This window comes from Herbaspirillum sp. FG34, assembly GCF_057809315.1.
The window spans coordinates 1-111,085 of record NZ_JBMDJS010000006.1 but is presented as its reverse complement, the minus strand read 5'-3'; the positions used below and the strand labels follow the sequence as shown (position 1 = coordinate 111,085).

The following is a 111,085-nucleotide window of genomic DNA, read 5'->3' as shown; positions in this document are numbered from 1 at the left end:
ACCAACAACAAAAAGCACCACGAGCAATCGTGGTGCTTTTTTTGTTTCTGTGGACTGGTTGAATGTGGACCGCGGCCCCTCGCGATCACCGTTGCGACGACAATCTTGCCCCCTCCCTGCTGCTGAACGTCTTATTTATCGCCAGGCCACTGCCGCATGCGCCCGGTATGGTCAGCAGACCCTGCCTCCGGCGAATCAGCCGCGTCCACCACCGGCTGTGCGACGGTCACCTTGCGTTGTCGTCCGGGCCGGATACGTCGGGTCTCGGTCGCCGTCGGGAAATCGCGCTTCTTCTTCCCCTTCGACATCTTCGACAGCCCCGACAAGAGCTGCACCAACGCACTGCGGGTGGTGGCATCCACCGCGCGGTAACAGGACAGCAATTCACTCTCTTCGGCACTGGGCGTGGCGCCACGCACACCGGTCAGCACATAGGTGATATCGACGCCGATCTCCCCCAGGCCGTGTAGATAGTAGGCGTCCGGTGCGGTTTCACCGATCTCGTACTTGATCTGCGTACGCGCCGTGATCTCGAGCTGGTCAGCTACCGATTTCTGGGTATGACCGCAGCGGCCGCGCTCTTGTGCAAGACGATCACCAAGTATTGTCAAAAATTCAGTTTTATTCGATGACATATGAAAAGGACCTCTCCTAGAATATTGCTTTCAGTCCAACAGCGAGGAGACATCTTATGGCACCCAAGCAACAAAACGAACGCAAGCCCGCAAAAGGGGCGACACGTCTGGTGAATTTTCGATTAAATGAGGCGGAATTCGAGGAAGCTGACCTCTTGGCGCGACAAACCTACCGTTCCCGCGCACTGTTTGTCCGCACGATGTATTTGTTGGGACTGCAGGCATATCGTCGGCAGCATCCGCTCGACTGAGGGCGCGCGCACTACAACTAGCGGCAAAGTGAAGAATAAAGGGGGTTGCTCACGGGTTCAGTGCAGGCCGTGCAGCAGCAGGAATTCTTTCACCGCCCGCAGCACCTGATCCGTCTGCTCGCGGTGCGGGACATGACCACACTGCGCCAGCACCTGATACTGCCCCTGCCCCGGGAACGCCGATGGCAGGCTTGCCATCATGCGCGGATGCGCCAGACTTCCAAACTCATCCAGATCGCCATGCAGCGCCAGTAACGGACATGCCAGCTGCGCCAGCATGGGCGCCAGCGACCAGTTGGCAAAGTCCACCGAGAGCCAGGTGTCGGTCCACGCCGAAAGCACCCAGCGCGCCTGCTGCAGGTCGTTGCCATGATATTTCGCCAGGCGCGCCAGTTGCGCCGGGTCGGCAAAGCTGGCGCGCGCGTCCTCGATGCCCTGCCGGGTCCGATCCTCAACGAAGGCTTGCGCCGATTCGGTGATGACGGCCAGCACCCGCCGCGGCCACTGCGCCGCAGCCGACACCGCCATGCCGCCCCCCACGCTGTGGCCGAACAAGATGACCTCGTCCACGCCAAAATGGCGCAACACGGCCGCTAGCGACGTGTGCGCTTCAGCAGCAATGAAGTCCAGGGTGAGAGCATCGCTGCGCGCCGTGGACCGGCCGAAACCCGGACGGTCGTAGGCGATCACGGGGTGGCCCGTGTACGCCGCCAGGCGGGCCGGGAAGTCCCGCCACAAGGCGACCGCGCCCAGCGAATCGTGCAACAGCACGATGGGTACGCGCCCGGCCAGCGGCCCGCCCCACAGGCTGGCAAACAAGACCGCGCCCGGCATCTCGACAGTCGTCTGCTCCCCTGCGGACATGCTTGCTCCTCTGACTGCACAGTTTGTACAGCTTGTGCTCCTGCCGGACCGCCCTGCCCGAGAAGGCTGGATGACCAGCACCAATAAAAAGGCGCACCGGGGGGTGCGCCTGAATCAGCCTTCAAGGGGGTATGGCTCCCCCTCAATATACCGGACACGCTATCAGCTTGCGCGACGTGCGAGCCCAAGTATCACGTCAGGCGCATGGCTGAGGCTGCCGACAACCGCAGCCGGTCAGTGATGCGCGCCGCCGCCCAGATAGGCGGCCTTGACCGCCGGGTCGTTCTGCAGCTTGTCGGCGGGTCCGTGAACGGAGATCTTGCCATTCTCCAACACATAGCCGTAGTCCGCAACATTGAGTGCGGCCGCCGCGAACTGCTCCACCAGCAGCATGGTCACGCCCTGCTCCTTGAGCCGCGAAATGATGCGAAACACCTCGTCCACCAGGATCGGTGCCAGCCCCATCGAGGGCTCGTCCAGCAGGATGACCTCCGGATTCAACATCACAGCGCGTGCCATGGCCAGCATCTGCTGCTCGCCGCCAGAGAGCGTGCCGGCCAGCTGGGTCTGCCTTTCCTTCAGGCGCGGGAACAGCTCCAGCGCCCGCTCGAGGTCATGCGCGATATCGCCCTTGGGACGCGCGCGCGTGAAGCGCGGGAAGGCGCCCAGCAGCAGGTTGTCGGTCACGCTCATGGTGGCGAAGACGCGCCGGCCCTCCGGCGAGTGCGCCAGCCCGTAGCGGGCAATGCGGTGCGAATCCAGCCCGGTGATGTTCTTGCCGCCGAGCGTGACTTCCCCGCCCTTCGGTTTGATCATGCCGGAGATGGCGCGCATGGTCGTGGTCTTGCCGGCGCCGTTGGAACCGATCAGGGTGACTACCTTGCCCTTGGGGACGTCCATCGAGATGCCATGCAGCACCTCGACCTTGCCGTAAGCGGCGTGCAAATTGGAAATGGTCAGCATGTTCAGGCTCCCGCGGGGCTGGATGTGTTGTCGTGGGCATCGCCTGCGCCACTGCCGAGGTAGGCTTCGATGACCTTGGGGTCGGCCTGGACCTGGGCCGGCTTGCCTTCGGCGATCTTCTGGCCGAAGTCGAGCACGGTGACGGTATCGCAGATCGACATGACCACGTCCATGTGGTGTTCGATCAGGATGATGGTGATGCCGGCTTCGCGGATCTTGCGGATGATGGCGACGAGCTCCTTGATGTCCGGTGCGGTCAAGCCTGCCGCCGGTTCATCCAGCAGCAGCAGGCTGGGGTTCAGGCCCAGTGCGCGGCCGATCTCCAGCAGGCGCTGCTTGCCGTAAGGCAGGTTGCGCGCCTCTTCATTGGCCAGGTTGGCCAGCCCCACGAACTCCAGGATGGCAGCAGCCCGTTCGCGCGCGGCCTGTTCTTCACGGACGTAACGCGGCGTGTTGACCATGACGTCGACGACGTTGCTGTTGAAGGTGTGATGCAGGCCCACCAGAACGTTTTCGGTCGCAGTCATTTCACCGAAGAGTTGCACGTTCTGGAAAGTCCGTGCCACCCCACCCAGGGCGATGGCCGAGGGCACACTGCCGGAGATCGGTCGGCCATCGTATTCCACCACGCCGTCGGTAGGACGATAGATGCCGGTCAAGACGTTCATCATGGTGCTCTTGCCGGAACCATTGGGACCAATGAGGCCGTGCACGGTCCCTTTGCGCACATCCAGATCCACTCGGTTCAAGGCTTTCAGACCACCGAACTGCATCAGGATCTGGTTGACCCTCAACAGCGTGGCGCCCTGATCCTTGACCGAATCGGTAGTGATGACGGCACGTTCTTTATCACCAGCGATCTGCTGCGCTACCGGTACATGCTTGGTGAGCATGCGACCGAACAGGTTGCGGCAGAAGCCGACAATGCCATCCTGCAGGTAATACACCACGAACAGGGTCATCAAACCAAAGATGGTCAGGCGCCAGTCGGTGATGTCTTTCAGCTTGTAGGAGAAGGCTGCCATGGCGATGGTCGCCACCACCGGCACAACCACGCCGCGCACAGTCCTGGTCTTGCGCGCGACCTGCAAGCCAGCGCCCACCACCACAATCACCGCCAGCACGGTGGCGATCTGTCGGAACAGCGCAATGTCGGACAGCAGACTAGGCAGCATCACCACGATCAGTGCTCCGATGAGCGAACCGATACGAGACTTGCGACCGCCCATGATCACCGCCAACAGGAACAGAATGGTCAGTTCGAAGTTGTAAGTATTGGGCGAGATGTACTCTTCCGAATACGCATACAGGGCCCCGGACAGACCTGCCAGCGCAGCGCTGATGATGAAGGCATAGACCTTGTAGCGATACACCGACACGCCCATGCAGTCCGATGCGATCGGGCTGTCACGCAGCGCCTGGAAGGCACGCCCCAGGTTGGACTTGAGGACGCGATGCACCACCAGCATCGAGATCACCATCAAGACCGCCACCAGGTAAAAGAACTGCACTTCACTCATCTTCTCTCCACCGATCATGGGCTTGTCCAGCTTGATACCCATCGGACCTTCGGTGAGGAAGCTCATCTCGTTGATCAGGATCTGGATGATGGTGCCAAAAGCCAGGGTCACCATGGCCAGATAGGGGCCAGTCACACGCAGCGCCGGCAAGGCCAGGATGGCGCCGAACACTGCCGTGACGGCAATGGCAGCCGGTATCGTCACGAAGATCGGCATGCCCAGCTTGAAGAACAGCACGCCGGCCGCATAGGAGCCGATACCGAAGAGGCCCGCATGACCCAGCGAGACCTGGCCGGTATAACCGACCACGATGTCCAGCCCGAACAGCAGGATGGCGTAGATGAGGATGGTTTCGATCAGGTGCAGGTAATACGGATTGTGCACCACCATGGGAATGCCGCCCAACGCGACAATGCCCAGCAAGGATAGCAGCAGGATTTTCTTGTTCATGGCATCAGACCTTCTTGATCGCAGTTTTGCCGAACAGGCCTGCAGGTTTTACCGCCAGGACCAGCAGTAGCAGCAGCAGTCCCGGGACTTCCTTGTAGCCGGTGGAGATGTAGAAGCCGGTCAAGGTCTCGGCCACACCGAGAATGAGACCGCCGACGATGGCACCCATGCCTGATGTCAGGCCACCGATGATGGCCACCGCAAAGGCCTTCAGACCCAGTGCCGCGCCCATGGTGGCGCCAGTGAGCGTCAGCGGAGCCACCAGTACGCCGGCGAAGGCGGCCGTGGCGGACGACAGGGCATATGAAAAAGTGATCACCATGCTGGTATTGATGCCCATCAGCCCGGCCGCATCGCGGTCGTTGGAGGTGGCCACCACGGCCTTGCCGTAGATCGACTTGCGATTGAACAATTCGACCGCGGCCATCATCAGCAAGGCACCGATCACCACCAGCACCTGCATGGGCTGCACGTTGGCGCCCAAGACCTGGAACGGCGCGTCGGAAACCGGCGACGGGAAAGGCAGATCGTCCTTGCCCCAGATGTTTTCGGCGACGTTCTTGAAGATGATGGCCAGTGCGATAGTGGACATGATCCAGCCGAATTCCGACTTGATCTTGATGGCCGGGCGCACCCCTATCCATTCGACAAACATGCCTTGCAGTGCACCGAAGACCAGCACGACTGGAATCATCAGCCAGTAATTGAGATAAGGGCCGCCGTGGATGTTGCCCACCACGGAAAGCCCGACCAGTGAGCCCAGCATCAGGGCTTCACCCTGGCCGAAGTTGAGCGTGCCGGACGTGGCAAAGGTCAATTGGTAACCGAAGGCGATCACGGCGTAAATCATGCCGAGCGCGATCCCGGAGAAGACCAGTTGTAAGAGGATGTCCATTGTGATTTCCAAGAAGCGGCTACCGCCGGGTGGCGGCGTAGAGCTGCAACGATCCTGCGGCAGCCGTGACCGGCGCCGTTAAAAGATCGTCAACAGATCGTGTAAAAAAGGCCAGCCCCCGGATCGCAAGGACTGGCCTCTTCGACTACTGTGCGTGAAGCGAGTCGATTCTTATTTGCCGAGGATGACGCGGCCGTTCTTGACCTCGCCCATCACGACCATGGAAGGCTTGATGGCTTCGTGATCGGTGTGGGTGAACGGCTTGTCATAGGTGGTAACCACGCCTTCGACCTTGGTGTTGAGGTTTTCCAGCGCAGCGCGGACCTTGTCGCCATCGGTGGTGCCAGCCTGCTTGATGGCGGCAGCCAGCAGCAAGATGGAATCGTAGCCTTGGGCAGCCGAGACGGCCGAGGGCATGCGGTCAACCTTGTAGGCCTTCTGGTAGGCCTCGATGAAGGCCTTGCGCTTGGGGGTGCTGCCGTCCTGGATGAAGGTCTGCGGCATGCGGGCGCCATTGCCGTTCTTGCCGGAGTTGTCGATGAAGTTGCCCATCGACAGCGGCCAGCTGCCGATGATGGGCACGTGCCAGTTCAGCTTTTCCATACCGTTGGCGATCTGAGCCAGTTCCGGGCCGATGCCGTAGGTCAGCACGGCCTGAGCGCCACCTTGCTTGGACTTGAGCAGCTGAGCCGTCATGTCCACGTCCTTGATGTTGTACTTCTCCACGGCCACCGGGGTGATCTTCTTTTCAGTGAGCACCTTTTCCAGGTCTTCGCGACCGAGCTGGCCGTAGTTGGTGGAGTCAGCCAGGATGGCAACCTTGGTGAACTTCTGCTTGTCGACCGCTTCGTCAGCGATCATCTTGGCCTGGATCTTGTCAGCGGCCGAGGTGCGGAAGATGTAGTTGTCCTTATCCTTCTCGAACTGCTTGGTAATCACGGTGCCGGTGGCCACGTTGTTGATCACCGGAATCTTGGCTTCCTGGTAGAAGCGCTGCGAGGCCAGGGCCACGCCGGTGTTGATGAAGCCGACGGTGGCGACCACCTTTTCCTTGTTGATCAGTTCCTGTGCGATCTGCACGCCACGTTCGTTCTTGGCTTCGTCATCGCGCTCGACCAGCTGGATCTGGCGCCCCAGCAGGCCGCCTGCAGCGTTGATCTCGGCCACGGCCAGCTTGACGCCGTCACGCATGGACACGCCCATCGGGGCAGAGCCGCCGGTATAGGGGCCGGAAACGCCGATCTTGATCGGATCGGCCGCCTGCGAAGTCAGGGCCAGGCTCATCAGGGCCGCGGCAACAAAGGTTTGGGTCTTGTAGCTCATGTCATCCTCCAGAATGTAATTGTTGGCTAGCACGCAAGCGAGCGTAGCGCTTTTGAAAATCGCTCCGTGTGAACGAATTCTCCGCTCTCCCTTCGCTCTGCGGCGAATCCTTGCGGGAGTGTCGGGGCCGATTCTGTCCCAGTTTCCTTGCGCCAAACTTACAAGCTTGTCAGGAGCTGTCGCAGCTGGTCAGGCAGTGCAGTGGATTTCTCTTTCTTGAAATCGACCCAGACGATTTTTGCAGCACCGTCAGCATAAATGATCTGCTCATCGGCGGCGTCGCGGATGATATACGTAGTTTCCACACTCGTGCGTCCCAGATGACCTGCGCCCATCTCCACGACGATGCTGGCGGGATACTTCATCTGGCGCCGGAAATTGCAGTGGGCGTTGACGATCACCGGTCCTTGCTCGCCCGCAATGGTGGGCCCGAAGACCTCTTCCAGCCACTCGATGCGACACTGCTCCATGAAGCGGAAATAGAGGGTGTTGTTGACGTGGCCGAAGGCATCCATGTCGCCCCAGCGGATGCGTTGCTGCGAGACATACAAGGGCTTCGTTGCGGCGGCTTCGTGACTGCTCATCGTGGGTCCTTTCCCGGTTTGATTCATCAATGAATGTAATTTTTTTCATGCGCGACATGCCGGAGCTGTCGCATTTACGACGCAGTGGCATCCCTCATCACCGCGCGTTTTCTGCGTCATTACGGAGTCATGCACTCGCTAACGGCCGGGCATTCACCTGATGCAAGCTGGCAATGACGGATCAACTCGATCCAATCAGGCATGAGCCCGGTCGGAAAAATCCCATAAAATACGGCACCTGCGGAAAACCCTCCGGATCGGTCTCTGCTGAAGGCTGCTGCCGACACGGGACGCCGTTTGCGTGCATTGTTTCAGACATAAACGCCAGAAGCTGAATAAAAATGGCGGCGAAATCGCCATTCCCTCTAGCGTTCCTTCGAAAAATACTTAACAATAGCACGATCGTTCGAAAAACAGGCAGTTCACATAACACGGGACACCCATGACTTCTTCTCAAGACTTGCTCGCACAATACGGCCCTCGCGAATCGATGGAATATGACGTGGTCATCGTCGGCGGCGGCCCTGCCGGCCTGTCGGCGGCGATTCGCCTCAAGCAGCTGGCTGCGCAACAGAACCGGGAAGTGTCGGTCTGCGTGCTGGAAAAAGGCAGCGAAGTCGGCGCCCACATCCTCTCCGGCGCGGTAATGGACCCGCGCGCGCTGACCGAGCTGATTCCTGACTGGAAGGAGCAAGGTGCACCCCTGAATACGCCGGTCAGCGAGGACCGCTTCCTGTTCCTCTCCGAGACCAAGGCCTACAAGACCCCGAACTGGTTGCTGCCGACCTGTTTCCAGAACCATGGCAACTACGTCATCTCGCTGTCCAATGTCACCCGCTGGCTGGGCCAGCAGGCCGAGGCACTGGGCGTGGAGATCTTCCCCGGCTTCCCGGCCGCCGAGGTGCTGTATCACGAGGATGGTTCGGTCAAGGGCGTGGCCACCGGCAACATGGGCATCAACAAGGAAGGCGAACCGACCGGTGATTTCCAGCTGGGCATGGAACTGCATGCGAAATACACCTTCTTCGCCGAAGGTGCGCGCGGCCACCTGGGCAAGCAGCTCATCGCCAGGTACAAGCTCGATGCCGGCCGTGATCCCCAGACCTATGCCATCGGCATCAAGGAACTGTGGGAAGTGAAGCCCGAAGTGCACCAGCCCGGCCTGGTGGTTCACACCGCCGGCTGGCCGCTGGCCAATGACACTTACGGCGGTTCCTTCCTGTATCACTTGGAGAACAACCAGGTCGCCGTCGGTTACGTCGTGGGACTGGCCTACCAGAATCCGTATCTCTCGCCGTTCGAGGAATTTCAGCGCTACAAGACGCATCCGGAGATCCGCAAGTTCTTCGAAGGCGGCAAGCGCATCTCCTATGGCGCGCGTGCCATTACTGCGGGTGGCGTGCAATCGCTGCCCAAGCTGGTCTTCCCTGGCGGTGCCTTGCTGGGTTGCGATGCGGGCTTCCTCAATGCCTCGCGCATCAAGGGCAGCCATGCCGCGATCAAGAGCGGCATGCTGGCCGCAGACGCCGCCTTCACGGCGCTGGGCGAGAATCGCCAGTCCGACGAGCTGGCGGCTTACCCGGCAGCCTTCGAGGCTTCCTGGCTGAAGGAAGAACTGCACAAGGCGCGCAACTTCAAGCCCTCGATGAGCAAGGGCCTGATCACCGGCACCCTGCTGGTCGGTATCGACCAGGTGCTCTTCGGTGGCAAGGCGCCATGGACCCTGCGCCATACCCACGCCGACCACGAATGCCTGCGCCCGGCTTCGGACTTCGCACCGATCACCTATCCGAAGCCGGACGGCAAGCTGACCTTCGACCGCCTGTCTTCAGTCTTCATCTCCAATACCAACCACGGTGAAGACCAGCCCGCGCACCTGACGCTGAAGGACAAGAACGTTCCGGTGCAAGTGAACCTGGCCAAGTACGCGGGCCCGGAATCGCGCTATTGCCCGGCAGGTGTCTATGAATTCGTGAAGAACGAGGACAATTCCGACCGCCTGCAGATCAATGCGCAGAACTGCGTGCACTGCAAGACCTGCGACATCAAGGATCCGACACAGAATATCGTCTGGGTGACGCCGGAAGGCGGCGGCGGGCCGAACTACTCGGGCATGTAAGATATCCTGCCCCGCCGCGAAAAACAAAAGCCGCCTCCGTCACGGGATGCGGCTTTTTCATTGGACCAGCCCTGCTCTCAGACGCCTGCCGGACGCTCCGGCGGTGTCCAGCTGCCGTTGACGATCTTCTCCAGCCAGAAGACTCCGATCACGGTCTTCACATCGGTAATCTGGCCATTGCGCACCTGTTCCAGCAGCTCGGCCAGCGGCGCCTTGTAGATGTCGAGGAATTCACCCTCGTCCAGTTCACGCTCCCCTTCGCTCAGGCCGCGCGCCAGGTACAGCACCAGATGTTCATCCGAATAGGCGATGGCGTTGTGGATGGTGCAGACATATTGCCATTCGGTCGCGGTATACCCTGTTTCTTCCTTCAGTTCACGCTTGGCGCAGTCCAGAGTATCTTCGCCCGGGTCGATCTTCCCGGCCGGAAATTCGATGAAGACGCGGTCCAGCGGGTAGCGGAACTGCCGTTCCATCAGCACACGACCATCATCGAACAGCGGCAGCACCGTTACAGCACCAGGGTGCTTGATATATTCACGCGTGGATTGCTTGCCATCGGGGAGCACGATGGTGTCCTTCTGGACCTTCAGGAAATGGCCGTCGTAGACCTGGCGAGTGTCTTTCTGCGTCTCTTTGAGATGAGCGTCCATGATGTGAGCGAGGGAGTGGAGTTGAAGAGGAAGAACGACTGGCCGCCGCGAGGGGACAGACACCAGAAAAAAGGCGCCAGTCACTGACCGGCGCCTCTTGCAGAGCGTTTCAGGCGTGCTGCTTGCGCAGATAGCGCATCACGTAGCCCGGATAGGCCAGTACCAGGAAAAGACAAGCAGTGACGGCATAGAATTCCCAGCCCTGCGAAAAGACGTTGCCGATGCCGCCTTCGAGCAGATGCGCGACCACGCCGACGACGAAATACAGCACCAGCAGTTCCACCAGGCGCAGCCAGATCGGCTTGACCCAGGCCGCCTCCTTCTTCAAGGGAATCAGGCCAAAGAGTTGCTGGTTGAAGAAAGGCAAATTGGCCGCCAGGGCGGCCAACAGGATCACGATCCAGCTGAACAGGGAAACGTTCATTTCCCTGCCTCCTTACGCCACGACCTTGCTGAGGAAGGTCGCCAGGGTGCTGACGATGGCATTGGTGCAGGCATCCATCAGATGTCCCGGCCACAGGCCGATGGCCAGGGCAGCAATGCCGTTCAGGCTCAACACGACGCGCATTTCCGGCGTGGCGACGATCTTGCTGGTATCGGTGGGCTCATCGAAGTACATCACCTTGACCACGCGGATGTAATAGAAAGCACCGATGAGCGAGAAGATCACGGCCAGCACCGGCAGCCAGATCTGCCCCGTAGCCATGGCGGCCTGCAACACCGAGAGCTTGGCATAGAAGCCCACCAGCGGCGGAATACCGGCCAGCGAGAACATCATGATCATCATCACGGCCGCAAACCAGGGGCTACGCTGGTTCAGACCCTTGAAGTCCTCCAGGGTATCGGCTTCGAAGCCAGAACGCGACAGCAGGATGATGACGCCGAAGGAACCCAGGGTGGTGATCACGTAGGTCACCGCATAGAACAGCGAAGAACTGTAGGCGTTGACGGCCGAGAACAGGTTGCCATCGACCACGCCCGACATCATGCCCAGCAACATGAAGCCCATGTGCGAGATGGTCGAGTAGGCCAGCATGCGCTTGATGTTGGTCTGTGCGATGGCGGTCACGTTGCCCAGGATGATGGACAGCACGGCCAGCACCATCAGCATCTGCTGCCAGTCCACGGCCAGCGGCAGCATGCCTTCGACCAGCAGACGGAAGGTGATGGCAAAGGTCGCCAGCTTCGGAGCGGCACCCAGCAGCAGGGTCACCGGAGTGGGCGAGCCTTGGTAGACGTCAGGTACCCACATGTGGAAGGGCACGGCACCCAGCTTGAAGGCCAGGCCAGCCACCACGAACACGATGCCGAACACCAGCGGGGTACGGTCCACGGTACCGGAGACGATGGCGCGGAAGACCTCGTTCAATTCCAGCGCACCGCCGGTCGCGCCGTACAGCATGGACATGCCGTAGAGCAGGAAGCCGGAAGCCAGCGCACCCAGGATGAAGTACTTCATGCCGGCTTCGGTGGAAGCGGCGTGATCACGACGCAGCGCCACCAGGGCATACAGCGACAGCGACATCAGTTCCAGACCAAGATAGATCGACAGGAAGCTGTTGCCGGAAATCATGACCATCTGGCCCAGCAGCGCGAACAGCGCCAGGGCATAGTATTCACCGCCCAACATGCCGCCGGTGATGCCGCGCGCGGTGTTGTACTGGCGCGAGTAGATGAGCGTGACGCCCACCCCCAGGTAGGTGAACAGCTTCAACAGGTTCGACAGCGGATCGGACACGAACATGTTGTTGAACGTGTAGACCGTGGCGCCCGTATTGAGGTCTGCAAAGCTCAGTACCGCACATACCACCAGCGCCGCCAGGGACAGCAGATAGGTGATGACGCGCTTGCTTTCCGGCAGGAACATATCGATCAGCAGGATCGCGGAGGTCGCGATCAGCAGAAATATTTCCGGATAGACAGGGATCAGATTCATGTTATTCATTTAGTTACTACCGCTTGTGTACGCCCGCTTGTGTCGCGACCTTGATCGCGCCGCCCGACCGGCAATGCCACACCGGCTCGTCTCGTTACTCGTTGTTGCCCAGCTTGGTTATCGGCGGGACGCGAGCGCCCCGCCCTTCACTTCTCTAGACTGCGCAGATCAGTTGATCTTGGAGACCGCCACATGCTTCAGCAGGTCGGTCACCGAGGTCTGGATGCTGTCGGTGATGATGCCGGGATAGATACCCATGACCAGGGTAGCGATCGCCAGCAGGCCCAGGATGAGGAATTCGCGGGAATTCACATCCACCAGCTCGGCCACGTGATGGTTGCTCACGGCACCGAAGATGACGCGCTTGGCCAGCCACAGCGAGTACGCCGCGCCCAGGATCAGAGCGGTAGCGGCCAACAGACCAATCCAGAAATTGAACTTCACCGCACCCAGAATCACCATGAATTCGCCAACGAAACCGGAAGTGGCCGGCAGGCCGCAGTTGGCCAGCGAGAACAGGATGAAGAAGAAGGCAAAGCGCGGCATCTTGTTGACCACACCGCCGTACTGGGAAATCTCACGGGTGTGCATCTGGTCATACAGCACGCCGATACACATGAACATCGCACCGGACACGAAGCCGTGCGAAATCATCTGCACGATACCGCCCTGCAGGGCCATGTCGTTGAACATGAAGAAGCCCAGGGTCACGAAGCCCATGTGGGCGATCGACGAATAGGCGACCAGTTTCTTCATATCCTGTTGGACCAGGGCCACCAGACCGATGTAGATCACGGCCACCAGTGACAGGAAGATCATGAAGCCCGACAGCGCATGGCTGGCGTCCGGCAGGATCGGCAGCGAGAAGCGCAGGAAACCGTAGGCACCCAGCTTGAGCATGATCGCCGCCAGCACGATGGAGCCACCGGTGGGCGCCTGCACGTGGGCGTCAGGCAGCCAGGTGTGCACCGGCCACATCGGCACCTTCACGGCGAAGGCAGCCAGGAAGGCGAAGAACAGGATCTTCTGTTCCAGCATCGACAACGGCACCTGATGCCAGGTCGGAATCTCGAAGCTGCCGCCCGACACGTAGTACAGGTAGATCAGGGCGATGAGCATCAGCAGCGAACCCAACAGCGTGTACAGGAACAGCTTGAAGGCTGCGTACACGCGGTTGTCGCCACCCCAGACGCCCACGATGATGAACATCGGGATCAGGGTCGCTTCGAAGAAGGCGTAGAACAGCATCGCATCCAGCGAGGAGAACACGCCGATCATGATGCCGGAGAGGATCAGGAAGGCACCCATGTACTGGGCCACGCGCTTCTGGATCACCACCCAGCCGGCCAGCACCACGATGACCGTGATGAAGGCGGTCAGCGGCACGAACCACAGCGAGATGCCGTCCAGGCCCAGGAAGTAGCTGATGCTGAAGCGGTCAATCCAGGGCGTCTTTTCGACGAACTGGTAACCGTGCGCCAGCGGATCGAAATGCTGGATCAGCGGGAAAGTAACGACCAGGCCGACCAGCGAACCGAACAACGCCAGCCAGCGGGTCAGGCCCGGATTGCTGTCGCGGCCCAGTGCCAGGACGAGGATGCCGAAGACGATCGGTACCCAGATCGCGAGGCTCAAGATGGGAAATGTTGACTGCATCATGGTTGTTATTTACTCGGACAGCTTATTTGGCGAACGGGAACGGCATGAACCACACCAGGAAACCCAGCACCCCGATGATCATCACGAACGCATAGTGATAGATGTAACCGGACTGCCAGAGACGCGTGAATTTCGAGAACCAGCCGACGACCTTGGCGCTGCCGTTGACGAACAGGCCGTCGATGATGCCACGGTCGCCCACGGTGGACAGTCCGCTGCCCAGCAGGCGGGCACCGCCGGCGAAGACAACTTCGTTGAACTTGTCCATGTAGTACTTGTTGTCCAGGATGGTGTAGATGATGCTGAACTTTTCCTTGAACCAGGCTGGTACACGCGGGTTGATCATGTAGCAGTAGTACGCCACGACCACACCGGAGATGGCCAGCCACAGCGGCGCGCTGGTGAAGGCATGCAGCACCATGGCGACCGGGCCGTGGTATTCGTGGGCCAGCTCTTCCATGACCTTGTGGTTTTCGCCGAAGAAGATCACACCCTTGAAGAAGTCGCCATACAGCATCGGCGAGATCGCGAAGAAACCGACGATGACCGAGGGAATGGCCAGCAGGATCAGCGGCAGTGTCACCACCAGCGGCGACTCGTGCGGCTTCTGACCCGGAGCCAGGCCGTGATGATGGTCGTCGTGACCGTGATCGTCATGGGCATCGTGCGCATGGTCGTCATGCACGCCGTGCGCCGCAGCGGGGGCGTGGTGATCATCATGGCCGTGGGCCTGGCCGAAACGCTCCTTGCCATGGAAGACCATGAAATACATGCGGAAGGAGTAGAAGGCGGTCACGAACACACTGGCCAGCACGGCGAAGTAGGCAAAGCCCGAACCCGGCAGGTGCGACTCGGCCGCGGCTTCGATGATCGAATCCTTGGAATAGAAGCCCGAGAAGAACGGTGTGCCGATCAAGGCCAGCGAACCCAGCAGCGAGGTGATCCAGGTGATGGGCATGTACTTGCGCAGGCCGCCCATGTTGCGCATGTCCTGATCGTGGTGCATGCCGATGATGACCGAGCCGGCACCCAGGAACAGCAGCGCCTTGAAGAAGGCGTGGGTCATCAGGTGGAACACGGCCACCGAGTAGGCCGAGGCACCCAGTGCGACGGTCATGTAACCCAGCTGCGACAGCGTGGAGTATGCGACCACGCGCTTGATGTCGTTCTGCATGGTGCCCAGGAAGCCCATGAACAGCGCCGTGATGGCACCGATCACCAGGATGAAGGACAGCGCGGTGTCGGACAGTTCGAACAGCGGCGACATGCGGGTGACCATAAAGATACCGGCCGTCACCATGGTGGCGGCGTGGATCAGCGCGGAAATCGGGGTCGGGCCTTCCATCGAGTCCGGCAGCCAGACGTGCAGCGGGAACTGCGCAGACTTGCCCATGGCGCCCACGAAGAGGCAGATACACGCCACGGTCAGCAGCATCCAGTCGGTACCCGGCAGGGTCAGCTGGGCCAGCTCGGCGCGCTTGGCGAAGACTTCGGTGTAGTTCATCGAACCGGCGTAAGCCAGCAGCAGGCCAATCCCCAGGATGAAGCCGAAGTCACCGACGCGGTTGACCAGGAAGGCCTTCATGTTGGCCTTGATCGCGGTCGGACGGGTATACCAGAAACCGATCAGCAGATAGGACACCAGGCCCACCGCTTCCCAGCCGAAGAACAGCTGCAGGAAGTTGTTGCTCATGACCAGCATGAGCATGGAGAAGGTGAACAGCGAGATGTAGGAGAAGAAGCGGTTGTAGCCCTCATCTTCAGCCATGTAGCCGATGGTGTAGATGTGCACCATCAAGGAGACGAAGGTCACCACGCACATCATCATCGCGGTCAGGCTGTCGACCATGAAGCCGATCTCCAGCTTCAGGCCTGCCACCGTCATCCAGTTGTACAGCGTACCGTTGTAGGTGGCGCCGTCCAGCACTGCAAGCAGGGTCTGGATGGAGATGATGGCGGCGATCAGCACGCCCAGGATGGTCGCGGTATGCGACACCTTGCGGCCAACCACGTTGCCGAAGAATTTGGTACCCAGCAGACCGGCAATGGCCGAGCCTGCCAGCGGCGCCAGGGGTACAGCAAGAAGAAGATGTGGGTTAAGTTGCCCAGCCATGATGAACCTTATCGCTTATTGGCTGCCCCGCCTGCAGCACTGCTGCAAGGGGGCCTCCCATCTTTAAATGAAATTCAAACCAGAACGCAAAAACAGGACGCTGCGGATGCCGACTCAGCCCTTGAGGCTGTCGAGGTCTTCCACGTTGATGGTATCCAGGTTACGGAACAGCACCACCAGAATCGCCAGACCGATGGCGGACTCAGCCGCAGCCACGGTCAGGATGAAGAACACGAAGATCTGTCCGCCCGCGTCACCGAGGTAATGCGAGAAAGCAATGAAGTTCATGTTGACCGCAAGCAGCATCAGTTCGATGGCCATCAACAGAACGATGATGTTCTTGCGGTTCAGGAAAATGCCGACGATCGAGATCGCGAACAGGATCGCGCCGATGATCAGGTAGTGGGAGAGCGTGATTGCCATGATTCTTGTGCGCCCTTCTTAAGATTGTTGACCAGCGGCCGGCTTGTCGGCCGCAGCAGCGGCGCCATCGGCGGGCTGCTCGTTGCGGGTGGATTCGGCCTTCATGCTGACCAGGCGCACACGATCCGATGCCTTGACCTTGACGGCCTGGGCCGGGTCGAAGTACTTGCTGTCCTTGCGCTTGCGCAATGTCAGCGCGACCGCAGCGACGATGGCCACCAGCAGGATCACGGCCGCGATTTCGAAACCGTACACGTATTGGGTGAAGATCAGCTTGCCCAGCGGCTTGGTCTGACCCAGCGTGTCGGAGGCAGCAGGAACCTGCGACTCGGCGACCCAGAAGCTGTTGAGCAGCACCGCCGCCATTTCCAGCACGATGACCACGCCGATGGTAGCGGCCAGCGGGAAGTAGCCCCAGAAGCCTTCACGCAGCTTGTCCATGTTGATATCGAGCATCATCACCACGAACAGGAACAGCACCATCACCGCGCCGACGTAGACCAACACCAGCACGATGGCCAGGAACTCGGCCTTGAGCAGCATCCAGAGGCCGGCCGCCGAGAAGAACGACAGCACCAGGAAGAGCGCCGCATGCACCGGGTTGCGGGCCGTGATGACGCGAACGGCGGAGATTACCACCAGCACCGCGAACACGTAGAACAAGACAGTTTTAAATTCCATAATCAACCAGAAGTTGGTTCATTCAATCAGCACGGGCAGCGCAAGCACGCCATCCATCGCAATACATCCAACACATTGCCGCAAGCCCCGCACCACCCTGCCCGGCTGCCCCGCAATACAGGGCCACCCGGCAGCACCGATCAACGGTAGGCGGCGTCGGCTGCGCGCGCAGCGGCGATTTCGTTTTCGTAACGGTCACCCACTGCCAGCAGCATTTCCTTGGTGTAGTACAGGTCGCCCCGCTTTTCACCGTGGTATTCCAGGATGTGCGTTTCAACGATCGAGTCGACCGGGCAGGACTCTTCGCAGAAACCGCAGAAGATGCACTTGGTCAGGTCGATGTCGTAGCGGCTGGTGCGACGGGTACCGTCTTCACGCTGCTCGGATTCGATGGTGATGGCCATCGCCGGGCAGACCGCTTCGCACAGCTTGCAGGCGATGCAGCGTTCTTCACCGTTGGGATAACGGCGCAGCGCATGCAGGCCGCGGAAACGCGGCGACATCGGCGTCTTTTCCTCGGGGAACTGCACGGTGATCTTGCGCTTGAACAGGTAGCGACCGGTCAGGGCCAGGCCCTTGAACAGTTCGCGGAGCATCAGGCTGCCGAAAAAATCCTTAATAGCTTCCATTTTTAGCCTCAGCCTTCCAACTTATTTCCAGATATTCCAGGGCGACTGGATCCAGATCGCCACGACCACCAGCCACACCAGGGTCAGCGGGATGAACACTTTCCAGCCCAGACGCATGATCTGGTCATAGCGATAGCGCGGGAACGATGCGCGGATCCACACGTACAGCGACAGGAAGAAGAAGGTCTTCAAGCCCAGCCAGATCCAGCCCGGAATGAAGTCCAGCGCTGCCAGCGGTGCCGACCAGCCGCCGAAGAACAGCAGTGCGGTCAAGATCGAAATCAGGATCATCGCGGCGTATTCGGCCAGGAAGAACATGGCGAAGGACATGCCCGAGTATTCGATCATGTGACCGGCCACGATTTCGGATTCGCCTTCCACGACGTCGAACGGGTGACGATTGGTCTCGGCCACGCCGGAGACGAAGTAGATCACGAAGATCGGCAGCAGCGGCAGCCAGTTCCAGGACAGGAAGTTCAGACCCATGCCGGCAAATTGACCCTTGGTCTGGGCCAGCACGATATCGGTCATGTTCAGACTGCCGGTGACCATCAGTACCACCACCAGGCAGAAGCCCATGGAGATTTCGTAAGACACCATCTGCGCCGAGGCGCGCATGGCACCCAGGAAGGCGTACTTCGAGTTGGAGGCCCAGCCGGCGATGATGATGCCGTAGACTTCCATCGAGGTAATGGCCATCAGGTACAAGAGGCCCGCGTTGACGTTGGCCAGCACGTGTTCCGGCGAGAACGGCACCACCGCCCAGGCGGCCAGCGCCGGCATGATGGTCATCACCGGGGCCAGGTAGAACAGCGCCTTGTTGGCCTTGGACGGGGTCGAGATTTCCTTGAAGATCAGCTTGACGGCGTCAGCGATGGGCTGCAACAGGCCGGCCGGACCCACACGGTTGGGGCCCAGACGCACGTGCATCCAGCCGATCAGCTTGCGCTCCCAGTAGGTCATGTAGGCCACGCACAGCAGCAGCGGCACCATCACCACCAGGATCTTGACCAGAGTCCACACCAGCGTGAACAGGGTCGGACCCAGCAGGGCCGGTCCCACGTTGTTGATTTGGGCGATCAGGTGATCCATTTTTACGCTTTCTCCACGACGATTGCGCCAAACATGCCGCCCAGTGCAGCGGTGGAGGCGTGCGCAGAAGCGACGCGAACCACGTTTTCCGGCAGTTTCTTATCGATGGCGGCGGTCAGCGCAACGCTGCCCGAGCCTTGCTTGACCTTGACCTGGTCGCCTTCGGCCACGCCCAGCTTGGCGGCCAGCGCAGCCGAGAGCCATGCCTTGGGCGCCTGGCCGTCGCGGGTTTCCAGCAGCGGCGGCGAACGGCGTGCAATGGCGTCGGCGAAGTAGATGGGCACGTCAGCCACGCGCTCCACGCCACCGGCGGCAGCTTGCACAGCTTGCGCTTGCACGCTGGCGATGTTGTTCAGGCGCGCCGACAGGTCGGTTTCCTTGCCCAGCAGTTCGTCGCGGATGGACTCGGCGGTTTCGTAGTCGAAATTTTCCAGTTCCAGCAGATTGCCCAGCACACGCAGGACCTTCCAGCCCGGACGTGCATCGCCGGCCGGCTTGACGGTACCGTTGAAGCTCTGTGCACGGCCTTCGGCATTGACGAAGGTACCGGCAGTTTCGGTGAAGGGTGCGATCGGCAGCAGCACGTCGGCGTAGTCGGCTCCATGCTTGAAAGCGGACATCACCACGACCATCTCGGCCTGGTTCAGGGCGGCACGAGCGGCTTGCGCATCGTAGCTGTCCAGTTCCGGCTCGGCGTTCAACAGCAGGTAAGCCTTGCGCGGCTGTGCGAACACGGCAGCGGCGTTGGCGCCCTTGCCGGGGGTCGGCACGGCGTTGGCCAGGTAGCCGCCGACGGCGTTGCCGCCATCGGTCAGCACACCCAGCTTGGCGCCGGTTTGTTCAGCGATCCACTGTGCGGCAGCATGCAGCTGCGCAGCTTGCGGGTGCTGGACGGCAGCATTGCCCAGGAACACGCCACGGCCTTCGCCCGACAGCAGGCTGGCAGCAGTTGCCTTGGCAGCGTCCGATGCCACCACGCCAGCGTAGACGGCGGGAGCAGCCACGCCCTTGGCTTCCGCCACGGCCACGGCCACTTCGGCCAATGCGGACAGCCATGCCGAGGGAGCGGCGATGATCTTGTTGGCGACCGGCATGAGCAGATCGTCGTCGGTGGCATGCAGGACGCTGAGCTTGGCACCGCTCTTGACCGACTGGCGCAGGCGCGCCGACAGCAGCGGATGATCCTTGCGCAGGAAGGAACCGATCACAAAGACGCGGTTCAACTGCGAGAATTCGACGATGGACATGCCCAGCCACGGCTTGATCTGGCCATCCAGACCGAAGTCGGACTGACGCAGACGGAAGTCGACGTTATCCGAACCGACGCCGCGTACCAGCTTCTGCAGCAGGCTCAGTTCTTCCAGGGTGGAGTACGGGGTACCCAGCGCGGCGATGGCGTCGGCACCATGTTCGTGACGGATGTTGCGCAGGCCATGGGCGACGTATTCCAGCGCGGTCTGCCAGTCCACTTCCTGCCACTTGCCGTCTTGCTTCAACATCGGCTTGGTCAGACGCTCGGCGCTGTCCAGCGCTTCGTAGGCGAAACGGTCCTTGTCGGAGATCCAGCACTCGTTGACTTCTTCGTTTTCGAAGGGCAGCACGCGCATGACCTTGCCATTCTTGACCTGGACGATCAGGTTGGCACCAACGCTGTCGTGCGGGCTCACCGACTTGCGGCGCGACAGTTCCCAGGTACGGGCGCTGTAGCGGAACGGCTTGGAGGTCAGGGCACCGACCGGGCACAGGTCGATCATGTTGCCCGACAGTTCGGAGTCCACGGTCTTGCCGACGAAGGTGGTGATCTCGGAATGTTCACCGCGACCCAGCATGCCCAGCTCCATCACGCCGGCCACTTCCTGGCCGAAGCGCACGCAGCGGGTGCAGTGGATGCAGCGGTTCATTTCCTTCATGGAGATCAGCGGACCGACGTCCTTGGGCTCCACGACACGCTTTTCTTCCTGGTAGCGCGAGGAAGAACCGCCGTAACCGACGGCCAGATCCTGCAGCTGGCACTCACCGCCCTGGTCGCAGATGGGGCAATCCAGCGGGTGGTTGATCAGGAGGAATTCCATCACGCCCTTCTGGGCCTTGACGGCCTTGTCGCTGGCGGTGCGCACGATCATGCCGTTGTTGACCGGCGTGGCGCAGGCAGGCAGCGGCTTCGGGGCCTTTTCGACCTCGACTAAGCACATGCGGCAGTTGGCCGCGATGGACAGTTTCTTGTGATAGCAGAAGTGAGGGATGTACGTGCCGATCTTGTTGGCAGCGTCCATGACCATGCTGCCTTCTTGCACTTCAACCTTCTTGCCGTCTATTTCGATTTCAACCATGGCTGTTTGCCCAAGCTAAATATTCTTTGCCAACGATGCCGGCGGAAGGCTTATCGCATCCCGCGCGGCATCCCCTGCCCTGTTCAGATGTAAGCCGGAACCAGGCAGTGTTTGTGCTCGATGTGGTATTCGAACTCTTCGCGGAAATTCTTCACGAACGCGCGTACCGGCATCGCCGCTGCATCACCAAGCGCACAGATGGTGCGCCCCTGGATGTTGTCGGCCACCGAATTGAGCACGTCCAGATCTTCCATCTTGCCGTGACCGTTTTCGATACGCTCCACCATGCGGTACATCCAGCCGGTGCCTTCGCGGCACGGCGTGCACTGGCCGCAGGATTCTTCATAGTAGAAGTAGGACAGGCGCAGCAGCGACTTGACCATGCAGCGCGTCTCGTCCATCACGATCACCGCGCCCGAACCCAGCATCGAGCCGGCCTTGGCGATGGCGTCGTAGTCCATGGTGGTGTCCATCATGACGTCGCCACGGATCACCGGTGCGGACGAACCACCCGGGATGACGGCCTTGATCTTCTTGCCGCCGCGCATGCCGCCGGCCAGTTCCAGCAAGGTGGAGAACGGCGTGCCCAGCGGGATCTCGTAGTTGCCCGGACGCTCGACGTCGCCCGAGATCGAGAAGATCTTGGTGCCGCCGTTGTTGGGCTTGCCCATCTCGGCGTAGGCCTGCGGGCCCACCTTGAAGATGAAGGGCACGGCGGCGAAGGTCTCGGTATTGTTGATGGTGGTCGGCTTGCCGTACAGACCGAAGCTGGCCGGGAACGGCGGCTTGAAGCGCGGCTGGCCCTTCTTGCCTTCCAGCGACTCCAGCAACGCGGTTTCTTCGCCGCAGATGTAGGCGCCGTAACCATGGTGCGCATGCAGCTGGAAGCTGAAACCGGTGCCGAGGATGTTGTCACCCAGGAAGCCGGCCGCACGGGCTTCTTCCAGGGCTTCTTCGAAACGCTCGTACTCGGCGAAGATTTCACCGTGGATGTAGTTGTAGCCGACCGTGATGCCCATGGCATAGCCGCCGATGATCATGCCTTCGATCAGCGCGTGCGGATTGTAACGAATGATGTCACGGTCCTTGAAAGTACCCGGCTCACCTTCATCTGTATTGCAGACGAGGTATTTCTGGCCCGGGAACTGGCGCGGCATGAAGCTCCACTTCAGGCCGGTCGGAAAACCCGCACCACCGCGGCCACGCAGGCCCGAGGCCTTGAGGTCGGCGATGACTTGTTCCGGAGTGATCTTCTCGTTGAGGATGCGCTTGAGCGAATCGTAGCCGCCGCGCTTGACGTAATCCTCGAGATGCCAGTTCTCGCCATTCAAGTCGGCGAGGATCAGCGGTTTGATGTGGCGGTCGTGCAGGCAGGTCATTTCTTCAGTTCCTCCAGCAGCGCGTCGATCTTTTCGTTGGACATCCAGCTGCACATTTGATGGTTGTTGACCAGCATGACCGGTGCGTCGCCGCAAGCGCCCATACATTCACCTTCCATCAGCGTGAACTGGCCATCGGCCGTGGTTTCGCGATAATCGATGCCCAGCTTGTGCTTCAGGTGATGGGCGGCGCGCTCGCCACCCGACAGCAGACACGGCAGGTTGGTGCACACGGTGATCTTGTGCTTGCCCACCGGGCTGGTGTTGAACATGTTGTAGAAGGTCGCGACTTCCTGCACGGCCACGGCGGGCATGCCGATGTAGTCGGCAATTTCCTGCTGCAGCTCGGCCGGCAGCCAGCCATGTTCCACCTGGGCGATGCGCAGCGCGGACATGACCGCAGACTGGCGCTGGTCCGCCGGGTATTTCGCGAGTTCGCGATCGATTTTCTTAAGGGCTTCTTGACTTAACAGCATATCGTTGGCCATCCATGCGCATCAGATCTGCGCGGTTATTGGATATTCCCCAAACTTGACGGGCTTCCTGAGAAGCCCGCCTTGACTATTGCTCTTCGACTTATCGGTCGATTTCCCCGAACACGATGTCTTGCGTACCAATGATGGTGACCGCGTCGGCAATCATGTGGCCCTTGGCCATTTCGTTCAGGGCTTGCAGGTGGGCAAAGCCCGGGGCACGGATCTTCAGGCGGTACGGCTTGTTGGCACCGTCGGAGACCAGGTAGATACCGAATTCACCCTTGGGGTGCTCGACGGCAGCATACGCCTCGCCGGCAGGCACGCGGAAGCCTTCGGTGAACAGCTTGAAGTGGTGGATCAGGTCTTCCATGTTGGACTTCATGTCCGCACGTTTGGGAGGCGCAATCTTGTGGTTGTCCGTAATGACCGGACCCGGATTGTTGCGCAGCCACTCCACGCACTGCTTGATGATGCGGTTGGACTGGCGCATTTCGGCCACGCGCACGAGGTAACGGTCGTAGCAGTCACCGTTCTTGCCGATGGGGATATCGAAGTCCAGCAGGTCATACACTTCATACGGCTGCTTCTTGCGCAAGTCCCAGGCGATGCCCGAACCGCGCAACATGGGGCCGGAGAAGCCCATCTGCAGTGCACGTTCCGGCGAAACCACGCCCACGCCCACCAGACGTTGCTTCCAGATGCGATTGTCGGTCAGCAGGGTTTCGTATTCATCGACATAGGTCGGGAAACGATTGGTGAAGTCTTCGATAAAGTCCAGCAGCGAGCCCTGACGGTTTTCGTTCAGTTCGCGGATGGCCTTCTCGTTGCGCACGATGGAAGCCTTGTACTGCGGCATGCTGTCCGGCAGGTCGCGATAGACGCCACCCGGACGATAGTAGGCCGCGTGCATGCGGGCACCCGAGACAGCTTCATAGCAGTCGAACAGGTCTTCGCGTTCACGGAAGGCATACAGCAGCACGCCCATCGCACCCACGTCCAGCGCGTGCGCGCCGATCCACATCAGGTGGTTCAGCAGGCGGGTGATTTCATCGAACATCACGCGGATGTACTGCGCGCGCAGCGGCACTTCCAGACCCAGCAGACGCTCGATGGCCAGCACGTAACCGTGCTCGTTGCTCATCATCGAGACGTAGTCCAGACGATCCATGTAAGGCACGGATTGCAGGAAGGTCTTTTGTTCAGCCAGCTTTTCGGTACCACGGTGCAGCAGACCGATGTGGGGATCGGCGCGCTGGATGACTTCACCGTCCAGCTCCAGCACAAGGCGCAGCACACCGTGCGCGGCCGGGTGCTGAGGACCGAAGTTCAGCGTATAGTTTTTGATCTCTGCCATTATTTGATCCCGTAGTTTTCTTCACGAATGATGCGCGGGGTGATTTCGCGCGGCTCGATCGTTACGGGTTGATAGATGACGCGTTTCTGTTCGGCGTCGTAACGCATTTCGACATAGCCGGACACCGGGAAGTCCTTGCGGAACGGGTGGCCAATGAAGCCATAGTCGGTGAGGATGCGGCGCAGGTCGGGGTGACCGTCGAAGAGGATGCCGTAGAAGTCAAACGCTTCACGCTCATACCAGCCAGCCGAATTCCAGATCGGGTCGACCGACGCCACGATGGGCAGGTCGTCATCCGGTGCGAACACGCGCACACGCACACGCCAGTTGTGCGAGATCGACATCAGGTGCGACACCACGGCAAAGCGCGGACCGTCCCAGGCACCGTCGCCATAGGTGGAGTAGTCCACGCCGCACAGGTCCAGCAATTGCTCGAAACGGGTGTCGGCATGGTCGCGCAGCACGCGCATGGCCGACAGGTAGTCAGCGGCCTTGACCACCACGGTGACTTCACCGAGGGCCACGGTCAGGTTCTGAAGATACCCTCCAAGCGCATTACGCAGGGCGGCTTCGAGAGTTTCCAATTTTGTCGTCATACTGCCCTCTTAGCGCGCGATGGTGTTGGTGCGCTTGATCTTGTTCTGCAGCTGGATCACGCCGTACAGCAGCGCCTCAGCCGTCGGCGGGCAACCCGGCACATACACGTCGACCGGCACGATGCGATCGCAGCCACGCACCACCGAGTACGAATAGTGGTAATAGCCACCGCCATTGGCACAGGAGCCCATGGAGATCACCCAGCGCGGTTCCGGCATCTGGTCGTAGACCTTGCGCAGCGCCGGCGCCATCTTGTTGCACAGGGTACCAGCCACGATCATCAGGTCGGACTGGCGCGGCGACGGACGGAACACCGCACCGAAGCGGTCGAGGTCGTAACGCGAGGCACCGACGTGCATCATTTCAACTGCGCAGCACGCCAGACCGAAGGTCATGGGCCACAGGGATCCGGTACGGGTCCAGTTGATTACCTTATCCAGCGAGGTGGTAACAAACCCCTCATTCAATACGCCTTCAATAGACATGGCTTACTCCCAATCCAGGGCACCCTTTTTCCAGATGTACCAAAATCCGACAACAAATTCAGCGATGAAGACCATCATCGTGACGAAACCTTGCCAGCCCAGCTCACGCATGGACACGCCCCAAGGGAAGAAGAAGGCGGTTTCCAGATCAAACAGGATGAACAGGATGGCGATCAGGTAGTAGCGCACATCGAATTTCATGCGCGCATCTTCGAATGCTTCAAAGCCGCATTCGTAAGGAGAAGTTTTTTGAGCGTCCGGCTTGTGCGGACCAAGAAGACGACCGAGGAGCTGGGGAGCGACACCGACGCCGATGCCAACAAGAATAAACAGGAGGACTGGGAAGTAATTTTCGAGGTTCACGATTGGCCGCTATGCGTTGGTTTATCGATGGGAATGATTCTCAATATCAATCAGAAACTTCCTCGACAAAAAGCCAGCTCAGGCACTAGGACCTTCGCTGGCTTTTCATTTCATTTCTATGGTGCCGACGACGAGACTCGAACTCGTACAGCTTTCGCCACTACCCCCTCAAGATAGCGTGTCTACCAATTTCACCACGTCGGCTTGAAGCTGCTATTGTACCTTCATTTGTTACTCTTGTTCAATGCACAATCAGCGAAAAAGAAAGATTCTTCCTACTTAATTCTTCGATTATTTCAGAATCAGCAAAAGCTTATTTCGGGATCTGATTCGACTGGTCACCCGGCTTGCCTGCATCAGCCGGTGCGGCGGGCGCTGCAGGCGCTGCCTGCTGGGCCGGGGCCGCCGGAACTTGCAGATTATCCATCACACTGCCGCTTTGTGCCACGTGATGATTGCCGATGAAGGTCAGACCCAGGGTCGCCACGAAGAAAATACCTGCGGCCACCGCCGTCGACTTCGACAGGAAGTTCGACGAGCCGGTCGCACCGAAAAGACTGCCCGAGGCACCAGAACCGAAAGCCGCCCCCATGTCAGCACCCTTGCCGTGCTGCAGCAAGACCAGACCGATGATCGCCAGCGCTGCCAGCACCTGAACTACAACCACAACCAAAAACAAAGTATTCATTTAAACAAGTCCACTCTTGATGTTTCAATCGCCTGCTGCATCTGCGTCAAAGTATCGCCTCCGCAACTGACAAACCCCTTACTCCACTTCAGGCCGCCTTGATGATGGCCAGGAAATCCGCCGCCTTCAATGCCGCACCACCGATCAGACCACCATCGATGTCGGCCATCGCCAGCAACTGCTCCGCATTGTCCGGCTTCATGCTGCCGCCGTACAGGATACGCACCTTGGCCGCCGCTTCCGCGCTCTTGGCGCCGAGACGCGCACGCAGCATCGCATGCACTTCCTGCGCCATTTCCGGCGTGGCCGTCTTGCCGGTACCAATCGCCCAGACCGGCTCGTAGGCCACGACGATGCGCGCAGCATCCTCGACAGCCAGGGCCGTCAGCACCGCATCGAGCTGACCACCCACGATTTCATTGGTCTGTCCGGCTTCGCGCTGTTCCAGCGTTTCCCCCACGCAGACCACCGGCACAAGGCCGGCCTTCAATGCTGCCACGGTCTTGGCCGCCACCGCCGCATCGCTCTCGCCGTGATAGGCGCGACGCTCGGAGTGGCCCAGAATGACATATTGCACACCGAATTCCTGCAGCATCGCTGCCGACACCTCACCGGTAAAGGCACCAGAAGCGTGCGCGGACATGTCCTGCGCCCCCAGCGCCACGGCCGAACCAGCCACCGCGCCCTGCACCTGCGCCAGATAAGGCGCCGGCACACACACGGCGACGTCGCAGACCTCGGCCGGCAGACCTTCCTTGATACCAGCCACCAGGGCCGCATTGGCAGCCAGGCTGCCGTTCATTTTCCAGTTACCGGCTACGAGTTTGCGACGCATAGGCTGAGTTCTACGAGATGGGTGTCAATTTGGATAACCTCGCATTGTATCCGGTACGGCCGCTTGGCGCAAAGCCGGACTGTCCCGCCCGGCTCCGCGCGCCTGCCGAATCACAGTTCCAGCATGATCTTGCCGATGTGGGTGCTCGATTCCATCATGGCATGCGCCTGTGCCGCCTGTTCCAGCGGGAAACGGTGGTGAATGACCGGCTTGATCTTGCCAGCCTCGATCAGGGGCCACACGTGTTGCCGCAGGTTGGCCGCGATCGCCGCCTTGAACGCCACCGGGCGCGGGCGCAGGGTCGACCCGGTGATGGTCAGGCGACGACGCATGACCTGCCCCATGTCGAGCTCGCCCTTGCTGCCGCCCAGTTGGGCGATGAAGACCAGGCGGCCATCGTCGGCCAGGGCCTTGATCTCGCGCGGCAGGTAATTGCCGCCGACCATGTCCAGGATCACGTCCACACCCCGGCCACCAGTCAATTCCTTGACCACATCCTCGAACTGCTCGGTTTTGTAATTGATGGCCCGTTCCGCGCCCAATTCTTCACATGCGCGACACTTGTCGGCACTGCCCGCCGTGGCGAACACGCGATGGCCCAGCGCACGGGCGATCTGGATGGCCGTCACGCCGATGCCCGAAGAGCCGCCCTGCACCAACAAGGATTGTTCACCTGACAGTTGTCCCCGGTCGAAGACGTTGCTCCACACCGTGAAGTAATTTTCCGGCAAGGCTGCGGCCTCCAGCGCGCTCAAACCCTTGGGCACCGGCAGGCACTGGGCCAGCGGCGCGGCACAGAACTCCGCATAACCGCCACCCTGCACCAGCGCACAGACCAGGTCACCCAGCCTGAAGCCGCTCTCACCCAGCTCACCCGCCACGATTTCGCCTGCCACTTCCAGGCCCGGCAGGTCCGAGGCGCCCGGCGGCACCGGATAGTTGCCGATACGCTGGAATACGTCCGGACGATTCACGCCCGCCGCATGCACCTTGATGAGTATTTCCCCCGCCTTGAGCTCAGGCACGGGCCGTTCACAGGCCTGCAGTACCTCGGGGCCGCCAAATTCCTTGATCTCGATTGCGCGCATCTGTCCTATCCTTCAGTTATCTATGTCTCAAAGCGAAGCCGCCGCCCGTGCCGCCGTGTCATACAGCCCGGACGCATTGCGCAACAATTGCGCCGCCTCGCCGATGGCCTGGTTGGGGATGCCGCTTTCGACCTGCACCTCGATCAGGCAGCGCTCGCGCACCTCACGATACTTCATGCACAGCGCCTGCCCCGCCGGGGTGGTCGAGAACAGCAGTTCCTTGCCGGCCTTCTCGCTCTTCACGTAGCCGGCCTTCACCAGCTTCTTCAAGGCATAGGTGACCACGTGGGTGTCCTCGACGTTCAATACGAAGCAGATATCGGCCAGTTTTTTCTTGCGATCGCGGTGATTGACGTGATGCAGCAAGGACACCTCGATGGCCGTCATGTCCTTGGCTCCCGCAGCCGCCATGCAGCGCACCATCCAGCGATTGAAGGCATTGCTGGCCATGATGAGGGCGTATTCCAGTTCGGACAGTTCGGCGCTGCGCTCGGAGACCAGGTGCTGCGAAGACACGATCTTGGTCGGGCGCGGCGCCTCGGCGGCGGCCTGCACATCGGGCGGAAGGGAGACAGAGGTCTCGTTGTTCTCTTGGCTCATGGGAAGCGTAGGGGTCAGGACGACAGAATGGCAACACTATAGCGCAAAGATTAAATAAATAATTTATCGACATATTGTTTATATTTTCTTTGAAATGTAATATCCGCAAAAAAGCAGGGCATCACCAGACGCACCTTGACCCCGACAGCGGCATCGGCGGGTTCTCAACAAAATCACCGGCGAGGCGAGAGACACATGCAGCCACCCCAGCTCCACCCCTTGGGCGACCGCGCACTGCTCTGCAGTTTGCCGTCCCCTGCCACCCTGCCCCAGCAGCAACGCATCTGGGCCCTGGCCGCACTGGCCAGTGAATGGGAAGAAGTCAGCGAAGTCGTGCCAGGCATGAACAACCTGACGCTAATCACCCGGCGACCCGTCGCCGACCTGGACACGCTGAGCGAGCGCATCCTGAAGACCTGGCCCCGGCTCGCCAGCGCAGGCAGCGAAGGCCGCACGGTCGAGATCCCCGTGGTCTACGGCGGCAACGTCGGCCCTGACCTGGACAACGTGGCCCGTCACACCGGCCTGTCGACCGGGGAGGTCATCGAGCGCCACAGCAATGCCGAGTACGTGGTGTATTTCCTGGGCTTCCTGCCCGGCTTCGCCTACATGGGCGGGCTCGACACCAGCCTGGCCACGCCGCGCCACACGACGCCGCGCGTGAGCATTCCGGCCGGATCGGTGGGCATCGGCGGCGAGCAGACCGGCATCTATCCGATGGCCTCGCCGGGCGGCTGGCAACTCATCGGCCGCACCGCCCTGCAGCTTTTCGATCCTTCCCAGCAACCGCCGACGCTGCTGCGTCCCGGCGACCGAGTACGCTTTACCGTGGAGCGCGTGGCCTCATGATCGACATCATCCAACCCGGCATGCTGGCTTCGGTGCAGGACATGGGCCGTTATGGCCATCGCAGCCTGGGCATCCATCCCGGTGGCGCGCTCAATACGCTGGCATTGGCCAGCGCCAACCTGCTGGTCGGCAATCCGGTCGATGCGGCCGGACTGGAAATCACCATGGGCGTGGCCGAGCTGCGCTTCACTCGCGATACCCGCATCGCCCTCGGTGGCGACGACATCGGTGCCACCCTCGATGGCAAACCCATCGCCGCCTGCTGGAGCATTCCGGTGCGTGCCGGCAGCGTGCTCAAGCTCAGCCTGGCGGCAGCCGATTCACCCGAGCAGGCGCCACGTCACAGCATGCGCACCTACCTGGCCGTCGCCGGTGGCATCGATGTGCCGCTGGTCCTGGGTTCGCGCAGCACCGACCTCAAGGCCGGCTTCGGCGGCCATCAGGGACGTGCCTTGAAGCGCGGCGACAAGCTCCCCATCGGCGACGCCAGTGCTGCCTCTGTCGCGGTCCATGGTCCCGCCTTCGGCGTACGTTCCCCGCGCTGGAGTGGCCTGGCCCTGCGTGCCGATGAACACAGCCAGCACGTCACGCTGCGCGTGCTGCCCGGCCCCGAATTCGAACAGTTCAGCAAGAGTTCGCGGGAAGCGCTGTGGTCCGACACCTGGCGCGTCACCCCCAACAGCAACCGCATGGGTTATCGCCTCGAAGGTCCCGAACTCAAACGCAAGCAAGGTCGCGACATGCTCTCCCACGGCGTGGTGCCGGGCGTGATCCAGGTGCCACCCTCGGGCCAACCCATCATCCTGATGGGGGATGCCCAGACTACCGGCGGCTACCCCAAGATCGGCGTGATCATCGGTGCCGACCTCTGGAAGCTGGCGCAAGCCCCGTTGAACGCCACGCTGCGGCTGGAGCCCTGCGAGATGGCCGACGCCCTGGCCGCCGCCGAAGAACAGCAACGCTATCTCGATTCCATCCGCGCCACGGTCGCCGCACTGGACTGGTCGCGCGCCACGCTCTACAAGAAATAAGGGAACGCCATGTATATCGATCTCAATGCCGACCTCGGCGAAGGCTGCGACACCGACGAACAACTGCTGACCCTGGTCAGCTCCGCCAACATCGCCTGCGGCTGGCATGCGGGCGATGCCAGCACCATGCGCCGCAGCGTGCGCTGGGCGATCCAGAATCACGTGGCCATCGGCGCCCACCCCAGCTTCCCCGACCGCGAGAACTTCGGGCGCAGCGCCATGCAGTTGCCGCCCGAGGAAATCTTCAGCGGCATGCTCTATCAACTCGGCGCACTGGACGCCATCGTGCGCGCCGAGGGTGCACGCATGACCCACGTCAAGCCGCACGGCGCGCTCTACAACCAGGCCGCCAAGGATGCCGTGCTGGCCAATGCCATCTGCGCCGCCATCCGCACCTTCAATCCCGAACTGAGCCTGTATGGCCTGGCCGGCAGCGAACTGATCGCCGCCGCCCGCCATGCCGATCTCAATGCGGTCGAAGAAGTGTTTGCCGATCGCGCCTATGAAGCCGATGGCAGCCTGGTCGCACGCAGCAAGCCCGGCGCCATGATTACCAACGATGCCGACGCCATCGCCCAGACCCTGATGCTGGTCAAGCAGAAGAAGGTCAAGGCCATCGACGGCAGCCTGGTCGAAGTCAATGCACAGACCGTGTGCCTGCACGGAGATGGCGCGCACGCCCTGGATTTTGCGCGCCAGATTCGGGCACGCCTGCACGCCGAGCAGATTGCCGTGCGCGCGGCGGTGTGAAAGTTTTTTCCCGGCGTGGTCGCAAGACGCCGGAAAGAAGGCACCTGCTGCTGATACAGGGGTGTCGCAAGCTGTAGTTTCGTTCCAAAAACAACAAGAAAGGTCGCCAATCCGAGGCCCGCGAGGTCGCAGGAAAAGTCACGCCCCTACGCTTTGCATATTGACGCAAAGTCAGTCTGGGCGCGGCTTTCCACGACAAAGATGGCACGGACCTTGCACATTGGCGGCAGGATTTTTCCTCATTCACATAGGGAGTTTTTCATGGAGAGTACGACACTGCTGCCACTGATCGGGATACCGATCGTCGTGGCCGGTTTTGCCTTGCGTTTCAACCCGCTGCTGGTGGTCACGGTAGCCGGTCTCACCACCGGCCTGTCGGTCGGAATGGACTTCGGCATGCTGCTGGAAACCTTTGGCGAGAAGTTCGTCAACAGCCGTTCGCTGGCGACCTTCCTCTTGATCCTGCCGATCATTGGCCTCTTGGAACATTACGGTCTGAAGGAACGCGCCCAGGCGTGGATATCCAGCATCGCCAGCGCCACTTCGGCACGCATTCTGATGCTCTATTTCATCCTGCGTGAAGGCACCGCCGCACTGGGTCTGATCTACCTGGGCGGCCAGGCGCAGACCGTGCGTCCGCTGCTGGCACCGATGGCCGAAGGTGCCGCCGTGAGCGCCTACGGCGAAGACCTGCCGCAACACATCCGCGACAAGATCAAGGCCCACGCGGCGGCCTGTGACAACGTCGCCGTGTTCTTCGGCGAGGACATCTTCATCGCCTTCGGCGCCGTGCTGCTGATGGATGCCTTCCTGAAGGAAAACGGCATCACCAACATCGAGCCGCTGCACATCGGCCTGTGGGCCATCCCCACTGCCCTGTCGGCGCTGGTGATCCACATGTTCCGCCTGACCCGCCTCGATGCTTCCATCCGCCGCGATGTCGAGGCGTGGAAGGCCACTCAATCCGCTGCCAAGGTGTCCGCATGAACACGCTCATCTCGATCAACCGCATCTACTACCTCATCGGCATCATCGTCATGATGCTGACCGTCATGACCCTGCGCGACAAGGGCAATCCCAAGCGCTTCACCACGGCGCTGTTCTGGTTCCTCTTCGGCGCGGTATTCCTGTTCGGTGACCTGCTGGTGGAACACCTCGGCAAGTCCATGGCTCACCGCATCATCGGCGGCACCGTCATCATCATCTCGCTCATTGCCGGCACCGGCATGCTCTCCATGGGCAGCTATGCCACTTCCTCGCATGAAGAGCGCGTGGCCTCGTCCAGGAAGCTGGGCAACTGGCTGTTCTTCCCGGCGGTGCTGATCCCCGTGATCACGGTGGCCTGTACCGTGCTGCTCAAGGGTGTCTCGGTCGGCGGCCTGATGCTGCTGGACCAGAAGCAACTGACCTTGGCCGCACTCTGCGTGGCCTGCATCTGCGCGCTCATCGCCGGTTGCGTGCTCACGCGTGGCACCCCGCTGCAGGCAGTACGCCAGTCGCGCCGCCTGGTGGATTCGATTGGCTGGGCCGCGATCCTGCCGCTGATGCTGGCCATGCTCGGTGGTGTCTTCGTCGCCGCCAAGACCGGGACGTCGGTACAGCACGTGGTGAGCCTGTTCGTCAATCCCGACAACCGCTTCCTGGTGGTGGTGATCTACTGCGTCGGCATGGCACTGTTCACCATGGTGATGGGCAATGCCTTCGCCGCCTTCCCGGTGATGAGCGCGGGCATCGCCCTGCCCTTCCTGATCGTGGGGCATCATGCCGACCCGGCGCCGCTGGTGGCCATCGGCATGTACTCGGGCTATTGCGGTACGCTCATGACGCCGATGGCGGCCAACTACAACATCGTGCCGGCGGCGCTACTGGAACTGAAGAACAAGTACCAGGTCATCAAGGTCCAGATTCCGACCGCACTGACGCTGCTGACGGTCAACGTGTTCCTGATGTACTTCCTCGCCTTCCGCTGATCTGACCGGAACGCCAGACCCGGCCGGATGCGCAGTACCGGCCGGGTCGTCCACTTTGCCTCAAGGAGTCCCCATGCAGCTCACACAGGAACGGGCGGAAGAATTTGCCCGCATGCCGCTGGCCTATCTGCGCCAGGAATATCCGAATCACATCATGCACGTGCTCCACGGCGCCCAGGACGTACTCTCACCGCGTGCCCTGCACCCGGTGTTCTACGGCTGCTATGACTGGCACTCTGCGGTGCACGGCTTCTGGCTGCTGCTGCGCTGTGCGCGACGCTATCCCGCACTGCCCGCCCGCAGCGACATCGAAGCCATCTTCGATGAGCACTTCACGACCGAACTGATGCAGCGCGAGACCGACTATTTCCGCGTCGATGGCCGCGCCTCCTTCGAGCGTCCTTATGGCTTCGGCTGGATCCTCGCACTGGACCAGGAGCTGGCGCAATCGGCCCTGCCGCGCGCTGCCACCTGGCGCGCCGCGATGCAGCCGCTGACGCTGGAGATCCGCCGTCGCCTGCTGGAATACCTGTCCAAGCTGAGCTATCCGATCCGCGTAGGCACCCACTACAACACCGCCTTCGCCCTGGCGCTGGCGCTGGACCAGGCGCGCCACATCAAGGATGAGGCACTGGAGCAGGCGATCCTGGCCAGCGCACAACGCTACTACGGCAAGGACACCGACTACCCGGCCCACTACGAACCCGGTGGTGACGAGTACATTTCCGGCGCACTGACCGAAGCACTGCTGATGAGCAAGGTGCTGCCGGCGCAGGACTTTGCGACCTGGTTCGACCTTTACCTGCCGCGCGTGGCCGCTATCGAACAGATCATGCAGCCGGCGCATGTGTCGGACCCGACCGATCCCAAGATCGCCCACCTGGACGGCCTGAACCTTTCCCGCGCCTGGTGCATGAAGAACGTCCTGCGCCACCTGCCCGCCAATCACGCTGCGCGCAGCGCCATCGAGGCCGCCGTCGCGCGCCACATCGCCGCCTCCATCGATCAGGTGGTCGGCAGCCACTACAGTGGTGGTCACTGGCTGGCCAGCTTCGCCATGCTGGCATTGGAAGACTGAGCCACCCGCAGCACTGAAGTAAAAAACCTCGCTCCCGGAAACGGAAGCGAGGTTCTTTGCTGCAAGAGCGACGAAATCTACTCAGCGACTTCCTTGCGCAAGACAGGCTGCTCGGCCTGCTCGGGCATGGTGGCCGAGATCACCCGCGCACTGCGCTTGAAGGTGAAATACGCCCAGGCCCAGTCCGCCATCACCATGAGACGGTTGCGGAAACCGATCAGGAAATACACGTGCACGAACAGCCAGAACAGCCAGGCCGGATAGCCCGAGAACTTGAGCTTGCCGACCATGGCAATGGCCGCACGTCGACCGATGGTGGCCAGCGATCCGTAATCCTTGTAGACAAAAATCTCCGCCGTCTGTCCCGCAATGTGATGCTTGATGTTGCGCGCCGCAACGCGGCCCATCTGCTTGGCCGCCGGTGACACGCCCGGCACCGGCTTGCCTTCCGACTGTGCCGCCGCCAGATCGCCGATCACGAACACTTCCTCGTGACCAGCAATACAGAGCTGCGGCGTGACCGGTACACGACCAGTACGGTCCACCTGTACACCCAGCTTCTTGCCCAGCGGAGAAGCCGCTACACCTGCCGACCAGATGACGGTACGCGTGGCCAGGCTTTGCTCGCCATCGAAATTGGCATAGCGCACGCAGGTCTCGTCGATGTGCACCACGCGGCAACCGGTGCGCACATCCACGCCTAGCCTGTGCAACTGCTCACGGGCTTTCTCGGAGAGGTCGGCAGGATAGGCGCCCAGCACACGTTCGGAACCTTCCACCAGCACCACCCGTGCCGAATGCGGATCGATATTGCGGAATTCGCCCGACAAGGTGTGGCGCGCAATCTCCACCAGCGTACCGGCCATCTCCACGCCGGTGGCGCCACCCCCGATGACGGTGAAGGTCAGCCATTCCTGGCGGCGCCGTGCATCGGTCTCGCGCTCGGCATGCTCGAAGGCCATCAGGATGCGCTTGCGGATCTCGAAGGCATCTTCCAGCGTCTTCAGTCCTGGTGCCAGCGCGCTCCACTCATCGTGGCCGAAGTAACTGTGGGTGGAACCGGTGGCCACAATCAGGTAGTCATAGCCGAGCACGCTGCCGTCTTCCAGGGTGACGGACCTGGCGGCGGTATCGATTCCGGTGACGGCCGCCATCAGGGTGGTGAGATTGGTCTGCTGCGCCAGGATGGCGCGGATCGGTGCGCTAATCGCCGGGGCCGACAGCCCGGCCGTGGCGACCTGATACAGCAAGGGCTGGAACAGGTGATGGTTGCTGCGGTCGATCATGGTGATGCGTACATCGGCCTGGGCCAGCTCACGCGCGGCGGCCAGACCACCGAAGCCGCAACCGATGATGATGACATGGGGCATTGCCTTCCTTTCAAAAGTAATGTGTTGTTCTATCCGCGCAAGCCAGTCACCTTGATGTGATACGGCTGCACAGCTGTCCCCTACTCTCTATTCGGATCTGCCTGCATGGCAGTGCCACGCCTCCCCCTGATGAGCGCGGCACACCGGAACCTTGATGTCCCTCAAAGCAGACGGACAGAATCGCATACTTTTGGTTCGAAATCACTTGGGCAGATTGTCCGCATCCTCTTGTGCGCACAAAAAAAATCCCCCGGCCTTGCGGCACGGGGGATTTTCTTGTTGCCTGGTCAGGCAGAAGGGATTACTGCGCTTCTTGCGGAGCGGCGGCGTCGCCTTCTTCAGCCTGGGCAGCCTTCATCGACAGCTTCAGGCGGCCGCGGTCATCGGTTTCCAGAACCTTGACGCGCACTTGCTGGCCTTCCTTGAGGTAGTCGGCCACGGCGTTGACACGTTCGTTGGCGATCTGGCTGATGTGCAGCAGACCATCCTTGCCCGGCAGGACCTGGACGATGGCGCCGAAGTCCAGCAGCTTCAGGACGGTGCCTTCGTAGATCTTGCCCACTTCCACGGAAGCGGTCAGCTCTTCGATGCGGCGCTTGGCTTCCTGACCAGCCGATGCGTCCACGGAGGCGATGGTGACCACGCCTTCGTCGCTGATGTCGATCTGGGTGCCGGTTTCTTCGGTCAGCGCGCGGATGACGGCGCCGCCCTTGCCGATCACGTCACGGATCTTTTCCGGATTGATCTTGATGGTGATCAGGCGCGGTGCGAAGTCGGACAGTTCGGCACGACCGGCCGGCACGGCTTCCTGCATCTTGCCCAGGATGTGGTGACGACCTTCCTTGGCCTGCTCCAGCGCGACCTGCATGATTTCCTTGGTGATGCCCTGGATCTTGATGTCCATCTGCAGGGCGGTAATGCCGTTGGCAGTACCGGCCACCTTGAAGTCCATGTCGCCCAGGTGATCTTCATCGCCCAGGATGTCGGTCAGCACGGCAAACTTGTTGCCTTCCTTGATCAGGCCCATGGCGATGCCGGCCACGTGGGCCTTCATCGGCACGCCGGCGTCCATCAGTGCCAGGCAGCCGCCGCACACCGACGCCATCGAGGAGGAACCGTTGGACTCGGTGATTTCCGAGACCAGGCGCACCGAGTAGCTGAACTCGTCAGCGGCCGGCAGCGCGGCGATCAGCGCGCGCTTGGCCAGGCGGCCGTGGCCGATTTCACGACGCTTCGGGGTGCCCACGCGACCGGTTTCGCCGGTGGCGAACGGAGGCATGTTGTAGTGGAGCATGAAGCGGTCGGAGTATTCACCCAGCAGACCATCGATCTTCTGTTCGTCACGTGCGGTACCCAGGGTCGCGATGACCAGGGCTTGCGTTTCGCCACGGGTGAACAGGGCCGAACCGTGGGTACGCGGCAGCACGCCGGTACGGATCGAGATCGGGCGCACGGTGCGGGTGTCGCGACCATCGATGCGGGGTTCGCCTTCCAGGATCTGCGAACGCACGATCTTGGCTTCCAGGTCGAAGAGGATGGAACCGACTTCGGCAGCATCCGCAGCCACGCCGTTGTTGGCAGCAGCTTCGGCGACCAGGGCTTCGTTGACCTGGGCCGAGACAGCCTTGAGCTTTTCGGTACGGGCCTGCTTGTCCTTGGTCTGGTAGGCTTCGCGCAGCGGGCCTTCGGCCAGTTGCGCCACGCGGGCGATCAGGGCTTCGTTCTTGGCCGGGGCGGACCATTGCACTTCCGGCTTGCCACCGTCACGCACCAGGGCGTGGATGGCTTCGATGACGGCCTTGGACTGGTCGTGACCAAACACGACGGCGCCCAGCATGACTTCTTCGGACAGTTGATCGGCTTCGGATTCCACCATCAGCACGGCGGTTTCGGTACCGGCCACCACCAGGTCCAGTTGCGAGGACTTCAGTTGCGAAGTGGTCGGGTTCAGGACGTACTGGCCGTCGATGTAACCGACGCGAGCGGCGCCCACGGGGCCGTTGAAGGGGATGCCGGCCAGCGACAGGGCTGCCGAGGCACCGATCATGGCGGGGATGTCCGGATCGATTTCAGGGTTCACCGACAGCACGTGGATGATCACCTGCACTTCGTTGAGGTAGCCTTCCGGGAACAGCGGGCGGATCGGACGATCGATCAGGCGCGAGGTCAGGGTTTCCTTTTCGGAAGGCTTGCCTTCACGCTTGAAGAAACCGCCGGGGATGCGGCCGGCTGCATAGGTCTTCTCGATGTAGTCGACCGTCAGGGGGAAGAAATCCTGGCCGGGCTTGGCTTCCTTGCGGGCCACCACGGTGGCCAGGATGACGGTGTCTTCCACCGACACCACCACGGCGCCAGAAGCCTGGCGAGCGATTTCGCCGGTTTCCAGGGTCACTTGATGCTGACCGTACTGGAAGGTCTTGCTTACTTTATTGAACACGGTATTTCCTTTCTTTTATGGAGCCGGCCCCGACTGTGTCCGCGGTGCACGGCTTCCTTTTGCCGACAGATTTTCAGGCGCTGTCGTTCACCTCACCACAGTGGCCGGCGAAACCGGTCACTCACGACGAACGCGGCATTGATCCAACAAACAGCCTGCCGCGATGAAACGATGATGTATTCCTGCCCCGAGGGAGGGCGCTTTACGATGGCACTGGCCCCGGCTTACGCCTGAGCTTGCCGAATCGCAAAAAACAAAATGCCCGCGTCAACGAGTGACGCAGGCATTTCGTGGTGGTCCGGGGCGCAAACCCCGAGACCCAGACGCGGAGTCAAATTACTTGCGCAGACCGAGTTTCTCGATCAGGGCGCGGTAACGGTCAGCGTCCTTGTTCTTCAGGTAGGACAGCAGGCTCTTGCGACGGTTGACCATCTTGATCAGGCCACGACGGGAGTGGTGATCCTTGACGTGGGCCTTGAAGTGGCCGTTCAGGTCGTTGATGCGTGCGGTCAGCAGCGCGACTTGCACTTCCGGAGAACCGGTGTCGTTCGTGCCGCGGGCGTTTTCGGAGATAATGGCAGCCTTGGCTGCTTTTTCGATGGACATTGCTTTTACCTTTCACAAGCGGTGTGCGGAGCGTTGGAAAATATCCTGCCCTGCATACCGTGAACAAAAAATGAGAATCCGGCCAAACCGACCGGACGCGAAATTATATAGCAAAAAGCCATTCCTACCAACATTGGCAGACACCGGCGTCGCACTGGCGCAGCAGTCGGCCTTGCCGTGCAGGAATGACAACCTGACCAGGAGTTTCCATGCAGCACCCCGCTTCCCTCTTCCTGCGCATCCGCCCGCGCCTGGCCGCCGTCCTGCTGGCCACAGCCAGCCTGGCCGGCTGCGCCTCGCTGCTGCAACCGCCAGTACAACCGGGTGAACCGGAAGACCAGGTAGTCGCCCGCCTGGGGCCGCCCAGCAATGTGTATCCGGATGGCAACGTGCGCGTCTTCGAATATGCGGCCGGCGCCTTCGGCCAGTACCAGTACATGGCGCGCATCGGTCCCGACCATCGGCTCATTTCCTATGCGCAAGTGTGGACCATCGAGAATTTCCGCGCGATCCGTCCAAAGCAGGACACCAAGCTTGACGTACTGCGCCGGGTTGGTCGCCCCACCGAGGTGACGCGCTATGCCCGCATCCCCTTCGATGCCTGGAACTATGGCTACAAGGAAAGCGGTGTCTGGAATTCGCAGATGACGGTCTACTTCAACGACCAGGGCACCGTGGAAAAGGTGGAGAACGGCCCCGACCCGCGCTTTGACGACTCACGCTTGCGCTTCTGATCGCAGAACATCCGTCCCACACAAACGAAAGAAGGCTGCCCGGTTCACGCCGGGCAGCCTTCTTTCTGCGGCCTTGGGCGATGGGCTTACACCACCGTCGCCAGCGCCAGCGTGAACAGCAGCGCCAGCACCGAGACCAGGGTTTCCATCACGGTCCAGGTCTTGAAGGTCTGCGGCACGGTCATGTTGAAGTATTCCTTGACCAGCCAGAAGCCGCCGTCATTGACGTGCGACAGGATCAGCGAACCGGCGCCGGTGGCCAGCACCATCAGTTCCGGACGCACACCACCAACGGTGGAGACGATGGGCGCGACGATGCCGCAGGCTGTGGTCATGGCCACCGTCGCCGAGCCGGTGGCCACACGAATGAGCGCGGCCACGAACCAGCCCAGCAGCAGCGGTGACAGATGGGCATCGGTGGCCACGCCGACAATGGCCTTGGAAACGCCGCCATCCATCAGGATGCGCCCAAAGCCTGCCCCCGCACCGACCACCAGCGTGATGCTGGCAATGGGCGCCAGGCACTCGTTGGTGAATTTCAGGATCTGGTCGGCACCAAAGCCACGGGCACGTCCAAAGGTCCAGAAACTCACCAGGGTGGCGATCAACAGCGCGATGACGGAGTTGCCGATCAGGCGCAGGAAATCATTGGCTAAGCTCTTGGGGGCAAAGAACAGGTCGGCCCAGCTGCCGATCAACATCAACGCCACCGGCAACAGGATGGTGAAGAGCGTGATGCCGAAGCCCGGCAGTTCACGGTCCTTCTTGCTCTGGTCGACGAATTGCGCGCTCAGCGGATTGTCCGGATTGGGAATGACCACCTTGGAAATGAGCTTGCCGAAGATGGGACCGGCAATGATGGCCGTGGGAATACCGACGATCAGCGCATACAGAATGGTGCGACCGATATCGGCGCTGTAGGCGGTCACCGCCAGCAATGCGGCCGGGTGCGGCGGGATCAGTCCGTGCACCACCGACAGACCGGCCACCATGGGAATACCCACCAGCACCATGTTGGTCCCGGTACGCTTGGCGACGTTGAAGGCGATCGGCACCAACAGCACGAAACCAACCTCGAAGAACACCGGCAGACCGACGATGAAAGCCACCGTCATCATGGCCCAGTGCACGTTCTTTTCACCGAAGGCCTTGATCATGGTATTGGCAATGCGCTCGGCACCACCCGATTCGGCCATCATCTTGCCCAGCATCGTGCCCAGGCCCACCACCAGCGCAATATGCCCCAGGGCACCGCCCACGCCGGTCTCGAAGGCCTTGACGATGCCGCCCATGGGCATCCCCACAGCCAGACCCAGCACCAGCGACACCACGATCAGGACGATGAACGGATTCATCTTGAATCTGGCGATCAGCACGATCAGTGCGATCACCGCCACCAGCGCATAGACCAGTAGCGCACTTCCTTGTACAGCCTCCATCTGTTGCTCCTCTTCAGAAGGTAAAAGACACCGCCGACGTCGTCACACCCCTGCCGGCATACTTGAACAAAAAATCTGCAAATCTTTTAAATTTTTTATAGCGTTTATTCTTTTTTCTTTTTTTCTTTTTATTCTTTTCGTGTTGGTTCAAGCGCGAAGCGAAGTCGTGCCCTGCCCCGCGCTGACAACATCAGCGCTTGAAGGCCACGCAATCGACCTCGACCTTGCAATCGACCACCATGCTGGAGACCACGCAGGCGCGCGCAGGCGGGTTGGCGCCGAAGTATTCCTTGAAGACCTTGTTGAAGGACTGGAAATCGCGCGCATCATCCAGCCACACGCCACAGCGCACCACATGCTCCGGGCCATAACCGGCTTCCTTGAGGATCGCCAGCACGTTCTGAATGGCCTTGTGTGACTGCGCCACAATGCCGCCGTCGATCACTTCACCGTTTTCCATGGCCACCTGGCCGGACACGTACAACCAGCCGTCGGCGGCCACTGCGCGCGCGAACGGCAGATGCTGACCACCGGTGCCGCTGCCACCTTCCACACCGAATCGTTGAATGCTCATTGCTGCTCCTTTGTTGAACTCGAATTTGAAAAGTCGATTTGAAACCTGAAGTTAACAATCCAGCCCTGAGGTTTTCTGCCACTCAGGCTGGCGTTTTCTGCACCGTGCGCGCCAGGAAGCGTCCCGCACGGGCGCGGGTGGCCTGCTTGTCCTGCCCGCGATAGGCCAGCTGTCCATTGACCCACACCGCATCGATGCCATGGGCCGGCTGCATGGGATCGGTGAAGCTGGCGGCATCGCGGATGGTCTCGGGATCGAACAGCACCAGGTCGGCGTGATAGCCCTCACGCACCAGGCCGCGCTGCTCCAGACCAAAACGTTGCGCCGACAGGCCGGTCATCTTGTGTACGGCGGTGGCCAGCGAAAACAGTTTCTGTTCGCGGCTGTAGTAGCCCAGCACACGCGGGAAGGCGCCCCACAGGCGCGGATGCGGCAAGGGGTCGTTGGGCAGCCCGTCCGAGCCGACCACGGTGGCCGGATGGGAGAGGATGCGATTGACGTCGTCGTCCGACATGCAGTGATAGACGGCGCCGGCCGGCATCAGGCGCGCGGCGGCGGCATGCAGGTCCACGCCCCAGTCGGCGGCGATCTGCTGCAACATCTTGCCGCCCTGCTCCGGATGCGGTTCCGACCAGGTCACCTGGATGTCGTAGTCGGCGGTGACCTGCTTGAGGTCCAGGGTGGACGAGCTGGCGGTATAGGGATAGCAGTCGCAGCCCACGTGCTGATGACGCGAGGCGGCTTCCAGCGCCTGCAACACTTCACTGCTGCGTCCCCAGTTCTCCACGCCGGCGCACTTGAGGTGCGAGATCACCACCGGCACGCGCGCATGCTTGCCGATGCGAAAGGCTTCCTCCATCGCATTGAGGATGTCGGCGAATTCGCTGCGCAAATGGGTGGCGTAGAGGCCGCCGAATTCGGCCAGCGGCTCGGCCAGGGCCAGCACTTCTTCGGTGGGCGCGTTGATGGCGTTGCCATAGGCCAGGCCGGTGGAAAGACCCAGCGCGCCGTGTTCCAGCGCCTCGCGCAATTGCGCGCGCATGCCGGCAATTTCCGCGTCGGTGGCGGCGCGGTCCAGACGATCCATGTGATTGTTGCGCAGGGCCGTGTGCCCCACCAGCGCCGCCACGTTGATGGCGGGCTGCGCGGCGTTGACGGCCTCTGCGTAGCTGGCAAAGCTGGGATAGTGAAAAGCCTCCGACTTGCCCAGCAGGTTCATCGGATCCGGCGGGTCCCCCTTGAGCGTGACCGGGGCGGCACTGATGCCGCAGTTGCCGACCACCACCGTGGTCACACCCTGCGACAGCTTGGGATACATCTCCGGAGTGCGGATGACGTTGGTATCGTCATGCGTATGTACGTCGATGAAGCCCGGCGCCAGTACACGGTCGGTGCCGTCGATCTGCTGCCGGGCCTGCCAGCCATCAAGCCGGCCCACGGCGACGATGCGTCCGTGGCGCACGGCCACGTCGGCCGCGACCGGCTCGGCGCCACTGCCGTCGATGACCAGGGCATGGCGGATCAGGGTGTCGCAGTGCCTGTCGCTAGCGGCAGCATGCGGGATGGATGTCATGTCAGTCTCCCAGTGGCTGGTGCAGGTCGCCGCCGCCGCGATGGGCATCGAGCACGTACTTGAGGCGGCGCAGGCGTTCCTGGCTGCTTTCCTTGTGCAGCAAGGCCAGCTCCAGCACCAGCATGTCCAGCGTCGCCATCATGGCGTAGCGCGACGAGGATGGTTTGAAAATCAGGTCGGTTTCCAGCGTCTTGATGGGCAGCAGCACATCGGCCATCTTGGCCAGCGGTGAACCCAGCGCGGTAATGGCGATGAGCTTGACGCCGTATTCGCGCGCCACCTCGCAACTGGCCAGCAACTCCGGTACGCTGCCGGTGGTCGAGAAGACCAGCAGCACGTCCTCCTTGTCGAGGGTCGCCGCCACCATCTTCTGCAACACCGCATCGTGATAGGTCGCCACCGGACGGCCCAGGCGCACCAGGCGATAGCGCGCCTCGTCGGACATCATGGTGGAGCCGCCGCCCATGCCGAAGCAGTAGATCATGCGCGCACCCAGCAGCAGGTACGCGGCTTGCATCAGCATTTCCGGATTGAGCATGGCGCGGTTGAGCTCCAGCACGGCATGGATGTCGCGATACACCACGTCAGCCAGTTCGGGCGGCTGGTCCGAGGGCACCGTCCTGGCGCCATCGAAGAAACGCTGTCCCACGGCCACCGCCTGCGCCAGCAGGAACTTGAATTCGCGCACGTCGCGGCACCCCATGGCCTTGGCAAAGCGCGTTACGCTGGCCACCGACACACCGGCCTTCCCGGCCAGTTCGCCGATGCTGGCACTGGCAGCGGCGGCGAGATCGCCGAGGATCGCTTCAGCCACCTTCTGTTCGGCCAGGCGCAAGGTGCTGCTGCGCTCGGTGATGCGGGAAATGATGTCCAATGTCTGCGCCATGGGAAGAAAAATTCAGTCTGCGGGAATGGGCGGGCGATCAAACCAGCGACCCCGGAAGGCGCCGTGGAAACAATTTATGTTATTTACTAACACGGCATAAACATAGTAAATTCAAGGATATTATTACGTCAATCCTAATTTCACAGGAATTAAAGCGATGAGTGATACAAACTACCAAAACCAGTTTCAGGCCGGCATGATCGACCCGCTCAACAAGGGGCTGGGCGCACTGACCCAGCCGCTGACGCCGCAACAGGGCGGCAACGTGCGCTGGAACCTGCTCAATGAAGACATCAGCCTGCCGGCCGCGGTGTTGTATGAGGAAAAGATCGCCCACAACCTGAAGTGGATGCAGGATTTCGTCGGCCAGTACCAGGTCAGACTGGCCCCGCACGGCAAGACCACCATGGCACCCAAGCTGTTTGCGCGCCAGCTCGACACCGGTGCCTGGGGCATCACCCTGGCCACCGCGCACCAGACCCTGGCGGCCTATCACCACGGCGTGCGCCGCGTGATCATGGCCAACCAGCTGGTGGGCAAGCGCAACATGGCCATCATCTCCGAATTGCTGGCCGATCCCTCCTTCGAATTCTTCTGCCTGGTCGATTCGGCTGCACTGGCAGATCAACTGGGCCGCTTCTTCGCCGAGCGCAAGCAAACCCTCAACGTACTGCTGGAACTGGGGCCCGCGGGCGGTCGCACCGGCGTGCGCGATGAGACGCAACAGCAGGCGGTACTTGCAGCCATTGCGCGCTGGGACAGCATTGCCCTGGCTGGCGTGGAAGTGTATGAGGGCGTGCTCAAGGAAGAGGTCGACATCCGCCGCTTCCTGCAACGCGCGGTGGCCTGCCTGCAGGACCTGTCCGCGCAAGGCCACCTGGCGCGCCGCCTGGCGCAGGGTCCGGCGATACTGACCGGGGCCGGCTCGGCCTGGTACGACGTGGTGGCCGAAGAATTCGGCCAGGCCGACATCGGTGCGGCGCTGGAAGTGGTGCTGCGCCCGGGCTGCTATCTCACCCATGACGTGGGCATCTACCGTGCCGCGCAATCGCAGATCCAGGTGCGCAATCCGGTGGCGCACAGCATGCGCAGCCAGTTGCAACCTGCGCTGCAACTGTGGGCCTACGTGCAATCGATTCCCGAGCGCGACAAGGCCATCATCGCCCTGGGCAAGCGCGATGCCGCTTTCGACGCCGGCCTGCCGGCCCCGGTCACGCGCTTCCGCCCGGGCCAGGATACGCAACCGCAAGCCACCCCGCCCCACTGGCAAGTGACCGGCATGATGGACCAGCATGCCTATCTGAAGATTGCCGAGGGAGACGACATCCAGGTCGGCGACATGATCGCCTTCGACATCTCGCACCCCTGCCTGACCTTCGACAAGTGGCGTCACCTGGTGGTGGTGGACCAACGCTTCGATGTCATCGACATCGTGCAGACCTTCTTCTGATCGCCACGGAGAAGACCTGCAATGAGCAAACCCATCCTCGCCTACGGCGAAGCCATGGTGGAATTCAACCAGCGCATCGAGACCCCGCGCCAGTACCTGCAGGGCTTTGGCGGCGACACCTCCAACTTCGCCATCGCCGCCGCCCGCCAGGGCGCGGTATCTGGCTATGTCAGCGCGGTGGGCGACGACCATTTCGGCCAGGACCTGCTGGACCTGTGGCGGCGCGAGAACGTCGATGTGCAGCACGTGAGCATGGAGGCCGGCGCCAGTACCGGCCTGTATTTCGTCACGCACGATGCGCAGGGCCATCACTTCCACTATCGTCGCGCCGGTTCGGCTGCCAGTCGCTATCGCGCAGCCGATCTGCCCTTGCAGGCCATCGCCGGCGCCGGTGCGCTGCACCTGTCAGGCATCAGCCTGGCCATCAGCGAGAGTGCCTGTGAGGCCGGGCTGGCGGCGCTGGACCACGCGCGCGCAGCCGGCGTGACCACTTCGCTGGATACCAACCTGCGGCTGCGCCTGTGGCCGCTACCACGCGCCCGCGAGAAGATGGCCGCCGCCTTGCGTCTCTGTGATGTCTGCCTGCCTAGCTGGGAAGATGTCTCGATGCTGACGGGTCTGAATGATCGCGACGCCATCGTCGATCAGTTGCTGGCCTACGGGGTGAAGCTGGTGGCCTTCAAGTTGGGGCAGGAAGGCTGCTACGTCGCCACGTCGGAGCAGCGCCGCATGGTGGCCCCCTATCCGGTCCAGGCACTGGACGCCACCGGTGCGGGTGACTGCTTTGGCGGGGCCTTCATGGCCGAGCTGATGGCCGGGCGCGATCCCTTCCAGGCGGCACGCTATGCCAATGTCGCAGCCGCCCTCTCCACCACCGGTTACGGTGCGGTGCAGCCCATCCCCTATCGTGACCAGGTAGAAGCGGCACTCACGGCAGCGGCCTGATCGAAGCCCTGCGCAGTGGCCGCCGGCTCACCGCCGGCGCGCCACGAACAGCATGCCCGCCACCGGCTGACGCACTTCCTCGCGCAAGACCTCGTCGCTCTGGTGCAGTACCTCCATGCCCGCGGCCTGCAACAGGGACTGCACATAAGCGCGACCGTGGCGATAGCGTCCGCTGGCATGCAGGCAATAGCCTTCCTTGACCGCATCCTGCGGGGTCAGCACCTCCACCGTGAAGACGAAATGGCCGCCCGGCTTCAAGGCCGTGGCGACAGCCGTGAAGACGTTCTGCAGATCGCCGAAATAGATCATCGTATCGGCTGCCGTGACCAGGTCGCAGGATTGCGGATGCCGTTGCAGGTAATCGCTGATCTCGGCTTTTTCCAGTTGATCGTAGTAGCCGGTGGCGGCAGCCTTCTGCAGCATCTTGCCGGCCAGGTCGACACCGGTCAGATGATGCGAACAGGGCCGCAGATGAACACCGCACAACCCGGTGCCGCAGCCGATGTCGACGGTGGCGCACTGGCCCGCCGCTGGTGCTGCCAGCGCTACGCCCTGAGCAATCAGGCCGGGGCCGCGATAGCCCAGACTGTCCAGCAGATTGGCCTCGAAGGTCTCGGCATAACGGTCGAAGTGCGATTCGATGTAGCGGTCCGAGGCGCGCATCGGCACATCATGCTGCGAGCAGGCCGCCAGCATGTGGGCGGCAATCGGATTGTCGGGTTCGCTGTCACGCCAGGCACGATAGGCTTGTGCAGCCTCTTCCAGGCGACCCAGGAAGTAGAAGGAAATCCCGACCATCTCCCAGGACTTGCCCTCCATCGGCGGCAGCACATAAGCGCGGCACTGGTAGTGCGAGGCCTGCATCTTGTCCCCTGCCGCCTCGAAGAGATTGCCCAGGTGCAGCAGCGCCGGCAGAAATTCCGGCGCAATCTCGACGGCGCGCCGGAAGGCGGCGATGGCCTCGTCGCGGCGCCCCTGCTGCAGGTGCGCGGCTCCCAGGTTGTTCCAGATCATGTGATCCGCAGGCGTGATCTCCAGCGCGGCACCATAGGCCTGGGCCGCACCGTCCAGTTCGCCCAGCGCAAAGAGCACATTGCCCAGGTCGTTGTGCCAGGCGGCATTGTCGGGTTCGAGGGCGCTGGAGAGCTCCAGCTTGTCCAGCGCCTCGGCATGACGCCCGGCCTGGTGCAGCCAGATGCCGTAGAAGTGCAGCGCTACCGGTTCGATGGGATCGTCTTCCAGCACCGCTTCGTAGACGGCGCGCGCCTCCTCCAGGCGCCCGGCCATGTGGGCGTCGATGGCCGCATTCAGGCGGGCCGCGTGCGATTGCTGGATGTGCGTGGTCTGCTGCTCAGGCATGGCCTGCTCCCCCCTCGTAAAGCGCGTGAGGCGCGGGACGGACTGTCCGCGCTCTTTACATGTCTTTACAAGTCTGCAGCAGACTGCCCTTTCGGGCAATGCCTGATTCTCCTGAATTCCTGCTTGCCGCTAGGGAAAGGCCAGGCTGTGGCCGATGCTGCCCAGGCGGCGCAAGGCCTGGTCCAGTTCACGGGTGAAGGGATGACCACAGCAGATGCGCAAAAAGTGACCGTAACGGTTGGAATTGGAAAAGATGGCCCCCGGCGAGACCCCCACGCCCTCCACCAGCGCCCGCTCGAACAGCTGCTGCGAGCAGACCTGCACCGGCAGTTCCACCCACAGCCCCACGCCGCCATTGGGCACATTCAGGCGCGTGCCTTCCGGGAAATAGGCCGCAATCGACTCGGCCATGCGCTCGCGCTGCTCCTTCAACAACTGCCGCAGGCGGCGCAGATGGCGGTCATAGGCCGGGCTGGCGATGAAATCGGCGGCGGTGACCTGGGTCCACTCCTCGTTGGCGCGGGTATGGGTGAACTTGAGCATCTTGACCCGCTCATGCCAGCGTCCGCCATTCATCCATCCCAGCCGCATGCCCGGGGCCAGCACCTTGTTCAACGATGCGCAATAGATCACATTGCCGCTGCGGTCACGACTCTTGAGGCTGGAAGGCGCCACGTTGCCATCGGCCAGCTCGGTGTAGGCGTCGTCCTCGATGAGGGGCAGGCGCAATTCTTCACATAGCCTGACCAGCCGGTCCTTGTGCTCCTCGGGCATGATGCAGCCCAGCGGATTTTGCAGGTTGGGCACCACCACCACCCCCTTGATGTTGCCGTAGCTGCGCACTGCCAGCTCCAGCGCCTCCACCGAGATGCCGGTGTGCGGACTGGTCGGGATTTCCAGCGCCTTCATGCCCAGGTTTTCCAGCGCCTGCAGCAGGCCGAAATAAGTGGGCGACTCCACCGCAATGGTGTCTCCCGGTCCGGCCACGGCGCGCAGGGCCAGGTTGAGCGCCTCGATACAACCGTGGGTGACGACCACTTCTTCATGATCGATGCGCATGCCGTGATGCAATGCGCGCCGCGCCACCGCCTGGCGGAAGGTGGCGTTGCCGTTGTGCGGCATGGCGCTGGTGAGCAGTTCGGGCCGCTCGCGCAGGGCGCGCATGGCGGCCTGCTTCAAGGTCTCCACCGCATACAGCTCGGGGGCGCAGGTCATGCCGGAGAGGTCGATGCGGGGCGCGCCGCTCTGACGCAGGGCGATGTACTTGGAGACCTTTTCATGGATGCCGACATACTGCTCGGGATCGATGGCCATCAGGCTCTTGGGCTCCTGCACCGGTCGGATCGCCGAGCGGCGCGGCTGGCGCACGAAATAGCCGGAACGCGGACGTGCTTCCAGCCAGCCGCCCTCTTCCATATGCCGCAACGTCTGCAGGGCCGTCGACAGGCTCACCTGGTGCTGGCGCATGAGATCGCGCACCGACGGCATGCGGTCACCCGCCACCAGCGTGCCGGACTGGATGGCGCCCTGGTAATGCCCGGCCAGACGCCGGTACAGCGGCTGACGGCCGGGGCCGGAGTCGGAATCAGGCGCGGCGGCAAGCGCCGAGGCGGGAGTGCCCGGCGGCGGTGCCGCAGGCTGCAGGTCGGGGAGGAGCAGGCTGGTATCCATAACAGTCATCATCGTCCTGAGGTCGGAACCGAAACAGATACAGAGTAGGCGAAAAGCAGGGATAACAGAGCAAAAACAATCAGCCTGTTACGCAGCAGAGTGAATTTTCCTGTGCCTGTTGCGCCTGCATCGTCCTCCCTAGACTGCAGGCTGACCCATTCGACAAGGAGAACACCATGACTGCCCCGCTTCCTGCCCGCACCACCGTCCAGGTCCTGCCACTGGCGATGGGCCAGCATCTGCAACTGTGGCTTCCTGCGGGCAGCCAGCTGCTCTGCCAGGCCCCGCAGGTATGCGTGACCGAATCGGCGCAGTGGCAAGGCGAACGCCTGGTCAGCCGCCACACCCGGCTGGCCGATGGCGAGCAGATGGTGCTGGCGCATGAGGGCTGGATCGGCATCCTGGCCCCGCAAGGCGGCGAGCTGTTGTGCCTGCGGCCGCTGCGACAGCCCTGGTCTGACCGCCTGCCGGGCTGGCTGCGTGGCATGCGGCGCTGGACGGCCAGCCGCCGCGTACGGGATGCCGGATGTGCAAAGCCGATGTGATCGAAATTAACTTTTAGTTAATAAATACGCATCTGGATCAGGATTTCAGCGATAAAGTTGCGCAAAACGGAAAAACCGGGGTGGGAAGTAATGCAGAAGTTTCCGTAAAACCATTACACTTCATCATCAGCAAAAGATGAAGTGTCATGCAGAACGAATCCTCCCCCGCTCGCCCCGTTCCGACTCTTTCCGAACAGGAGACTTTCGACCTGACCCCCGTTTCCTTGTGGAAAGAGGATTACAGCGGCTTGAAGCGGCTGTTCGACCAATGGCGCGCCGACGGCGTGACCGACCTGCGCAGCTACCTGAGCCAGGATCCCCGCCGGGCGCAGGCCTGCGCCATGCAGATCCGCGTGGTCGCGGTCAACCGTCGCACCCTGGAATGGTATGAAGCGCGCGACCTGGCGCATCTGGTGGCGAACCTGGACAAGGTGTTCCGGGATGACATGATCGACACCTTCATCGACGAGATGGTGCAGTTATGGGAAGGCCGCAGCACCTTTTCCAGTTATACCGTGAATTACACCCTGGGCGGCAAGCGTCTGGACATCCAGCTCTCCGGCCGCATCATGCCCGGCAGTGAAGAGAGTTGGGATTACGTCCTGCTGGCCATCGAGAACGTGACCGAACGCGAAACCGCGCGCAAGAAACTCTCGCGCAGCGAAAACTATGCGCGCGGCTTGTTTGAATATTCCCCCATCTCGCTGTGGGTGGAAGATTTCAGCGCAGTCAAGCGCCTCTTCGACGACCTGCATCGCATCGGCATCACCGATTTCCGCACTTTCACGGATGTGCATCCGGAATTCGTGGAACGCTGCATGCAGGAGATCCGCGTCATCGACGTGAACCTGCAGACGCTGTCCATGTTCGGCGCGCCGGACAAGGCGACCTTGCTCTCGCGCCTGTCCGACGTGTTCCGCGACGACATGCGACCGCATTTCAACGAACAGTTGATCGAGCTGTGGAACGGCAACCTGCTGCACCACCGCGAAGTGGTCAACTACTCTCTCACCGGCGAGACCCTGCACGTGCACCTGCAATTCTCGGTCTTCCCCGGTCACGAGAACAACTGGGACCTGGTGCTGGTGGCCCTGACCGACATCACCGCCCGCAAGAAGGCCGAAGCCTATCTCGAATTCCTCGGCAAGCACGACGAACTGACCAAGCTGCACAATCGCGCCTACATGGTCGATGAACTGAACCGCCTGGAGCGCAAGGGACCGTTCCCGGTCAGCGTGATCGTGGCCGATCTCAATGGCTTGAAGCAAGTCAACGATGAGCTGGGCCATGCCACCGGCGACGCCCTGCTGCGGCGCGTGGGCGAAGTGCTGGGCAAGGCGGTGGAACGTCCCGGCAGCGTGGCGCGCACCGGTGGTGACGAATTCGCCATCCTGCTGCCGGCCACCGACGAGCGTGGCTGCCAGTTGCTGATGGAACAGATCGAGAAACTGGTCGAAGTGAACAATCAGTACTACTCGGGCATGCCGCTGAGCCTGTCCATGGGCGCCGCCACCGGCGCTCCCGGCGAGCGCCTGGAGCAGGTGGTGCAGCGGGCGGACAGCCTGATGTATGAAGCAAAACACCATTATTACGCCAGCACGCCCGGCGTCGAACGGCGCCACCCGGACGACTGACATCGTGCCGGCGCCTGCACCCTGTGCACGTGAAGAACTGACCCTGGCGGTCGGTGCGGAAACGCTGGCAGCCGATATCCTGGGCAGCACGGTGGGCCAGTCGGTTCACACCTTGGTACTGCATGGTGCCGGACAAGGCGATCGCCAGCGTCAGTGGCCCTTGCGCCAGTCCCTGGCCGCACGCGGTTGCGCCAGTGCGGCCATCGACTTTTCCGGCCATGGGCAGAGCAGCGCCCTGCTACCCAATTCCCTGACCAAACGCCTGGACGAAGCGCAGGCCGCCCTGGATCGCTTGACGGTCGCTCCCCGTACCGTCGTGGGCGTGAGCATGAGCGGCGAGATCGCCCTGCGCCTGGCCTGCCGGCCGGACAACCAGATCACCCATGTGGTCACCCTGGTGGGGGCGCTCTACGATGGTGCAGCCTTCGCCCTGCCCTTCGGACCAGCCTTCAGCGCCGCCTTGCGACGGCCACACAGCTGGCGCGATGCCGATCTGCTGCCGATGATGCACGCCTATCGCGGACGACTGACCCTGATTCGCGCCGCCGAGGATGCCGTCATTCCGGCGGAGATCGCCGAACTGATCCGCCAGCACGCCACCTCGGCCAGCCACTGCCGCATCATCGACCTGCCGGATGTGGATCACCGCATCAGCGAACGCAGCGCCCAGGACCCCGCACTGTGTAGTCATCTGGCCACACTCATCGCCGCTTGAACGCACTGAAAGAAAAAGGGAACGGATTCAGGCCGTCGTCGAGATCAGGCCGCCGACCACGCTCTGATTGACGATGTCTTCGACGATGGAACCGGTCAGGTCGGGATTGGACTTGAGCAGCAAGGACAGCGGCGAAGCCAGGGCCTGTCCGCTGAATATGCCGGAGCCGTCGTAGATGCCCGTGTTGGAAGAAGAAGGGACGGAAATGCTGCCCAGCACACCCTGGTAATAGGATTGGGTGGCCTCGGTCTGCGTGCTGTCCGGGGTGCTCACCGGCGTACCGGCACTGACAAAGCTGTCGAACAGACCGGCAGCATTGTAGGTCAGCCCGGCATTGTCGGCCGAGCCGCCTCCCAGAGTGACGATCACCGAAGCATCCGTCGACAGCGCGACCGCCTGAGCCAGGGCCGCAGGGTTGTTGGCTGGCTTGACCGGATTGCCGGGGACGACACCGGCAGGCAGGCCGTAGGGGTCGGAACCGCCGAGGGTTGTCAATGAAGTATCGATGGCCATGTTCATGCCGCCAATGTGGAATATGCAGGAAAAGACTGCTACCCGTCGATTCTAGGCAACTCCGGGGGCATCGGCAAGGCCGGGCATGGTCAGATGTCGCTGCTGTTTCCTTCAGTTACATTTTCCGATGTCTGAATGAAAATCATAAAAACCGATAGCCCCGATAGCCCCGATAGCCCCGATAGCCAGCGAAAAAACACCCGGTCTGAGCCGGGTGTGTTGCGTTGCCTTTTTGCTTGTTCTACAAGAAAACCGGATCAATGCGGGGCATCGCCGTGCTCATCCGTGGTCTGCACGATGCTGACCGGCTTGCCCTTCATGCGACGCCAGATATAGACGCCATAGCCGGACAGGCCATACAGCACGAACAGTCCGAACAACACCTTGGACGGATCGCTGGAAATGAGCACCAGGGCCACCACCACCAGCAGCGCCGCAATGAAGGGTACCGGCTTGCGGAAGTTGACATCCTTGAAGCTGTAGAACGGCACATTGGTGACCATGGTGATGCCGGCATAAAGGGTAATGACCCAGCCATACCAGCTCAGGTCGGTGCCGGCAAAGCGCAGATCATCCATCAGCCAGACGAAGCCGGCCACCAGGGCGGCCGCAGCCGGACTGGGCAAGCCCTGGAAGTAGCGCTTGTCGACCACGGCGATGTTGGTATTGAAGCGGGCCAGGCGCAGCGCACCGCCGGCGCAGTAAACAAAGGCCGCCAGCCAGCCCAGCTTGCCCATGCCGCGCAGCGACCATTCATAGACCACCAGCGCCGGCGCGGCGCCGAAGGAGACCATGTCGGACAAGCTGTCGTACTGGGCGCCGAATTCGCTTTGGGTATTGGTCATGCGGGCCACGCGACCATCCAGGCTGTCCAGCACCATGGCCACGAAGATGGCGATGGAGGCATAGTCGAACTTGAGGTTCATGGCCATCACGATGGCGTAGAACCCGCAGAAGAGCGCCGCCGTGGTGAAGGCGTTGGGCAACAGGTAGATGCCGCGCGAGCGCCGCCGCGCCACTACCTGCCCGGCCTCGTCCAGTTGCGCGACCTTGGGGCGGCGCAGGGATTTCGGGAAGGGAATGCCGGGCTTGGCCTTGCGTCGTCGTAATGTGGGCATCGATATCTATCAGTGAGGAGGACGGAAATCGCAGTACGCAGTCTGCGCTTGGGCCTCATCCGTGGAACCGCTGCAAGCGTATGCAGGGGTGGCCGCGGTGAGGCCTTCGTGGTGTGATCAGAGTTCGGCCAGAATGGTTTCGGTGGCCGAGACCTTTTCACCGACGGTGACCTTGGGGGTGGCCGTCAGCGGCAGGTACACGTCCACGCGCGAACCGAAACGGATGAAGCCATAGCGCTGACCACGGGCCAGGGTGTCGCCGGCCTTCACGTAGCAGAGGATACGGCGGGCGATCAGGCCAGCCACCTGCACGCAGGTCACGCTGTGGCCGCTGGTGGTGGTGATTGCCAGGGCGTTGCGTTCGTTTTCCAGCGAGGCCTTGTCGAGGTCGGCATTGACGAACTTGCCGGGGAAGTACTGCACCTTCTCGATCTTGCCATCCACCGGGGCACGGTTGGAATGGACGTTGAAGACGTTCATGAAGACGCTGATCTTCAGGGCTTCGCGGTCAGTGTAGGGATCATGGGCACGGGCCACCACAACGATGCGGCCATCGGCCGGGGACAGCACGGCATTGGCGGCTTGCGGGATGACGCGCGGCGGATCGCGGAAGAACTGCAGCACGAACAGCGCGATGATCCACAGCGGGAAGGACCAGGCGCCACAGAAATAGCTTGCCAGCGCTGCCACGACCACGGCGATGGTCAGGAAGGGCCAGCCTTCGCGGGCGATGATGGGATGGGGATAGTGGTTGTTGTTCAATGTTGCTCCAGGGATCGCGCGGTACTCGCGGAAAGTTCAAAAGTAAAAGCGTGCCTATTCTAGTCCAGCGCCCGTTAAATGCAATGAAATGCACCGCCACCAGGCCGGTGGCGGTGCATCTCTGGCCATTGAGCACAATGTTTCGATGCGCCGCACGACATGAGCCGGGCCATCCGGGCCCGGCGGACCGCCTCAGCGCGGTTGCGGGCGCGAGAAGCTCAGCTTGAGCTCATTGCGCGCCAGGCCGCGCGGACCGGTCAGCTGCATCTGTCCGATCAGAATCGTCACTTCGGCGTCGGCGTAGTCCAGGCCGGTGACTTCCGTGATCTGGCGCAAGTCGCCCTGACGGCGCTCCTGCGGCTCGTCGGCGATGATACCGGGGGGCTCTTTCGCCAGCGGCGCACAAGCCTTCACATCGTTGACCAGGCGCTGATAGGCGCGGCCCATGTCGGCCGGCGTGGGATAGCGCCAGATGCAGGTATAGACCGAGGAATTGTCGGCAATGGCGCAACTCTCGGCACCATCGAGCATGAAGTTGGACAGATAGATCGGGCCGCGCTTCTCGCTCTTCATGACGGAATCGGGGCCGTCTTTCTTCCAGCCGTCAAAATGCGACTGCGACTGCTGGTGGATGGCGCGCAGGTCGGCACAGATGTCGGCATGGGCCGTGCTGGCCACCAGGGCGGTGAAGAGCGGCAGGAGCAGCTTGGTGAAGGTCCGCATGATGAGATGATCTTCTTGAAACGGAAAGGGAGGCCGATTATAGCCTCCCTCCCCTGCCAACCCGAGCGGGTTGACGATTCTTGATATGAAGCGTTCGGACCGAACGCTTCGGTTCATTGGCTTACTTGAAGCGCACCTTGCCCACCAGGCGCATGTTGACGGTGGATTCACCCGGCTCAAAGCTGGGCTCGGCGACCGACGTACTTTCCTGCGCCATGTCCGAACGCATCATGGCCTTGGCCATCATGGGCGCGGGCGCCGCTGCGGCATAGTTGCCGGAGCCTTCGAAGTCCACGGTTTCAACCACCGCATCCGATGGCGCACGGTGCATGGCATGGGCGATGAAGCCGATGCGCTCTTCCAGGTTGCGATAGGTGGCATTGACCAGGGTCGCATCCAGCTTCCTGGCCGCTGCCGGGCTCAAGCCGAATTGCAGGCCATTGAGGCTCATCAGGGCCTGGGCTGAGGAGACGGTCTTGGGCAGCGCCGCCAGGTTCTCGGTGGTCATCTCCAGATACTGGCCGACCCGCCATCCCACGACCTGACGCGCCTTGGCCGGTTGACGGGGCTGCTGCGGCGTAACCTGCGGTGGTTCCGCATAGACCGCGTAGGTGTAATAGCCGTAGCTCTTCAGCGCGGCCTGCGGATCCTGCCGCTTGAGCAGCTCGATGCCCTGCTTCATCTTCTGGTTCACGCGGGAGGCGGCGGCAGACTTGTCCTTGTCCTGCTCTTCGACCTGCAGGGTCACGCGCGCCTGATCGTTCGGTACGCTGATTTCGCCGCTGGCCGGGACCACGACCAGGGTGCCGGTGGTCGGGACAGTCGCCGGGGCGCTGTTCGATGTCTGCGCCTGGGCAGCGATGCAGGCCGTGGCCAGGACGGCGCCCAGCATCAGTTTGCGGGAAGGTGTCATAAGGGATCCTCTTTATTCTTGGTCGGTGACGGGGGTGATGATAGCTTCATCTGCCAAGCATCTACCCGGCACTTCGACGACATGTGTCAAGAATTGGTTCTTGGCCAAGTGCAACAAGCCGTAACGCAATGACCATGGCCGACACCGCACATGGACGAAAAAAAACGCCACGGCGAACCGTGGCGTTTTCAGGGTCTTGCGCTGCCAGCGGCAGATCAGTTCTTGCTTTGATCGACCAGCTTGTTCGCCTTGATCCAGGGCATCATGGCGCGCAGCTTCTCGCCCACGATTTCGATCTGGTGTTCGGCGTTGATGCGACGACGCGACATCAGGGTCGGTGCACCGGCCTTGTTTTCCAGGATGAAGCTCTTGGCGTATTCGCCGGTCTGGATGTCTTCCAGCACCTTCTTCATGGCAGCCTTGCTTTCGGCGTTGATCACGCGCGGGCCGGTCACGTACTCGCCGTATTCGGCGTTGTTGGAGATCGAGTAGTTCATGTTGGCGATACCGCCTTCATAGATCAGGTCGACGATCAGCTTGAGTTCGTGCAGGCACTCGAAGTAGGCCATTTCCGGCGCGTAACCAGCTTCGACCAGGGTTTCGAAACCGGCCTTGATCAGTTCCACGGTACCGCCGCACAGCACGGCTTGTTCGCCGAACAGGTCAGTTTCGGTTTCTTCGCGGAAGTTGGTTTCGATGATGCCGGCACGGCCGCCGCCGTTGGCGGTAGCGTACGACAGGGCCAGGTCACGGGCGCTACCGGACTTGTCCTGGTGCACGGCGATCAGGTGCGGCACGCCGCCACCCTGGCTGTAGGTCGAACGCACGGTGTGGCCGGGGGCCTTGGGGGCGATCATGATGATGTCCAGGTCAGCGCGCGGCACGACTTGGCCATAGTGGATATTGAAGCCGTGCGCGAAGGCGACGGTAGCGCCTTGCTTGGCGAAGGGCGCGACGTTTTCGGCATAGACCTGGCCGATGTTTTCGTCGGGCAGCAGGATCATGATGACGTCGGCATCCTTGACGGCGTCGTTGACTTCAGCGACCTTCAGGCCGGCCTTTTCAGCCTTGGACCAGGACGCACCGCCCTTGCGCAGACCAACGGTCACCTTCACGCCGGAATCCTTCAGGTTCAGGGCGTGGGCGTGGCCTTGCGAACCGTAACCGATGATGGTCACGTTCTTGTTCTTGATCAGGGACAGGTCTGCGTCTTTGTCGTAGAAAACTTTCATGATTTTTTCCTATGTTCCGAGTAACTCGAATTTGAATGTATGTGTATGTGTGTGATGCGTACTGCCTGGCGCGGTCGATCAGATCTTCAGGATCCGCTCGCCACGGCCGATGCCGGAGCCGCCGGTACGGACCGTTTCCAGGATCGCGGTGCGATCCAGGGCGTCGATGAAGGCGTCCAGCTTGCTCTTGGCGCCGGTCAGCTCGATCGTGTAGGTCTTTTCGGTGACGTCGATGATGCGGCCACGGAAGATATCCGCAGTGCGTTTCATCTCTTCCCGTTCCTTGCCCACTGCGCGCACCTTGATCAACATCAGTTCGCGCTCGATGTGCGCGCCTTCGGTCAGATCGACGACCTTCACCACCTCGATCAGGCGATTCAGGTGTTTGGTGATCTGTTCGATCACATCATCCGAACCCGAGGTCACGATGGTCATGCGCGACAGGGTCGAATCTTCGGTGGGTGCAACGGTGAGCGTTTCGATGTTGTAGCCGCGTGCGGAGAACAGACCCACGACACGGGACAATGCGCCGGCTTCGTTTTCCAGCAGCACAGAAATGATATGGCGCATGTTAGAGATCCTCCGAACCCAGCAACATTTCAGTCAAACCCTTGCCCGCCTTGACCATCGGCCAGACGTTCTCGGTTTGATCCGTGATGAAGTTCATGAAGACCAGCCTGTCCTTCATGGCGAAGGCTTCGCGCAGCGCGCCGTCGACATCGCCCGGTTTCTCGATTTTCATGCCGACGTGGCCGTAGGACTCCGCCAGCTTGTTGAAGTCCGGCAGCGAATCCATGTAGGACTCGGAATAGCGCGAACCGTAGTCGATCTGCTGCCACTGGCGCACCATGCCCAGGAAGCGGTTGTTGAGCAGAATGATCTTGGGCGTCAGGTGATACTGCTTGCAGGTCGCCAGCTCCTGGATGCACATCTGGATCGAAGCTTCGCCGGTGATACAGGCCACCGTTGCATCGGGGTTGGCCATCTGCACGCCCATGGCGTACGGCAGGCCCACGCCCATCGTGCCCAGGCCACCGGAATTGATCCAGCGGCGCGGCTTGTCGAAACCGTAGTATTGCGCAGCCCACATCTGGTGCTGGCCGACGTCGGAGGTGATGAAGGCATCGCCCTTGGTCACTTCCCACACCTTCTGCACCACCGATTGCGGCTTGATGAATTCGTCGGAGGTCGCGAACTTGAGGCAGTCACGCTTGCGCCATTCGTTGATCTGCTTCCACCAGGCATCCAGCGCCGCGCCGTTCTGGCGGGTCTCGGCCGAATCCAGTTGCGACAGCAGTTCCTGCAGCACGTCCTTGACGTTGCCCACGATGGGGATGTCGACCTTGACGCGCTTGGAAATCGACGACGGATCGATATCGATATGAATGATCTTGCGGGCATGCGAAGCGAAGTGCTTCGGATTGCCGATCACGCGGTCATCGAAGCGCGCGCCGATGGCGATCAACACGTCACAGTGCTGCATGGCCATGTTGGCTTCGTAGGTACCGTGCATGCCGGGCATGCCCACGAACTTGTCGCTGGACGAACGATAGGCGCCCAGACCCATGAGGGTATTGGTACAGGGATAGCCCAGGCGATCGACCAGCTTGTTGAGCTCCGGCGCGGCATTGGCCAGGATGATGCCACCGCCGGTATAGATCATCGGGCGCTCGGCCGACAGCAGCAGTTGCAGCGCCTTGCGGATCTGACCCGAGTGGCCCTTGTCGACCGGCTTGTAGGAACGCATTTCCACCGCCTTCGGGTACTCGTAGGCGCAGGTGTGCATGGTGATGTCCTTCGGGATATCGACCAGGACCGGGCCGGGACGGCCGGTGGTGGCGATATAGAAGGCTTTCTTGACGGTCTCCGCCAGGTCCTTCACATCCTTCACGAGGAAGTTGTGCTTCACGCAGGGGCGGGTGATGCCGACGGTATCGCACTCCTGGAACGCGTCCTGGCCGATGGCGGTCGACGGCACCTGGCCGGAGATCACCACCATGGGAATCGAATCCATGTAGGCGGTGGCCAGGCCGGTAACCGCATTGGTCACGCCGGGGCCGGAGGTCACGATGGCCACGCCGACTTTTTGCGAGCTGCGCGAATACGCATCAGCGGCATGCACGGCGGCCTGTTCGTGACGAACCAGGATGTGCTGGAATTTGTCTTGCTTGAAGATTGCGTCGTAGATATAGAGGACGGCGCCACCAGGATAGCCGAAGACGTGTTCAACACCCTCTTCAGCCAGGCAACGGACGAGTATATCCGCGCCGGTGAGTTGCTCAGCACTCATGCTGCTTCCTTTCAAGGTCCATTGGAAATTGATCGGATGTTCTCTCCTGACGGAATCGCATTCATCGTCTTGCTGGCGGCATCCCTTCATTGTGCGGTCACGCCGTTTCTGCGCTCCAACCGTAGTGGAGTTTGAAACGTCGCTCAACGCGACTCGTTCAGCCTTGGATCAAGTTCGACTTTTACTGATTCCTCGCGCTTGTGGCACGGGTTAGAACAAACAAGCTTTAAACCTATAAAGCGTTTCCTCGCACCGGCACGACCTTATGTGAAGCACCGGCAAGGAACAAAAACGCCCCAGATGTGGGAGGCGGAGAACAGGACAGTAATGCGTTGCATCATTTTGGTCAAGCGAATTCCGGTGAAATCGTTGTCAATACTCGCGTTCGCCGACGCGGCCGCGGATAAACTTCAGGACAAGGAGGACCATTTTTGCTAGCATTCGGTCTGCTTTTTGACGATTTCTTGCATTTTTCGCATCTAGGCTGGCCAGGATGAAGGTTTTTAACTGATCTGGCCGGTGACCCATCCGGCACACCGTATTGCATGGCAACTGACAAAGAACTCTCCGATTTTCTTGAAAGTGTCGAACGCCGCGCCTTCAAACAGGCGGTGTATGCCGTGCGCAAGGATGAAGTGGCGCTGGACGTCGTTCAGGATGCAATGATCAAGCTGGCCGAGAAATACGGCGACAAGCCGGTCGAGGAACTGCCGATGCTGTTCCAGCGCATCCTGCAGAACACCATTCACGATTTCTTCCGCCGCGAAAAGGTGCGCAACACCTGGGTCAGCCTGTTCTCCAGCTTTGGCGGCAATGGCGGCGACGGCGAGGGCGGCGAGGATTTCGACCTGCTCGAGAGCCTGGAGTCGGCAGACGGCACGGAAGCGGCCGAATCCAGCGCCGACAAGGTCGAGCGCGAGCAGACCCTGAACCTCATCGATGCCGAGATACAAAAGCTGCCGACACGTCAACGGGAAGCGTTCCTGATGCGTTACTGGCAGGACATGGACGTGGCGGAAACAGCCGCCGCCATGGGTTGCTCCGAAGGTAGCGTCAAAACCCATTGCTCCCGCGCAACACACGCGCTGGCTCAAGCTCTCAGAGCCAAAGGAATCTCATTATGACCAACAAGGAAATGCAGTTCGCCTACAAGGTGAAGCTGGCGCTTGACGCCAATCTGGACAATCTGTCCGACGACACGTTGCAAAGCCTGGCGGCGGCCCGCCGCGTCGCGCTGGCGCGCAAGAAGCAGGCGCCGATCCACGTGCGCGTGCAGCAGCCCGTGCTGGCCGGTGCCCTGGGTGGCGCCATGATGTCATCCGAAAAACCGTCGTGGTGGAATCGCCTGGGCGTGGCTGCCCCGCTGCTGCTGGGCATCGTTCTGTTCGCCGGCATCTATCAGCACGAACACGCCAAGCGCGTGAGCTACCTGGCTGACATCGATGCGGCCGTACTCTCCGACGAGCTGCCGCTGTCGGCTTATCTGGATCATGGTTTCAACGCCTACCTGGCCGAAAAGGGACAATAAGACGATGCACAAGATCACCGGCACTGCTGCAAAAGCTTGCGTTCGCCCCTGGCGCATTGCGCTGGCGCTGGCGGTGCTGGCCGGTGGATTGAGCTGCGCCTGGACCGTGGCACAGAATGCGCCGGCGCAAAGCACCCCGACCGCTGCAGCACCGGCAGCAGCCAGCGTCACCCCGGCGCCGGCTGCCACCCCCGGCACAACAGCGACGACACCGTCCCCCGCGCCGGCAGCCGCTGCCACGCATGCCAACAAGTCGACCGGCAAGTCTGCTGCCCGCAAAGCGGAGAACAAGCTGGCCTGGGCCAACCTGTCGCCCGCCCAGCGCCAGGCCCTGGAACCGCTGACCGGCGAATGGCCGCGCATGAGTGAGCTGCAGCGGGAAAAATGGCTGGAAATCGGCAAGCGCTACACCAGGATGAAGCCGGAAGCGCAACAGCGCCTGCACGAGCGCATGCGCGACTGGGTCAAGCTCACGCCGGCCGAGCGCAGCGCCGCCCGTACCAATTACGCCCGCGCCAAGAAGCTGGATGCGGAAGAAAAGCACGAGCAATGGGCCAAGTACCAGCAGCTTTCCGAAGAACAGAAAAAGAAGCTGGCCGAATCCCGGCTGCCCAGACGCGTGGCCAAGTTGCCGACCTCGCCCTCTGCGGCAGCCCCGGCCATCCAGTTGCCCGCCGAGGCACTGGACCGGCCGTTGCCTGTCGTCCCCGCCCCCACCCCTGCCACAGCACCGGCGCCTGCGCTGGTGCCGGGCTCGCAAGCCACCCCGATGCCCGCGATGGCGCCGACGGCATCGGCACCCACGACCGTGGCCGTCAGTGCAGCCGTCGTCCCTGGGACCACGGTATCGAACGATAGCAAGTAAGCCCGGGCAGATACTGCCCGCTTTCACCTGCTGCCCTACCTTCTCGCCATTCCTGCCGCCGCCCCCCCTGCATGCGGCGGCATTGGCACATCCATCGCCAGGACCACTCAGCGCAGGATGCACATTCTTGCCCTGCCTCAAGCATGCGCATAGGCAAGCGCGCCTGATTGCATTACCATCTGGCGGCCATGTCGCTCACCACGCGCCGATGGCTTCAGATCACCTCATCCAGAACGGAATCCACAGGAACCATGCCGGAACTGACCACGCCCTCCCTGCGCCGCCGCATGAGCAGCATGCTCTATGAATCCATGCTGCTGTTTGGCGTGCTGTTCATGTCGGGCTGGCTGTTTTCGACACTGCTGCAGCAGCGCCACGCGCTTTACCTGCGTCATGCCCTGGAGGGCTGGCTGTTCCTGGTACTGGCGGCCTACTTCATCTGGTTCTGGACCCACGGCGGACAGACGCTGGCCATGAAGACCTGGCGTTTTCGCGTGGTCGACCGCGACGGCCTGCCGCTGCGCCCCTGGCGCGCCCTGCTGCGCTTCCTGCTGGCCTGGCTGTGGATACTGCCGGGCCTGGCGCTGGCTTCGCTCACGCGCAGCCAGGCCTGGTTGCTGTTTCTGATCCCCGCAGCCAACCTGCTGCTGTGGGCCATGACCGCGCGCATGGATCCGCATGGCCAGTTCCTGCACGACCGCCTGGCCGGCACCCGCCTGGTCGACCTCACACCGCGCCCCCGGGCCGCCGACAGTCCGGCTGACGCCAAGTCATGAAGACGACATGAGCGCCCCGCCGCGCTCTGTTATGCTCTCGGCCGAAGGGTTGCAGCCGCATGCCCTTGGACCTGACCGCCTCCGACCGACGCCCGCATGATTTCACGCATCTCCAGAACCCTGCTCCTCATCCAGTTCGGCATCGCGATCCTGTTCTACTTCCTGTTGCGGCATTTCGACTGGCCCATCCTGGCCGCTGCAGGAGGGGGCGTACTGATCGTGCTGCTGCTGCGCGCCCAAATCACCGCCAACAGCTTTTTCCTGACCTGGCCCTATCGCGGCCGCACCTCCAACCCGGTGGAGATCACCTGGCTGCAGATCGCTACGCTGTTCCTGCGCGAATTCCGCGCCACCATGCTGTGCTCGTCCTGGGGCATGCCCTTCCTGCGCTTCGAACAGTTCAGCTACCCCGACACGACCTCGCTGCCGGTGCTGCTCATCCACGGCTACGGCTGCAACAGCGGCTATTGGCGCTGGATGAGCCTGGAGCTGCGCGAAGCCCGCATTACCCACTACGCGCTGGACATGGAACCGGTCTTCGGCAGCATCGATGACTACGCGCCCCTGGTGCATGCAGCCGTGCAACGCGTGCTGGCCGAGACCGGGCAGAAAAAGATCGTCATTCTCGCCCACAGCATGGGCGGACTGGCTGCCCGCGCCTACCTGCGCGATCACGGCTGCGACCGCGTGGCCCGCGTGATCACCCTGGGCACGCCACACCATGGCACGGCCATTGCCAACTTCGGCATCGGCATCAACTGCGGTGAAATGAACTGGCTGGGCCGCTACGAAGAAGGACGCAGCAGCGAATGGTTGCAAAAGCTGGCCGCCACCGAAGAAGCCGATGCGCTGGGCCACATCGTGTCGATCTATTCCCAGCACGACAACATCATCTCGCCGCAAAGCTCGGCCCACCTGGAGGGCGCCTGGAACATCCCGGTCATCGGCATCGGCCACGTCGCCCTGGCACTGGAACCCTCGATCCAGAAGATGGTGATCGACCTGATCCACAACGCCCGCGACTGAGCGCAGCGCCTGCTTGCGCCCTGCAAGCAAGAAGCCGTCCGGCGGGAGCGGGACGGCTTCTCGGATGAGGCGGCACCGCCTCCGGCGGGGCCAGGGTGGGCTTACTTCTTGGATGCGTCCTGCAGCTTCTGACCGGCTTCTTCCATCTTTTCACCGGTCTTCTGGGCCAGCTCCTTGGCGCCTTCCTTGGTCTTTTCGTAGGCTTCCTTGGCGTCGGCCTTGGCCTTGTCCATGGCGCCATCGAGCTTGGAACCGGACTCGGAAGCCTGATCCTTGGTCTGGCCGCTCACTTCATCGAGTTTCTTGCCGGCGTCCTGCACCGCACCGTCGATCTTCTTGCCCAACGCTTCGGCCGGACCCGGCTCTTCCTTCTTCTGGCAGGCTGCCAGCAGGGTAATGGCCGCCAGACTCACCGCCACGCCGGCCAGCAGTTTGGACATCTTGTTCATGTTCTCATCCTTTCCATTCATGGTTGACGATCCCGAGCTATCGGGATGGGGGTGACGATAGCACAGCGGCAAGCGCCTGCCTGCCGCTGCGAAAATTGCTTACACTTCTTGCAAATCCGTCGATCATCGCGAAACGTCGCTGAACATCAACATTTCTTCATCAGAAAAGCCAGCCGCGCGGCGCGCCTCCAGATTGAAGGGGCCGCGCAGCGGCGGCGCCCGGTGGCGCCGGCACAGCTCGGCGAAGCTTGTCACGGGATCAAGCTGGCGCTGAGCGCACAGCCAGTTGAACCAGCGGTTGCCGATGAGTACATGGCCGACCTCGTCGCGCATGATGATATCCAGAATCTCGGCGGCCGCCAGGTCACCGGCCTGCGCCAGCTTGGCGCGCACCGGCGGCGCCGCGTCCAGCCCGCGCGCTTCCAGCGTACGCGGCACCAGGGCGATACGGGCCAGGACGTCGTCCTTGGTCGATTCGGCCATGTCCCACAAGGCGTTGTGGGCGGTGAAATCGCCATAGCGGTAGCCTAGCATCTTCAGATGATCGGCCAACAAACTGAAGTGACAGGCTTCCTCGTCGGCCACCTGCAGCCAGTCTTCATAGAATTGGCGCGGCATGCCGGCAAAGCGCCAGAGCGCATCCAGCGCCAGGTTGATGGCATTGAACTCGATATGCGCCAGCGCGTGGATCAGCGCAGCCCTGCCCTCAGGTGTGCCCATGGAACGATGCTTCACCTCCAGCGGCGAAACCAGCTCGGGGCGCGCCGGGCGGCCAGGGATGCCGGTGGCAGATTCGGTGGCGGCCAGGTCGTCTGTTTCCAGCGCTACCTGCCCCGCCTGCCAGGCAAGGCGCAAGGCCCGCACGGAACTGCACTTGAGCGCAGGACGCGTTTCCCTCAGGCAAGACAGCGCGGCGCTACGCAGGCGGGTGAATGAAAAGACTTCATCTGGGGACGAGACGTGATCCAAGGAACTGACTTTCAGGGAAGGTAAAATACGCGGTTGAGGACGCCGACTTTGCCTCCATATGAAAAAATATGAAGATAAATGTCCAATAATGCAAGCCGGGACAAGGCAGAGCCGAGGCATCACCCACCGACCAGCAGGTAACGAGGAGACAATTTTATTATGGCGATCTACCAATTGGCAGAGGACATTCCCGAGATCCACGACACCGCCTTCGTGGCCGAGTCGTCCACGGTCGTGGGCAAGGTGAAGATGGAGGCGCATTCCAGCGTCTGGTTCAACGTGGCCATTCGTGGCGACAATGAGCTCATCACCATCGGTGAGAACAGCAACGTGCAGGAAGGGGCGGTGCTGCACACCGATGTGGGCTATCCGATGGTGATCGGCAAGAACGTCACGGTCGGGCACCAGGCCATGCTGCATGGCTGCACCATTGGTGAAGGTGCGCTCATCGGCATCCAGGCGGTGGTACTCAATGGCGCCAAGATCGGCAGGAACTGCCTGGTCGGCGCCGGTGCCCTGGTCACCGAGGGCAAGGAGTTTCCCGACAACTCCCTGATCATCGGTGCTCCCGCCAAGGCGGTTCGCCAGTTGAGTGAAGAAGATATCGCGCGCATGCGGGCTGGCACCGACAGCTACGTGCAGCGCGCGCAACAGTTCAAGACCGGGCTCAAGCGCATTGCCTGAGTGGTCAAGCAAAGGAAACGATGAAAGACACGCTGCAAAAATTCCTGGTCGACAACGCGCCCGTGCGGGGCGAACTGGTCGAGATTTCCGATACCTGGCGCCAGGTGCAGGCCCGCCGCGACTATCCGGTCGCCGTGCGTACGCTGCTGGGCGAGATGCTGGCGGCCTCGGCCCTGCTGTCGGCCAACCTGAAGTTCAACGGCATGATCGTCATGCAGATCCACGGTGATGGCCCGGTCAAGCTGCTGGTGGTCGAATGCGACTCCGATCTGCAACTGCGCGCCACTGCCAAACTGGCTGACGGTGCCGAGATGGCTGACGATGCCACGCTGACCGATCTGGTCAACGCCAATGGTCATGGCCGCTTCGTCATCACGCTCGATCCCAAGGACAAGCTGCCCGGCCAGCAAGCCTACCAGGGCGTAGTGCCGCTGGATGGCGAGAGCGTGGCCACTGTCATCGAGAACTACATGCTGCGCTCCGAACAGCTCGATACCAAGCTGTGGCTGGCCGCGGATGAAAAGGTCTCGCGCGGCCTGCTGCTGCAGAAGCTGCCTTCCATTGGCGGTACCGCAGCGCCGACTGCCAAGCCGGAAGGTGAACTGGAAGACTGGAACCACATGGTCATGCTGGGCGATACCTTGAAGCGCGAGGAATTGCTCTCCACCGACATCGCCACGCTGATGCACCGCCTGTTCTGGGAGCAGACCATCCGCGTCTTCGACCCGGTGCATCCGCAATTCCACTGCTCCTGCTCGCGCGAGAAGGTCGGCAACATGTTGAAGATGCTGGGTCAGGAAGAAGTGGCTGAAGCACTGTCACAGATGGAAAAGCTGGCCATCGACTGCGATTTCTGCGGCCAGCATTACGAGTTCGATGCGGTGGATTGCGCACAGTTGTTCGTGGCCGATGTGGGTGGCGCGAGCGAGGCGAGTGACGCGCGGCATTGAGCCATCCCTGATGCTCGGGCAGCCATGAAAAAACGCCATCGGTTTGAAGCCGATGGCGTTTTTCTTTGCGGGTCGGACTCGACTGTCACTCCGTATCCGGCACCAGCAGTGCCATCTGGGCAGCATCCAGATACGTCCACTCCCCTTCTTCCAGTTCCAGCGCCTCCAGCTGCAAGCCGCCGATGGCGGTGCGCTGCAAGGCGCTGCAATGGTTGCCGGCTGCGGCCAGCATGCGCTTGACCTGATGATACTTGCCCTGCTCCAGCACGATTTCCAGCAGGTTCTCACCCAGTTGACGGCAACGGGTAGCCGCCAGGGGCGCCGGTTCGTCATGCAGTTGCACGCCCGCCTTCAGTTGCGCGATCAAGGCCTCGGTCACCGGCTCGGCCGTGGTAGCCGCATAGACCTTGGGCACGTGGCGCTTGGGTGAGGACTGCGCGTGAATGAAAGCACCATCGTCGGACATCAGCAGCAGGCCGGTCGTGTCGTGATCCAGCCGCCCCACCGGCTGCACGTCGCGCCAGGTGAACTGTTCCGGCAACAGCGTCAACACGCCCGGATGATGGCTGGGCTTGCGCGAGCATTCGATGTTCTGCGGCTTGTTGATGGCGATGTAGACGTGTTCGCGGTATTCCCACTCTTCCTCGAAGATGGTCAGCACCAGGCCATTCGTCTCCGGCGTGGCGCGGTAGTCGTCCACCACCTCGCCATGAATCGACACTTCACCGTCCTCGATGAGTTCACGGCAATATTTGCGCGAACCGAAACCCTGCGATTGCAGGATGCGGTCCAGGGTCAGCTTGGCCATGTCAGCCTTCTCCTTGTTCGTTTTGTTCTTGCCGGCCGGCCTTGGCCTGCTTCGGTTCCAGAATCTGGCGGGCGATGCCGCGCAGGATGTTGACCTCTTCGGTCTCCAGCCGGGCGCGCGAGAACATGCGTTTCAAGCGCGGCATCAGCTTCTTGGGATTGTCCGGGTTGAGAAAATCGATGGCCACCAGAGCCTGCTCCAGATGCGCAAACATACCCTCGATCTCGGCCACGCTGGCGCTCTCCCCGTGGAAACCCACCTCGCCCGGCGCGCGCGCATCGCCGCTGGTTTGCATGGGACCACCCTGCACTTCCAGCTCGGTCATGCGGCATTCATAAGCCAGCACCTGCACCGCCTGCGACAGGTTCAGCGAGGAATAATCCGGATTGGCAGGAATATTGAGCAAGGCATTGCACTTCTGCACCACCTCATTGGGCAGGCCAAAGCGTTCATTGCCGAACAAGAGTGCCGCATTCAGGCCGGTGTCACGGGAAAGCTGCCCCGCCAGCTCGCGCGGCGACACCACCGGCGGCGAGAATTCACGCAAACGGGCACTGACAGCGGCAGCGAAGTTGCATCCCTGCAACGCTTCTTCCACGCTGCCAACGATGCGTGCATTTTGCAACACATCGAGCGCGCCGCTGGCGAAGGCAATGGCTTCATCTTCCTTCACCGCGTCCGGAAAGCGCGGATTGACCAGCACCAGCTCCGAAAAGCCCATGGTCTTGATGGCCCGTGCGGCCGAGCCGATGTTGCCGGGACTGCTGGTATTGACCAGCACGAAACGCAAACGGCTGAAAAGAGATTGTCCTGACACTTGCTTGTTCATTTAAAATAGCGGGATTCGCGCCCCAGGATCAGATGTTGGCAAAACGCCAATATTGCAGCAAGGCTGTCAACCCAGGTCGACTTTGTTAGCCGACTTGACCGACGCCACTGCCCCTGGACTGCCTGGCAAACCCGCAAGCATAACAGCCGCGGGCGGCGCAACGCTCATTAATTTCATCGTCGCACTGGTTTGACTGCCGGGTTTCGCCTGGCCAGCTGTTCCGCATGCTTGTCGCGGAAGGCCGGCTGGTCGGCCATGGCGACGATGAGCAACGCAGCCATCGTCTTCGGTGGCCGCAATTTTAACGGAACCATCGGAATGATCATCCCACCCATGCTCAATACGGCGATCAAGGCAGCCCGCCGCGCCGCTACCATCATCAACCGCGCGTCCTTCGACGTGTCGCTGCTGAAAGTGTCGAAGAAGTCGCACAACGACTTCGTCACCGAGGTGGACAAGGCAGCCGAGGATGCCATCATCGACGTGCTCAAGAACGCCTACCCCGACCACGCCATCCTGGCCGAGGAATCGGGTGCGTCCGACAACCTGCACGATGAAAACGAAAACGTCTGGATCATCGATCCGCTGGACGGCACCACCAACTTCATCCACGGTTTCCCGCAATACTGCGTCTCGATCGCCCTGCAACAGCGCGGCATCATCACGCAAGCCGTGGTCTACGACCCCACCCGCAACGACCTCTTTACCGCCTCCAAGGGTGCCGGCGCCTACCTGAACGAAAAGCGCATCCGCGTGGGCAAGCGCGACAAGATCGCCGACGCCCTGATCGGTACCGGCTTCCCCTTCCGTGACCTCGATGGCCTGAACGAATACGTCACCATGTTCAAGGTCATGACCGAGCACAGCGCCGGCCTGCGCCGCCCGGGCGCGGCCGCACTGGACCTGGCCTATGTGGCCGCCGGCCGCCTGGACGGCTTCTTCGAAAAGGGCTTGAAGCCCTGGGACATCGCCGCCGGCTCCCTGCTGGTGACCGAAGCGGGCGGTATCGTGGGTACCTTCAAGGGTGACTCCGACTACCTCTACAAGGGCGACGTCATCGCCGGCAGTCCGAAGATCTTCGCGCAGCAAGTGAACCTGCTCTCCGAATTCGCCTGAACGACGCCATTGCAATAAACCCGTCTCCTCATGGCGTCCGGCATTGCTGCTATAGTGCGGCTACCGGCGCAGACCGAGGAGACGACATGAACATTCCTTCCCAACAAGCCAGCAACGAGCAGGCCCATTGCGCGTTGCCGCCCGGCTACCACAGCGTCACTCCCTACCTGATCGTCAAGACCTCGGCTGATGCCATCGCCTTCTACCGGCGCGCCTTCGACGCCGCCGAGATCATGCGACTGGACGGCCCGCACGGCAAGGTCTGGCATGCCGAGATCCAGATCGGCAATGCCCGCATCATGCTGGCCGACGAACATCCCGAACTCGGTTTCCTGAGCCCGCAAACCCTGGGCGGCGCAGGCGTGAGCCTGCTGATCTATGTCGCCGATGTCGATACGGTATTCACCCAGGCGCTTGCCGCCGGGGCGGTGCAACTGCGCCCGGTTCAGAACCAGTTCTACGGTGATCGTTCCGGCACCCTGCGCGATCCCTTCGGTCATGTCTGGTCCATTGCCACGCATATCGAAGATCTCAGCAATGAAGAAATCTGCGCGCGCTCGCGCGAGATGCTGGCGCGCCGCTGCAAGAAGCTGGCCGACGAAAAGAACTGATCCATCCTGACCAGAATACGACCGGAAGCCCCATGCCCTTTGCCCTCAGCGACAACCGCAAGATTCACTACCAGGTCGAGGGCCGAGGCCCGTCCCTGCTGCTGCACCACGGCTTTACAAGCAGCCTGGAAGCCTGGCGTTTCTTCGGCTTCACGGCGGTGTTGCGCGAGCACTACCAGGTCATCCAGTTCGATGCGCTGGGCCACGGCCAGAGCGACAAGCCGCATGATCCAGCCGCCTACACCCAAGTGCAGCGTTGCCGCGATGCCCTGGCCGTGCTGGATGCAGTGGGCATTGAACGAACCCACTTCTTCGGTTATTCGCTGGGCGGCTGGGTCGGCTACGGCCTGGTGCGCCATGCGCCCGAACGGCTGCACAGCCTCATCCTGGGTGCTGCGCACCCGTATGAAGATCGCAGCTGGGATGGCTTCCACGGCATCGACGGACGCGATCCGGAAGCCTTCATCGCCACCTTCGAAGGCTTGCTCGACGAACAGATTTCAGCGCAAGTGAAGATGCTCATCCGTGCCAATGACCTGGAGGCGCTGGCCGCTGCCGCCCAGCAGCCGCGCCCCTCGCAGGAAGACCTGCTGGCCCGCATGGACCTGCCCTGCCTGCTCTTCTGCGGCGATGCCGATGCGCGTCATGCGGCAGTCCAACGTACGGCGGCCTTGTTGCCGCAGGGTGAATTCGTCAGCTTGCCGGGCGTGACCCACTTCGGCGGGCTGATGCAGAGCGCACTGGTTTTGCCGCCCGTGCTGAGCTTTCTGGCACAGCGTCACCGATGAGCTGAACGCGGGCCTGTCTCAAAATAATTCACGTCGTACGCGGGCTGCGCTGTTATACTGCGGCCTGCGCGGCGTATAGCCAGTCAAGTCCGCGCCCTCCTCAAGTTCCAACCCGTTTGCCTGCGACTGGCGCCCGCAAGGGGCCACAGGCCAAACCCCAATTTCAGAGTCTCATGTCATTTTCCGCGCTCGGCTTGTCCGACGAAATCGTTCGTGCCGTTTCCGAACAAGGCTATACCTCCCCCACCCCGATTCAGGCCCAAGCCGTCCCCGCCGTGCTCTCCGGCGGTGACCTGCTGGCTGGTGCCCAGACCGGCACCGGCAAGACCGCCGGCTTCACCCTGCCGCTGCTGCAACGCCTCTCGGCCATGCCGCGCCAGAAGATCAACGGCCACCTGCCCATCCGCGCGCTGATCCTGGCGCCCACCCGAGAACTGGCAGCCCAGGTCGAAGAAAGCGTGCGCCAGTACGGCAAGTACCTGCCGCTGACCTCCGCCTGCATCTTCGGCGGCGTCGGCATCCATCCGCAGATCGCGCTCTTGAAGCGCGGCGTCGATATTCTGGTCGCCACCCCCGGCCGCCTGCTGGACCACATGCAGCAAGGCACCGTGAACCTGCAGCACATCCAGATCCTGGTGCTGGACGAAGCCGACCGCATGCTGGACATGGGCTTCATCCGCGACATCCGCAAGGTGCTGGCCGCGCTGCCGCCCAAGCGTCAGAACCTGCTCTTCTCGGCCACCTTCGCCGATGAAATCAAGAAGCTGGCCGACAGCCTGTTGAACAACCCGGCCCTGATCGAAGTGGCGCGCCGCAACTCCACCGTGGAAGTGATCGCCCAGAAGATCCACCCGGTCGACCGCGACAAGAAGCACCCCATGCTGGCGCACCTGATCAAGACCCACCAGTGGAAGCAGGTGCTGGTCTTCACCCGCACCAAGCACGGCGCCAACAAGCTGGTCGAGCAACTGGCGCGCGACGGCATCACCGCCATGGCGATCCACGGCAACAAGAGCCAGTCGGCCCGCACCAAGGCGCTGGCCGAATTCAAGGACGGCAAGCTGACCGCCCTGATCGCCACCGACATCGCCGCGCGTGGCATCGACATCGACCAGCTGCCGCACGTGGTCAACTACGATCTGCCCAATGTGCCGGAAGATTACGTCCACCGCATCGGCCGCACCGGCCGCGCCGGCGCTACCGGCGAAGCCGTCTCGCTGGTCTGCGTGGATGAGCGCGACCTGCTGCACGACATCGAGCGCTTCATCAAGCGCGAAATCCCGGTGGAAGTGATCGCCGGTTTCGAACCCGATCCGACCGCCAAGCCGCAACCGATCCAGCTGCGCAGCGGCCAGGGCCGTCACCAGAACGGTGGCGGACGTGGTGGTCAACGCAGCGCCCCGCGCAAGCCGGCCGGCAACGGCAATGCAGCAGCACCCAAGCCGGCCGGTGGCAGCGCCGCTCATGGCCAGGCCGCCAAGCCGCGCGCAGCAGCCAATGGCAACGGTAACGGCAATGCCGCCCGCGGCCAGGGTGGACGTGGCAATGGCGGCGGCAACGGGGGCAATGCGGGCAACGGCGGCAACAATGCCAACCGCGCTCCCAAGCCTGCCAATGCCAACGGCCAGCCGCGCAATGCCGGCCAGCAGCAGCGCCAGGGTGGTCCGCGTCCGTCGGCCCTGACCCATGGCGGCCAGCGCGCAGCGGGCAAGTAAGGCCGCGCCGTGCATCGTCCATCACGATAAAGGGAAGACATGAGTGTGACCGTCATCAAGGCCGACCTCGGCAACGCCGCCCACGCGGCAGCACTGTTCGAGACTCTCAATGCCTACGCTTGCGACGCCATGGGCGGCGGCAAGCAGCTCTCCGACTACGTGCGCGAGCACCTGGCCGCCGAGCTGAAGAAACGTCCCACCGCCCATGTCTTCCTGGCCTTCGATGGCGAGACCCCGGCGGGTCTGGCGACCTGCATCGAAGGTTTCTCCACCTTCGCCTGCAAGCCGCTGCTCAATCTGCATGACCTGGCCGTGATGCCGGCCTATCGCGGCCAGGGCGTGGCCAGGCTGCTGCTGGCGGCGGTTGAAGAACAAGCCCGCCAGCTGGGTTGCTGCAAGCTCACGCTGGAGGTCCTGGAAGGCAATGCAGTGGCGCGCTCGCTGTATCGCGCCTGCGGCTTCGAGGGCTACGAACTGAAAGCCGAAACCGGCAAGGCCATGTTCATGCAGAAGCCGCTGAGCTGAACGCTGCCTGCCTGACCGTGCGAAAAAAAAATGCCCGCATCCAATGATGCGGGCATTTTTGTTTTTGCTGCTCTTACGTCTTCACTGTCATTTTCTTGAGAACAGGAAAAGGCCGCTGAGCAACAACAAGGACTACGCAAGATTTCCGGATATCCGAAAACAATCTCCATCAAGGACGCCTGCCGATCTCAACGGTTTCGCGCGTCCAGGCCCGCGCCTGCTCAGTCAAGGTCAAGCCGAGACCTGGGCGGGTAGGTACCAGCATCCGGCCATCCTTCAATTCCAGTCTTTCGTTGAACAAGGGCTCCAGCCACTCGAAATGTTCAAGCCAGGGTTCGGTCGGATAGGCTGCGGCCAGATGGACATGAAGTTCCATCGCAAAGTGCGGCGCCAGCATCAATCCGGCGTGGCTGGCCAGGCCGGCCACCTTGAGGAAGGGCGTAATGCCGCCCACACGCGGACCATCCGGCATGAGGTAGTCTGCGGCACGATGGCGGATCAGCTCGCCATGCTCGGCTGCACTGGTCAGCATTTCTCCGGTAGCAATCGGCGTATCGAACTGGGCTGCAAGCGCAGCATGGCCCTCGTAGTCATAGCAATCCAGCGGCTCTTCGATCCAGATCAGGTTGAATTTCTCGAAGATGCGGCACATGCGTTGCGCCGTCGGGCGATCCCATTGTTGGTTGGCATCGACCATCAAGGGGAAATCGCCCAGATGCTCGCGAACGGTTTGGACTCGCTTGATGTCGATTGCGCAGTCAGGCTGACCGACCTTGAGCTTGATACCTCCGATCCCCTTTTCGCGCGACGCCGTGGTATTGACCAACAACTGATCCAGCGGGGTATGCAGGAATCCCCCGCTCGTGTTGTAGCAGCGCACCGAGTCGCGATGCGAACCCAGCAGCTTTGCCAAAGACAGGCCGGCACGTTTGGACTTCATATCCCACAGAGCCACGTCGAACGCGCCGATGGCCTGTGTCGACAGACCGCTGCGGCCAACTGATGCACCTGCCCAGCACAGCTTGTCCCATATCTTGCCGATGTCATTGGGATCTTCTCCCAAGATGGTCGGCGCGATCTCCCTGGCGTGCGCAAATTGGCCTGGTCCGCCGGCGCGTTTGGAGTAACTGAAGCCGAGCCCTTGGTGACCATCCGCCGTCTCGATTTCGACGAACAGCATGGCGATTTCGGTCATCGGTTTCTGGCGCCCGGTCAGTACCTTGGCGTCGCTGATCGGATTGGCCAACGGCAGGAAGGTGGACGAGATTCGGACCCACTCGATCTTGTCGCCGCTGGCCGAAGCTTGATGTGTGCTGATATTCATTTGTAGATCCCTACGAGAAGTGACGATGGAAAAGAGGAAACGTGGCATCAGGCACGTTGATTCAAGCCATTCCAGAGACCTGAGTGCTGGATGGACTACCGTGGTCACCCACATCCAGACGTTCCAGCTTGCCCACGATAAAGAGATACGAGCAGGCACCGATTGCCGCCACCACGCCCACATAGGTCAGCGCTGCTTCGAATGATCCCGTGGTCTTGACGAAATAGCCGATCGCAATCGGCGTCACGATGCTGGCGAGGTTGCCAAACAGGTTGAACATGCCGCCGGCGATCCCCATGGACTCCTTCGGCGACACGTCGCCGACGATGCACCAGCCAAGGTTGCCGACACCTTTGGCGAAAAACGCCAGCGACATGACTGCAATCACAATCGATACCGAGGAGACGTAGTTGGCCACGACGATCGAACAGGACGCGAACAAGCCAATGATGATCGGCGTCTTGCGGGCAGCGGTCAGACTGAAGCCGCGACGGATCATCCAGTCCGACCAGACGCCGCCGACCATGCCGCCAACGAAGCCGGCCAAGGGCGGAATCGCGGCAACCAGGCCGACCTTCAGGATCGACAGACCCTTGGCCTCCATCAAGTAGGTCGGGAACCAGGTCAGGAAGAACCAGGTAATGGAGGTCAGGCAGAACTGTCCGAGGTAGATGCCAACCATCATGCGGTTGGCGGAGATCGACTTGATATTGCTCCAGGAGAACGGCGTCTTCACATCGCCGATGGTAGGCATGCCGCCGCCTTGTTCGATGTATTCGATCTCGGCCTTGCTGGTGAGTTTGTGCTTCTTCGGTTCCTGCACCACAGCGAACCAGATCAAGCCCAAACCGATACCAGCAGCACCGGTGACGAAGAAGATGTGATGCCATCCCCAGGTGCTGAGGGTCCAGGTCATGATGGGCGTAAACGCCGCCAGAGCAAAGTATTGTGCGGACTGGAACACCGCAGTCGCCAATCCCCGCTCATGCTTGGGAAACCACATCACGGTGAGTCGGTTGTTCGCCGGGAACGCGGGAGCCTCCGCAACGCCCATCAGGAAGCGCAGCGTGAACAGCACCAGGAAGGCCGACGAAAACAGGTCGACATATCCCTGCAGGAAAGTGAAGGCGGACCAGATGATCAGGCTAAGGCCATACAAAACCCGCGAACCGATGCGATCCAGCAGTATTCCTCCCGGGATCTGCATGAGCGTGTAGGCCCAGCCGAACGCCGAGAAGGCAATCCCCATGGTGATGGCATCGAAACCCAGATCCTTGCGCATTGCGGGGGCAGCGATGGATAAAGTGGCCCGGTCAACGTAATTGAACACGGTCACGATGAAAATCATGGCAAGGATGAGATAGCGGATCTTCGTCCGTTTGTGCGTAGAGGTCGCTGCTGACTGCATGTTGTCTCCTTTGAGTAGTTTTTTTGCGATTGAAATGGTGATTACACCGCATATGATTGCGCAATCATTTTTGGATGCACGAAAACAATATCTGTATGAAGGACTTTCGGATTGGAAATTGCCGTCCAGCGATGACGGCAGCACCTGCTGGCTCAGGCCACGGCTGCCGGGCTTTACAGGATCAAGGAATTGTTGAACTTTCACTGCTCGCTCGGTAGCGCCAGCGACTGCCGCACATCGGGCATGAAGCACAACGGCTCCTGATTCATCTCATCGAAGGAAACGTCAGGAAAAAAGCAAAGCAATGATTGCGCAATCATTCTAGGCGTCAGCATTCACCCTGGTCAACTCATTTTTGATTGCGCTATCATGAGCACTCGCATCAACCGGCACCGAGCCGACTTCCGCCTGCACAATGAAACAAACCGAGCACCTTTCTCCGCCCTCCATTGAAGAGCCACCCGTGCACGGAGGTTCGCTTTTATTGTTACCAAACAGAAACAGTGTGACGCTCAAAGATGTCGCGCGCGTGGCAGGGGTCTCCCCGATCACGGTCTCCCGTGCCATACACAGGCCGGAATTGGTGAAACCGCATACCGTGGAAGCCGTGCAGCGGGCGGTCAGAGTGACGGGCTACATCCCCAACCAGCTTGCTGGTGCCTTGACGGGACGAAAAACCCGCTTGATCGCAGCCATCGTGCCCCAGATTTCCAATTCAATCTTCGTTGAAACCATTCAAGCGTTGTCCGACCGTCTGTGGCGAGCGAACTATCAACTACTGCTCGGACTCTCCGGCTACTACAACGCCCGGGAAGAAGAACTGATGTCGGCCATTCTCAGCCGGCGCCCGGATGGCATCGTCCTGACCGGCATCCGACATACGCCCGAAATCCGGCAGAAAATTCTTTCCACCGGTGCCCCGGTCGTGGAGATATGGGATCAATCGCTCTCCCCCATTGATATGGTGGTCGGCTTCTCCCATGAAAAAGTGGGGGAAGCCATGGCGACGCATCTGCTGGAACGCGGCTACAGGAACATTGCGATCCTATGGCTGGATGATGACCGTTCCACACGCAGGCGTATGGCCTTCAACGAGAAATTGCAGAGCCACGGAGTGACAGCGGTGGCGACCGTCCTCAGCGCCTCGCCTGCGACCTTGCAGCACGGAAGAGAGGGCCTGGCGGAACTGCTGGCCCAGGGGTACAAGTTCGACGCCATCGCTTGCGGCAGCGATCCGCTCGCGCACGGCGTTCTTACCGAATCACTCGCCCGTGGCATCCACATCCCGGACCAGCTCGGCGTGATCGGGTTCGGCGATTTTGATTTTGCTGCGCACACACACCCTGCCCTGACCACCGTAAAGGTAGACCGCCGAGCCATCGGCGAGCTGGCTGCGGATGCCTTGCTGCAGAAAATCGCGGGAAAAGAACCGAAGCAGCGCATCGTTGACGTCGGATTCCAGGTGGTGGTTCGCGCAACAACCTGAGGCAAGCCATGTATCGGTTGCCATGGCCGATCATTCTTCGAATTATTTCTTCACCTCCGATCAGCCCCCACCTGCCTCAGGCCCGGTATTTCACGCCCGGCAGGATGCACAACATTTCATACGCCAGATTGGCCGCCACCAGCGCGGTAGTCCCGGCCTGGTCATAGGGTGGAGACACCTCCACCACATCGGCCGAGACGATATCGAGCCCCTTGCATCCACGAATGATTTCCAAGCCCTGCTGCACCGTCAGCCCGCCAATCTCCGGCGTGCCGGTGCCGGGGGCAAAGGCGGGGTCCAGGCCATCGATGTCGAAGGTGAGATAGACCGGGCCATCCCCCATCTGCGTACGTACCTCTTCCATCAGCGGCGCCAGCGAACGGTGCCAGCAGGCTTCGGCCTGCACCACCCGGAAGCCCTGGGCGCGGCACCAGTCGAAGTCGTCGGCGTGATAGCCGGTACCGCGCAGGCCGATCTGCACCACCCGCTGCGGGTCCAGCAAGCCTTCCTCGAAGGCGCGCCGGAACGGTGTACCGTGGGCGATCTTCTCGCCGTTCATGGTGTCATTGACGTCAGCATGGGCATCCACGTGGATCAGCCCGACCGGGCCGCGATGACGCGCCATGGCGCGCAGGATGGGCAAGGTCAGCGTGTGGTCGCCTCCCAGGCTGATGGTCTTGCAGCCGGTGGCATAGATGCGCTCATACGCCTCTTCGATCATGCGCACAGAATCCAGCAGGCTGTAAGGATTGAGGGCGACGTCGCCCAGATCGGCCACCTTCAGGGAATCGAAGGGCGCGGCACGGGTGGCCATGTTGTAGGGGCGCAGCAGTACCGATTCCGTACGGATCTGGCGCGGCCCGAAACGCGTCCCCGAGCGGTTGGAGGTGCCGATATCCAGCGGTACGCCCACGAAACCCACATCCAGCCCGAGCGGATTGTCCACATGCGGCAGCCGCATCATGGTGGCGATACCACCAAAACGCGGCATCACGTTACCGCCGAGAGGTTGATAGAGATCATGTTCCATCGATGTGCATCCTTGAGTGTTCAGTAAGATGCAGTCGATTCTAGCGAGCCATTGAAGATGGAAATATCTCGATCTGACGACGCTTGCATCGATAATTATCGATGTAAAATCGACCACGCCTCCAACCCCGCCCCCCCCCATGCTCAACAACATCTTCGATCTGGACCTGCGCCTGATCCGCGTCTTCCTGGCGGTGGTCGATTCCCACGGTGTCTCGGCGGCCCAGGCCCGGCTCAACGTCGGGCAATCCACCATCAGCACCCAGTTGAACACGCTCGAAACCCGGCTCGGCTACCGCCTCTGCGAGCGCGGCCGTTCCGGCTTCCGGCTGACCGCCAAAGGCGAGAAATTCGCCCTGGCGGCACGACGCATGATGGAAGCGCTTGATGAATTTGGCATGCAGGCGCGCCATCTCGACAAGCGCCTGGTCGGCACGCTGTCCATCGGCCTCATGGGCCACACCCCGGCGCAACACAATCACCGCCTGGCCGAGGTGATCCGTCGCTTCCGTGAGCGCGACGAAGCGGTACGCATCGAACTGCTGGTGCGCCCACCCGGCGAACTGGAAGAGATGCTGCTCAAGGGCAGCATCTCCCTTGCCATCGGCTACTTCTGGCGCCGTGTGACGGCCCTGCACTACACCCCGCTGACACTGGAACGCCAGGTGGCCTATTGCGCCCCGCCCCATCCCCTGTTCGACCAGCCCGGCGAGATCGCACCGGAACAGGCCGCCGCTTGCTCCTGGGCCTGGCGCGACTACCCGGTGCCACCCGAACACCTGCCGCTGCAACAACGCAACATCATGGCCATGACCGGCAACATGGAAGCCATGTCCATCCTCATCCTCTCCGGCCAGCACCTGGGCTATCTGCCCGAGGAAATGGGTCGTCAGTACGAGGCGCGCGGCCAGATGCGCGCCTTGAACCGGGCCAAGCTGGCCTATGACGTGGATATCAGCGTGGTCACCCATCGCAGCAGCGAGCGCACGCCCATCGTGGCGGCCTTCCTCGAAGACCTCGACCTCCCGCAAGCGCAATGAAAAAAGGGCGATGCCTGCGCATCGCCCTTTCCGTCTTCCTGCTTTTTTGCTTTTTGCTTTTTGCTTCACATCAGGCCAAACACGATCAAGCCGCCATCGCCATCCCGCGCGACTTCCCGGAGCTCAGATAGCTGGCGATGGAATCCTGCGTCACTTCGCCCACATAGCTGCCATCATTGGCGATGACCGGCATCCAGCTGGTGCTGTGCTTGTACATCTTGGAGAGCACCACCCGCAGGTTCTCTTCCGGATCGGCATTCATGGTGAAGGGTCGCACCTTGTCCTCGGCCACCCCGGTGTTGCCGCGCACGTCGCGACGGGTCAGATAGCCCAGCGCCCGGTTGTCGGCATCGATGATGGTCAGATAGCGCGAATCCTGATCATCCATCAGCGCCAGGGCCTGGTCGCAGGACACATCCGGATGGGCCGTCGCCGGCGTGGTGGCGGCCTCGCCGGCACGTACCAGCAGCAGGCGCTTCAAGGTATGGTCCTGCCCCACGAAGGCGCTGACGAAATCATCCTTGGGACGCGCCAGCAAGGTATCGGGATTATCGAACTGCACCAGCTTGCCGGCGCGGAAGACGGCCACCCGGTCGCCCAGCTTGATGGCTTCGTCGATATCGTGGCTGACCATGATGACGGTCTTGTTGAGCTGGCGCTGCATCTGGAAGAACTCGTTCTGGATCGATTCACGGTTGATCGGATCGACCGCGCCGAAGGGTTCGTCCATCAACAGCACCGGCGCATCGGCCGCCAGCGCACGGATGACGCCGATACGCTGCTGCTGGCCACCGGAGAGTTCGCGCGGATAGCGCTTCAAGAATTTCTTCGGATCCAGCGCCACCATGGCCATCAGTTCGGTGGCACGCTCCTGGCAACGCTTCTTGTCCCAGCCCAACAGGCGCGGCACGATGGTGATGTTTTCCTCGATGGTCATGTTGGGGAACAGGCCGATCTGCTGGATCACGTAGCCGATGTGGCGGCGCAGTTCCACTTCATCGATGCCGGAGGTGTCCTGGCCGTTCAAGAGCACGCGGCCCGAGGTCGGGTTGATGAGGCGATTGATCATCTTCAGGGTGGTGGTCTTGCCGCATCCCGAAGGGCCGAGGAAGACGCAGATCTCGCCTTCAGCCACCTTCAGGCTGACGGCATCCACCGCCTTGACCTGCGTACCATCCTTTTGGGTGTAGGTTTTGCTCAGTTGGTCCAGTTCGATCATTTTTGTACTCCTTTGGGTGTCAGGATTTTCTGCAGACGTTCCAGCAGGGTGTCCGCGATGATGGCCAGCACGCTGATCATCACCGCGCCCACCACGAGTTTCTGCATGTTGCTCTGGCTGATGGCATGCAGGATCAGCACGCCCAGCCCACCGGCACCGATGATGGCCGCGATGGCCATGACGCCGATGTTCATCACCACGGCAGTGCGCACACCGCCCAGGATCACGGGAACTGCCAGCGGCAGGTCCACCATGCGCAGGCGCTGCCAGAAGGTCATGCCGATGCCGATGCCGGCTTCCTTGATACCGGCCTCGATGTTCTCCAGCGCCAGATAGGTGTTGCGCATGATCGGCAAGAGCGAGTACAGGAACACGGCCGTGATGGCCGGCAAGGGACCGATGCCGGCGCCAAATTGCGAGAACACCGGGATCATCAGGCCGAACAGCGCAATCGAAGGCAGCGTCAGCACGATGGTCGCCAGTCCCATCAGGGGACCGGCCAGCCAGCGCACCCGCACGATCAGGATGCCCAGCGGTACGCCGATGGCGATGGCCAGGCTCACCGCGATGCCCACCAGCTCAAGATGCTGCAGGGTCAGCTCAAGGATGTTGCGCCAGTCCGATTGCAGGTAGTCGAAGATATTCATGGTCCCCTCCTCAGATCAGGCCGGCTTGCTTCAGGAAATCGGCAGCCACCTTGGCCACCGGTTCCTGGTCGATGTCGACACGCTTGTTCAGTTCGGTCATGGTCGCCGTGTCGATCTTGGCCGACAGGGCATTCAGTTGCGCGGCCAGCTCGGGATTCTTCTCAAGGATTTCCTGGCGCACCACCGGAGTGGCCTTGTAGGCGGCAAAGTAACCCTTGTTGTCATCCAGCAGTTGCAGATCGAAACCCTTGATGCGGCCGTCCGAAGCGTAGGTCAGGCCGACGAACAGCTGTTCATTCTTCAGCGCCGTGTAGACCAGACCGGGGTCCATCTGCTTGACTTCGCTGCGATCCAGCTTGAAGCCGTACAACTGCTGCATCGGGCCCAGGCCGTCGGGGCGCGAGGCGAACTCGTAGTCCACGCCCATGAGGTGCGGCTTGCCCCCCTCCTTTTCATCTTCGTTGATGCGCTCGGCCAGGTCCTGCAGCGAGCGGATGTGGTACTTCTCGGCCAGTTCGCGCGGCATGGCGAAGGCGTAGGTATTGTTGAGCTCCGATTGATTCAACCAGACCAGGCCGCGCGGCGCGTCCAGCTCCTTGACCTTCTGGTAGATCTGGTCGGCATCGAGCTTGTCCTCGATGTGGTTGTAGACGATCAGGGCGGTCCCGGAGTAGTCCCAGACGATGTCGAGCTGACCGCTTTCCAGCGCCGAACGCATCAGTGTGGTGCCCAGGCCGTTCTTCAGTTCGGTGTCATAACCCTTGGCGCGCAGGTATTGCGCGGTCATGTCCGAGAGCAGCAACTGCTCGGTGAAGTTCTTGCCGCCGATGACCAGGGTCTGCGCCTGCGCCCGGGCCGTGCCGAACATGGCCAGCGCCAGCGCCAGGGCGCACAGGGCGTATTTCGCAATGGTCTTGGTTGTCATGCTTTCCTCTCTACCGCTGTGCCCGATGCTGCGGGCGTGCGGTCGTTCTTGTGATGGAAATGAAATGCCGGATCAGGCCCGCAGTCCGCGACGCGCCAGGTAGAAGCCCGACAGCGAGGTCACCAGGGCATCCAGCACCAGTGCCAGCAAGGCGGTCGCGGAAGCCCCCAACAGCAGCTGGCCATGGTTGTTGAGGTAGATGCCCGGGAAAATCAGCCCGCCCAGACTCTCGCCACCGATGAGCATCGACAGTGGTGCGCTGCCGACATTGATCGCCAGTGCCGTGCGCACGCCGCCCACGATGATGGGCAGTGCATTGGGCAATTCCACCCGCAACAGGATCTGGTACGGCTTCATGCCGATGCCGCGGGCCGCTTCCTTCATGGCCGCCGGCACGTTCCTCAAGCCCTCGTAGGTATTGCGCACGATGGGCAGCAGCGAGGCCAGCCACAACGCCAGGATGGTCGGACCATTGCCGATGCCGAAGGCCGCCAGTGCCAGCGCCAGCACCGCAATGGACGGAATGGTGTTGCCGATGTTGAAGATCTGGATGAACTTTTCTGCACTGCGTTGCGCACCCGGGCGGGACAGCGCAACCCCGGCCGGAATGCCGGTGAGCAGTGCCAGCACCATCGAACTGAAGACCAGTTCCAGATGCTTGCCGGTGTAGTAGACCAGGTCACCACGATACTTCTGGATGACGTCCGGACCTATCCACCAGACCAGGCCTGCGATAACCAGCGCAAAACCAAGCGCGCCGGCGAAGACGTGACGAACACGTGTCATGTTACCCCCTGTTGGTATAGCCGAGGCGACATGACGCCGCTACGACGGGTTTCTGGAATCAATTTTTTGGAGGTTCGCTTGCCCCGTTGGGCGTATCGTTTGGATGCGAACCGAAGCTGCAAAGGCAGCGATGAAACCGAAGCGATGAAGCCAGCCTCGGCATGATGCTTACCGGACAGGGATGGGAACGGGTCACCGTGGAGAACGGGAGAGCATTCGCGCTGCCAGCCGGAAATTTGGACAACCCGCACATTGCGGATCGGACACTGCTATAGGGTCGTTGTTGAACAAGGATGTCGCGTAGACAAACGATAGTTTAAAGCAATCGCTTAATGCTGTCCAGCAATGTAGCAATGTAAATCGATAACTTACAGATCTGAAGCACTTTTAAAAGTTCCCAACAGCATGCAATATGCTACTAAAAGTGGGCATCCCGAAAACCGCCAGTGCGGCGCTATCCCTTGCCCCACGCGGTTCCCGCCGAGCTTGACGATCCGACAAGAGCGGGCAAAAAAAAATCGCCGGACCTCTGTACGAGGCCGGCGAAATTTTTTGGGGAAACGCGAGCAGAGGGCCGCGTCGCCGTCCTGCGTTCAGCGCATGGCGCCGAAGACCTTGCCGAGAATGGCGCTGCCGCTGCCCACGGGATCCTTGCGGATGGCCTTTTCTTCCTCGCCGATCATGAGGAACAAACCGTCCAGGGCGCGCTGGGTGACATAGCCTTCGACCGTGCTCTGTGAGCTGTCCACCAGTCCGGACTTGGCGACCTGGCCCATGACGGCGTTGTAGCGGCCGGAGAGGCCGTTCTTGTCGGTGATCCGCTTGACGATGGGCAGGAACTTCACGGCCAGTTCACCCGAGGTTTTCTGGCGGAAGAAGTCGGTGACGGAGGTATCGCCGCCGGCCAGGATATTCTTGGCGTCGCTCACGGACATGGACTTGACGGCGTTCATCAGCAGTGGCTTGGCCAGCGGGACGGCGGCTTCGGCGGCATGGTTCATGTCGGCCACCAGGCCATCGACCTGGCTGCCCATGCCGGTCATGCGCAGGATGGGCATGGCCTGCTCCAGAGCGCCAGGCAGCTGGATCTTGACCTTGTCATTGCCGAGGAATCCATTGGGCCGCCCCAGGTTGGCCACGGCGCTGCTGGCCCCTTTCTCCAGCGCCGCTTTGAGGCCGGCGGTGGCGTCCTGGTTGCTCAGGTCCGAGAGAGAAAAGGCGAATGCGCCACTGCAGGTGAGCACAAGGCCGACAGCCAAAGCGCGGCGCACGGCAGAGACGGGAAAACGGGTAATGGGCATGCGCGACTCCATTGTTCAGGATGCGGGGATGATAGCAGGCTGCCCCCACCTGCTCCTCATTTGCCTCGTGACAGCTCCAGCCCGGCATTGCGCGGCAGCTTGCCGCTGATCGGCACCGAAGCCACCGAAAACAGGCCGATGACCAGGAAGGCCGGCCAGAAGTCAGTTTCCACGATGGTGGCGTGGCCCTGCAGGTGATTGGACAGTTGCAGCACGATACCGGCCACCGTCACGCCCAAGCCCAGCGAGAGTTGCTGGATCACGCTGGCCAGGCTGGTCACGCGGCCGGCGTCACGATTGTCGATGTCGGCATAGGCGATCGAGTTCAGGCAGGTGAACTGCAGCGCCGGAAACACCCCGCCCATCAACACGATGGTGACGATGAGCAGGTAAGGCGTATGAATGCTGAAGATGCCATAGGCCGCCAGCGCGATACCGGCGAACACCGCATTGACCATCAGCACCGTGCGAAAACCATAGCGACGCAGCACCCGGCTGGCCAGCAGACGGATGAAGAGCGAGCCGAAGGCCGAGGCACAGGTGATGCTGCCGGCCTGGAAGGCGGTCATGCCCAGTCCCTCCTGCAGGGCCAGCGGCAACAGGAAGGGCACCGCGCCCAGACCGATGCGAAACAGAGAGCCCCCCACCACGCTGGCATGCAGCGTGGGGATGCGCAGCAGGCGGAAGTCCAGCAAGGGATACGGGATCTGGGTGGAATGGCGGTAGTACATCGCCAGCGCGATGGCGCCGATGGAACACATGGCCACCGGCGTGGCGCCATCGACCAGGTGGCTGCCGAACAGCGACAGGCCCAGCATGATCATGGCCGCGCCTACCGAGGTGAGTACGAAACCCTTCACATCCAGCGGTGCCGGATCGTCTTCCTTGAAGTTCTCGATGAAGCGGTGCGCCAGATACAACCCCAGGAAGCAGAACGGGATATTGATCAGGAACACCCAGCGCCAATGGAAGTAAGTCGTGATGAAGCCGCCCAGCAGCGGCCCGACCACCGGCCCCAGCAGCGCCGGCAAGGTGAGATAGCTGACCGCCTTGACCAGCTCGGACTTGTCCACCGAACGGGCGATGATGACCCGCCCCACCGGCACCATCATGGCCCCGCCGATACCCTGCAGGAAGCGCGCAGCCACGAAGGTCACCAAAGAACCCGAGACCGCGCAGAGGATGGAACCGGTCATGAAGACGATCATGGCCGAACTGAACACCTTGCGCGCCCCCAGCTTGTCAGCCATCCAGCCGGAAATCGGAATGAACACGCCCAGCGCCGCGACATAGGCTGTCATGGCCAGTTTGAGGGTGATCGGGTCCTGGTTGAGATCGCGCGCCAGCGCGGGCAGCGAGGTGGCCAGCACGGTGGCGTCCATGTTTTCCATGAACAGCGCACAGCCGACGATGAGCGGAATGAGCAGCGAAGGTCGCACGGTTGGCAACGGGGACAATGACAGTGGCGGAATTCCAGGGAGGCTCTTCGTTCTTCGGCCTCCTGAAGTTCAACAGTTTATACCAGTTGGCCTTTTCTTGCGGGCAAGCCGTCGGATCGCCACAACGATATGAACACTTTGGCAGACAGGCTGCCGCCTTCTGACAAGTGGCTTCACCTGGCCGGCGAGGCACTTTATCGATGCGCCCGTGGCACAATGCAGTGCGGCTTGCTGCACGAAGCAATCTTCATATCACCGCATTTCCAGCCACCCTCTCATTTGGAACCGGAATGAACAACGACACCCACAGCAAAACCTTGGGCTATCTGCTCTGGATCTTCGGATTCCTGGGCGCACACCGTTTTTACTATGGCAAGCCGGTCACTGGCACGATCTGGTTTTTCACGCTGGGCCTGCTGGGCATCGGCTGGATTGTCGACCTGTTCCTGATCCCGTCGATGGACCGCGAGGCTGATCGCCGTTTCGTGGCTGGCGAGATCAATTATTCGGTGGCCTGGTTGCTGCTGACCTTCCTGGGCATTTTTGGTGCCCATCGTCTGTACATCGGCAAGTGGATCAGCGGCATCGTGTATTTCTTCACGGGCGGTTTCTTCCTGCTGGGGGTGCTCTATGACTTCTGGACCCTCAACGCCCAGATCTCCGAGCGCAATCACGGCGGTCGCAGCTGAGCCCTGCGGTCCTGCGCCCTACTTCTTCTTCAATGCCTTCAGGCGCCTGGCAGCCAGCTCCACGGTGTGGAGCTGCTCCTTGCGCTTCATGGATTTCCAGTCCTTGATTTCCTCCCGGGTGCGGCCGCATCCGGTACAGACTTCGTGTTTGAGCTTGCACAGCGAGACACAGGGGCTCTTGACGTCTTTTCCCACTTCCGGTTTCCACTTCATTCATCTGCAGACACTCTCGACTGTACTGCAATGCTGCAAAGGCTGCTCACGCCGCGTCCAGACAAAAAAGCCCGCATCCTTGCGGATGCGGGCCAGCCCACGACTACCTCTGCTACGTTTTGCTACAGATTGCTACAGGTATCACAGCCGCCTGCTTTCCCCGAGTACCAGTCTTTCAAGCAAGCGACTGGACGGGAGTATCCAGATTTACACGGCCTTTGGGCATAGGAAAATTCTGAAAAATCGAAATGAATTTATGGTGGGCTGCTATTCAGTTTTGCTGTCTTGCCGGTGTTGATCGGATTTGTCCGATTTTTCCGCCTTGTCCTGCTTGAAGCGCGTCACCAGCAACTGGTTGATGCGATTGCCCTCGATGTCCACCACCTCGAACTTGAAATCGGAAAAGAGCACGAAATCGGTCTTCTTGGGGATCTTGCGCAGCATGTACATGATGAAACCCGCGAGGGTTTCATAACCCACCGGATTGGGATATTCATCAATGTCCAGCTCGTTCATCACATCATTCAAGGGCGTGAGACCATCCATGAGCCAGGAGTTTTCATCGCGTCGCACGATCTGCTGCTCTTCCTCGGTGATGGCCAGGAGATTGCCCATGAGTACGCCCGTCACGTCGGTGATGCTGATGATGCCCACCACCAGTGCATATTCATTGACCACGATGGCCAGGTCTTCATCCATGGCCTTCATGCGTTCCAGCACTTCCCACAGGTTCAGCGAGTCGGGAATGGACAAGGGCGTATGTACCAGCCCCTTGTCGGTCAGGGAAAACTGTTCGCCCTTCAAGAGGCGCTTCAACACATCCTTGCTGTCGATATAGCCCAGCACCGCATCGATATGCCCATCGCAGACCAGGAAGCGCGAATGCGGATGGTCGATGATCTTCTGGCGGATCATGTCTTCGCTGTCGGTCAGCAGGAAATAGACGATGCTGTCACGCGGCGTCATGGCCGAGGGCACGTAGCGGCTTTCCAGTTCGAACACGTTCTCGATGAGGTGATGCTCTTGCGTGAGCAGCACACCGGCCTGGGCGCCGGCATCGACCATGGCGTGGATCTCGTTGGGCGTGATCACTTCCTGGCGCACCTGCGGCAGTCCGAACAGCGTGAAGATCCACTTCGACAGACTGTTGAAGAACCACACCAGGGGCTTGAAGATCGTCTCCAGCAGCAGCATGGGCTTGACCAGCGCCACCGCCGCGCGCTCGGGCGCGACCATGGCCAGGCGCTTGGGCATGAGGTCGGCAAAGAGGATGAAGAAGGCCGTCACCACCAGGAAGGACATGGCGAAGCTGGCATTTTCCAGCAGCGGGCCCGTATAGAAGGTGCTGATCAGCTCACGCATGTGCGGCGTGAGTGCGGGCTCACCCACCACCCCGCCCAGAATGGCCACGGCATTCAGGCCGATTTGCACTACCGTGAAGAAATTGCCCGGCTGGGCCTGCAAGGACAGGACGCGGTCGGCGTTCTGTACGCCTTCCTTGGACATCATTTCGAGACGGATCTTGCGCGAGGCGGCAATGGAGATCTCGGCGCAGGACAAAAAGGCGCTGACCACGACCAGGAGCAGGATCAGCAGCAGACTGGTGAATATGCTCATGTTGTTCATGTTGTTCTTATCTCATTGATTTGACGTGACATTCTCTCGCGCAACGGGGAGAAAAAGCAAATTTCACGCCAAACACGGATCAGATGAAGCCTTGTGCATGCCTGCCAGGTGCCCGCTCCCCGCCTCAATACACGTCGCGCCGATAACGGCCCTGCTCGGCCAGTGTCTGCAGGGCATGTTCGCCGAGGATCTCCTGCAAGGCCAGCGCCACGCCGCCGGCCATGCCCTGCAGGCTGCCGCAGACGTAGAGACTGGCGCCCTCCTGCACCCACTGCCGCAATGCGTCGGCGGCCTCGCGCACCTTGTCCTGCACGTAGATACGCTCGGGCTGGTCGCGCGAGAACGCCAGGTCCAGCCGCTGCAACCAGCCCTGGGCCTGCCAGTCCAGCAGTTCCTGCTGATGGAAGAAGTCATGCTGGCGCGAACGCTCGCCGAACAGCAGCCAGTTGCGCCGCTGTCCGGCTGCCACGCGCTGGCGCAGATGCGCACGCAAGCCGGCCAGGCCGGTCCCGTTGCCGATCAGGATCAAGGGGCGATCATCGCCGGGACCGTGGAAACTGCCGTTGCTGCGCACGCGCAGGGCGATCTCCTGACCCGGCCGCGCATGCAGCCCCAGCCAGCCGGAACCCAGGCCGGGGCGGCCATCGGGCAGGTGCATCAGGCGCACCATCAGTTCCAGCGCGCCATCGGCGGGCAGCGAGGCAATCGAGTAGGCACGATGCGGCAGCGCCGGCAAGGCTGCCAGAAATTCTTCATCGGCCAAGCTGCGCAATGCGGCGAGCTGGTCGGCCTCGCGCGGCAGCAGCCGAGTAGCCAGCGCAGCACGCAGGGACTCGCCCTGGCGCCCGATCGCATGCAGGAAGGCATCCACGGCAGCCCCGCTGTTCTGCGGGCCAATCTCGGCGATATCGCCTGCCTGCCATTGAGGGGATGGCAGATCCAGTGGTGTGAGGCTCAGGTGAAAGACCGGATCCCCCACGCTGTCCGGATTGAGCACGCGCCGCCCGGCCAGACGCCAGCGGCCATAAGCGGGCGCGCTCCAGTCGGCTTCATCGCTGTGGCCGCTCAAGACACCCAGTTGATGCTGCCAGTGACGCAGCGCACCTTCGTCGCCGTTGTCGACCTCGATGGCATCGAATAGCGGCTGTGCATGGCGGCGGCACAACCAGGCGTGCAGCGCATGGCCGAACGCGCAGTATTGCTGATAGCTGCGGTCGCCCAGGGCCAGCACGCCGAAACGCAGGTCCGGCAAAGCGGCGCTGTCGCTGCTGCCCAGTTGCCGGGCCAGTGCGGAGGCATCATCGGGGGCGTCGCCCTCGCCTGTGGTGCTGGCCACGAACAGGGCCAGGCGCGTGGCTTGCAGATGTGCATCGGTCAACTGTCCGGCAGGAAGCACGCACACCACCAGGCCACCTGCGCGCAAACTTTGCGCGGTCTGCCAGGCCAGTCGCTCGGCTGTACCGGTCTGGCTGGCAAAAACGACCAGTACGGTCTGCGGGCCAGTGGCCTGTACACTTCCCCACTCTGCTTGTCGACGCTGCTGCGCACGGCGATGGACGATGAAGGTCATCACGCAGAACACCAGGTAAGTCAGCGCCACCAGCGCGGCCATCAGGTAACGGGTCTGCATCATGCCGCTCACGCCAGCATGGCGGCCAGCGCCGGGGTCAGACTTTCGCGGAAGCCATTGGCCTGGCGGCTGATGAACAGGGCGGCAATGCCGCGTTCACGGGCAAAGGACAGTCCGGCTTCTTCGCCCAGTACAGTGAGCACCGTCGCCAGCGCATCGGCCACCATACATTGCCGGTGCAGTACCGTAACAGAGGCCAGTGCAGTGCGCACCGGTGTACCGGTACGGGGATCGATGGTATGGGCAAGGCGCTGGCCGTCGCGGTCGATATAGCGACGATAGTCACCCGAGGTGGCGATGGCCAGGCCGTGCAGGGCCACCACCATGCCGGGATGATCATCCTGCGGCGGGCGTTCCAGCGCCACCCACCAGGGCTGGCCATCGGCCTTGACCCCTTCCCCCACCAGTTCCCCGCCCACCTCGGCCAGCCAGCTCACGCAAGCGCAGTCGCGCAGCGCCTGCGCCACCAGGTCCACTGCATACCCCTTGGCAATGCCGGAGAAATCCAGCTGCACTCCGCCCGCCTGCTGCACCTGGCGCTGCGCCCGGTCGAGCAGGATGCGCTGCCAGCCGCAACGCTGGCGGGTGCGCTCCAGCAGCGCCGGTTGCGGCAGGCACAGGGCCTCCCGCGCAACGCTGCCGGCGCCGAAACCCCATAAATCCACCAGCGGACCGATGGTCGGATCGAAGGCGCCATCGCTGTCCACGGCCATGGTGAGCGCGGCATCCAGCACCGTGAAGAAGGCTTGCGGCAGCGCGTGCCAGCTGCCTGCCGGGGCGTGGTTGAAGCGGCTGATGAGGGAATCGGGCTCCCAGGTGCTCATCTCGTCGATGACCCGCTGCAACTGCGCCTCGATGGCTGCGGCAATGGTCTGCGGCGTGACGCTGCGCGGGGCCAGCGCCTGCACGCTCCAGGTGGTCCCCATGGTCTGCCCGGACAGGCGCCGGAGCGCCACATCGGGCGGCAGGATGGACGGGGCTTGCAGGTCGACGGGGATCAGGACGCGGTGGGACATCATCATCTTCGGCAATGAAAACGGCGCCTGCAATACAGGCGCCATCGGGGTCAATCAAATGCAGTCAGGCGCGATCAGGGCAGCACTTCGACGGTCGCGATATAGGTCGCGCGACGCTGGGTCGCCTGCGGCAGCGAGGTCTTCTGGTCGGAGACGCTGGCTTCCATCCAGTACATGCCGGGACCTGCCCACTTCACGCTGAACTTGCCCTGGGCATCGGTCTTGAGCTTGGTGTCCTGCAGCTTGTCGCGGTAGCGGATGCCGCCGGGCACCAGCTCCACGTCCACATCCGACGCCGGCTTGCCGTCGAGCAGCAGCTGGAAGCTAGCGGTGTCGCCGACGACCAGGTCGGTGGGATGGGTCAGCGGTTGCAGCTCCAGGCCCACGCCGGTGGTGGCCAGCGCGGCCTGGCTCGGCTTGCCGGCCGTGACGAAGGTTTCCACGCGACTGTTCATCTGGGTCACCTTCAGGTCGGTGGCATTGGCCGGGATTTCCTTGGCCAGGGTCTCGGCGGTACCGCGCCAGCGCTTCTGCTGACCATCCACCTTGTAGCTGGCGAAGACGCCATGGTTGACCACGGCGATCTTGTAGGTACCCGGCTGGCTCAGTTGCACATCGAAGGTGCTGCGGTACTTGCCGGTAGAGGCATTGACGGCTTGCACCGGCTTGCCATCGGGACCGGTCACCACCAGCCCATCCAGGCGCAAGGGGAAGTGTTCGAAATAGAACAGGTCATTGGAGACGGCGGCATCGACCGTGACCCAGGCTTGATTGCCCGAGAGAACGGTGGCCGAGGGCAGCAGCCACTGGCGGTGGGCATGGGCCGACAGTGGCAGGCTCATGGCCAGGGCCAAGGCGGCGATCTTCATGGAGCGAGCAGCGAAATGCGGGAGGGATAACGACATGGCAGCTTCCTTGTTCTGATTGATCTGATTGTTCTGGTGAGGAAATCAAAGCGGGTGGACGGGATCAGGGCTTCAGGTCCAGCGTCACGGCCCCCAATTCGCTGCTGCCCTGAGCCTTGGCGCTCTGGGTCGACTTGGGCGGCCACTGGAACGGCAGCTTCACCAGTTCGCGGCCACCGACTTCACGCGCGGCTTCGACCATGAGCACGTAGTCGCCGGGAGCGAGGTTGGCGATCGGTCCCTTGCCGGAGCCGAAATTGAGTTTCTGTTCACCCGGGGCGCGGGTGGCACCGCTGACGCCATCGATGGGCATCTGCTGCTCGCGCCCGCTGCGACGCCACCACTGGCGCATGTCCTTCAACCACTTTTCGCCTTCCTTGTCCTTTTTCTTCATGTCGTACCAGACCGCCAGGTTGGCGGCCACGCTCTGGTCGGCACGCTCGATCCAGGCGGCCAGGTAGGGACGGTGATACTCGGCCACGTTCAGGGTCGGGATATCGATCCGGAGAGTCATCTCCGCTGCACCGGCCGGGGCGGCAGCGGCAAACAGCGCCGCCATGGCCAGGGCCAGGGCAGTCGGTTTCAACAGGGCGGACTTGCTACGCTTCATGGGACCTCGCTAAAGAAGACAGAATGATTGGCTGCAAGCCGCAAGAGCTTGTCTGGCTGAGGGAAACGACGAATTCAGTGAATGAAGAGCAGCGCCAGCAGCAAGGGCGCCACCAGCCCCAGCGCCACCAGCGGCCAGGTCGCCGGGCGCTTGCCGGCGTGCATCTGCAGCAGGAACAGGCCGGTGATGCAGAACACCAGGCAGGCCACCGCAAACACATCGATGAACCAGCTCCAGGCCACGCCGGTATTGCGGCCCTTGTGCAGATCGTTGAAGTAGGAGATCCAGCCGCGGTCGGTCTTTTCGTATTCGACCTGACCATCCTCCAGCCCCACCCGCAGCCAGGCATCGCCGCCCGGTCGCGGCAGGGCCACGTAGAGCTCGTCGGCCGACCATTCGGCGTCGTGATGATCGACGCTCACCGCCAGCTCGCGCTCGGTCCAGTCACGCAGGGCCGCAGGCAGTGGCGACTTGCTGCCGCCGGCATCGGCCGCTTCAGCCTGTTGGCGCAGCGATGCCAACAGGGGCGCGGGCAGCGTGGCCTTGCGATGGGTGACCTGGGGCTTGGCCTCGATCTGGGCGGCGTGGTTCAGCGTCAGCCCGGTGGCCGCGAAGACCAGCATGGCCACCAGGCAGATACCGGAACTGATCCAGTGCCACTGGTGCAGCTGCTTGAGCCAGAAGGCGCGACGTTTCTGGTCGGCGACGACGGGGAGCGAATGGGCGGCAGCGGGCTTCATGAGACGGCAGCGAGGTCGGGAAAGAGAACGGCACGAGGATGGGCAGCCCCCGCACCAAATAATAATAATTCTCAATTATATCTGGACTCATCCTTGCATCGCCAGCCATAGCAAGCACTTTTACTTTGCGATACATGAAGATACAAAAACGGCATCCCGCCCCACCGCAGTGGAAGGAGATGCCGTCAGGACTGCAATGCGAGGCGTGATTCAGCGCAGCAGCTCGTACGGTCCGCCCTTCTCCAACGCACGCTGATAGGCCGGCCGCGCGTGGATGGCTTCAAGGAACTTGAGCAGGTTGGGAGAGCGCCCATCCAGCCCGCCGCGCGCCCGCATGCCTTCCACCACGAAACTCATCTGGATGTCCGCGCCGCTCAGGGTCTGGCCGGCGAACCAGCCATCCTTGCCCAGTTCGGCTTCCATGTAGCGCATCTGGCGCTCGATCTGCGGCGCCACCAGGCGGCTGCGCATGCCGGTGGAGAGCATGTTGGCAATCGGACGGATCAGGGCCGGCACGGCCTTGGGCATCTTGCTGAAGATCAACCCCAGCAGCAGCCAGGGCATGGCCGAGCCCTCGGCGAAGTGCAGCCAGTAGCGGTAGCGCAGGCGCTCGGGGGTACCGGCTGCGGGCAGCAGGCCGCTGTCGGCACCATAGCGCTCCAGCAGGTACTCGACGATGTTGCCCGATTCGGCAATGGTCAGATCGCCATCGGTGATGACCGGGGATTTGCCCAGCGGATGCACCTTCAGCAGTTCCGGCGGGGCCAGCATGGTCTTGGGGTCGCGCTGGTAGAACTTGATCTCGTAGTCCAGGCCCAGCTCTTCGAGCAGCCACAGCACGCGCTGGGAGCGGGAGTTGTTCAGGTGATGCACGGTGATCATGGCGCGGTCCTTGTAAAATGCGAGGCGACAACTCTAACACCATCAAGAAACCCGCCCCATGGCCGTCACGCCTCTTTACAAACAATTTGCCGACCAGCTCGCGGCCTCCATCCGCGACGGCGTGCTGCGCCCGGGCGAGCGCATCGCTTCGGTACGCATCGCCAGCCAGCAGCACAAGGTCAGCGTCACTACCGTGGTGCGCGCCTACGAACTGCTGGAAAGCCGCGGCATCATCGAGAGCCAGCCGCAGTCCGGCTATTTCGTGCGCGAGCAGGCCGAGGCCGTTCCCCGCCCGGTCATCAGGCCGCCCTCGCAGGCCGATCACCCGGCCTGGCAGGAATCCACCGAAGTCGACGTCAGCCGCCTGGTGCTGGCTACGCTCAAGACCATCCAGCAGGATGGCACCGTGCCGCTGGGCTCACCCTATCCCAATCCGGCGCTGTTTCCTTCGCACCGGCTGGCGCAATATGCCGGCCGCATCGCGCGTCACGCCAGCCAGTCCAGCGTGTTCGACGACCTGCCGCCGGGACATCCGGACCTGCTGCGCCAGATCGCCCGGCGCTATCTGGAAAACGGACTCAAGGTCGATCCCGAGGAAATCGTCGTCACCGTCGGCGCCACCGAGGCCATCAATCTCTGCCTGCAAGCCGTGGCCCGTCCCGGCGACACGATTGCGGTGGAGACCCCGACCTTCTACGCCATGCTGCACGCCATCGAACGTCTGGGCATGCGGGCACTGGAGATCCCGACCGATCCGCAACGCGGCATCGACGTGGGGGTGCTGGAAGAACGAATGAAGACGCAACCGGTGGCGGCCTGCATGGTGATGCCCAACTTCCAGAACCCGCTGGGCTTCCAGATGCCGGACAGCGAAAAGGAAAGACTGGTGCGCCTGGCCGAACAGCACCAGATGCCGCTGATCGAAAACGCCGTCTACAGCGAACTGTATTACGGCAATGCCCATCCTTCTTCGCTGAAGAACTACGACCGCGAAGGGCTGGTGCTGCACTGCTCGTCCTTCTCCAAGAGCCTGACCTCAGCGCATCGCATCGGCTGGGCCATGCCGGGACGCTATCGGGCGCAGGTCGAGAAACTCAAGTTTCTCAACACGCTGGCCACCCCGACGGCGCCGCAGCGCGCGATTGCCGAATACCTGACGCAGGGCGGCTATGAGCGCCACCTGCGACGCGTACGCCGCGCCTTCGCCCAGCAGCGCGACATGATGCGGCATTTCGTGCTGCGCTTCTTCCCGGCGGGCACGCAGGTGTCCGAGCCGCAAGGCGGATATGTGCTGTGGGTGGAATTGCCGCATCGGGTCGATGCGATGGAGTTGTATCGCCGCAGCCTGGCGCTGGGGATCACGGTGGCACCGGGGCGCATCTTTGCGGCGACCAACCGGTACAGTCACTTCATTCGCTTGAATTACAGCTATGCCTGGTCGAAGGAAACCGAGCAGGCCTTGAAGCTGGTGGGGAAACTGGTGGAAGAACTGGCGGGGTGAGTGTGCGGCGCGCCTGATCGGTGCACCGCAAACCGCATTTACTGAGGCGACACCAGCAAGCTCACGCTGCCGGTCCCATCCTCATTCATCTCGACCTTCACCACACCAGCCTCTTCCAGCGCCGACAAAAACCGCCGCAAGGTACTCATGCGCAATTGCGTGCGCTTGGACAAGCGCGCCAGCGACAGCGCCCCGCCCTCTTTCTCTTCGGCATCGGCCTGCAGGGTTTCGACGATCAGCAGCACTTCGGGCGGCACGCCCATCTGCTGCGCGCGGGCCTGCAAATCCGCATCCTGCGGGGCGGACATCTCGATGATGCTCATGTCCGCCTCCATCACGCCGCCGAACGCTGTACCGCCGAACGCGACAACAGCACCGGAATGGACTTGGAAGTAGGCGTACGCGCCTTGTCGGCAAAGCTTTCCAGCGGCACCAGCGGGTTGGTCTCGGGATAGTAACTGCCGATACAACCGCGCGGAATGTCATATTCCACCAGCAGGAAACCATCGGCGCGGCGCTCCACGCCGTCATCCCAGACGCTGGTGATGTCGACCCATTCACCATCCTTCAAACCCAGCATCTGCAGGTCCGCCGGGTTGATGAAGACCACGCGGCGCTGGCCAAACACGCCGCGATAGCGGTCGTCCATGCCATAGATGGTGGTGTTGTACTGGTCGTGCGAACGGGTGGTCATCAGGGTCAAGAGCTTCTCGCCATGGATCGCGCGGGCGCGGTGGATGGGCGTGTCCTTGGGGATCTCATGGACGATGAAGTTGGCCTTGCCGCTGCCGGTCTTCCAGACGCGGTCGCGCGAGGCCACGCCCAGGTGGAAGCCGCCCGGATTGGCGATGCGTTCGTTGTAGCCCTTGAAGGCGTCATACACCTTCTCGATGGCATCGCGGATGCGCGAGTAATCCTCGGCGTACCACAGCCAGTCGATCTTGGGACCATTGTTGCGCGACTTCATGGTGGCTTCGGCCAGGTGCGCCACGATGGCCGTCTCCGACATCAGGTGTTCGGAAGCCGGCTTGTTGATGCCGTAGGAGACGTGCACCATGCTCATCGAATCTTCCACCGTCACGCCTTGCGGACCGGACTTTTGCAGGTCGATCTCGGTGCGGCCCATGGTCGGCAGGATCAGCGCATCGCGGCCATGCACCAGGTGGCTGCGGTTGAGCTTGGTGGTGATGTGCACCGTCAGGTTGCAGGAGCGCATGGCCTCGAAGGTGCGCGGGGTATCAGGCGTGGCCATGGCGAAGTTGCCGCCCAGGCCGATGAAGACCTTGGTGCGGCCTTCCAGCATGGCCATGACCGAACCCACGGTGTCATTGCCGTGATGGCGCGGGGCCTTGAAACCGAACACCTGTTCCAGACGATCCAGGAAGGCCGGGGTCGGCTTCTCGTCGATGCCGACCGTGCGGTCACCCTGCACGTTGGAGTGGCCGCGCACCGGGCACAGCCCGGCGCCCTGACGACCGATGTTCCCGCGCAGCATCATCATGTTCGACAGCAGCTGGATGGTAGCCACCGCGTACTTGTGCTGGGTCAGGCCCATGCCCCAGGTGGCGATCACGGCCTTGCCCTTGACGTAGACCTGGGCCAGTTTCTCGATGTCCTCGCGCGAGACGCCGGACTCGGCGACGATGTCGTCCCAGCTTTCGGCGCGCGCCTGGGCGGCGAATTCCTCGAAGCCGGCCGTGTGTTCCTCGATGAACTTCACGTCGATGACGCGCTCGGTACCGGCCACCTTGGCCGCGTCATCCAGTTCGATGGTGCGCTTGATGACGCCCTTGATCAGCGCCAGATCGCCCCCCAGCGTGGGGTGGATGAACATGGAACTGATGCGGGTGCTGCCCATGGTCAGCATCTCGACCTTGCTCTGCGGATCGGCAAAGCGTTCCAGGCCGCGTTCCTTCAAGGGGTTGATGGCCACGATGGTGGCACCGCGCTTGGAAGCATGGCGCAGCTCGCCCATCATGCGCGGGTGATTGGTGGCCGGGTTCTGGCCGAACAGCAGCAGCGTGTCGCAATGATCGAAGTCTTCCAGCAGCACCGTGCCCTTGCCGATGCCGACCGTTCCCGGCAAGCCCACGCTGGTGGGCTCGTGACACATGTTGGAGCAGTCGGGGAAATTGTTGGTACCGTACTGGCGCACGAACAGCTGGAACAGGAAGGCCGCTTCGTTGCTGGCACGGCCGGAGACATAGAAGTCAGCCATGTCCGGATCGGGCAAGGCGTTCAGGTGTTTGGCCATCAGTTCGAAGGCGGCGGACCAGTCGATCTTCTTGTACTTGTCGGTGGCGGCGTCGTACACCATGGGATGGGTCAGGCGGCCGTGTTCTTCCAGCTCGTAATCCGATTGCTGCATCAGCTCGGTCACGGTGTGCTGCTCGAAGAACTCGGGGGTGACGCGCTTCTTGGTGGCTTCGGCGGCCACGGCCTTGACGCCGTTTTCGCAGAATTCGAAGGTGGAGGTGTGTTCGCGGTCCGGCCATGCGCAACCGGGACAATCAAAGCCGTCAGGCTGGTTCTGCGACAACAGGGTACGCAAGCCCTTGCCGTCGGCCACGTGTTCCTTGACCAGGTTCAGCGCCACGTATTTCAGTGCGCCCCAGCCGCCTGCGGGTTGATTGTATTGCTCGATTCTTGGTTTGGAAGGCATGATGTCTCGGGTTGGAGTGGAGTCCAGTGTAGGTGAAGTCTAGGTCACACACGTCCCAACCGGAATGCACAGGAAGACACGACGGATTCAAGCACAGTGCCTGTCAAGCCGCGCACGCAAGGACATGGCGGCTATCTGTACTGTAGTGACTGATGCTGGTGTCTGCTTTGCGTACCGGAACTGTCCGGTCACTGTACTGTTATCCGTACGCCAATCTGTACAGGCGTCTGCCGGGCTCAATCATCCAGCGGCAGCGCCAGGGTTTCCTTGATCTCTTCCATCACCACATAGCTCTTGGACTGTGCCGCCCCGGGCAGTTGCAGCAGGATGTCGCCGAGCAGCTTGCGGTATTCGGCCATGCCGCGGATGCGCGCCTTGATGAGGTAGTCGAAGTCGCCCGAGACCAGGTGACACTCCTGCACCTCGGGAATGCGCAGCACCTCACGGCGGAACTGTTCGAACATGTTGCCGGACTTGTGGTTGAGCGTGATTTCCACGAACACCAGCAAGGTCGCCCCCAATGACTCCGGATTGACGCGCGCGTAATACCCGCTGATGACGCCATCGCGCTCCATGCGCCTGACCCGTTCGATGCAGGGCGTGACCGACAGGCCGACCTGCTCGCCCAGTTCCTTCATGGAGATGCGGCCATCCTTTTGCAGCACCGCCAGGATGCGATGATCGAGTTTGTCGAGGGTGCGGACGGACTGTTGCTGAGTTCTCATGAAATTTTCCCGTTTCAGCGCCATTTTCATGAACCGTTCATGAAATCAGCCATAAATACGCGAACAAACACTGCTTATTCACCCATATGATAGCTGAATCTTCTAATCCAACAGCCTATTGCAGCGGCATCATCAACACGGGGAGTTCAGCATGCGCGTCGTCATTCTTGGAAGCGGTGTCATCGGGGTCACCAGCGCCTGGTATCTGGCCAGGGCCGGCCACGACGTGACCGTGCTGGACCGCCAGCCCGGCCCCGCGCTGGAGACCTCCTTCGGCAATGCCGGCCAGATTTCCCCCGGTTACGCTTCACCGTGGGCTGCACCCGGCATTCCGCTCAAGGCCATCAAGTGGATGTTCCAGGAACACGCCCCGCTGGCCATCCGCCCGGACGGCACCCTCAATCAACTGCGCTGGATGTGGCAGATGCTGCGCAACTGCAATGCCGACAGCTACGCCGTCAACAAGGAACGCATGGTGCGCCTGGCCGAATACAGCCGCGACTGCCTGCGCGACCTGCGCGCCGACGTCGGCATCCCCTATGAAGGCCGCCAGCAAGGCACGCTGCAACTGTTCCGCTCGCAGGAGCAACTCGATGGCGCCGCCAAGGACATCGCCGTGCTGCAGGAAGCCGGTGTCCCCTTCGAACTGCTGACGCCCGAGCAACTGGGCGGCGCCGAACCGGCACTGGAAAAAGTCCGCGGCAAGCTCACCGGCGGCCTGCGCCTGCCCAACGATGAAACCGGCGACTGCCAGCTCTTCACCACGCGCCTGGCGCAGATGGCCGAGCAACTGGGCGTGAAGTTCCGCTATGGCGTCTCCATCGACGCCCTCACCATGGCCGGTGGCAAGATCGCCGGCGTGGTCTGCGGCAAGGAACTGGTACAAGCCGACAGCTACGTGGTGGCCCTCGGTTCCTACTCGCCGCAAATGTTGCGCGAGGTGCCGGGGCTGCCTGCCATTCCGGTGTATCCGCTCAAGGGTTACTCGATCACCGTACCGATCACCGATGCCTCGGCCGCTCCGGTCTCGACCATTCTTGATGAGACCTACAAGATCGCCGTTACCCGTTTCGACGACCGCATCCGCGTGGGCGGCATGGCCGAGATCGTCGGCTATGACACGGCCCTCAGGGCCAAGCGACGCGCCACGCTGGAACTGGTGGTCAACGACCTCTTCCCCGGTGCCGGTGATACCGGGCAAGCCAGCTTCTGGACCGGGCTGCGCCCGATGACGCCGGACGGCACGCCGGTGGTCGGTGCCACGCCAGTGTCGAACCTGTACATCAACACCGGCCACGGCACGCTGGGCTGGACCATGTCCTGCGGCTCGGGCCAGTTGCTGGCCGACCTGATCTCGGGCCGCCGCCCCGCCATCGCTCATGAAGACCTGTCGGTAGCGCGCTACCTGTCCTCGGGCGGCCACGTGCAGACACCGCGCCTGGCAGGCGCCTGATGAGCGAACGGGTCCATCCTCGATAGTCTCTTCTGCATCCCTCGCAGAATGGTTGGCCGGAGTGAATTGCTCCGGCCTTTTTTATGCGTACGGTCAGGTCAGCGACAGCGCAGCCGGTGCAGCCGAAATCACGGGTGCTGCCGAAATCACGGGTGCTGCCGCGCCCGTCTCACCGGGCAGTCTGAAGGACTGCATCAGCGTAACCAATTTGCTGGCCTGAGCGCTCAGGCTTTCCGCTGCGGCGGCGGATTGCTCCACCAATGCCGCGTTCTGCTGGGTCACATCGTCGAGTTGCTCCACGGCGGTGCCGACCTGGGAAATGCCCTGGGTCTGCTCCTGAGTGGACACACCAATCTCGCCGACCAGCGCCGCCACCTGACGCACCTGCGTCACCACACCTCCGATGGCCTCCGATGCCTCCTGCACCTTGGCATAACCGCTGTCCACCTTGCTCACGCTCTCCTCGATGAGGATCTTGATTTCGCGCGCAGCCTGGGCTGAGCGATGGGCCAGCGTGCGCACCTCCGACGCCACCACGGCAAATCCGCGCCCCTGCTCGCCGGCGCGCGCCGCTTCCACCGCCGCATTGAGCGCCAGAATATTGGTCTGGAAGGCAATGCCATCGATCACCGTGATGATCTCCTTGATGCGCGCCGAACTGGAGGCGATGTCGCCCATCAGCGCCACCACGCCCGCCACCGCTTCGCCGCCCTGGCTGGCGGCATGGCTCACCGCATCGGCACGCTGCACGGCCTGACCCACAGTCTGTGCGTTGTGCCTGACCGAGCCGGTCAGTTGCTCCATGGACGCCGCCGTTTCCTCCAGATTGGAAGCCTGTTCTTCGGTGCGCTGGCTCAGATTCAGATTGCCGTCGGCGATCTCGGAGGCGCCGGTATCGATGGCGTGGCAGCTTTTGTAGACCTCCTGCACCAGATGCGACAGACGCAAGCGCATGCCTTCCATGGCAGCCAGCAGGCTGTGACGGTCCCCCTCACGCAAGCGCACCGCACTGGCCAGATCGCCCTGCGCGATGGTCTGCGCCACTTCCATCGCATAACGCGGCTCGCCGCCCAGCTGGCGCGTGATCGAGCGCTGGATCAGCGCCGCGAAGGCCAGCCCCAGCACCACCATCGCGCCCAGCAAGGCCACCAGATACCAGGCTGTGCGTTCGACGCTTGCAGCCGAACGATCGATGTGGTCCTGCACCGCCTGGTCATAGATCTTGACGATCTTCAGGAAGACGTCGCGCAGCTTGACGTGCGCCGGATCGGTATTCTTCTGCAACTCGGCCAGCGCGCCTGCGGTATCGCCCTGGTCCGCCTTTTCCATCAAGGTCTGGAACGACTGACGATATACCGGCCAGGCCTGGTTCAGGGTCGCCACCAGCGGCTCCAGTTCGGGAGTCTTTTCAGCCCGCTGCAGATAATCAAAGGCAGCCTGGATCTGTGCTTCCGCCTTTTGATTGAAAGCCCGCGTACCGGCGCGGGAATTGGGGTCTCCCACATTCGGATAGAGGTAGGAATAACCGCGCCGGAAGTGGATCGCCATAGCCAGAGCGGCGGTATTGAGCGTCTGCATCGGCGCCACCTGCTCCTTGTACATCTGGCGCTCCTGGGCGCTGATGCTGCGCAGACTGAGGATGCTCCAGCTCACCATGAACAGCATGGCGACCAGGAATAAAGCGGACAGCAAGGCCAGCCGCGCAGACACGCGCAGCGATTGCAGAAATGACATGGTGAATCCTCCCGAGTAAGGCGAACTATCGTTGTTGTTTGATCCGCAGCCCCTGCGCGGATGCCATCGTCACACCGGTGGTCCGGCAGGTTGTACGATGTCGGTCTAATTTACACCAGAGTGAGCCAGAATATGAAGGAATTTACCTAACAAGCGGCTTACGGGCTGCCACCATGCGCCGCCAGGGCCGCCACGTGGGCGGAGGGGACCTGCCCCGTCATGCGCCTGAACATGGTCGAAAAGGTCGCCGGCTGTTCATAGCCCAGGTCATAGGCAATGGCCGTCACCGAATGCCCCAGCGCCAGCCGCGAGATCGCGTTGACGATGCAGGCGCGCAGCCGCCATTGCTGGAAGCCCATCCCGGTCTGCGCCAGGAATTTGCGGGTGAAGCTGCGCTCGCTCATGTGCAGTTGCGCCGCCCACTCGGCCGGACGCGAGCGAATCGACGGCGCCCGCATGAAATCCCGGCACAGCGCCCCCAACTTCTCCTCCTGCGGCAGCGGCACGTGCATTGGAATCTCGCGGGCCCGGCCGATCTCCTTGAGCAGCAGGTGCATCAGGGTTTCTTCGCGGCTATGGGGTGCGTAGTGCGGATCGATGCGGGTGGCTTCGATCAGCAGCTCGCGCAGCAGCGGGTGCACTTCCAGCACCTGGCAGGTCTGCGCGGCGCGGGGCGCATGTTCGGGCTCGACAAAGGCGCTGCAGGTAGTCACCGGCAAGAGCATGCGGCTCTGGTGCTCGCGCCCGGAAGGAATCCACACCGCGTGCTGCGGCGGCACCACCCAGGCACCATCCTGCGTCACCACCTGCATCAATCCACCCAGTCCGAACAGCAACAACTGTGCCCGGCGATGGCTGTGCCAGGCCTGCAGCGAACCGCGCGCATAATCGGCCCCGGCCGCCACCACGGGGCGCGCGATACGATCCACGCGGTCGATGGGCAGCGGGGAACGGGAGGGAGAAGGCTTGCGCATGGTCTGGTCTCGCTTGGCGTACATTCGAAGATGAGCGCCCGATCATTGAAACACCGCCATCACGAAGCTCCCCTCGCAGTTTGGCGGAAATTCAAACATTCTTGACCCAAGTACGAAAGTCAGTCAACCCGACCTACCCTACTGTACGGTTTTCATTCAACGATTTCGCCATGCCTGCTCCGCTCCTCTCCGGCATCCTGGTCGCGCTGATCTGGGGTGTGCAGCCCGTGATCTCGCGCTATGGTTTCCAGCAAGGGCTCACGCCCCTGGATGCGACCTTGATGCGCTTTCTCACCAGCGGCCTGCTGATCCTGCCCTTCGCATGGCGGCGCGGGCTCTGGCATGCCTGCGGTGTTGGCTGGGGACGCGGGCTGGTGTTGTTCCTGCTGTCAGGTCCCTTGTTCAGCCTGGTGCTGGTGGCGGGCGTGAACTACGCACCGGCTTCGCACGGCGCGCTGATCCATCCGGCCTTGACACCCTTGTTCGGCATGGCGATCAGCCGCTTCGCTCTGGGGCAGCGCGAACGCATCTCTCTGTGGGGTGTGGCGCTGCTGCTGGCGGGGCTGGTACTGGTGGCGCTCAATGGCATCCTCGCCAGCGGCGCACTGGTTCCGGATGGCGCGTGGCGGGGCGATCTGCTGTTCGTGCTCTCGGCGCTGATGTGGTCGAGTTACCTGATGCTCAATCGCGCCTGGAAGATTGCGCCGCTGGATGCGGTGGCGCTCACGCAAGTGCTGTCACTGCTCTGCGTGCTGCTGGCGCTGCCGTGGCTGGGCACGCAGACCTTCAGCAAGCCGACGTCGGCACTGCTGCTGCAGAGCGCTTATCACGGCGTGTTGGTGAGCATCGTCAGTGTCGCCCTGTTCAACTGGGTGGTAGCGCGCCTGGGCGTGAAGGCGCTGATGTTGAATGCGCTCTCGCCCCTGTTTGGCGTACTGGCCTCGGCGTGGATCCTGGGCGAGACGCTGTCGGTGTCGATGATGACCGGTGCCGTGGCCATCGTCGCCGGACTGGGCGTGACCATGAAAAAGACGCGCCCGGTGCGCACACCGGGCCAGTGATGCAGACGGCGCGGCTGCGGCCGCTCAGGGCCGCACGGCCCCGTTGACCGCCAGGTACACCGCGTAGAGCGACGTGGTGGCGGTGATGAAGAGGCGATTGCCGCGCGCTCCGCCGAAGACCACATTGGACACCACTTCCGGAATCAGGATCTTGCCCAGCAAGGTGCCATCCGGCGCATAGCAATGCACGCCATCGCCGGCCGAGGTCCAGATGTTACCCTGCGCATCCAGCCGGAAACCGTCGGCCAGGCCCGGATCGATGGTGGCAAACACCTCCCCGCCCTTGAGCGTGGTGCCATCGACCACATCGAACACACGGATGTGATGTGGCCCGCCCGCACGGTGAGTCAGACCGGTGTCGGCGATGTAGAGCCGGCTTTCATCGGTGGAGAAGGCCAGGCCATTGGGACGCTCCAGGTCGCCGGAAACCAGACTGATCTCGCCGCTCGATCCATCGATGCGATAGACGTTGCAGGCGCCGATCTCGCTCTGGGCCTGGTAGCCTTCGTAATCGCTGTTGATGCCGTAGTCCGGATCGGTGAACCAGATCGAACCATCGGACTTGACCACCACGTCATTGGGCGAGTTGAGGCGCTTTCCCTGCCAGTGCGAGGCCAGCGTCGTGATGCTGCCGTCATGCTCGGTACGCACCACCGCGCGGCCGCCATGCAGGCAAGCGACGATGCGACCCTCGCGATCCAGCGTATTGCCGTTGTTGAAGTGGGAGGGCTGACGAAATACCCCCGCCCCGGCACCTTCGGACCAGCGCATCAGGCGGTTGTTGGGAATGTCGCTCCAGATCAGTTCCTGGGTAGCGGGCAACCACACCGGACCTTCGGCCCAACGGCAACCCCGGTAGAGGCAATCGACCTGAGCGGTGTCGATGACCATGCGGCGAAAGCGTGCGTCGAGATGCAGGAAGGGAGTTTCGGGCAGGGGCATGTGTTCTCCTATTGATGTTGGTAGCACTTTAGCGGCGTTGGGCCGCGGGCTTTTCCAATTCTTGGCGGTCCGAAAAATCTGGGGCAGGTCACAGCTCACGTCAAGGTCAACGGTTCATAAGGGTTACGCAAAGGGGCGTTCACTTCTTAAAAGCGGCATTCCCGGCCGACGGGATCCAAGATAATCCCCCCCACGACTTACAAATATTGGCCAGTTACCTACAAGTGAATCTCCAAAATTTCCTGTCACCATATACTTCGTAGACTGGTATGGAAAATACCAACCATCATCTTCTTCTCGAACAAGAGATTCAAATATTGCATATGGGACCCCGCCAGGTTCTTGGGAAAGACGCTCAAGATGATCAAGCGCCATTTTTTTAGCCATTGCAAAATCAATATTCATGGATACCCACACCCCAGGACGAGGACGACCGGTTACTATGCTGTTCGTCCGAGTTCTGCGCAGCGATGAGATTGATATCGTTGTCCGCCCTCAATGCCAGATCGCCCTTGGCGTTGATGTCGCTGCCCGCAATGGTGATGTTGCTGTTGGTGCCATATTTCCGACCCGTCCTCTTCGTCAGGGCCAATTAGTATTGATGCCCAAAAACCAAAATTTCTTTCATCTTCCGGCCAGTAATTTCGTAAATGGATATCTGACGAAAAAAATTCTTTTAGTTTAGCTTTCATATCAATCCATGCTAATCCATTGGAAGATTTACGAGCATTTTAGCAATCGCCATCGTATGACTTTCATTAACCTCTAATCCCATTCGTTCTATAACTATCCAGCAAAGATACTCATATATTTTTTCGACCGATTGAAACTCCCTCAGTAAACGACAAAGACCTAATACGTAACCATCGTATTCACTTTCTGCTTCGGGAATGTTTTGTATGCCAATAGGATCCCATTCCTTCAATAAAACTCTCTTGACTTCAATAGCAAATGTGTCTGTTTTCATTGCTTCCCAGGAATCACCGTTACGACACGGCCATTCGTTGAATTAACAATTATGCGAAGATTGCTCGTCATATCAAAATAGCCCGTAGTTCCTGGGCCAGTTGGAAAAACGGTTCCATTCTCAATGGCACTTTTCACTGCAGACGGAATGACTCCTCTGCCTTGCATTTGATCCAGTGCATGACCTGAATAAATGATGCCATCAACAACCATCTGAGCATTTGTACCAGGAGCGACATTCATAGGGCTTCCGCTACGCCCGACTGATGCACTAACCTCCTCGACTCTTTACGAAAAATCAAAATACTTAAAAGGTGGCATCAAAATATTAAAGTTCATCGCAATTAATATCGACTTTAAAAAACTTAGATCATCTTGATTAAGGGGAACATCATACTCAATCAAATGATCACAAAGTATCTCGATTGCAAGAGCTTCCTCATTATGATCCAGGTAATTCAACGCACCTTCTAGAAGCTCATCTTCCAGCTTTCCTGAGATACGACACGCAAAATCCTTGATTTTTTCTGAAAACATATTTTTTCCTATTTAATAAGCTTTAAAGATGGTGGAACTGGATTAGAGTCAGGGAAAGCTGTTACTACTTTCCCTGTCGTCGGCTCACAGGTGATTTTTTCTTGCTTACGGCGCTACCAATTCCCCAGAGTCATTTACCCATATAACGCCTGGCATTTCATAAAAATAAATAGTCAAATTAGGATCGTCCTCATTTTTTGCATCTTTCGGCCACCGTTCACGAAAGTAATTAACTATTTCGCCTGCAGGCGCGTTCCACTGAGCATCAATGTCATAAATGGTAAAACGTGGATTAGGATTAGTAGACGAAACATAGCAATCTGCACCGGGAGCAATAAACTTAATTCTTCCGTTTTTTAGCATGTACTCAAGAAGAAAGAAAAATATTTCCTTTTGTTCGGCAAATGCGATTTCTGGATTCCATCCACTTATCGCACCAAACAAACTGGAAATCCACATCCCAAAAGAACTGTTAATAATTTCATCTAAATGTGCGATCTTCTTCATGGATTCGAATCTCTTAAAAATTTGATTTCAGGATTAGTTGCCTGCGGCAAGGCCAGTGAGGTAGCCTGAAATTTCCGGACACTCCTGTTTGTTGAACTTGAACAACAGGAGTAAGCAATGAGCAAATCAGAGAAACGCAGATACACAAGGGAGTTCCGTACCGAGGCCGTCAAGCTGGTGCTGGAGCAAGGGATGACGCTAGAGGCCGCTGGGGCAAGCCTGGCGCTATCCAAAGGGACATTGGCGAACTGGGTGAGCGCTGCCAAGCGAGGTGACGGTGCCGCTGCAGCTCCTGGCGGACGAAGTGTCAGCGAGTTAGAGGCCGAGGTGGCGCGACTGCGCAAGGAGCTGGCCAATGCGAATGTCGAGGTGGAAATATTAAAAAAAGCCACCGCGTACTTTGCACGGGAGTCGCTGCCCGGTACGCGCAAATGAAATCGATGCGGCCCGAATATCCGGTGGAGCGGCTGTGCCTGGCGTTTGAGGTTTCGCGTAGCGGCTTCTACGCATGGCTCAAAGGAGAGCCATCGCCACGCGCACAGGAGGACGCCGCGTTGAAGGTGGCCATTCAGGCCGTGCATCGTCAAAGCCGCGAGACCTATGGTACCCGCCGTATTCAGCCAGAACTGCGCGAGCAAGGCTTTGTCGCCGGTCGTGACCGTATTGCGCGGCTGCGCCGTGAGCTCGGTCTGCGCTGCAAACAGCGGAGGAAGTTCCGTGCCACGACCAACTCGAATCACAACCTGCCGGTTGCAGCCAACCTGCTCGACCAGCAATTCGTGCCAACGGCACCCAATGAGGTATGGGTGACAGACATAACGTACGTGCCCACTGGCGAAGGCTGGTTGTACCTGGCGGGCGTGAAGGACGTCTTCACGTGTGAGCTGGTGGGGTACGCCATGAGTGAGAGGATGACGCAGGAATTGACCATGAAGGCACTGTGGAAAGCCGTGCAGCACAAACGCCCGGCACATGGCCTGATTCATCACTCGGACCGTGGCAGTCAGTATTGCGCCCATGCCTATGGTCGTTTGCTGGAGCAGTTTGGCATGCGAGCATCGATGTCGCGCAAAGGGAACTGCTACGACAATGCGCCGATGGAGAGCTTCTGGGGCAGATTGAAAAACGAACTGATTCATCACCAACGTTACACAACGCGTGCGCAGGCCGAGGCGTCGATTCAGGAATACATCGAAATTTTTTATAACCGCCAGCGGCGTCACTCTCGTCTTGGCAACATCGCCCCCGCTCGGTTTGCTGAACAATTCAACAGAAAACTGCGGGCCGCATAAAACAAGAGTGTCCGTTATTGACAGTACACCTCACTGCTGAACTTGGCATTCGATGTAACGCGAGACTTTAAGCCCAATCAATCGAGCCATCTTGCAACAACCACCCGATTCCGCAAGGACATGACGTGGTGAAAAACCAGACACCATTATTTAGGTCACCGTCATAAGCGGGAAACGCCATACGGAATTGCTCAAGGATGTCTTCGATAGAATCACGAATCAATATCCCGTCTTTCGCTAATGCGATGAGACGTTCATCAACCATTTTTTTCAGCATCCACAAGAATTTTTCTTTCCTTTCTTCGTATGATTGACTGTCGTCTTCCAAATAAAGCCAAACTGCATCAAGCGCCATGCCTTTGACGCGCTCAAGGATAAATTGGTATCTCTCATTCGATAACATGTCTCACCTAAATTTCAGTTCAAATTGTTTAATAGAAGAATTTATATTCTGCAACTGCGGAGAACCGCGTAAGTCAATCGTCCATCTAGCCCCTGTCGCCCCTTGAGAGCTAGATACTGAACGCAATGTAACTGTTTGACCTCCTCCAAGATCTGCGACCCAAACACTCGGAGTTTTCTGCTCTAGGGGTGACTTCCCAGCCAGTTGTTGTGCATAACCGAGAATCTGTTGATCCGTCAGATTTTGCGATTCAAGTACCTTTGTAGACCCGCTTAAGTTACTTCCGCCCTCAGTTCCCATCGGAGTTGCTTCGACTTTTACCCCATTAATGGTAATCGCATTATTGGTGGTCGACTTGTTGAAAAGATCCGCCACCTCATCAAGGCGCTTTTGTTGCTGCTGCACCAGTATCGTACCCGGCTCTTTATCATTTAAATTGGGGCCGTTAGGTCTAGCTGCAATATTTCGGAGCGAATCAATCTCCTCATCTACCTTTGAGATTTTCGGCTCACTTCTGGGATTTTCAATATCCGCAGACGTTTTTCCAAATGCGGGAGAAATCCCCGCCTTCGGCAACATGAACGACGCCCCAATCTGCGCCAACTGGCCCATTGCGATGGTTAATCCATCCCGGGTATCCGCACTAGCATCTGCCAGCGTAGCTCCAAGATAAGTACCAGTCGCCAACGAGCTATTGGCTATCGAATCCACAACCGAGAAGAAACGCGACCACTGCATGCCGACTGGCGTCAGACTCTCATAAGGTGTTACGTTCGGATAAATCCCCGCCTTCGCCCTCGCGTCATTGAAGATGGATTCGTTCGTACCGGGATCGCGGTAAAAATAGTCCAACCACTTGAAGTTCTTGCCCGCATAGTCGCCACGATCCGAACTTGATCCAGCATAAGGGAAGGTATATGAAGGCTCACTACCATTCTGAATTAGCTGCTGGGTAGCCTCTTTTCCATTCTGCTGAGAATATCCGCCCAAATAGATCGCCAAGTTTTGTTGCTCGAACTTGGTCAGTGGTTGTCCTGAGCGGTATTTGTTGAGCAGACCATCACTGATCTGGTCACTGACCTCCAAGAAGACGAGCTGTAGCGCTTCGTCATTCGTCAGCCGCTCCTTGCTCTGCGCCTTCTCTCGCAGCTTGTTCAACCTCTCTCTGTCAGCGTGACCGAGGAAATTATTTACGACTTCGTTGTAAGCCGCCGCCCCACCCGCAGTCCCACCAACAACCGCTCCCACCAAGGTACTCGACAATCCCGTCAGTGCCTTCGCCAGCTCAGGATCAACACCCGCCTTATCCAAGGCTGATGCCACATTCGGCGCCGTCAAGGTTCCCGCTGCTGCGCCAGCCGCGCCGGCAAGACCTCCCGTCAGTCCACCCACAATCGTGTGAGCCAGAACCCGCATCGTCCCATTCGGCCCCCAATTGCTTTCAAGCGCGCTGGCCTGATCATTGAGTTCCTTTGCCGCCGCCGGGTCGGTTGCTGCATTTGCCTGCGTACGCAAGTCAGCAGCCTTTTTTTGCTGTTGCTCAGCATAGTCCCCGATCAACTTGGAAGCCTGCTGCCCAAACGCCTGCGTAATCTTCGCCTGCGCCTCCACATCCTCACGTA

At 61.3% G+C, this 111,085-nt stretch carries 111 protein-coding genes, 2 tRNA genes and 2 pseudogenes (1 of these 115 cut by a window edge); 34 read left to right on the top strand and 81 right to left on the bottom strand.

The genetic code is table 11. The annotated features are described in order from the left end of the window. A tRNA-Lys gene (locus ACODSZ_RS09955) sits at window positions 1-4 on the top strand; it begins 72 nt to the left of the window's first position. Window positions 5-131: 127 nt separating this feature from the next. On the opposite strand, the gene ACODSZ_RS09950 is transcribed toward ACODSZ_RS09955, so the two are convergent. Beyond that, window positions 132-611 carry a helix-turn-helix domain-containing protein gene (locus tag ACODSZ_RS09950; RefSeq protein WP_488927499.1) on the bottom strand — a complete coding sequence of 160 codons (480 nt, stop codon included), beginning with the start codon at window positions 609-611 and terminating at the stop codon, window positions 132-134. Between the two features lie 80 nt (window positions 612-691). On the opposite strand from ACODSZ_RS09950, the gene ACODSZ_RS09945 reads away from it, so the two are divergent. Continuing rightward, the gene (locus ACODSZ_RS09945; RefSeq protein WP_034350158.1) at window positions 692-886 is read left to right on the top strand and encodes a hypothetical protein; all 195 of its coding nucleotides are present in this window, start codon (window positions 692-694) and stop codon (window positions 884-886) included. Window positions 887-943: 57 nt separating this feature from the next. Here the strand turns inward: ACODSZ_RS09945 and ACODSZ_RS09940 are convergent, their stop codons facing one another. The 6 genes from ACODSZ_RS09940 to ACODSZ_RS09915 form a co-directional block, all read right to left on the bottom strand. After that, window positions 944-1,750, bottom strand: a complete 807-nt coding sequence (locus ACODSZ_RS09940; protein ID WP_488927498.1) for an alpha/beta fold hydrolase — start codon at window positions 1,748-1,750, stop codon at window positions 944-946. Between the two features lie 234 nt (window positions 1,751-1,984). Then, on the bottom strand, window positions 1,985-2,713 hold the full coding sequence (locus ACODSZ_RS09935; protein ID WP_008327689.1) for an ABC transporter ATP-binding protein: 729 nt from the start codon (window positions 2,711-2,713) through the stop codon (window positions 1,985-1,987). A 2-nt stretch (window positions 2,714-2,715) separates the two neighbouring features. Continuing rightward, window positions 2,716-4,683, bottom strand: coding sequence for a branched-chain amino acid ABC transporter ATP-binding protein/permease (locus ACODSZ_RS09930; RefSeq protein ID WP_488927497.1), 1,968 nt, complete (start codon window positions 4,681-4,683; stop codon window positions 2,716-2,718). Window positions 4,684-4,687: 4 nt separating this feature from the next. After that, a complete protein-coding gene (locus ACODSZ_RS09925; protein ID WP_175343248.1) occupies window positions 4,688-5,578 on the bottom strand; it encodes a branched-chain amino acid ABC transporter permease in 891 nt (296 codons plus the stop codon). 171 nt (window positions 5,579-5,749) lie between these two features. Then, the gene (locus ACODSZ_RS09920) at window positions 5,750-6,901 is read right to left on the bottom strand and encodes an ABC transporter substrate-binding protein (RefSeq protein ID WP_175343247.1); all 1,152 of its coding nucleotides are present in this window, start codon (window positions 6,899-6,901) and stop codon (window positions 5,750-5,752) included. 158 nt (window positions 6,902-7,059) lie between these two features. Continuing rightward, window positions 7,060-7,485, bottom strand: coding sequence for an acyl-CoA thioesterase (locus tag ACODSZ_RS09915; RefSeq protein ID WP_008327685.1), 426 nt, complete (start codon window positions 7,483-7,485; stop codon window positions 7,060-7,062). A 442-nt stretch (window positions 7,486-7,927) separates the two neighbouring features. Here ACODSZ_RS09915 and ACODSZ_RS09910 point away from each other — a divergent pair, with 442 nt between their 5' ends. Further along, complete coding sequence (locus ACODSZ_RS09910) at window positions 7,928-9,604, top strand: electron transfer flavoprotein-ubiquinone oxidoreductase (RefSeq protein ID WP_488927496.1); 1,677 nt, start codon at window positions 7,928-7,930, stop codon at window positions 9,602-9,604. A 77-nt stretch (window positions 9,605-9,681) separates the two neighbouring features. Here the strand turns inward: ACODSZ_RS09910 and ACODSZ_RS09905 are convergent, their stop codons facing one another. From ACODSZ_RS09905 to ACODSZ_RS09805, 21 genes are all read right to left on the bottom strand, one after another. After that, complete coding sequence (locus tag ACODSZ_RS09905; RefSeq protein WP_008327682.1) at window positions 9,682-10,257, bottom strand: NUDIX domain-containing protein; 576 nt, start codon at window positions 10,255-10,257, stop codon at window positions 9,682-9,684. Between the two features lie 109 nt (window positions 10,258-10,366). Beyond that, window positions 10,367-10,681 (bottom strand): DUF2818 family protein, encoded by a 315-nt coding sequence (locus tag ACODSZ_RS09900; RefSeq protein WP_175343245.1) that lies wholly within the window; start codon window positions 10,679-10,681, stop codon window positions 10,367-10,369. Between the two features lie 12 nt (window positions 10,682-10,693). Then, window positions 10,694-12,202: an NADH-quinone oxidoreductase subunit NuoN gene (gene nuoN, locus ACODSZ_RS09895; protein WP_034350156.1), complete on the bottom strand. Its 1,509-nt coding sequence runs from the start codon at window positions 12,200-12,202 to the stop codon at window positions 10,694-10,696. Between the two features lie 159 nt (window positions 12,203-12,361). Further along, window positions 12,362-13,852 (bottom strand): NADH-quinone oxidoreductase subunit M, encoded by a 1,491-nt coding sequence (locus tag ACODSZ_RS09890; RefSeq protein WP_008327677.1) that lies wholly within the window; start codon window positions 13,850-13,852, stop codon window positions 12,362-12,364. Between the two features lie 22 nt (window positions 13,853-13,874). After that, window positions 13,875-15,965, bottom strand: a complete 2,091-nt coding sequence (gene nuoL / locus ACODSZ_RS09885) for an NADH-quinone oxidoreductase subunit L (protein ID WP_008327675.1) — start codon at window positions 15,963-15,965, stop codon at window positions 13,875-13,877. A 114-nt stretch (window positions 15,966-16,079) separates the two neighbouring features. Beyond that, the gene (gene nuoK, locus ACODSZ_RS09880; protein WP_006712949.1) at window positions 16,080-16,388 is read right to left on the bottom strand and encodes an NADH-quinone oxidoreductase subunit NuoK; all 309 of its coding nucleotides are present in this window, start codon (window positions 16,386-16,388) and stop codon (window positions 16,080-16,082) included. 18 nt (window positions 16,389-16,406) lie between these two features. Continuing rightward, window positions 16,407-17,069, bottom strand: coding sequence for an NADH-quinone oxidoreductase subunit J (locus ACODSZ_RS09875; protein WP_034350155.1), 663 nt, complete (start codon window positions 17,067-17,069; stop codon window positions 16,407-16,409). Window positions 17,070-17,209: 140 nt separating this feature from the next. Next, on the bottom strand, window positions 17,210-17,698 hold the full coding sequence (gene nuoI, locus ACODSZ_RS09870; RefSeq protein WP_008327661.1) for an NADH-quinone oxidoreductase subunit NuoI: 489 nt from the start codon (window positions 17,696-17,698) through the stop codon (window positions 17,210-17,212). Between the two features lie 21 nt (window positions 17,699-17,719). Beyond that, window positions 17,720-18,790: an NADH-quinone oxidoreductase subunit NuoH gene (nuoH, locus tag ACODSZ_RS09865; RefSeq protein ID WP_008327660.1), complete on the bottom strand. Its 1,071-nt coding sequence runs from the start codon at window positions 18,788-18,790 to the stop codon at window positions 17,720-17,722. A gap of 2 nt (window positions 18,791-18,792) precedes the next feature. Continuing rightward, complete coding sequence (gene nuoG / locus ACODSZ_RS09860; protein WP_488927495.1) at window positions 18,793-21,120, bottom strand: NADH-quinone oxidoreductase subunit NuoG; 2,328 nt, start codon at window positions 21,118-21,120, stop codon at window positions 18,793-18,795. Window positions 21,121-21,203: 83 nt separating this feature from the next. Beyond that, entirely contained in the window at window positions 21,204-22,499 is a 1,296-nt protein-coding gene (nuoF, locus tag ACODSZ_RS09855) for an NADH-quinone oxidoreductase subunit NuoF (RefSeq protein WP_008327658.1), read from the bottom strand. Continuing rightward, entirely contained in the window at window positions 22,496-22,987 is a 492-nt protein-coding gene (gene nuoE, locus ACODSZ_RS09850; RefSeq protein WP_006712943.1) for an NADH-quinone oxidoreductase subunit NuoE, read from the bottom strand. Before nuoE ends, nuoF begins: the two co-directional genes overlap by 4 nt. Window positions 22,988-23,075: 88 nt before the next feature. After that, complete coding sequence (locus ACODSZ_RS09845; protein ID WP_175343243.1) at window positions 23,076-24,329, bottom strand: NADH-quinone oxidoreductase subunit D; 1,254 nt, start codon at window positions 24,327-24,329, stop codon at window positions 23,076-23,078. Further along, window positions 24,329-24,925 carry an NADH-quinone oxidoreductase subunit C gene (locus ACODSZ_RS09840; RefSeq protein WP_034330585.1) on the bottom strand — a complete coding sequence of 199 codons (597 nt, stop codon included), beginning with the start codon at window positions 24,923-24,925 and terminating at the stop codon, window positions 24,329-24,331. Before ACODSZ_RS09840 ends, ACODSZ_RS09845 begins: the two co-directional genes overlap by 1 nt. Window positions 24,926-24,934: 9 nt before the next feature. Then, on the bottom strand, window positions 24,935-25,411 hold the full coding sequence (locus ACODSZ_RS09835; protein ID WP_006712940.1) for a NuoB/complex I 20 kDa subunit family protein: 477 nt from the start codon (window positions 25,409-25,411) through the stop codon (window positions 24,935-24,937). Between the two features lie 3 nt (window positions 25,412-25,414). After that, complete coding sequence (locus ACODSZ_RS09830) at window positions 25,415-25,774, bottom strand: NADH-quinone oxidoreductase subunit A (protein WP_006712939.1); 360 nt, start codon at window positions 25,772-25,774, stop codon at window positions 25,415-25,417. A gap of 119 nt (window positions 25,775-25,893) precedes the next feature. Further along, window positions 25,894-25,978 (bottom strand) — tRNA-Leu (locus tag ACODSZ_RS09825). A 109-nt stretch (window positions 25,979-26,087) separates the two neighbouring features. Next, window positions 26,088-26,462: a preprotein translocase subunit SecG gene (secG, locus tag ACODSZ_RS09820; protein ID WP_081486037.1), complete on the bottom strand. Its 375-nt coding sequence runs from the start codon at window positions 26,460-26,462 to the stop codon at window positions 26,088-26,090. Between the two features lie 88 nt (window positions 26,463-26,550). After that, window positions 26,551-27,297, bottom strand: coding sequence for a triose-phosphate isomerase (gene tpiA / locus ACODSZ_RS09815; RefSeq protein WP_241821160.1), 747 nt, complete (start codon window positions 27,295-27,297; stop codon window positions 26,551-26,553). A 110-nt stretch (window positions 27,298-27,407) separates the two neighbouring features. Further along, the gene (locus tag ACODSZ_RS09810) at window positions 27,408-28,385 is read right to left on the bottom strand and encodes an NAD(P)H-quinone oxidoreductase (RefSeq protein ID WP_175343241.1); all 978 of its coding nucleotides are present in this window, start codon (window positions 28,383-28,385) and stop codon (window positions 27,408-27,410) included. Window positions 28,386-28,412: 27 nt separating this feature from the next. After that, window positions 28,413-28,985: a winged helix DNA-binding protein gene (locus tag ACODSZ_RS09805; RefSeq protein WP_081486035.1), complete on the bottom strand. Its 573-nt coding sequence runs from the start codon at window positions 28,983-28,985 to the stop codon at window positions 28,413-28,415. Window positions 28,986-29,180: 195 nt separating this feature from the next. Here ACODSZ_RS09805 and pxpB point away from each other — a divergent pair, with 195 nt between their 5' ends. From pxpB to ACODSZ_RS09775, 6 genes are all read left to right on the top strand, one after another. Next, window positions 29,181-29,834, top strand: a complete 654-nt coding sequence (gene pxpB / locus ACODSZ_RS09800) for a 5-oxoprolinase subunit PxpB (protein ID WP_241821159.1) — start codon at window positions 29,181-29,183, stop codon at window positions 29,832-29,834. Then, a complete protein-coding gene (locus ACODSZ_RS09795) occupies window positions 29,831-30,865 on the top strand; it encodes a 5-oxoprolinase subunit C family protein (protein ID WP_008327644.1) in 1,035 nt (344 codons plus the stop codon). Before pxpB ends, ACODSZ_RS09795 begins: the two co-directional genes overlap by 4 nt. Before the next feature lie 9 nt (window positions 30,866-30,874). Continuing rightward, entirely contained in the window at window positions 30,875-31,615 is a 741-nt protein-coding gene (pxpA, locus tag ACODSZ_RS09790) for a 5-oxoprolinase subunit PxpA (RefSeq protein ID WP_175343238.1), read from the top strand. A 261-nt stretch (window positions 31,616-31,876) separates the two neighbouring features. After that, the gene (locus tag ACODSZ_RS09785) at window positions 31,877-32,602 is read left to right on the top strand and encodes a DUF969 domain-containing protein (protein WP_008327640.1); all 726 of its coding nucleotides are present in this window, start codon (window positions 31,877-31,879) and stop codon (window positions 32,600-32,602) included. Then, window positions 32,599-33,585, top strand: a complete 987-nt coding sequence (locus ACODSZ_RS09780) for a DUF979 domain-containing protein (RefSeq protein ID WP_008327638.1) — start codon at window positions 32,599-32,601, stop codon at window positions 33,583-33,585. The genes ACODSZ_RS09785 and ACODSZ_RS09780 overlap by 4 nt, the downstream gene beginning before the upstream one ends. Window positions 33,586-33,658: 73 nt before the next feature. Continuing rightward, window positions 33,659-34,663 (top strand): DUF2891 domain-containing protein, encoded by a 1,005-nt coding sequence (locus ACODSZ_RS09775; protein WP_488927494.1) that lies wholly within the window; start codon window positions 33,659-33,661, stop codon window positions 34,661-34,663. Window positions 34,664-34,740: 77 nt separating this feature from the next. On the opposite strand, the gene ACODSZ_RS09770 is transcribed toward ACODSZ_RS09775, so the two are convergent. The 3 genes from ACODSZ_RS09770 to rpsO all read right to left on the bottom strand — a co-directional run bounded on the left by ACODSZ_RS09770 (window position 34,741) and on the right by rpsO (window position 39,076). Then, a complete protein-coding gene (locus ACODSZ_RS09770) occupies window positions 34,741-36,033 on the bottom strand; it encodes an NAD(P)/FAD-dependent oxidoreductase (RefSeq protein WP_175343236.1) in 1,293 nt (430 codons plus the stop codon). A gap of 301 nt (window positions 36,034-36,334) precedes the next feature. Continuing rightward, entirely contained in the window at window positions 36,335-38,470 is a 2,136-nt protein-coding gene (gene pnp / locus ACODSZ_RS09765) for a polyribonucleotide nucleotidyltransferase (protein WP_008327631.1), read from the bottom strand. 336 nt (window positions 38,471-38,806) lie between these two features. After that, a complete protein-coding gene (gene rpsO, locus ACODSZ_RS09760; RefSeq protein WP_006712917.1) occupies window positions 38,807-39,076 on the bottom strand; it encodes a 30S ribosomal protein S15 in 270 nt (89 codons plus the stop codon). Between the two features lie 209 nt (window positions 39,077-39,285). On the opposite strand from rpsO, the gene ACODSZ_RS09755 reads away from it, so the two are divergent. Next, entirely contained in the window at window positions 39,286-39,810 is a 525-nt protein-coding gene (locus ACODSZ_RS09755; protein WP_488927493.1) for a hypothetical protein, read from the top strand. Between the two features lie 86 nt (window positions 39,811-39,896). On the opposite strand, the gene ACODSZ_RS09750 is transcribed toward ACODSZ_RS09755, so the two are convergent. The 4 genes from ACODSZ_RS09750 to ACODSZ_RS09735 form a co-directional block, all read right to left on the bottom strand. After that, window positions 39,897-41,249 carry a GntP family permease gene (locus tag ACODSZ_RS09750; protein WP_488927492.1) on the bottom strand — a complete coding sequence of 451 codons (1,353 nt, stop codon included), beginning with the start codon at window positions 41,247-41,249 and terminating at the stop codon, window positions 39,897-39,899. 190 nt (window positions 41,250-41,439) lie between these two features. After that, window positions 41,440-41,823 (bottom strand): RidA family protein, encoded by a 384-nt coding sequence (locus ACODSZ_RS09745; RefSeq protein ID WP_006712914.1) that lies wholly within the window; start codon window positions 41,821-41,823, stop codon window positions 41,440-41,442. A gap of 82 nt (window positions 41,824-41,905) precedes the next feature. After that, window positions 41,906-43,396, bottom strand: a complete 1,491-nt coding sequence (locus ACODSZ_RS09740; protein WP_488927491.1) for an N-acyl-D-amino-acid deacylase family protein — start codon at window positions 43,394-43,396, stop codon at window positions 41,906-41,908. Between the two features lies 1 nt (window position 43,397). Next, the gene (locus ACODSZ_RS09735) at window positions 43,398-44,282 is read right to left on the bottom strand and encodes a MurR/RpiR family transcriptional regulator (RefSeq protein ID WP_175343232.1); all 885 of its coding nucleotides are present in this window, start codon (window positions 44,280-44,282) and stop codon (window positions 43,398-43,400) included. 157 nt (window positions 44,283-44,439) lie between these two features. Here ACODSZ_RS09735 and ACODSZ_RS09730 point away from each other — a divergent pair, with 157 nt between their 5' ends. Together ACODSZ_RS09730 and ACODSZ_RS09725 are read left to right on the top strand one after the other, a co-directional pair. Continuing rightward, the gene (locus tag ACODSZ_RS09730) at window positions 44,440-45,732 is read left to right on the top strand and encodes an amino acid deaminase (protein ID WP_488927490.1); all 1,293 of its coding nucleotides are present in this window, start codon (window positions 44,440-44,442) and stop codon (window positions 45,730-45,732) included. A gap of 21 nt (window positions 45,733-45,753) precedes the next feature. Next, a complete protein-coding gene (locus ACODSZ_RS09725) occupies window positions 45,754-46,677 on the top strand; it encodes a sugar kinase (protein ID WP_488927489.1) in 924 nt (307 codons plus the stop codon). 27 nt (window positions 46,678-46,704) lie between these two features. On the opposite strand, the gene ACODSZ_RS09720 is transcribed toward ACODSZ_RS09725, so the two are convergent. Together ACODSZ_RS09720 and ACODSZ_RS09715 are read right to left on the bottom strand one after the other, a co-directional pair. Next, window positions 46,705-48,036 (bottom strand): tetratricopeptide repeat protein, encoded by a 1,332-nt coding sequence (locus ACODSZ_RS09720; RefSeq protein WP_488927488.1) that lies wholly within the window; start codon window positions 48,034-48,036, stop codon window positions 46,705-46,707. 129 nt (window positions 48,037-48,165) lie between these two features. Then, window positions 48,166-49,707 carry an aminotransferase-like domain-containing protein gene (locus ACODSZ_RS09715; RefSeq protein WP_488927487.1) on the bottom strand — a complete coding sequence of 514 codons (1,542 nt, stop codon included), beginning with the start codon at window positions 49,705-49,707 and terminating at the stop codon, window positions 48,166-48,168. Window positions 49,708-49,883: 176 nt separating this feature from the next. Between ACODSZ_RS09715 and ACODSZ_RS09710 the strand changes: the two genes are divergently transcribed. From ACODSZ_RS09710 to ACODSZ_RS09700, 3 genes are all read left to right on the top strand, one after another. Beyond that, window positions 49,884-50,252 carry a hypothetical protein gene (locus ACODSZ_RS09710; protein ID WP_175343227.1) on the top strand — a complete coding sequence of 123 codons (369 nt, stop codon included), beginning with the start codon at window positions 49,884-49,886 and terminating at the stop codon, window positions 50,250-50,252. Between the two features lie 146 nt (window positions 50,253-50,398). Beyond that, window positions 50,399-51,886 (top strand): sensor domain-containing diguanylate cyclase, encoded by a 1,488-nt coding sequence (locus tag ACODSZ_RS09705; protein WP_008327612.1) that lies wholly within the window; start codon window positions 50,399-50,401, stop codon window positions 51,884-51,886. Continuing rightward, window positions 51,822-52,601 carry an alpha/beta fold hydrolase gene (locus ACODSZ_RS09700; protein ID WP_488927486.1) on the top strand — a complete coding sequence of 260 codons (780 nt, stop codon included), beginning with the start codon at window positions 51,822-51,824 and terminating at the stop codon, window positions 52,599-52,601. The genes ACODSZ_RS09705 and ACODSZ_RS09700 overlap by 65 nt, the downstream gene beginning before the upstream one ends. Before the next feature lie 27 nt (window positions 52,602-52,628). On the opposite strand, the gene ACODSZ_RS09695 is transcribed toward ACODSZ_RS09700, so the two are convergent. From ACODSZ_RS09695 to ACODSZ_RS09660, 8 genes are all read right to left on the bottom strand, one after another. Continuing rightward, window positions 52,629-53,114, bottom strand: coding sequence for a hypothetical protein (locus tag ACODSZ_RS09695; RefSeq protein WP_488927485.1), 486 nt, complete (start codon window positions 53,112-53,114; stop codon window positions 52,629-52,631). A gap of 257 nt (window positions 53,115-53,371) precedes the next feature. Then, a complete protein-coding gene (gene pssA / locus ACODSZ_RS09690) occupies window positions 53,372-54,232 on the bottom strand; it encodes a CDP-diacylglycerol--serine O-phosphatidyltransferase (protein ID WP_488927484.1) in 861 nt (286 codons plus the stop codon). A gap of 117 nt (window positions 54,233-54,349) precedes the next feature. Beyond that, window positions 54,350-54,994 carry a phosphatidylserine decarboxylase gene (locus ACODSZ_RS09685; RefSeq protein ID WP_175343226.1) on the bottom strand — a complete coding sequence of 215 codons (645 nt, stop codon included), beginning with the start codon at window positions 54,992-54,994 and terminating at the stop codon, window positions 54,350-54,352. A 192-nt stretch (window positions 54,995-55,186) separates the two neighbouring features. Beyond that, window positions 55,187-55,717, bottom strand: a complete 531-nt coding sequence (locus ACODSZ_RS09680; protein ID WP_008327598.1) for a hypothetical protein — start codon at window positions 55,715-55,717, stop codon at window positions 55,187-55,189. Between the two features lie 121 nt (window positions 55,718-55,838). Then, entirely contained in the window at window positions 55,839-56,630 is a 792-nt protein-coding gene (locus ACODSZ_RS09675) for an SIMPL domain-containing protein (protein WP_299537969.1), read from the bottom strand. Window positions 56,631-56,845: 215 nt separating this feature from the next. Continuing rightward, window positions 56,846-57,862, bottom strand: coding sequence for a ketol-acid reductoisomerase (ilvC, locus tag ACODSZ_RS09670; protein WP_006712890.1), 1,017 nt, complete (start codon window positions 57,860-57,862; stop codon window positions 56,846-56,848). A gap of 78 nt (window positions 57,863-57,940) precedes the next feature. After that, on the bottom strand, window positions 57,941-58,432 hold the full coding sequence (gene ilvN, locus ACODSZ_RS09665) for an acetolactate synthase small subunit (protein WP_008327594.1): 492 nt from the start codon (window positions 58,430-58,432) through the stop codon (window positions 57,941-57,943). A gap of 1 nt (window position 58,433) precedes the next feature. Further along, window positions 58,434-60,152 carry an acetolactate synthase 3 catalytic subunit gene (locus ACODSZ_RS09660; protein ID WP_008327593.1) on the bottom strand — a complete coding sequence of 573 codons (1,719 nt, stop codon included), beginning with the start codon at window positions 60,150-60,152 and terminating at the stop codon, window positions 58,434-58,436. A 545-nt stretch (window positions 60,153-60,697) separates the two neighbouring features. Here ACODSZ_RS09660 and ACODSZ_RS09655 point away from each other — a divergent pair. The 5 genes from ACODSZ_RS09655 (at window position 60,698) to ACODSZ_RS09635 (ending at window position 64,347) form a co-directional block, all read left to right on the top strand. Then, window positions 60,698-61,276, top strand: coding sequence for an RNA polymerase sigma factor (locus ACODSZ_RS09655; protein WP_008327591.1), 579 nt, complete (start codon window positions 60,698-60,700; stop codon window positions 61,274-61,276). Continuing rightward, window positions 61,273-61,680 (top strand): DUF3619 family protein, encoded by a 408-nt coding sequence (locus tag ACODSZ_RS09650; RefSeq protein WP_008327590.1) that lies wholly within the window; start codon window positions 61,273-61,275, stop codon window positions 61,678-61,680. The genes ACODSZ_RS09655 and ACODSZ_RS09650 overlap by 4 nt, the downstream gene beginning before the upstream one ends. Before the next feature lie 4 nt (window positions 61,681-61,684). Next, complete coding sequence (locus ACODSZ_RS09645) at window positions 61,685-62,545, top strand: DUF3106 domain-containing protein (protein WP_488927483.1); 861 nt, start codon at window positions 61,685-61,687, stop codon at window positions 62,543-62,545. 251 nt (window positions 62,546-62,796) lie between these two features. Continuing rightward, on the top strand, window positions 62,797-63,321 hold the full coding sequence (locus ACODSZ_RS09640; protein ID WP_175343223.1) for an RDD family protein: 525 nt from the start codon (window positions 62,797-62,799) through the stop codon (window positions 63,319-63,321). Window positions 63,322-63,417: 96 nt separating this feature from the next. Beyond that, window positions 63,418-64,347, top strand: a complete 930-nt coding sequence (locus tag ACODSZ_RS09635; protein WP_008327587.1) for an esterase/lipase family protein — start codon at window positions 63,418-63,420, stop codon at window positions 64,345-64,347. A gap of 101 nt (window positions 64,348-64,448) precedes the next feature. Here ACODSZ_RS09635 and ACODSZ_RS09630 read toward each other — a convergent pair whose 3' ends face one another. Beyond that, window positions 64,449-64,796, bottom strand: coding sequence for a hypothetical protein (locus ACODSZ_RS09630; protein ID WP_034350146.1), 348 nt, complete (start codon window positions 64,794-64,796; stop codon window positions 64,449-64,451). Window positions 64,797-64,919: 123 nt separating this feature from the next. Then, window positions 64,920-65,765 carry a ferritin-like domain-containing protein gene (locus ACODSZ_RS09625; RefSeq protein ID WP_488927482.1) on the bottom strand — a complete coding sequence of 282 codons (846 nt, stop codon included), beginning with the start codon at window positions 65,763-65,765 and terminating at the stop codon, window positions 64,920-64,922. Window positions 65,766-65,924: 159 nt separating this feature from the next. Here ACODSZ_RS09625 and ACODSZ_RS09620 point away from each other — a divergent pair, with 159 nt between their 5' ends. Both ACODSZ_RS09620 and hslO read left to right on the top strand, forming a co-directional pair. Continuing rightward, window positions 65,925-66,449, top strand: coding sequence for a gamma carbonic anhydrase family protein (locus ACODSZ_RS09620; protein ID WP_175343221.1), 525 nt, complete (start codon window positions 65,925-65,927; stop codon window positions 66,447-66,449). Window positions 66,450-66,469: 20 nt separating this feature from the next. Beyond that, the gene (gene hslO, locus ACODSZ_RS09615) at window positions 66,470-67,399 is read left to right on the top strand and encodes an Hsp33 family molecular chaperone HslO (protein WP_175343220.1); all 930 of its coding nucleotides are present in this window, start codon (window positions 66,470-66,472) and stop codon (window positions 67,397-67,399) included. An 85-nt stretch (window positions 67,400-67,484) separates the two neighbouring features. Here the strand turns inward: hslO and ACODSZ_RS09610 are convergent, their stop codons facing one another. Both ACODSZ_RS09610 and ACODSZ_RS09605 read right to left on the bottom strand, forming a co-directional pair. Beyond that, entirely contained in the window at window positions 67,485-68,207 is a 723-nt protein-coding gene (locus ACODSZ_RS09610) for a pseudouridine synthase (protein ID WP_175343219.1), read from the bottom strand. Window position 68,208: 1 nt separating this feature from the next. Beyond that, window positions 68,209-69,036: an RNA methyltransferase gene (locus tag ACODSZ_RS09605; RefSeq protein ID WP_488927481.1), complete on the bottom strand. Its 828-nt coding sequence runs from the start codon at window positions 69,034-69,036 to the stop codon at window positions 68,209-68,211. A 318-nt stretch (window positions 69,037-69,354) separates the two neighbouring features. Here ACODSZ_RS09605 and ACODSZ_RS09600 point away from each other — a divergent pair, with 318 nt between their 5' ends. The 5 genes from ACODSZ_RS09600 (at window position 69,355) to ACODSZ_RS09580 (ending at window position 73,791) form a co-directional block, all read left to right on the top strand. Continuing rightward, entirely contained in the window at window positions 69,355-70,152 is a 798-nt protein-coding gene (locus tag ACODSZ_RS09600) for an inositol monophosphatase family protein (RefSeq protein WP_006712869.1), read from the top strand. Between the two features lie 86 nt (window positions 70,153-70,238). Then, window positions 70,239-70,763, top strand: coding sequence for a VOC family protein (locus ACODSZ_RS09595; protein WP_008327569.1), 525 nt, complete (start codon window positions 70,239-70,241; stop codon window positions 70,761-70,763). 32 nt (window positions 70,764-70,795) lie between these two features. Next, the gene (locus ACODSZ_RS09590; RefSeq protein ID WP_175343217.1) at window positions 70,796-71,551 is read left to right on the top strand and encodes an alpha/beta fold hydrolase; all 756 of its coding nucleotides are present in this window, start codon (window positions 70,796-70,798) and stop codon (window positions 71,549-71,551) included. A 173-nt stretch (window positions 71,552-71,724) separates the two neighbouring features. Next, window positions 71,725-73,266, top strand: a complete 1,542-nt coding sequence (locus ACODSZ_RS09585) for a DEAD/DEAH box helicase (RefSeq protein WP_175343216.1) — start codon at window positions 71,725-71,727, stop codon at window positions 73,264-73,266. Window positions 73,267-73,305: 39 nt separating this feature from the next. Next, window positions 73,306-73,791: a GNAT family N-acetyltransferase gene (locus tag ACODSZ_RS09580; RefSeq protein ID WP_175343215.1), complete on the top strand. Its 486-nt coding sequence runs from the start codon at window positions 73,306-73,308 to the stop codon at window positions 73,789-73,791. Window positions 73,792-73,960: 169 nt separating this feature from the next. Here the strand turns inward: ACODSZ_RS09580 and ACODSZ_RS09575 are convergent, their stop codons facing one another. Together ACODSZ_RS09575 and ACODSZ_RS09570 are read right to left on the bottom strand one after the other, a co-directional pair. Next, window positions 73,961-75,115: an L-talarate/galactarate dehydratase gene (locus ACODSZ_RS09575; protein ID WP_175343287.1), complete on the bottom strand. Its 1,155-nt coding sequence runs from the start codon at window positions 75,113-75,115 to the stop codon at window positions 73,961-73,963. Between the two features lie 61 nt (window positions 75,116-75,176). Further along, window positions 75,177-76,523: an MFS transporter gene (locus ACODSZ_RS09570; RefSeq protein ID WP_175343286.1), complete on the bottom strand. Its 1,347-nt coding sequence runs from the start codon at window positions 76,521-76,523 to the stop codon at window positions 75,177-75,179. 415 nt (window positions 76,524-76,938) lie between these two features. On the opposite strand from ACODSZ_RS09570, the gene ACODSZ_RS09565 reads away from it, so the two are divergent. Further along, window positions 76,939-78,009 carry a LacI family DNA-binding transcriptional regulator gene (locus ACODSZ_RS09565; protein ID WP_175343214.1) on the top strand — a complete coding sequence of 357 codons (1,071 nt, stop codon included), beginning with the start codon at window positions 76,939-76,941 and terminating at the stop codon, window positions 78,007-78,009. Between the two features lie 76 nt (window positions 78,010-78,085). On the opposite strand, the gene speB is transcribed toward ACODSZ_RS09565, so the two are convergent. Beyond that, window positions 78,086-79,039: an agmatinase gene (gene speB, locus ACODSZ_RS09560; protein WP_175343213.1), complete on the bottom strand. Its 954-nt coding sequence runs from the start codon at window positions 79,037-79,039 to the stop codon at window positions 78,086-78,088. A 139-nt stretch (window positions 79,040-79,178) separates the two neighbouring features. Here speB and ACODSZ_RS09555 point away from each other — a divergent pair, with 139 nt between their 5' ends. After that, window positions 79,179-80,078 carry a LysR family transcriptional regulator gene (locus ACODSZ_RS09555; protein WP_488927480.1) on the top strand — a complete coding sequence of 300 codons (900 nt, stop codon included), beginning with the start codon at window positions 79,179-79,181 and terminating at the stop codon, window positions 80,076-80,078. 85 nt (window positions 80,079-80,163) lie between these two features. Here the strand turns inward: ACODSZ_RS09555 and ACODSZ_RS09550 are convergent, their stop codons facing one another. From ACODSZ_RS09550 to ACODSZ_RS09525, 6 genes are all read right to left on the bottom strand, one after another. Further along, entirely contained in the window at window positions 80,164-81,297 is a 1,134-nt protein-coding gene (locus tag ACODSZ_RS09550; RefSeq protein ID WP_008327561.1) for an ABC transporter ATP-binding protein, read from the bottom strand. Then, window positions 81,294-81,944 carry an ABC transporter permease gene (locus tag ACODSZ_RS09545; RefSeq protein WP_008327559.1) on the bottom strand — a complete coding sequence of 217 codons (651 nt, stop codon included), beginning with the start codon at window positions 81,942-81,944 and terminating at the stop codon, window positions 81,294-81,296. The genes ACODSZ_RS09550 and ACODSZ_RS09545 overlap by 4 nt, the downstream gene beginning before the upstream one ends. 10 nt (window positions 81,945-81,954) lie before the next feature. Then, the gene (locus tag ACODSZ_RS09540) at window positions 81,955-82,869 is read right to left on the bottom strand and encodes a glycine betaine ABC transporter substrate-binding protein (RefSeq protein WP_488927479.1); all 915 of its coding nucleotides are present in this window, start codon (window positions 82,867-82,869) and stop codon (window positions 81,955-81,957) included. Between the two features lie 72 nt (window positions 82,870-82,941). After that, on the bottom strand, window positions 82,942-83,655 hold the full coding sequence (locus ACODSZ_RS09535) for an ABC transporter permease (RefSeq protein ID WP_488927478.1): 714 nt from the start codon (window positions 83,653-83,655) through the stop codon (window positions 82,942-82,944). 593 nt (window positions 83,656-84,248) lie between these two features. Next, complete coding sequence (locus ACODSZ_RS09530; RefSeq protein ID WP_175343208.1) at window positions 84,249-84,956, bottom strand: DUF4197 domain-containing protein; 708 nt, start codon at window positions 84,954-84,956, stop codon at window positions 84,249-84,251. Window positions 84,957-85,012: 56 nt separating this feature from the next. Further along, window positions 85,013-86,347, bottom strand: coding sequence for an MFS transporter (locus ACODSZ_RS09525; RefSeq protein ID WP_081486064.1), 1,335 nt, complete (start codon window positions 86,345-86,347; stop codon window positions 85,013-85,015). A 338-nt stretch (window positions 86,348-86,685) separates the two neighbouring features. On the opposite strand from ACODSZ_RS09525, the gene ACODSZ_RS09520 reads away from it, so the two are divergent. After that, window positions 86,686-87,084 carry an NINE protein gene (locus ACODSZ_RS09520; protein WP_008327547.1) on the top strand — a complete coding sequence of 133 codons (399 nt, stop codon included), beginning with the start codon at window positions 86,686-86,688 and terminating at the stop codon, window positions 87,082-87,084. A gap of 18 nt (window positions 87,085-87,102) precedes the next feature. Here ACODSZ_RS09520 and ACODSZ_RS09515 read toward each other — a convergent pair whose 3' ends face one another. The 8 genes from ACODSZ_RS09515 to ACODSZ_RS09480 form a co-directional block, all read right to left on the bottom strand. After that, complete coding sequence (locus tag ACODSZ_RS09515) at window positions 87,103-87,297, bottom strand: DUF1289 domain-containing protein (protein WP_008327546.1); 195 nt, start codon at window positions 87,295-87,297, stop codon at window positions 87,103-87,105. Window positions 87,298-87,564: 267 nt separating this feature from the next. Continuing rightward, a complete protein-coding gene (gene paeA, locus ACODSZ_RS09510; protein WP_488927477.1) occupies window positions 87,565-88,914 on the bottom strand; it encodes a polyamine export protein PaeA in 1,350 nt (449 codons plus the stop codon). Between the two features lie 133 nt (window positions 88,915-89,047). Beyond that, complete coding sequence (locus ACODSZ_RS09505; protein WP_488927476.1) at window positions 89,048-90,556, bottom strand: flavodoxin domain-containing protein; 1,509 nt, start codon at window positions 90,554-90,556, stop codon at window positions 89,048-89,050. A 5-nt stretch (window positions 90,557-90,561) separates the two neighbouring features. Next, window positions 90,562-91,569, bottom strand: coding sequence for an FAD:protein FMN transferase (locus tag ACODSZ_RS09500; protein ID WP_488927475.1), 1,008 nt, complete (start codon window positions 91,567-91,569; stop codon window positions 90,562-90,564). Window positions 91,570-91,643: 74 nt separating this feature from the next. Beyond that, window positions 91,644-92,474: a DUF4198 domain-containing protein gene (locus ACODSZ_RS09495; protein WP_008327539.1), complete on the bottom strand. Its 831-nt coding sequence runs from the start codon at window positions 92,472-92,474 to the stop codon at window positions 91,644-91,646. 64 nt (window positions 92,475-92,538) lie between these two features. After that, the gene (locus ACODSZ_RS09490; RefSeq protein WP_008327538.1) at window positions 92,539-93,084 is read right to left on the bottom strand and encodes a DUF2271 domain-containing protein; all 546 of its coding nucleotides are present in this window, start codon (window positions 93,082-93,084) and stop codon (window positions 92,539-92,541) included. 74 nt (window positions 93,085-93,158) lie between these two features. Then, window positions 93,159-93,824 (bottom strand): PepSY-associated TM helix domain-containing protein, encoded by a 666-nt coding sequence (locus ACODSZ_RS09485; RefSeq protein WP_488927474.1) that lies wholly within the window; start codon window positions 93,822-93,824, stop codon window positions 93,159-93,161. Window positions 93,825-94,034: 210 nt separating this feature from the next. Further along, complete coding sequence (locus ACODSZ_RS09480; RefSeq protein WP_008327535.1) at window positions 94,035-94,706, bottom strand: glutathione S-transferase family protein; 672 nt, start codon at window positions 94,704-94,706, stop codon at window positions 94,035-94,037. 58 nt (window positions 94,707-94,764) lie between these two features. Between ACODSZ_RS09480 and ACODSZ_RS09475 the strand changes: the two genes are divergently transcribed. Then, window positions 94,765-96,207 carry an aminotransferase-like domain-containing protein gene (locus ACODSZ_RS09475; protein WP_008327526.1) on the top strand — a complete coding sequence of 481 codons (1,443 nt, stop codon included), beginning with the start codon at window positions 94,765-94,767 and terminating at the stop codon, window positions 96,205-96,207. A 38-nt stretch (window positions 96,208-96,245) separates the two neighbouring features. Here the strand turns inward: ACODSZ_RS09475 and ACODSZ_RS09470 are convergent, their stop codons facing one another. From ACODSZ_RS09470 to ACODSZ_RS09460, 3 genes are all read right to left on the bottom strand, one after another. After that, window positions 96,246-96,530: a helix-turn-helix domain-containing protein gene (locus tag ACODSZ_RS09470; protein ID WP_008327525.1), complete on the bottom strand. Its 285-nt coding sequence runs from the start codon at window positions 96,528-96,530 to the stop codon at window positions 96,246-96,248. Between the two features lie 11 nt (window positions 96,531-96,541). After that, entirely contained in the window at window positions 96,542-98,869 is a 2,328-nt protein-coding gene (locus tag ACODSZ_RS09465; protein ID WP_299537916.1) for an FdhF/YdeP family oxidoreductase, read from the bottom strand. A gap of 236 nt (window positions 98,870-99,105) precedes the next feature. Next, window positions 99,106-99,594: an Lrp/AsnC ligand binding domain-containing protein gene (locus tag ACODSZ_RS09460; protein ID WP_034350541.1), complete on the bottom strand. Its 489-nt coding sequence runs from the start codon at window positions 99,592-99,594 to the stop codon at window positions 99,106-99,108. Window positions 99,595-99,745: 151 nt separating this feature from the next. Between ACODSZ_RS09460 and ACODSZ_RS09455 the strand changes: the two genes are divergently transcribed. After that, on the top strand, window positions 99,746-101,047 hold the full coding sequence (locus tag ACODSZ_RS09455) for a D-amino acid dehydrogenase (protein WP_488927473.1): 1,302 nt from the start codon (window positions 99,746-99,748) through the stop codon (window positions 101,045-101,047). Window positions 101,048-101,140: 93 nt separating this feature from the next. On the opposite strand, the gene ACODSZ_RS09450 is transcribed toward ACODSZ_RS09455, so the two are convergent. Then, a complete protein-coding gene (locus ACODSZ_RS09450; RefSeq protein ID WP_175343198.1) occupies window positions 101,141-102,781 on the bottom strand; it encodes a methyl-accepting chemotaxis protein in 1,641 nt (546 codons plus the stop codon). 158 nt (window positions 102,782-102,939) lie between these two features. Next, window positions 102,940-103,755, bottom strand: coding sequence for an AraC family transcriptional regulator (locus ACODSZ_RS09445; protein ID WP_488927472.1), 816 nt, complete (start codon window positions 103,753-103,755; stop codon window positions 102,940-102,942). Window positions 103,756-103,925: 170 nt separating this feature from the next. Between ACODSZ_RS09445 and ACODSZ_RS09440 the strand changes: the two genes are divergently transcribed. Next, window positions 103,926-104,816: a DMT family transporter gene (locus tag ACODSZ_RS09440; protein ID WP_008327514.1), complete on the top strand. Its 891-nt coding sequence runs from the start codon at window positions 103,926-103,928 to the stop codon at window positions 104,814-104,816. Window positions 104,817-104,840: 24 nt separating this feature from the next. Here ACODSZ_RS09440 and ACODSZ_RS09435 read toward each other — a convergent pair whose 3' ends face one another. From ACODSZ_RS09435 to ACODSZ_RS09400, 8 genes and pseudogenes are all read right to left on the bottom strand, one after another. Continuing rightward, window positions 104,841-105,758 carry an SMP-30/gluconolactonase/LRE family protein gene (locus tag ACODSZ_RS09435; protein WP_488927471.1) on the bottom strand — a complete coding sequence of 306 codons (918 nt, stop codon included), beginning with the start codon at window positions 105,756-105,758 and terminating at the stop codon, window positions 104,841-104,843. Between the two features lie 123 nt (window positions 105,759-105,881). Beyond that, window positions 105,882-106,163 carry a YrhB domain-containing protein gene (locus tag ACODSZ_RS09430; protein WP_488927470.1) on the bottom strand — a complete coding sequence of 94 codons (282 nt, stop codon included), beginning with the start codon at window positions 106,161-106,163 and terminating at the stop codon, window positions 105,882-105,884. Continuing rightward, on the bottom strand, window positions 106,153-106,257 hold the full coding sequence (locus ACODSZ_RS09425; RefSeq protein ID WP_488927469.1) for a hemagglutinin repeat-containing protein: 105 nt from the start codon (window positions 106,255-106,257) through the stop codon (window positions 106,153-106,155). Before ACODSZ_RS09425 ends, ACODSZ_RS09430 begins: the two co-directional genes overlap by 11 nt. 118 nt (window positions 106,258-106,375) lie before the next feature. Further along, window positions 106,376-106,450: pseudogene (locus tag ACODSZ_RS09420) on the bottom strand (hypothetical protein); the annotation flags it as partial. 11 nt (window positions 106,451-106,461) lie between these two features. After that, window positions 106,462-106,725 (bottom strand): hypothetical protein, encoded by a 264-nt coding sequence (locus tag ACODSZ_RS09415; protein ID WP_081486032.1) that lies wholly within the window; start codon window positions 106,723-106,725, stop codon window positions 106,462-106,464. Beyond that, window positions 106,722-106,967, bottom strand: coding sequence for a DUF4258 domain-containing protein (locus ACODSZ_RS09410; protein ID WP_157174198.1), 246 nt, complete (start codon window positions 106,965-106,967; stop codon window positions 106,722-106,724). The genes ACODSZ_RS09415 and ACODSZ_RS09410 overlap by 4 nt, the downstream gene beginning before the upstream one ends. Window positions 106,968-107,012: 45 nt before the next feature. Further along, window positions 107,013-107,261 carry a MafI family immunity protein gene (locus ACODSZ_RS09405; RefSeq protein ID WP_488927468.1) on the bottom strand — a complete coding sequence of 83 codons (249 nt, stop codon included), beginning with the start codon at window positions 107,259-107,261 and terminating at the stop codon, window positions 107,013-107,015. A gap of 105 nt (window positions 107,262-107,366) precedes the next feature. Beyond that, window positions 107,367-107,768, bottom strand: coding sequence for a hypothetical protein (locus ACODSZ_RS09400; protein WP_081486031.1), 402 nt, complete (start codon window positions 107,766-107,768; stop codon window positions 107,367-107,369). A gap of 117 nt (window positions 107,769-107,885) precedes the next feature. Here ACODSZ_RS09400 and ACODSZ_RS09395 point away from each other — a divergent pair. Beyond that, a protein-coding gene (locus ACODSZ_RS09395; protein ID WP_488927467.1) for an IS3 family transposase occupies window positions 107,886-109,060 on the top strand; the annotation gives its coding sequence in 2 pieces (ribosomal slippage) (window positions 107,886-108,171 and window positions 108,171-109,060; 1,176 coding nt in all). A 67-nt stretch (window positions 109,061-109,127) separates the two neighbouring features. Here the strand turns inward: ACODSZ_RS09395 and ACODSZ_RS09390 are convergent. Continuing rightward, entirely contained in the window at window positions 109,128-109,463 is a 336-nt protein-coding gene (locus ACODSZ_RS09390) for a DUF596 domain-containing protein (RefSeq protein WP_488927466.1), read from the bottom strand. A 3-nt stretch (window positions 109,464-109,466) separates the two neighbouring features. After that, a pseudogene (locus tag ACODSZ_RS09385) lies at window positions 109,467-111,085 on the bottom strand (hypothetical protein); the annotation flags it as partial.

Excerpts from the sequence above, each read along its gene's own strand:
- ACODSZ_RS09490 (WP_008327538.1), bottom strand. The coding sequence starts at position 93,084 with ATGAAGCGTAGCAAGTCCGCCCTGTTGAAACCGACTGCCCTGGCCCTG.
- ACODSZ_RS09810 (WP_175343241.1), bottom strand. The coding sequence starts at position 28,385 with ATGCGCGCAATCGAGATCAAGGAATTTGGCGGCCCCGAGGTACTGCAG.
- ACODSZ_RS09550 (WP_008327561.1), bottom strand. The coding sequence starts at position 81,297 with ATGATCGAACTGGACCAACTGAGCAAAACCTACACCCAAAAGGATGGT.
- ACODSZ_RS09595 (WP_008327569.1), top strand. The coding sequence starts at position 70,239 with ATGAACATTCCTTCCCAACAAGCCAGCAACGAGCAGGCCCATTGCGCG.
- ACODSZ_RS09705 (WP_008327612.1), top strand. The coding sequence starts at position 50,399 with ATGCAGAACGAATCCTCCCCCGCTCGCCCCGTTCCGACTCTTTCCGAA.
- ACODSZ_RS09675 (WP_299537969.1), bottom strand. The coding sequence starts at position 56,630 with ATGACACCTTCCCGCAAACTGATGCTGGGCGCCGTCCTGGCCACGGCC.
- ACODSZ_RS09610 (WP_175343219.1), bottom strand. The coding sequence starts at position 68,207 with ATGGCCAAGCTGACCCTGGACCGCATCCTGCAATCGCAGGGTTTCGGT.
- ACODSZ_RS09545 (WP_008327559.1), bottom strand. The coding sequence starts at position 81,944 with ATGAATATCTTCGACTACCTGCAATCGGACTGGCGCAACATCCTTGAG.
- ACODSZ_RS09525 (WP_081486064.1), bottom strand. The coding sequence starts at position 86,347 with ATGGAAAACATGGACGCCACCGTGCTGGCCACCTCGCTGCCCGCGCTG.
- ACODSZ_RS09795 (WP_008327644.1), top strand. The coding sequence starts at position 29,831 with ATGATCGACATCATCCAACCCGGCATGCTGGCTTCGGTGCAGGACATG.
- ACODSZ_RS09540 (WP_488927479.1), bottom strand. The coding sequence starts at position 82,869 with ATGACAACCAAGACCATTGCGAAATACGCCCTGTGCGCCCTGGCGCTG.
- ACODSZ_RS09475 (WP_008327526.1), top strand. The coding sequence starts at position 94,765 with ATGGCCGTCACGCCTCTTTACAAACAATTTGCCGACCAGCTCGCGGCC.
- pssA (WP_488927484.1), bottom strand. The coding sequence starts at position 54,232 with ATGCCCACATTACGACGACGCAAGGCCAAGCCCGGCATTCCCTTCCCG.
- ACODSZ_RS09535 (WP_488927478.1), bottom strand. The coding sequence starts at position 83,655 with ATGACACGTGTTCGTCACGTCTTCGCCGGCGCGCTTGGTTTTGCGCTG.
- pxpB (WP_241821159.1), top strand. The coding sequence starts at position 29,181 with ATGCAGCCACCCCAGCTCCACCCCTTGGGCGACCGCGCACTGCTCTGC.
- ACODSZ_RS09430 (WP_488927470.1), bottom strand. The coding sequence starts at position 106,163 with ATGAATATTGATTTTGCAATGGCTAAAAAAATGGCGCTTGATCATCTT.
- ACODSZ_RS09585 (WP_175343216.1), top strand. The coding sequence starts at position 71,725 with ATGTCATTTTCCGCGCTCGGCTTGTCCGACGAAATCGTTCGTGCCGTT.
- hslO (WP_175343220.1), top strand. The coding sequence starts at position 66,470 with ATGAAAGACACGCTGCAAAAATTCCTGGTCGACAACGCGCCCGTGCGG.
- nuoL (WP_008327675.1), bottom strand. The coding sequence starts at position 15,965 with ATGGCTGGGCAACTTAACCCACATCTTCTTCTTGCTGTACCCCTGGCG.
- nuoK (WP_006712949.1), bottom strand. The coding sequence starts at position 16,388 with ATGGCAATCACGCTCTCCCACTACCTGATCATCGGCGCGATCCTGTTC.
- ACODSZ_RS09735 (WP_175343232.1), bottom strand. The coding sequence starts at position 44,282 with ATGGCGCAGACATTGGACATCATTTCCCGCATCACCGAGCGCAGCAGC.
- ACODSZ_RS09410 (WP_157174198.1), bottom strand. The coding sequence starts at position 106,967 with ATGAATGTCGCTCCTGGTACAAATGCTCAGATGGTTGTTGATGGCATC.
- ACODSZ_RS09750 (WP_488927492.1), bottom strand. The coding sequence starts at position 41,249 with ATGGAGGCTGTACAAGGAAGTGCGCTACTGGTCTATGCGCTGGTGGCG.
- ACODSZ_RS09920 (WP_175343247.1), bottom strand. The coding sequence starts at position 6,901 with ATGAGCTACAAGACCCAAACCTTTGTTGCCGCGGCCCTGATGAGCCTG.
- ACODSZ_RS09725 (WP_488927489.1), top strand. The coding sequence starts at position 45,754 with ATGAGCAAACCCATCCTCGCCTACGGCGAAGCCATGGTGGAATTCAAC.
- pxpA (WP_175343238.1), top strand. The coding sequence starts at position 30,875 with ATGTATATCGATCTCAATGCCGACCTCGGCGAAGGCTGCGACACCGAC.
- ACODSZ_RS09570 (WP_175343286.1), bottom strand. The coding sequence starts at position 76,523 with ATGCAGTCAGCAGCGACCTCTACGCACAAACGGACGAAGATCCGCTAT.
- speB (WP_175343213.1), bottom strand. The coding sequence starts at position 79,039 with ATGGAACATGATCTCTATCAACCTCTCGGCGGTAACGTGATGCCGCGT.
- ACODSZ_RS09680 (WP_008327598.1), bottom strand. The coding sequence starts at position 55,717 with ATGCGGACCTTCACCAAGCTGCTCCTGCCGCTCTTCACCGCCCTGGTG.
- ACODSZ_RS09945 (WP_034350158.1), top strand. The coding sequence starts at position 692 with ATGGCACCCAAGCAACAAAACGAACGCAAGCCCGCAAAAGGGGCGACA.
- ACODSZ_RS09780 (WP_008327638.1), top strand. The coding sequence starts at position 32,599 with ATGAACACGCTCATCTCGATCAACCGCATCTACTACCTCATCGGCATC.
- ACODSZ_RS09655 (WP_008327591.1), top strand. The coding sequence starts at position 60,698 with ATGGCAACTGACAAAGAACTCTCCGATTTTCTTGAAAGTGTCGAACGC.
- ACODSZ_RS09660 (WP_008327593.1), bottom strand. The coding sequence starts at position 60,152 with ATGAGTGCTGAGCAACTCACCGGCGCGGATATACTCGTCCGTTGCCTG.
- ACODSZ_RS09600 (WP_006712869.1), top strand. The coding sequence starts at position 69,355 with ATGATCATCCCACCCATGCTCAATACGGCGATCAAGGCAGCCCGCCGC.
- ACODSZ_RS09400 (WP_081486031.1), bottom strand. The coding sequence starts at position 107,768 with ATGAAGAAGATCGCACATTTAGATGAAATTATTAACAGTTCTTTTGGG.
- nuoG (WP_488927495.1), bottom strand. The coding sequence starts at position 21,120 with ATGGTTGAAATCGAAATAGACGGCAAGAAGGTTGAAGTGCAAGAAGGC.
- ACODSZ_RS09650 (WP_008327590.1), top strand. The coding sequence starts at position 61,273 with ATGACCAACAAGGAAATGCAGTTCGCCTACAAGGTGAAGCTGGCGCTT.
- ACODSZ_RS09900 (WP_175343245.1), bottom strand. The coding sequence starts at position 10,681 with ATGAACGTTTCCCTGTTCAGCTGGATCGTGATCCTGTTGGCCGCCCTG.
- ACODSZ_RS09405 (WP_488927468.1), bottom strand. The coding sequence starts at position 107,261 with ATGTTTTCAGAAAAAATCAAGGATTTTGCGTGTCGTATCTCAGGAAAG.
- ACODSZ_RS09435 (WP_488927471.1), bottom strand. The coding sequence starts at position 105,758 with ATGCCCCTGCCCGAAACTCCCTTCCTGCATCTCGACGCACGCTTTCGC.
- ACODSZ_RS09805 (WP_081486035.1), bottom strand. The coding sequence starts at position 28,985 with ATGAGCCAAGAGAACAACGAGACCTCTGTCTCCCTTCCGCCCGATGTG.
- paeA (WP_488927477.1), bottom strand. The coding sequence starts at position 88,914 with ATGAGCATATTCACCAGTCTGCTGCTGATCCTGCTCCTGGTCGTGGTC.
- ACODSZ_RS09755 (WP_488927493.1), top strand. The coding sequence starts at position 39,286 with ATGCAGCACCCCGCTTCCCTCTTCCTGCGCATCCGCCCGCGCCTGGCC.
- nuoE (WP_006712943.1), bottom strand. The coding sequence starts at position 22,987 with ATGGCCAACGATATGCTGTTAAGTCAAGAAGCCCTTAAGAAAATCGAT.
- ACODSZ_RS09620 (WP_175343221.1), top strand. The coding sequence starts at position 65,925 with ATGGCGATCTACCAATTGGCAGAGGACATTCCCGAGATCCACGACACC.
- ACODSZ_RS09460 (WP_034350541.1), bottom strand. The coding sequence starts at position 99,594 with ATGAGAACTCAGCAACAGTCCGTCCGCACCCTCGACAAACTCGATCAT.
- ACODSZ_RS09415 (WP_081486032.1), bottom strand. The coding sequence starts at position 106,725 with ATGAAAACAGACACATTTGCTATTGAAGTCAAGAGAGTTTTATTGAAG.
- ACODSZ_RS09845 (WP_175343243.1), bottom strand. The coding sequence starts at position 24,329 with ATGGCAGAGATCAAAAACTATACGCTGAACTTCGGTCCTCAGCACCCG.
- ACODSZ_RS09500 (WP_488927475.1), bottom strand. The coding sequence starts at position 91,569 with ATGTCCCACCGCGTCCTGATCCCCGTCGACCTGCAAGCCCCGTCCATC.
- ACODSZ_RS09925 (WP_175343248.1), bottom strand. The coding sequence starts at position 5,578 with ATGGACATCCTCTTACAACTGGTCTTCTCCGGGATCGCGCTCGGCATG.
- ACODSZ_RS09840 (WP_034330585.1), bottom strand. The coding sequence starts at position 24,925 with ATGACGACAAAATTGGAAACTCTCGAAGCCGCCCTGCGTAATGCGCTT.
- ACODSZ_RS09465 (WP_299537916.1), bottom strand. The coding sequence starts at position 98,869 with ATGCCTTCCAAACCAAGAATCGAGCAATACAATCAACCCGCAGGCGGC.
- ACODSZ_RS09715 (WP_488927487.1), bottom strand. The coding sequence starts at position 49,707 with ATGGATACCAGCCTGCTCCTCCCCGACCTGCAGCCTGCGGCACCGCCG.
- ACODSZ_RS09740 (WP_488927491.1), bottom strand. The coding sequence starts at position 43,396 with ATGACATCCATCCCGCATGCTGCCGCTAGCGACAGGCACTGCGACACC.
- ACODSZ_RS09635 (WP_008327587.1), top strand. The coding sequence starts at position 63,418 with ATGATTTCACGCATCTCCAGAACCCTGCTCCTCATCCAGTTCGGCATC.
- ACODSZ_RS09495 (WP_008327539.1), bottom strand. The coding sequence starts at position 92,474 with ATGTCGTTATCCCTCCCGCATTTCGCTGCTCGCTCCATGAAGATCGCC.
- ACODSZ_RS09940 (WP_488927498.1), bottom strand. The coding sequence starts at position 1,750 with ATGTCCGCAGGGGAGCAGACGACTGTCGAGATGCCGGGCGCGGTCTTG.
- ACODSZ_RS09485 (WP_488927474.1), bottom strand. The coding sequence starts at position 93,824 with ATGAAGCCCGCTGCCGCCCATTCGCTCCCCGTCGTCGCCGACCAGAAA.
- ACODSZ_RS09480 (WP_008327535.1), bottom strand. The coding sequence starts at position 94,706 with ATGATCACCGTGCATCACCTGAACAACTCCCGCTCCCAGCGCGTGCTG.
- ACODSZ_RS09710 (WP_175343227.1), top strand. The coding sequence starts at position 49,884 with ATGACTGCCCCGCTTCCTGCCCGCACCACCGTCCAGGTCCTGCCACTG.
- ACODSZ_RS09935 (WP_008327689.1), bottom strand. The coding sequence starts at position 2,713 with ATGCTGACCATTTCCAATTTGCACGCCGCTTACGGCAAGGTCGAGGTG.
- ACODSZ_RS09695 (WP_488927485.1), bottom strand. The coding sequence starts at position 53,114 with ATGGCCATCGATACTTCATTGACAACCCTCGGCGGTTCCGACCCCTAC.
- ACODSZ_RS09605 (WP_488927481.1), bottom strand. The coding sequence starts at position 69,036 with ATGAACAAGCAAGTGTCAGGACAATCTCTTTTCAGCCGTTTGCGTTTC.
- ACODSZ_RS09720 (WP_488927488.1), bottom strand. The coding sequence starts at position 48,036 with ATGCCTGAGCAGCAGACCACGCACATCCAGCAATCGCACGCGGCCCGC.
- ilvN (WP_008327594.1), bottom strand. The coding sequence starts at position 58,432 with ATGCGCCATATCATTTCTGTGCTGCTGGAAAACGAAGCCGGCGCATTG.
- ACODSZ_RS09730 (WP_488927490.1), top strand. The coding sequence starts at position 44,440 with ATGAGTGATACAAACTACCAAAACCAGTTTCAGGCCGGCATGATCGAC.
- ACODSZ_RS09390 (WP_488927466.1), bottom strand. The coding sequence starts at position 109,463 with ATGTTATCGAATGAGAGATACCAATTTATCCTTGAGCGCGTCAAAGGC.
- ACODSZ_RS09440 (WP_008327514.1), top strand. The coding sequence starts at position 103,926 with ATGCCTGCTCCGCTCCTCTCCGGCATCCTGGTCGCGCTGATCTGGGGT.
- nuoH (WP_008327660.1), bottom strand. The coding sequence starts at position 18,790 with ATGGATCACCTGATCGCCCAAATCAACAACGTGGGACCGGCCCTGCTG.
- ACODSZ_RS09775 (WP_488927494.1), top strand. The coding sequence starts at position 33,659 with ATGCAGCTCACACAGGAACGGGCGGAAGAATTTGCCCGCATGCCGCTG.
- ACODSZ_RS09890 (WP_008327677.1), bottom strand. The coding sequence starts at position 13,852 with ATGATGCAGTCAACATTTCCCATCTTGAGCCTCGCGATCTGGGTACCG.
- ACODSZ_RS09530 (WP_175343208.1), bottom strand. The coding sequence starts at position 84,956 with ATGCCCATTACCCGTTTTCCCGTCTCTGCCGTGCGCCGCGCTTTGGCT.
- rpsO (WP_006712917.1), bottom strand. The coding sequence starts at position 39,076 with ATGTCCATCGAAAAAGCAGCCAAGGCTGCCATTATCTCCGAAAACGCC.
- ilvC (WP_006712890.1), bottom strand. The coding sequence starts at position 57,862 with ATGAAAGTTTTCTACGACAAAGACGCAGACCTGTCCCTGATCAAGAAC.
- nuoN (WP_034350156.1), bottom strand. The coding sequence starts at position 12,202 with ATGAATAACATGAATCTGATCCCTGTCTATCCGGAAATATTTCTGCTG.
- ACODSZ_RS09770 (WP_175343236.1), bottom strand. The coding sequence starts at position 36,033 with ATGCCCCATGTCATCATCATCGGTTGCGGCTTCGGTGGTCTGGCCGCC.
- ACODSZ_RS09555 (WP_488927480.1), top strand. The coding sequence starts at position 79,179 with ATGCTCAACAACATCTTCGATCTGGACCTGCGCCTGATCCGCGTCTTC.
- tpiA (WP_241821160.1), bottom strand. The coding sequence starts at position 27,297 with ATGCGTCGCAAACTCGTAGCCGGTAACTGGAAAATGAACGGCAGCCTG.
- ACODSZ_RS09930 (WP_488927497.1), bottom strand. The coding sequence starts at position 4,683 with ATGAACAAGAAAATCCTGCTGCTATCCTTGCTGGGCATTGTCGCGTTG.
- secG (WP_081486037.1), bottom strand. The coding sequence starts at position 26,462 with ATGAATACTTTGTTTTTGGTTGTGGTTGTAGTTCAGGTGCTGGCAGCG.
- ACODSZ_RS09590 (WP_175343217.1), top strand. The coding sequence starts at position 70,796 with ATGCCCTTTGCCCTCAGCGACAACCGCAAGATTCACTACCAGGTCGAG.
- ACODSZ_RS09910 (WP_488927496.1), top strand. The coding sequence starts at position 7,928 with ATGACTTCTTCTCAAGACTTGCTCGCACAATACGGCCCTCGCGAATCG.
- ACODSZ_RS09785 (WP_008327640.1), top strand. The coding sequence starts at position 31,877 with ATGGAGAGTACGACACTGCTGCCACTGATCGGGATACCGATCGTCGTG.
- ACODSZ_RS09450 (WP_175343198.1), bottom strand. The coding sequence starts at position 102,781 with ATGTCATTTCTGCAATCGCTGCGCGTGTCTGCGCGGCTGGCCTTGCTG.
- ACODSZ_RS09700 (WP_488927486.1), top strand. The coding sequence starts at position 51,822 with ATGAAGCAAAACACCATTATTACGCCAGCACGCCCGGCGTCGAACGGC.
- ACODSZ_RS09505 (WP_488927476.1), bottom strand. The coding sequence starts at position 90,556 with ATGATGCAGACCCGTTACCTGATGGCCGCGCTGGTGGCGCTGACTTAC.
- ACODSZ_RS09915 (WP_008327685.1), bottom strand. The coding sequence starts at position 7,485 with ATGAGCAGTCACGAAGCCGCCGCAACGAAGCCCTTGTATGTCTCGCAG.
- nuoF (WP_008327658.1), bottom strand. The coding sequence starts at position 22,499 with ATGACCTGCCTGCACGACCGCCACATCAAACCGCTGATCCTCGCCGAC.
- ACODSZ_RS09640 (WP_175343223.1), top strand. The coding sequence starts at position 62,797 with ATGCCGGAACTGACCACGCCCTCCCTGCGCCGCCGCATGAGCAGCATG.
- ACODSZ_RS09645 (WP_488927483.1), top strand. The coding sequence starts at position 61,685 with ATGCACAAGATCACCGGCACTGCTGCAAAAGCTTGCGTTCGCCCCTGG.
- ACODSZ_RS09905 (WP_008327682.1), bottom strand. The coding sequence starts at position 10,257 with ATGGACGCTCATCTCAAAGAGACGCAGAAAGACACTCGCCAGGTCTAC.
- ACODSZ_RS09580 (WP_175343215.1), top strand. The coding sequence starts at position 73,306 with ATGAGTGTGACCGTCATCAAGGCCGACCTCGGCAACGCCGCCCACGCG.
- ACODSZ_RS09875 (WP_034350155.1), bottom strand. The coding sequence starts at position 17,069 with ATGGAATTTAAAACTGTCTTGTTCTACGTGTTCGCGGTGCTGGTGGTA.
- ACODSZ_RS09745 (WP_006712914.1), bottom strand. The coding sequence starts at position 41,823 with ATGAGCATTCAACGATTCGGTGTGGAAGGTGGCAGCGGCACCGGTGGT.
- ACODSZ_RS09455 (WP_488927473.1), top strand. The coding sequence starts at position 99,746 with ATGCGCGTCGTCATTCTTGGAAGCGGTGTCATCGGGGTCACCAGCGCC.
- ACODSZ_RS09445 (WP_488927472.1), bottom strand. The coding sequence starts at position 103,755 with ATGCGCAAGCCTTCTCCCTCCCGTTCCCCGCTGCCCATCGACCGCGTG.
- ACODSZ_RS09470 (WP_008327525.1), bottom strand. The coding sequence starts at position 96,530 with ATGAGCATCATCGAGATGTCCGCCCCGCAGGATGCGGATTTGCAGGCC.
- nuoI (WP_008327661.1), bottom strand. The coding sequence starts at position 17,698 with ATGGAAGCTATTAAGGATTTTTTCGGCAGCCTGATGCTCCGCGAACTG.
- ACODSZ_RS09520 (WP_008327547.1), top strand. The coding sequence starts at position 86,686 with ATGAACAACGACACCCACAGCAAAACCTTGGGCTATCTGCTCTGGATC.
- ACODSZ_RS09630 (WP_034350146.1), bottom strand. The coding sequence starts at position 64,796 with ATGAACAAGATGTCCAAACTGCTGGCCGGCGTGGCGGTGAGTCTGGCG.
- ACODSZ_RS09565 (WP_175343214.1), top strand. The coding sequence starts at position 76,939 with ATGAAACAAACCGAGCACCTTTCTCCGCCCTCCATTGAAGAGCCACCC.
- ACODSZ_RS09575 (WP_175343287.1), bottom strand. The coding sequence starts at position 75,115 with ATGAATATCAGCACACATCAAGCTTCGGCCAGCGGCGACAAGATCGAG.
- ACODSZ_RS09835 (WP_006712940.1), bottom strand. The coding sequence starts at position 25,411 with ATGTCTATTGAAGGCGTATTGAATGAGGGGTTTGTTACCACCTCGCTG.
- ACODSZ_RS09515 (WP_008327546.1), bottom strand. The coding sequence starts at position 87,297 with ATGAAGTGGAAACCGGAAGTGGGAAAAGACGTCAAGAGCCCCTGTGTC.